Here is an 88,318-nt window from a genome sequence, read left to right as displayed (position 1 = left end):
GTGGCTTTGCCATCACTATGCACGGTGAAATTGCCGTACTGTGTGATGTCATTATCTACTTTGATGTTTACATTAAGATCATTTCCACTTCCGGTGTTGTCGAAATGGAAGTCATTCATGTTTTTAGCAGATAAATCAGAGGTACCATCGTTATTGAAATCGATGTCAGCCCCAAACTCAGCATTGGCAGCGTCTGTCTCCGAAAGAGACATATTGTACGAATCAGAACCAGTAACGGTAAGGCGGTCATAGCCTGCACCGCCATCAACTAATTCTAATCCAGCGTCTGTGGTGATGCGGTCATTGTGCTCGGAGCCTATAATACGTTCAACACTGGAAAGCGTATCACCTTCCGCGTAGCCACCCTTTGCTGCGCCAACACTATTAGCACCGCGCATGGTGACATCAATGCCTGCTCCGCCGTTATCTTTCGAGTAGTTAGCGGTGTCTGTTCCAATTCCGCCTTCAAGGACATCGGCACCTTCACCACCTATAAGATGATCGTCGCCGTCACCGCCTCTAAGGGTATCAGCACCTTCACCACCGTAAAGATAGTCCGCACCTAAACCACCCTCAAGCGTATCGGCTCCCTGCTCACCTCTAAGGAAATCAGTATCTCCGCCACCACGGAGGGTATCAGCACCTTCGCCACCCATTAGATGGTCTATACCTGAATCGCCATCAAGGGTATCATCGCCTTTACCACCATAAAGATAGTCTACTCCAGAACCACCTTCGAGGGTGTCGTCGCCTTCATCACCATAAAGAGTATCGGCGCCGTCGCCACCAAGAAGGGTATCGGCACCAGAACCGCCCTTAAGGGTATCTTTTCCATCACCACCGGTGAGTCTATCAACTCCAGAACCACCTTCAAGGGTATCATTGCCTTCGCCACCCCAAAGCAAGTCATTACCTGAACCGCCTTTAATGGTGTCATTGCCTTCTTTACCCCAAAGGTCATCATCGCCAGAGCCGCCATCAATGGTATCGTTGCCTTTACCACCAGAGATATAGTCTCCGCCTGCGCCACCTTCAATACGGTTCGCATTATCATCACCGTAAAGAATGTCATCAAAGGCAGAACCACGTAAATTCTCGATACTATCGAACGTATCGTTTGCAGCATCGCCGTCGCTTGTAACAGTACCTGACAAGTCCACAACAACTCGAGACTGAGAGTTCTCGTACGAAACGGTATCGCTGTCATCACCACCATGGAAATGATCTGCGCCTTCTCCGCCAAGGAACGTATCGTTACCGTCACCGCCATGCAGAGTATTGGTACCACCATTACCGGAAATAACGTCATCGCCATCGCCGCCAGTAATCACGTCATCGTAGTCGGTACCGTGCAGTTCATCACGATGATCTGTGCCAGTAATTTTGAAGCGTACAGAACCGTTCTCCATGTACTCTTTTTCAACTTTAGTTTCAGCACTGACACTAAAGTTAACATCATGGTAGTTCTTCGCGGCAGCGTGAGAGCCCGCTACATAATCTTCGAAGTCGTAACTCCCTTCACCCGGCATATCAGCATCACTGGAAGCTACATGCTTAACGTTGGTGCTAATCTGTCCTCGAATGCTGCTACCAGCTCGAACACCGGAAGTAAGCCATTTTCCAGAAGCAGTATCAAAGTAGTGCAATACATTATTAGAATCGACATACACTTTTGAGTCAGAATTCAGGAAATTACCACCCTGAGGAACAACAAAGAAGTCCACATCAACAAATGGCTTAGTTATAAGAAACTTTGCCACCCCGCCTTCTGTATTAAGGCTCTTATGTGCATCGCCCCATGCAATGAATGATGCTGTAGTGCCGTCTGCATATGTGACGGTATACCCAACGGCATTATTCCAACCAGCTCTGTTTGAAGAGCCGGACTCTGCACCATACGTCAACGTGTATTCTACAGGATCAAAGCTACCATCCACGTCAATAACAATATCTTTAGACACAACTCCGCCGTGTCCGTCAGATGCTTGAACAGTAAATTTTTCCTGTCCTGAAGTTTCTGGATAGGTGAGTTTTCCATCCGGTCCCAGAACTGGCTTAAATAAATTTTGTGTATCAGGATCGTTGTTGTCTAACTGGTAAGACCATTTTCCTGAGGTAGTATCATACGTAAGAGTGCCGTACTTACCTTCAACAGAAAGCTTTGAAGCTCCATCTGCACTGCTAAGGACATTGCTGCTACCAGAGTCGTCTGCTCCTACAGACTCAACAGAAACTGAATAGGTAAGCTCTTTGCCACCTGCTGCTGTTTCTGCATTACCGTGATCTGCACTATCAACGTCTGTGAATGTAAGAGTTCCTGAAGCTGTGTCGCTTCCAACTTCGTTGGAGTCATTCACAATATCAGGATCAGCAGGAGAGTTGCCTTTGCCTTCTGCTGTTCCGGCAGGGTCAGCTTCAAAACCGTGCTCAGTTACACTAGCTTTGATGGCTTCGCTTCCACTATGATCAACAGAGTTTGCCCCTGCATCAGTAGTGGCAACAGCAACCTCAGGAGCATCATTTGTGCCTTTAATATCGATAGTCACAGACGAAGACACGCTTTCAGTACCGTCAGATACAGTATAGGTGAAAGTGTCTTTCAACATTTCGCTATCATTGCTGAGCGTTTTTACAGCATCATTGTCAGCATGTAACTGATACGTCCATGAACCGTCGGCTGCGACAGTTAACGTACCGTATTGTCCTTTGTAGACTCCGGCAGAAAAAGTAAGAGAATCATTTGTATCAAGATCATGAGCATTGTCTTGCAATGTTCCAGATACAGTAGGGTCAGCTGCTGCGTCACCAGATGATGTCAAGTATGGTACAGCATCAATTTCCGCTGCTTCAGCCTGAACAATTGGAGCATCGTTTGTGCCACGAATAGTTACTGTAAGAGTAGCCTCGCTCTGCGTCTGTCCATCGGAGACAATGTATGTGATAGTATCGGTGCGAACCTCGTTGTCATCAAGTGCTACAACGTCAGGGTTCTGGTTGTTCAGGGTATACGTCCATGTACCGTCAGCATTGAGTACAAAGGTACCATACTGTGCATTCGAAGTTGAACTTACAACGGTTAACGTATCCCCGTCAGGATCAATGTCATTATCCAAAACATTGCCGGAAACAGAAGGGTCTACAGCAGAACCGGAAAGAATGTCGTCAAGCTTTTCCGCAGAAACACTGCCGTTAAAATCCGCAATAGTGCCATCATTGTCATCTACCGCAACTACAAGATTATTCACAGCTGCGGCATCAGCAGAATCAAAATCCGGTCTGGCGACATCACCCAACGCATGGTCGATTTCCTGATTTTCAAGACCATCAAGCAAATCGTTAAATCCATCTAAGCGAGATGAACCAGAGCCTTGAGGAGCTTGCGAAGCAGCTGTAGAAAAACTACCTGCCGCAGTATCAATGAAGCCATCTTCCCCAATAGCTTCCATAATTGCATCCGCAGAAACAACAGTACCATCCTGCAATGTTACTTCTGCCGGTTCCATCTCATTTGCAAAGTCTGTAAGCTTCAGAACAGAATCGTCTTCAAACTTCAGGACAAGAGTACTACCGTCCTGAGTTGCCTGAACAGCATCCAAATCAAAATCAAAGGAAACGTCCGATCCGGAGCCAACAACAGCTTCCCGCGTTTCACCCGCGGAAGGCTTACTCAACACCTGAACATTCTTGTCATTATCTATTTGTGCAACCATGATTTCCCCCCTATGGGAAATGCAAAAGAGACTGGAAGCTTCCCCAAGCCCCAATCTAACGGATACATGAAAAAGCAGTTTTTGCGTTTTACTACTACAAACCTCATCACAAGAAACATACTAAAAACATTAGCTTTTTCGTATCAAGACACTTTTTTTCTTTTCTTATCAAAAAAGTGGCATGATATTTTTTTCTGTCTTTAGTTTAATATTTCTTTTCAACATATTAGAAACTATTCATTAAACGCAATATTGTAAATAAAAAAGTAAACCTTTGTGAACAAAATCGCCGCGCTACCATTCTATCAGGGTTTTATTACGATACCTTCGCACAAAAAAAAGCGGAGGAACATTGTTCCTCCGCTTTTACATCTATATTTCTTATCTATGCATACTATTTGTTCGACCGGCAATCACTGCACACGCCGTACAAATACATTCGATGACTGGTCAGCACAAAACCGTGTTTAGCAGCCAATTCATCCTGCAAGCGTTCGATCTGGTCGTCAATAACTTCCAAATTTTTTCCGCATCGTTCACAAATCAAATGATCGTGATGTTTGCTACCATAGCTTTGCTCATAACGCGCAACCCCATCACCAAAGTGAACTTCTTTGGCGATGCCGGAGTCGCAAAGCAGCTTCATTGTTCTGTACACGGTTGCCTGCCCGACAGACGGGTCGGCTTTTTTCACACGCTCATACAGTTCTTCAGTTGTCAAGTGTCCTTCATCCTTCAAAAACACTTCAACAATCAACATACGCTGCGGAGTAACTTTCAGGCTATTCTTTGCAATATAATCAGCAAAGACTTGAATTGGCTCTTTCATACACCCTCGGCTTGTGTTTCACAAATATGATACCGGATACTATACTTACTCAACACAAATCGCAAGCAAGCTTACTCTAATAAACGGTTGCTACAAAATTTCACTAAGATTCCAGCCGTTCACTTCTGCGGCTTCACGAACCCCATTGCCACCCAGCACACAAATGCGTCCGTTCTCTGCTGCTGCATGAAGCACGTCTGCAAAAGAATGGAAGTGATCGAGCGTTGTAGACAAAATTTCATCACGCATCTGCTGACGAATCTCATCAGTATCACCGAGCATCTTACGGGTAACAGCGGCTGACCCTTTTGCATCTGGAAGCATATGCGTGTCAAGATCTCCAATAGCACCAATGATTGCTTTTTCCAGCTCCGCCTTACTCAGATCAACATTTGCTAAATAGGCAGCTGAGCCATCAAAAGCTTTCAGTGTGTTTTCAAGGTTCGGGTCTCGGTATGAAACCTGAGCCAAGACACCTGTGCTTCGATCAAAGGCAGCAAAAGCACCATAAGCACCACCCTGCACACGCACCTGATCCCATAACCAACCCATGCGCAGATGTTTGAAGATAACATTTGCTGAACCATGATATTTGTAGCCAAGCGCGTAAAGATCTGCACCCTTACCCACATAGTTGACCTGAGCCGGAATAAGAAACGCCTCGTTAGAAGTGACAAATTCCGGTTTCCACAATGCAGATTCAACAGCACGCTCGGGCAAAGCCGCAATAAAACCTTTCACCAAGCTGTCAGCGGCTGTTAAACCACTTGCTTCTGCGGTAATTGAAATGAGTGCGTCAGCTTTTTTCAAAACAGTAGCACGAATTTGTTCAAGATCGGCAAGAACTGCGTTCCAGTCAGTGCTAATCTTATCTGCAAGAGAGCGGAGGAATGCAAGATAGCTAACGCCACCAGTCTGCTCAGAAATCCAACCTGCTACATCAAAGCAACCGCGAAGATGCGACATAACAATCATATGACCGGAAGGAACAACACCTTGTTCAACGCGGGCTTTTTCTTCCAGAACAATAGAGCGGAACCGCTCCATGTTGTCCAAATCAGTATCCAGCACAATTGTTTGTAACAGATCAAACAGATCGGCAACCTTATCTTCAGTCGATTTACCATGCACCACAAGCTTTGCCAGCGGGCTTTGTTCACCAATTGTGGTTGCTGTCATAAGGTCAGCACTAATACCACCAGTCTTAGCAGCAATGCGCATTCCAAGCTCAACAAAGTTGAGTTTATCCGTTCCTACTTCAGTCAAACATCTACCAAAAAGCGGCACATACGGAAGCAATGAAGCATCCAGCCCTGCAACATCAAATGCAGCAGAAGCATAGACAACACCGTTTGTATCAAGGTCATGCGTGTATACAGTGACACCGGAGTGTTCAGCAGACTGCTGTGGAATAGTTTTGTTTTCGGTAGGAATATCGCTCAACGTAAGACGCGGGATACTTGCCACTGCCTCATCGCTATCTGGAGTTTGCTGCATTTTGCGAAGCAAAGCTGTGTTCTCTACAATGGATTCCACATCCGCTTCACTCATTTCTTCGCGAATTTTTGCAAGCTTCTCATCAACACGCTTAGTACGCACTTCCTGTAAATCTTCATCCGGAACCAGTAACACGGTGGTACGATGATTATTGCCTACAAGGAAAGCGCTGATAAGGTCTTCGAAAAGACGATCCCCATTTGCAAGACGTTCTTTAATAAAACCGAGAGGTTCTTCAAACGAAATCAGAGCAAGCGGATCAGCATCATACAGCCAAGTTGTAAGAGAACGAACCATCACTGAAAGACCTACAGGAAAACGTCCAGAGTTGTTCTCACGCAAACCGAATTCAATGCTGTTCACAGCGGCTTCAATGTATTCTTTATCGATACCGTTTTTCACAAGATCATTCAGTGTATCGAAAATCAGTGCTTCGACAACATCTGCATTTTCAGATTTGATGCCGGAAAGACCAGTGGAAAAATACATCTGGCGCAACTCATTTTCGAGCCCCGTACCAGTGACATCTTCACCGAGACCAGATTCGATGAGTGCCTTACGCAGAGGCGATGCTGGCGTACCAACAAGAATTTGCTCAAGCATCTGGAATGCAAGGTTCAGCTCAGCCTCTGCGGTTTCCGGCAACAACCAGTTTACCGTAAACATAGCACGACCTTGGTGCTCATTCGTCGCAGGACCTGCTGCATATCCTTCCAGCAATGCTACAGGACGCTCAAATTCTTCCTGAAGAGGCACATGCGAGTCAACTTCGAGGGCAGAAAAGCGATCAAGAGTGCCAGCAAGCTTTTCTAGACGTTTTGCTTCGTCATCATCGCCCCAGAAGAAAAAGCGACCATTACTTGGATGGTAGTAGGTTTCGTGGAAATTTTTGAACTGTTCGTAAGTAAGCTCAGGAATAACGTCAGGATTGCCTCCAGAATCAAGACCGTATGTCATATCCGGGAACAAAGACTGCTGAGAGCGCTCATAAAGCACACTATCCGGCGAGCTGTAGACGCCACGCATTTCATTGTACACTACGCCGCGATAAGTAAGCGGATCTTCTTTCTTTTCTACATTGTAGTGCCAGCCTTCCTGCTGAAAAATCTGTTCATTAATGAGCGGGAAAAACGTTGCATCAAGGTAAACATCTATCAAATTATAAAAATCCTGAACGTTTGTGGACGCTACAGGATAACAAGTTTTATCAGGATACGTGAACGCATTTAAAAAGGTTTGCAAGGAACCTTTCAGCAGCTCTACAAAAGGTTCTTTAACAGGAAACTTCTCTGATCCACACAATACGGAGTGCTCTAAAATGTGGGCTACCCCTGTGGAATCCGAAGGTGGAGTTCTAAAGGATACACCAAATACCTTGTTTTCATCGGCGTTGTTCATGGACAGTACCTGTGCACCAGTTTTGCTGTGCTTCCACAAACGGGCAGTGGTCGCTAACTCTTCCACACGCTGTTCATCAACAAGTTCAAAGCCGAACTGTTCTGTCATTGTCTTCCTCCGGAATATCCTTTTGTATCTGCCCGCTGCCACCACGCAGAGAACAGTTTCTTTTATGATATGGTAAGATATAGGCTAGCGTGATCGCCGTCTATATATTTGTTTTTAGATCGAAAATTTTGTCCCGCCCCAAACAAAAGAGCCGGTACAAGGTTGCACCGGCTCATCATAGAATATTGGGTACCGAATCTATTCTGTGCAAAGTGCAACTTCGAACACTCTGCACCAAAGCTGCTCTGCTAACAAGCCACTTCGCCTGTTAACGGGTCGGATTCCACAGCTTTGACAACCCGATTACGTCCATCACGCTTCGCGCGGTACAGTGCATTATCAGCACTTTCGTATAGCTCGTTAAAGACATCAGGCACAAATTCTTCAGTTGAAGAAACTCCGAGTGATATCTTCACGTTAATGGTACGTCCATCCGGTAAAAGTATGGGCGTTGATGCGATACGTTCCCGAATACGTTCCGCCAGAACCATTGCACCCTTAGTTGTTGAATCCGGCAGCAGCACAGTAAATTCTTCACCACCCACGCGGGCAACAATATCAACTTTTCGTGCCGTATTGCGCATTACGGTAGCAACCTGTTGTAAAACGACATCACCGACAGAATGTCCGTACTGATCGTTAACATACTTGAAATGATCGATATCCGCCATAATAACCGCCATATTCTGCCCAGTACGGTTGAAGAGAGCAAATTCCTGATCTGCCCTCGTAAGCAGGTATCGGCTGTTATACAGCTCCGTCAAAGGGTCAAGCAAACTCATTCTGGCGTAGCGCTCTTCGCCCTTACTGATGCGCAAAGCAAAGCCGACCATAGCCAGAACACTGCCAACAGTAATATACGTATACAGCGCCACTTCATAAAGAGGGTCAGTTACAGTCAACTGCAAAATATGTGAGATACTAAACCAACCCAAGGGGGCACATATCCCTAGCAGAAAGCCCTGTGTAGCCCGCTGGATGCGGCTCTTATCGTTAAATGAAAACAAGCTCCGGAAAACTGACAGCATAGACGACTCCTGATACCCAGCTACGCGCCCTGCGTTCCTCCATTAGAAGGCAGATACGCTCTCGCCATTGAATGCAGATCTTCGTAATCCATACGGGATGCTATCCCCATGCACAGCTCAGTTGACATAGTACATTTATACTCTAAATCCCTGAGCAACACTTCTTTATGCTTTTTCAACCACTTGCGCACAAACGGGACATCAAACCCGTCGATAACCATTGAAAGAGCATCACGAAAATATGCTGAGGAGATGAGTGGCAATAAGCTTTGGCAAACATCCTTCCCTTGATGTCTGGCATAAAACACATAAAAGAGCAGTGCTACTATTAACTTATCATCCGGCACCTTATAGCCGACATCAAAAAAGCGCTCACGCCCTTTGTACTTATCAGGCATCAAGCGAAGCAGCTCCTGCGCATACCGAATGGCTTTATCACCCTGAACAGGGGGCTGCGGAAAGTTTGCATATATTTTGGCAACGCTTCTGTGTGGATTTTCGACAGTAGCAACATCAAGAACGGCAATGCGCATGCAATCGAACTTTCGCTCCATAGCGCTCAGCATAGTCTGCGCTTTAGCATTTGCCATTTTCCGTTTTGTTTCTTCAGAAAAATTGCCGAATCCAGTTTCCAGTAAATATCTAATATATTCTTCAGAGGTATGCTGTGCCTCTTCATGAATACGCTTGAAATTTCTTTTATTCCCTACCAGCTTTTTTAAGGAAAGCCAGTATGCGGCAACACCTTCTACAGGCATTTCCAGCAAATCAAAGTCATGTTTTATTTCTGCCATACTCTACACCTTCACTGTGACAATAGAGACGTCCAGCCCACCATTATCGCAGTAATACCGTAGCACTATGGTAAACGCAACATATGAAAGCTATGGTGAAAAAAAACGTACACCAGTGAGCAACTCTGCACACGGTGCACGTCTATTTTAAACAGACTGGGGATATATCAGAAAAACACCTATGCTAGCCGTTGGCTGCATACAATGTGTCCACCATTGTGGATAAAAAATCTTCTGCATATGGGGCTTTGTTTAAACCGCATAACCCGCGGACAACAGAAGCGAGCAAATGCATGTCCAGAGCAACATCAAAAAGCCCGTTATCAATGCGGCATTGGTCATTTTCGACGCGCATTTTATAGACTCTATGATCGTTATTTATTCCGTCCGAGATAACAACGGAATAGACTTGTTCTTTGGTGTCAGTAAGATAAAGGCGCTGTTTGGTGACTGTTCCTGCTTCTGGGTCACGGTACATATTTTCGGAGCACAGCACACCTGTAAACTCTATATCTGCCCCTACATCATTGGGCAGCATCACCATTCTCATGTCATCGGATTCAGAAAGCAAAGTCATCCCATACCTCCTTTAGGTAGGTAATGTCAGCTGTTCCGGCCCCCGCGGTTTTTTATGTTTAGCTTCCACCGGTTCCGGCTCTGGCTCCGGCTCGGATTCAACCACTTGCTGCTCTACTTTTTCAAACAGCACACCGCCCCCCTGAGCTTGCCAAAAAGCTTCAAGATCAAATCGAGATACCCTGTAGCCACGTCCAAGCTTTGCTGCTTGCAGACTGCCATCTTTGATTGCCCTGCGTATGGTTTCTTTATGACAGCTAAGAAGTTCTGCTGCTTCACCAAGTGTGTACGTATGCTTTATGCCAATGCTCAATGTAACTACCAAATGCGATTACAACACGACACAATGCTATTCTGCCTATCAGAATACCTTGCTGTCGTTTTTACGTGAATTGGTGCAAAGATTACCACTTTCAATTAACTGATGTCAACTTTGCACACATTTGAACCACTCTACACAACCTGTAGTAATTTTGAAACACATCACGCACATAAAATCATTATTCGTATATAACTACTTAATTTAAGCCTATAAACGCGGACGCTGCTTTTCAAAACCCTCAAAATAGAATCATAGCTATCAACACAAAAGAAGCCTCGACATATATCGAGGCTTCTTACATACAAAATAATAATAAACAGGATCAGATAGCTATTGTGTACATGGCGCAAAGTGATTTGGAGGTCCAAAACCTTCTCCAGGAGCGTAGCTTTCACGTAGACAAAGTGACAAATACACCTGCGCTTTTTTCACTGAAGTTTTTAAATCAAAACCAAGGGCAAGATACGTGGCGATTGCTGCTGAAAGTGTACAACCTGTACCATGTGTATTTCCGGTTGCAATACGCTGATGATGCAAGCCAAGAGGAGGTTCTCCCGGAAGCCCCAACCAGTCGACAAGTTCTTCTTCATCTTCTTTAAAATGACCACCCTTCAACAGCACGGCCTTAGGTCCCATAGCCTGAATACGTTTAATGGCAGTCTCTGCGTCAGCATCTGTCTCAATTTTCATACCTGCAAGCATCTCGGCTTCCGGTTTGTTCGGAGTAACAACTGCTGCCAGCGGAAGAACGTGTTCGATCAGCGCATCGACTGCGTCTTGCTGCAACAATGCATGTCCACTTGTGCTTACTGAAACAGGATCGATTACCAAAGGGAAACGCTGTTTTTTCAACACGCCTGCGACACCGGTAATAATAGGGGCAGAAAAAAGCATGCCTGTTTTAGCCGCAGCAATAGGAAACCCATCCAGAACGGTTGTAAGCTGCTGCACGACAAAATCTGCATCCGGCGCATGAATACCCGTTACACCCAACCCATTCTGTGCTGTAAGCGCAGTGATAACGCTCGTTCCATATCCACCAAGCACAGCCATAGTTTTAAGATCTGCCTGAATACCAGCACCGCCGCCAGAGTCGGAACCGGCTATCGTCAGCACGCATGGATGATTTTGCATTTACTCTCTCCTAGAAACTGCCCAAAACCTAATCCAGCCGGACAGTCAAAATAATACAGGGGTAGCAATCATAGTGCTTATGCTTACTCCCCTTTTGAGAATCTGTAATAAAACGTCTTATATTTACGGGCAAGTATCAACGAACATGTCTACATAAAAGAAATATACGAACGTTAAGCTATCTAGCGTCCAACTAACTTTTTTCTACATAAAAAAAGCCCTGCGACAGAATCGCAGGGCGTAAGACTTCGTTAAACAACAGCATCCATAAGCAAGTTATCTCGATGGATTGCTTCAGTATAGCAGCTGGCACCCATTAGTTCCTCAAGTTCATCGCTATGCTTTCCGAGAACCTTTTTTAAATCACCGGAGGAATAATTTGACAGCCCCATGCCGATAACAACATCATTTTCTGAAACAACACGCACCAGAGCACCCTGACTGAATACTCCGTCAACGCGGGTAATGCCTGCCGGAAGCAAACTTTTACCACGCTCCACAAGAGCCTTTTCTGCACCGGAATCTACGATAACAGAGCCTTCAGGGTCAGAATGATACGCAAGCCAGAATTTGCGTCTGGAAACTTTTTTACTATCTGGTCGAACCCACGTACCCATCTCTTCTCCTGAGAAAGCACGTACAATAGCGTTCTTTTCAAGACCAGAAATGATGAGCGTCGGGACACCTAACTGTGCAGCACGACCTGCGGCAGTCAGCTTAGAAAGCATGCCACCTGTGCCGACAGTGGTCTTTCCACCGCACATCGCCTCAAGATCAAGGCATTGAATATCTTCAATCACCTCTATCGGCGTTGCGTTCGGGTCACCGTCTGGATTTGATGTGTACACACCTCTGGCTGAAGTCAGATTGATATATAAATCCGCATTCACAACATTGAGAAGCAAAGAGGCAAGGTTATCGTTATCTGTAAATGCCAGTTCTGCTGTTGCAACAGTATCATTAGCATTCACAATCGGGATAGCGCGCCATGCAAGCAACGACGCAAAAGTATTGCGCGCATTCAAAAGGCGGTTTCTGTCTTTCAGATCGTCACGGGTTAGCAAAACCTGCGCAGACATCTTTCCGTTAGCGGTAAACTCTTCATTGTAGAAATGCATGAGTCGTCCCTGACCAACAGCAGCTGCCGCCTGTTTATCCGGCACGCCTTTAATCTCACAACATGTTTTAAGAACAGTGCGCCCTGCTGCAACTGCACCGGAAGAAACCAGCACAACTTGCGTTCCACGGTCATGCAACTGCGCCAACTGCCGTGTAAGATTTTTAATAACTGTAAGGTCTACTCCCAATCCGGAAGTAAGGACAGCGCTACCGACTTTAACAACAACACATTTAGCCCGATTCAGAACCTGCTCGCGCTCCTGCTCCCAATCCATGATTCACCTGCGTTTTATTCTTCAGTCACCCAGACAACTTCAACATCAGAGAAGTCTTCATCGTCCTCGTCTTCGTCGTCAAGCTCCCATGCACGTGCGGTGTTGACCGGCGCGCTCATGTCGAGTGTATCACGAAGCTTCCACATCTCTTCTACAACTTCTTCCACACCAACATTGTTGAGCGCGGACATGAAGTAGATGGTACGACCATCTTCTGTAGCTTTTTCCTTAAGATGCTCCACTATCTCGTCATCAGCAAGGTCAATTTTGTTAATAACCTGAAGCTGCAAGCGATCACCGAGAACCTCATCAAACTTCACAAGCTCTTCATTGATGAGATCAAAGCCGGACCAAGGATCTTCAAGGTCAACATCTTCAATACTAAGAATATGGACAAGGAAACGGGTTCGCTCAACATGTTTAAGGAAACGGTGACCAAGCCCCTGTCCCTCGTGAGCGCCTTCAATCAAACCCGGAATATCTGCAATAACCATACGCTGGTCAGTGTCATACTCGTTAATCATTACCCCGAGGTTTGGAGTAAGTGTCGTGAATGCATAGTTTGCAATTTTCGGACGAGCAGCAGATACTTTTGAAATAAATGTGGATTTACCAGCATTTGGCAGACCAAGAAGACCCGCATCAGCAAGAATTTTAAGCTCAAGGCGGACTTTAATAGATTCGCCTTCTTCACCCGGCTGGGCAAAGCGTGGAGTACGCATTGTTGCTGATTTAAAAAATTCGTTACCGTGACCGCCACGACCACCGCGACAAAGAAGGATTTCTTCGTCCGGTTCAGAAAGGTCAGCCACAAGTTCTTCTACGCCATCTTCGCGGATAGCGTATAAAAGAGTACCGACAGGCAGATCGAGAATGAGGTCTTTACCTTTACGACCAAACATCTGGCTGCCGCCGCCGGAGTGACCACCTTCTGCTGCGTAGTTACGCTTCAGACGGAAGTCGTACAGAGAAAGAAGCTTGGAAGAGCCGCGCACATACACGCTGCCACCGTCACCGCCATCACCGCCGTCCGGTCCACCTTTCGGGATAAATTTTTCTCTACGGAAAGAAACACAGCCGTTGCCGCCCTTGCCAGCACGAATATTGATGATAGCTTCATCTACAAAACGCATAATTAGTTGCCTACTTTACGATTGATGCCAAGGTGCTCTCGTTTCAGATTCAGGTACGTAGTGTACTGTCAGGAAGGATACAAAGTCAGGAACGGTGTATGCACACCGCTAATATCATCTGACTTTTTTGAGAGCTCCACCGTATATTCGGATTTGCCATCAATCTGTATTATGGTTGAATTTTTGCGAAATTGTATCGCATGTGCCCGCGTGCGTACAGGGTGAGATATTCCATGAACGGTTACAGAATCTTGTCCGCAGTAAAAACCCGCTCTATACACAAAAAAAGGCGGAAGCGCATTGCGACTTCCGCCTGTCAGGTCACTATAAAAGTGGATTACTCAGCAGCAAATGGAACAATGCTTACACGAGTTTTCACAGCTTTTTTGCGCATGTACTTTTCGTACTTAACTACGCCGTCAACCTTTGCGAACAGGGTAAAGTCTCTACCCATGCCTACGTTTTCACCAGGGAAAACTTTGGTGCCAAGCTGACGAACAAGGATGTTGCCAGCAATAACATTCTGACCACCGTAGCATTTAACGCCACGTCGTTGGCCGTTTGAGTCGCGGCCGTTTCTGGAACTACCACCAGCTTTCTTATGAGCCATGATTACACTCCTTTCAAAAATTTACTAGGCTTCGATGCCTTTGATTTTAAGAGCAGTGTATGCCTGACGGTGACCCTGCTTTTTACGGGAGTCGTGACGACGGCGTTTTTTGAAGATAACGATCTTCTTGCCGCGGCCATGCTCGAGCACTTCAGCGGTAACTTTTGCGCCTTCAACGTAAGGAGCGCCTACGGAAAGCTCATCACCACCAACCAAAAGAACTTTATCGAGAACGATTTCGCTGCCAGCTTCTGCTTCGAGCTTCTCAACAAAAATTTTTCCGCCTTCTTCAACACGGAACTGCTTACCGCCAGTTTCGACGATTGCGTACATAATATTTATCCTCCAAAGAAAGAAAGGTAGACTATACCTCTTTCCAAGGAAAGGGTGTCAACCTGGTTTGCTTTTTTAAGAGCAATGTCAAAAGGGAAGCAATGCCCTATCATGCGGTTTCGCAATTGACAAGTATCTATTTACACTTTTTATCCGGCAAGACCAACAGAAAAGTCACTACTCCGCGTTAGACACCGCGTTAAATCTACAACCTGCGTGTCCAAAATCTCGAGCAGAATATATCATTGCTCGAAAAAAAAATTATAACTGACAGCAACATACCGTTCTAGTACTCACTTACTGAGTGTGTCTCATCTCGTGTCCGGAGAGAAGTACCGCACCAAGGCCCTCCCCCAAGGCTTTTCTCTCCGGACCCTGCTTATAGTAAGGATTTTTTCCTTATCAATATATATCGTAGCCCTGACAACCGTCAGGGCTACTTTTTTTATCTCAACGTCTAAACAGCAACTCCATTCCTATATGCCGAGTCATGCAATCTGCAAAAAACGCCACTCCATAGATATAGCACTCCATTTCAATACAGCACAGAATCCTAAGAAGCGATAGCTTACACACGCTTTCATCATGATAGCTGCATTTTACTCTCACCACTCCTTCAAAACTCTCTGCTCAATGCGACCGTAACTGACTTCTTGCAAAGTCTTCCCTTCCGCAAACAACACGACCACCATTCTATTAGATATTCGTGGTTATAAAAAAAATGTGAAGACTCATTTTTTTACATTTTCAATCATAAAAGGTAACACTGCTGCACATTTTTACTGCTGTGTTTACTTGACATAGCTGGCAGGTAACCGTTTCCAGACCGTGAAACACATAGTAACACAGTTACATTATTCAAAACAAAATATGCTGTCTTTTTAACACAATACAATTTGCAGCAGCATTTTCATGTAACTATGCGCTTTTTACTACTTGCATCTTGAAAAAAATAGCCGTATCTAACAATCACATTGCTGATGCAAACGCACAACTTGTTCCATACAGGCTGTGTTATTGGAGCGAAAGATGACTAACTCCACTTGGTTTTCTTTCCGGTTTGCGTCGACAATAGAAATTTGTAAGGCATGAGCATTTAGTGGCTTAGTATAGATGAGATACGATAACGATTTTTACTAAGCATATCCGGTTCTTCTCCACTTTCCGGATAACCGCACACTAGCCCTGTCTAACATTTCGCCCGCTTTCGTGGCAGAAAGCGGGCTTTTTTATTGGGCAATTATCGCCACATCTTTGTTAAGACTGATACATCTCTGCAATTCAATATAGTTACCTAAAAACACACGCTATTCCTGCCAATCACGCTAGAAAGCAATACCTTATATTTTGCAAATCTGATGTAATCATCATTCAAGGTATATCATTTTCACTGAATGCACTTTTGTTCCATTTTTCTTGCGGAATAAAACATAGCTCCTTGCAACAATGACAACACCTGCTTACGTGTAATGAAAAATGCAAATACATGTTCGCCAGCACCCACGACATCCACACACCACACTCGTGAAGATTTAGGGTGGAGCGCTAATCTCTGTCGTAGCGCAAAGTAAAATCTGGTGTTTCGTCAGCTAACAAAACTCTGCCCGTAGCAGCTTTAGGATGCCGTGCAGCATACGCCCAGAAAAGAAAAGCTCTAAGTTTCCGCAACCGCTCCTTTTCTCTTGCAGTACGCTGATTCGCTGTTGAGACATTCTGAATACTTGCTGTAGCTTCCTTGACGGTAATAAGCGGACTCTTTTCAGATTCTAACCGTTTTGCGTTGCCCCCGCTTGAACTCGCATCCGCTACCAGCACCTGATCAGCTTTTTCATTACAGCCCGCTGCATCATTGCTACTGACATACGTCGTTTGATGCTGACTTCGTCTCAAATGAAACTGCCCTGCAACCTTCATCGCACTATACGAAAAATCAAACGCAGCAAGCCTCCTATCTCGTAACAAGAACATACATTCATGATGCAACCAGTCTGAATTCCAGCCAGATTCATTATAGCTGATAGAATCGATACTTTCCCGTTCGTCACCCTGTAGCACACACCAACCGTCAAAGACTTCTGGCGCAAAATACAATGCAGCATCTACCGAGGAGCTAGCTAACGCAGAGGTATCATCCACAGTGCTGCGCACCGTCATCACTTGCAAAACAGCCACAGCAACAAATATCCCTAAAAGCCCCCTGCAAAATATCGACAACGTATTGAGACCGCTCCGGTGTTCCATATGTAACTCCCGATCGCAGGATTAGCCCCCCAGCCAATACCTACGTGATGATTGCAACCAAACCGCACTCGGGAACCATACGCATTTTTTCATATTAAACATAGGATAGTTCCTGCTATTTCGATAGGTTTTCTCGCTCACCCCTTGAATGGCATAGCGCAACAATTATTCTAACAAAATTAGGTTGCGAATGGAGGTTGCAGCACGTAAATACACTACCCAGATCATATTGACGAACAAGGACATAATTTTATGAAAGGCATTATCCTCGCTGGTGGTTCCGGCACACGACTCTACCCCATTACCCGCGGGGTATGTAAGCAACTGTTGCCGGTATATGACAAGCCGATGATATACTATCCGCTTTCTACACTGATGCTTGCTGGCATTCGTGACATTTGTATAATTTCTACACCGGAAGATCTTCCACGGTTCAAAGGAATGTTCGGGGACGGTTCTCAGCTGGGGCTAAATTTAGAATACATTGAACAGCCAAAGCCTGAGGGGTTAGCGCAAGCTTTTATTCTTGCAGAAGAATTTATTGGCGACTCCCCCGTCAGTCTTATCCTTGGGGACAACCTTTTTTACAGTGACGGGCTGACAGAAATGCTGGAGCGTTGTGCAAAAACAACACACGGCGGCATTGTCTTCGGCTATCACGTACTCGACCCAGAACGCTACGGTGTTGTTGAATTTGATGCGGACTTTAATGCGATAAGCGTTGAGGAGAAGCCAGAGAAGCCCCGCTCATCATATGCAGTAACGGGACTCTATTTCTTCGATAATCGTGCGGTAGAATTTGCCAAGCAGATCAAACCGTCACCACGAGGTGAACTTGAGATTACCGATATTGTGGACATGTATCTTCAGGAAGGAACTCTGAAAGTCGAGCTTCTGGGACGAGGAATGGCATGGCTGGACACCGGAACCTTTGATTCCATGCAGCAGGCATCTTCATTTGTGCAAACAGTCCAAAACAGACAAGGACTGAAAATCGCCTGCATTGAAGAGGTGGCATATCTCAAGGGATACATCACAAAGGATCAGCTCAAAAAACTCGCTGAACCGATGCTCAAAAACGATTACGGTCAATACCTGATGCGCTTGGTCGAAGCATAGTGCACAATCTTAATATGTTACGCATACCCTTGCTTGCAGCATAGACACAAAGAGTATGACTGGCTATTTTGCTAGAACGCCTTGTTTTAAACAAAGAAAAAGACCGTCTCGTATAGACAAGACGGTCTTTTTCTTTGTGCAAAATCTTTCGGAAAACCGAAATAACGGGGGGTTATCCCATTATCAAGATTTTAATGGTCGAGATGTTCGCCTTTTTTCACACGATAAATAGCAGTGGAAAAAATGACCACAAAGTAAATAAAAATAAGACCTACACCCACAAAGCCCTGTGGGGTTGAATGCATCATGCCTTCAAAAAGCTCACCTAACATAGCTCCACTCCTTTACTCTTTCCATTGACCCCTGCAACGCAAAAAAAGTAGTTGCGCTATTTAGTGAAAATGTCAAGATCAGTTTTGCCAAAACACAAAATCTTTTTGCCACAAACTCCTTGTGGCAGTAGGCATAATTAATTTTTCTAACCTTTTCTCCCATCTTTTATTTTACCGGACTTCATATGACAACCAAAGATTCACAGTTTGCCAAGGGCGACACCCTGACCGTAACCATTGATGCTCTTGCAACTGGCGGGAAAGCACTCACACGTTTAGACGGTATGGTAATTTTCATGGACAGAGGGCTGCCAGGCCAGACTGTTGAAGTAAAAATAACTAAAAAGAAAAAACGATTTGCAGAAGCTGTTCTTGTAAAAGTTATCTCTGATGCTCCAGACCAAATCACCCCTCGCTGCAACCATTTTGGTGTTTGCGGCGGCTGCTTATGGCAGAATATGGACTACGCAAAACAGCTTGAATGGAAAAAACGTTTTGTCTCTGACAGCTTGAAGCGCATTGCTGGCGCAGAAAACATTGACATCAATGACCCGATTCCTTCGCCTGAAACATTTTACTACCGCAATAAAATGGAATTTGCGTTTGGAGACAAACACGGTGAAATCGTTGTAGGTCTTCGCCGCTACGGCACTCATAATGTTGTAGATTTACAGGAATGCTACTTACAAACCGAACGCACAGTAGAGATTCTCAACCTCGTGCGCGAGTTCGTTAATGCGACACCGGCTCTTACCGCATACGATGCAAATGCCCGCCGTGGATATCTACGTTTTCTTGTTATCCGCGAAACCAAGCACACTAACCAGTGCATGGTACAGGTAATTACAACAAAGGACACAACTAACGGAGACCAGCAGCACCGCGCTATCAAGCAATTGGGGCAGCTGTTGCAGGAACGTATGAATGTGACAACGTTCATCCACTCCCTCCGCACCCATACAACTCAGGTTGCATACGGCGAAAAGACATTTGTTGTTCTCGGACAAAAATCACTGACCGAAGTCCTCAACTTCGAAAACAGCAGACCATCTCTATCTCTTTCATCGCATGCTGACGGTTTCTTTCAGGTTAATACTGATGCAACAGCACGCCTTTACGGTGAAGCTGTTGACCTTGCAGAACTGAGCGGCACTGAGAATGTCTGGGATTTATACTGTGGTGTTGGCGGCATTGCTCTTACAGCCGCCCCTGATGCCGCAGATGTATTCGCAATGGAAATCACCGCGCAAGCTATCGCATCTGCCAACGAAAACGCCACAATCAACAACATCAGCAACGTTAGATTCGTAAGCGGAGATGTTCGCAATGTTCTTTCCGACGAACCGTCTCAGCCCGATGTTGTCTTCGTTGACCCGCCACGCTCCGGCATGAATCCGGAAGTGGTCGAGCTGCTCATGAAACGATCACCTAAGCGTATCGTGTATGTTTCTTGCGATCCGGCAACACAGGCACGCGACATAGCGACACTCAGCAAGCAATATAAAGTTACGGCTGTCCAGCCTGTTGATATGTTCCCTCAGACAGCGCACATCGAAAACATTGTGCGACTCGACCTCATCAATTAACACCTCCGCTGGAAAGAGTGGACATAGCACTTTCACTCTTTCCAGCACCACCCCGTCTACCTATGTTACACTAAAACCATGTTGACAGATGGCTGTAACAGGGAAATTTCACATGCTCAGCGCAACCTTTTTTCAGCCCGAAAGTGCTTTTGAACCAAGGCGCAGCGCGCTATTGTTTGCACACTCAAACCGCTTGTTTTGTGTGAAAAAAAGAACAAAAAAGCAGCTTCATAAGTTGACGCAGAGTATCGTGCGTGATAACTCCAAACCAACTTGTGAACGATTGCACGAAGTGGTCTAGCTTACGCAGCACTTTCGCATGCTAAGGGAAATCATTTATGGTCGTTAAGAAAAACAAGGGAGCTAATCCCGGAAAATACGTCGATACAATGGGAACGGTCGGAACGATTGGTCTACATATGGTATCACACCCCGCAGTGGGGGCGGTGGCAGGCTATTTTCTGGATGATTGGTTAGGGACAAAACCCTGGATGTTCATAATATTTTTGATTCTCGGTGTAATTGCCGGTTTCAAAGCTGTGTATGCTGACACCAAAAAGGTAATGAGGAATCAGGAAAGAGAAGATAATGAAAGATTTCAGCGAAAAGATTGAAAAGCGCTTGTACTCAAAAGGGTTCAGGCTGCCTGATATCCGCTCGATTCTTCGCATTCAGATTCAACTCTGCGGCATTGCCATAGTAGCAGCACTTTGCACGGTCTGGTTTAGCATGTGGCCAATTACATTTGCAATTGGGGCAGTAATAGCCACGTACAGCTTCTTTTCAGTTGCCAAGTTTATTCAGCAAATCATCTTGCGAGAATATGACCGAAGCATGCTGTGGGGAATGCTATTCAGATTTTATGGACGCCTGCTTATTGTCGGAGTGGTTATTGCCGCTCTGATTGTAAAGGTACATGTTCCTATGATGGCGCTTGTGTCCGGTTTGGCTACAAGTATGGTAACGATGCTCATTTGGATGATTTCCAAACAAAATGGGCGGAAAACCAAGGAGGCTTAGGGATATGGCAAGTGGTTTGCCTCATCCGTTGCTGCTCGCACCTCTCGCAGGCATGGACAGCATTACAATCAACGGGGAAGTAGTCAATTTTAGCCATGTGTTTTACACATGGATCGCTATGGCAATTCTATTCAGTTTGGCCTTCCTTGTGCGCGGACAAATAAAAATTGTCCCCGGAAAGTTACAAAATGTTTTTGAGACCATCATTGGGGGTCTTGAAGATTTCGTTGTGAGTAACATCGGTGAAGATGGAAGAAAAATTTTCCATGTTCTTATCGCACTGTTCCTCTTTATTATTACCATGAACCTCATGGGTCTGATTCCGGGCTTCGATGCCCCGACTGCGAACGTTAACACGAACGCTGCTATGGCCCTGTTTACTTTCGGTTACTACAACTGGGTCGGCCTCAAACGCTGGGGTGCCGGTTACATCAAACACTTCTGCGGCCCATTCTGGTGGCTGTCTCCGTTGATGTTACCACTCGAACTTATTTCTCACTGTGCTCGTCCACTTTCTCTGACACTCCGTCTCTTCGGTAACATCAGAGGTGAAGAAATTGTTCTGATCCTGTTCTTCCTGTTAGCACCTATCGTAGGTACTATTCCGATCTACTTCTTGTTCGGTCTTGCTAAGTGCTTGCAGGCATTTATTTGGTTCATGCTCAGCATGATCTACCTCAAAGGCGCTCTTGAGCACGCACATTAGTCACAGCTCATTGCCTTGTTACCGGGGGAAATGGTCTTCGACCAACTAACATAAAATAATTTTAGGAGTGTTTCAAAATGCGTAAGTTTCTTATGATTGCTCTCAACACTGTTGCTCTGATCTCTATCGCAGCTGTTGCTTTCGCAGCAGAAGGTGCTAACACCTACGGCGATCTCGTTTACTTCGGTGCTGCTCTCGGCATGGCTATTGCTGCTGCTGGTTGTGGTATCGGTCAGGGTCTCGGTCTGAAAGCTGCTTGTGAAGGTACTGCACGTAACCCAGAAGCATCTAACAAAATTACTGTTGCTCTCATTCTTGGTCTGGCATTCGTAGAATCCCTTTCCATTTACGCTCTCGTTGTTAACCTTATGCTTCTCACTGCATAAGTCTACAACCTGCCTTTTAGAGGAGGCCGTCTTCGGTCTCCTCTTTTTTACTTTAAACCATGAGAATTATTTCACAAATTTGGAGCGTTCATGCCACGTCAAAAAAGTGAACATATTCCAAGAGCGACCATTCAGCGACTGGCCGTATATGTTCAAGTATTGGAGAATCTTCAGCGAGAAGGTACTGAAGTTATTTCCTCAGAGCCGCTTGCAAAAGCGTGCAATGTTAACGCTTCCCAGATACGTAAAGACCTCGCATACTTCGGAGAATTCGGAGTACGAGGCGTAGGCTACTACGTAAAAAACCTTATAGCTTCCATTACCAGTGCTCTTGGTGTTGACAGAGAATGGAGAACTGTTCTTGTCGGCGTCGGTAACCTTGGCAAAGCTCTTTTGAATCATAAAGAATTCCGCCTTCGCGGTTTTAACATTGTCGGCGCATTTGATTGTGACCCGTTTAAAATTGGTGAAGAAGTATCTGGACTTGAAGTTGTTTGTACAAAACGTTTACGAGAAATGATCGGCGATAATGGTGCTGAAATTGGTATCATTACAACTCCGCCGGAGCGTGCTCAGCGTGCAGCCAACCACCTTGTTGAAGCTGGCATTAATGGCATTTTAAACTTTGCTCCATCCCGAATCACTGTGCCGGATCATGTAAATGTTGAATATGTAGACTTTTTCCACCATCTGTACGCGCTCTCTTTCAACATTACTCATCCGAATACTAAATAGTACATTTGGGGTTAAATTACATATTGCATAGGTAACTCAATCAAATTTTCTTTTTTACCCCGTATACTATTGTATATGGGGTAAAAACGTTATGGTGGATGCCTACTTTTCTACTTTTTTAGGGGAAAACAATGGCAGTTAGCTTTTTTTTATTAACAGACTTTGGCACTACCGACCCATATGTTGCGCAAATGAAAGGGGTGCTTGCAACGCTCGCCCCTCACCATCCAATCTTTGACATTACCCACACAGTCTCAGCGCACAATATTACCCAAGCAGCTTTTTTTCTCGATTCAACAATCGATCACCTGCCACCGTACTCCATCACAATCTGTGTGGTAGACCCTGGCGTGGGAACCACGCGTGACATACTCTGCATGGTCATCGGCAATCGAACCATCTTAGCCCCAGATAACGGTTGTCTTTCCTTACTACATGCCCGATACAAAAAGGCTCAAGTCTATCGTATCAAGCAAAATCAACTTCCGCTCAAATATACGGCACACTCTTGTACTTTTCACGGCAGAACGCTTTTTTCTCCCTTGGCAGCAGATATAGCCAATTTCATTACGCAGCAACCTTCAGTCCGTGAGCATGTCACACCAGTTCCATTTAGCAAAAACTCAACGCAGGACTGTAAAAAAGAAAATCACACAGTCGAAAAAACATGTAGTGATTTTATGCTGGATTCATACATGGAAAAAAGGGGATACGCATTAGCAGAAAACATTATCTGCCAACGCGACTCAACAGCACAAGAGCAAGACAACACTATCCATACTCATGTGTTGCACATAGATACCTTTGGCAATGTTGTCCTCAACCTACCAATCCCCAAATGGCATAAACGAATTGAAAGGGGCGGCGAGCTGACAGTTAGCACCCAGACAAAACGCGCACTGCAATATATCACTGCCTACGCTGAATTAAAGCACAACCAAATCGGCATTATTTGTGGCAGTCAGGGCTATTTGGAAATTGCTTGTAATATGTGTTCCGCCGCAGAACTACTGAATCTTTCCCTTGGCGACCATGTAACAATTCACCTTTCGACGTCACCAGAGCTTAATTGATGCAAATACGATTTTGGAATGAATACACCACCGCACTCAGTTTTATGACACGACTAGGCTCTCCGCGGATGTGCACAAATGAAGAGATAGCCGCCACCATGCGCCAATTTTTCGCCGTAGGGCTTACGGTAGGCATAGTCATAACTCTTCCTTTTGCGGTTGGAGCTTTTTCGCACCACCCGTGGGTGCAAGCATGGTTATGGGTATTCTTGTCTATATGGGTCACCCGTGCACTACATTGGGACGGCTGGGCGGATATATGGGATGGATGGGGAAGCTGCGCACAGGGCGAACGTTTCTGGGAAATTGTTAAGGATAGCCGCGTTGGTGCATTCGGTGCCATTGCAATGGTAATTGGAATACTGGGGCAAACAATTCTCGCGCACGAATTATTTGCTACCAGCAATTGGCAGGTGCTTATTTTTGCCCCTATTGCAGGTCGTGTTGCTTCTGTCATTATAGGACATCTTTCCGACGCACCCAAAAGTTCGACACAAGGACGCTTGTTTCTGCAAGGAGCCACCAGACAGACTGTCGTTATTCAGACAACACTTGCCGTTATAACTGGTACTATCCTATGCGGCTTACTCCCGACACTATACACAACGTTACTTTGTGCCTTGATGCTATGGTCATATCTCCGACTCGCTAAACTACAAGGCGGTATCAACGGTGATTTTCTTGGCGCAACCGTTATCGGCGGAGAACTTGCCGCCATGCTAGCGTTTCTTATTTAGGATATCTTTCTAAATAGCACATTGTACTGCTGGTATCTTTTCTCCTGAATTTGTTATCAGCGGGAAAAGATACCTCTAGTCACTGCACCCCTTATCTAAAAATCCCCTCATTTTTTTCCAGTTCTCATAAGTCGTAACACACATACAAGCAGTTTCGGCACAGTACATGCTATACCTATTATAACACGGGTAACATGTCATTGTGTTGACACCACTAGGAAGGCTTATGGCACCATTTAAATTCAAGTTGCAGCAAGTACTCGAATACCGCACGCAACTGGAAGATCAGGCCAAGCTTGCACTTGCCGAGGTACAAGCAAAGTACCAAAAGCAAGTACAACGTGTTGACGGCTTACGCAAAGCTCTTGCCGACAACCAGGAACTGATGAGCACCACAACTGACCCTGCTCAAACATGGATTATTCGGAACTTCCTTCAGGGAGTACGTCAGGATATCAGCACTGCTGAACATCGCCTGCTCACTCTTGCACAGGAATTGAACTCTGCACGGCAAGTTTTGACTGAGAAAGCTCAGGAAAAAAAGCTACTGGAAAAACTAAAAGAAAATCAAGCAAAGCGACACGCACATGAAGAAAAGATCAAAGAACAATTGCAACTCGACGAAACAGCAACACTCAGGTTCAAGCCGCAAGCTTTCTAAAATTTGCAAACTTCTTGGTTGTGCAATCCTGTTTAAACTCATACTTGTCGGCTCCATTGTTTTTGATGCAGACAATGAGCTTGCAACACTCTTACCGCAGAGTCCGGTGAAGTCGGTTAAAACAGTCGCAGAAAAAGCTTCTATGACTCTTGAAGAGCGCTTCGCACAGGCAAAAGAGAACTTGCCAACTCCAACGGCAACGCTTACTACCACAGCAGCGCATGCGGAAGAAAAAGAAGAGCCTAAAAAGCCTGCTCCGAAGCCTGTTGCTAAAGACTCCATGACTCGCGACTTGCTCAAGAGCAAACAGATTGAGCTGAACAGACGCGAGCAGGAACTTGCCAGACTTCAAACTACAATCGATGGTAAGCTTGCTGAGTTACAAGCACTTGAGAAGCGTCTCAAGATTATGTTGAAAAATGCTAAAGAAACTCAGGATAAGAAAATGAAGCACCTTGTTGACGTGTATTCCAACATGAAAGCAAAACAAGCTGCTCAGGTTATCCAGACCCTCGATGAAAAAATTTCTGTTAAAATTTTGGCTGGCATGCGCGGACGTAAAGCAGGTGAAATCCTGACATATGTTAGAGCTGACAAGGCAGCACGCCTTTCTGAAGCGCTGACTAATATGCAGTTACCATTTGAGTAGAGAATGCCTCGCATAAAAATCACTGTCGCCTATATTGGCACCCGATACGTGGGGTGGCAGCTTCAACCCCCAAGAGCTGAACACCCCCAACCGACAATACAAGGCGAAATTGAAAAAGTTTTGACCGCTGTCACCGGCACTCTTGTTAGAGTGCATGGCAGCGGTCGCACTGATTCCGGCGTACATGCCGATGAGCAAGTAGCTCATTTCGACCTGCCAGAAAACTGGGCACGTGTTAACTGGCAAAAAGTTTTTACGACTAAATTACCGCACGATATTGCTGTTACGAGTGTTGAAATAGTCGACGACGAATTTCACTCCCGCTTCAGTGCAAAAGCTAAAAGCTACACATACACACTGTGGTTAAAAAGCGAATTTATACTTCCCCATCGCTACCCTTTCGCATGGAAAGTCGGTCCATTGGACATTGCAGCCATGGAAGCTGCTGCAAGCCACTTGCTTGGTGAGCATGACTTTGCAACGTATCAGAATGCAGGAACTGAAATTACGAACACCGTCCGTACAGTGACCCGTATTTCCCACAACTGCCCTGAATATGCACAAAGGTCTTGCCTGCCACACGAGCTTGTCTGGACATTCGAAGCATCCGGTTTTTTAAAACAGATGGTGCGAAACCTCATGGGTACACTCGTTGCGTGCGGTAGGCACAAAATTGCACCGGACTCTGTACCGGAGCTGCTAGCAGCAAAAGACCGCACAGCCGCTCCTGCAACTGCACCTGCATGCGGTTTATCAATGCATAAGGTCTTTTACTAAAAAGAAAAACAGTTACTAGTTTTTCCATGTCCTGCTTTCCGAATACGAGCCTACAAAGCAGGTTCACACAATGTTAAATACGCAAAAAAGGGTGAGCGCCCATAGGTAGCTCACCCTTTTTGTGTACGCCGGGTATATTTCTTCATTCGTTCCCCTCGCTGTGCTTTCATTAGAATTGCCAAAAGATTACACCACTCTTTTTCGTTAGACAAAAGAGAAGGCCGGATAAATCCGGCCTTCAGTTGAACACGCATAACCATTTGTCCAATATACTCGCACCGTGCCCTCTGCACAGTATAGGAATTACTGTACGGTTGTTGGTGCATTGTAGCTATTACATTTTTAATGATAATTAGTAGCTACGTGTAGCTTGGCTCTTCTTCTTTTACGATCTGGAATGCCCTGTTGGATTTCACGGTACCGCTGATGCCATGGAACTTTTTCACGCCTTCAACGGTGGCTTCAAGCAAATCTTCAGTATCGGTATCCAGCAAAAGAACATCGCCGACTTTAAGTCGAAGCAACTGGTTACCAGTAATTTTTGATTCACCGAAACGGATTTTCATATCAACAGGTGTTTCCATCAAACGTTCTTTCAAGCGGGAAACCCACGCATGGTCAACTTCCAGACGTTCTGTTTGGAAACTAGCATGCAGTTTGGAACGAATAGGTTCAATCGTAGCATACGGTAAACACATGATAAGTGAACCAATGGCACTTTCCAGTTCTACCTCAAAAGTAATAACAACGACAACGTCGCTTGGTGGCACGATCGCAGCAAACTGCGGGTTAATCTCTGAACGTACAAGCTCCAGATTCACCTCATGTACAGGACGCCAGCTTTCTTCCATGTTATCCAGTGCAATTTTGATAACACGGTCAACAATAGCCTGCTCAATGCGGGTAAATTCACGCCCTTCAATTTTTGGCTGACTGCCAGCACCACCAAAGAAATTTTCTACCAGTGCGAATACAAGCCGAGAGTCAACAACGACTATGGCATTACCGCGCAGTGGTTCCATTTTAAAAATATTGATACTCGTCGGAACAGGCAAGGAACGCATAAAGTCACCGAATTTCGTCATATCAATCGAAATCGGGTTTAATTCAACACGCTTACGCACAGCGTTGGAAAGTGCGTTAGTGCAAAGACGTGAAAAACGGTCATTTACAATCTCAAGAACAGGCATACGCCCTCGGATAATTCTATCCTGATTAGCGAGATCAAACGCTACAATGCCAGTCTCATCAGTCGGAATATCCGATTCACTTTCGATTTCCCCGCCGGAAAGTCCCCGTAGCAGAGCATCAACTTCGTCTTGTGCTAAAATCTTATTCATACGTCCTGTATCTCCGAAAACCTGTACCCGCTATGCATTACGCATGGTGAGAGCACCAAGTAGGAATTTTTTGACACAATATGTGCCTGATTAAATTTTATGCACTATTAGTGCCAATAATCAGAGCACACTTGTTTTGAACAATTGCCAGTTGCAGTAATCCAAAAAAAAGGACGTCTCCGCCCTTTAAAATATCCTGACAAATTATTCTGTTACGAGCTACGCACAGCAATCTGATCTACTTCTGCCTTGGTTGCATAACCGAGCATAACAATTGTTTCTGCCACACCATAAGGACAAGAAGTTGACCTGCGATATTTCTTTACTCGCTCTAATTCTCGAGGAGTAATGACTTTTTGATTGATAAGCTCATGCTCAAACTTGTCTTCAGGTCCTTCAGCTGAACCTGATGCATTGCAACTTGCGCCTGATTTTTGTGATTTACATTCTATACGAGCCATGCGCAGCTTACTGACAACAATTTTTTTCTCTTCACGCTTAGATATAAGTGCAGCTTGAAGTGTGCTTACATCATCATTCAAGGTACGCCTTGCGTGCTTAGTAGCATGAATTTTTTCTTTCATCTTAGCTGTTGCAAAAAAGTTTCCGCCCGCAGCCAGACACACTAACACAAGCCCGCCGAAACCTAATAAAAGTAAGTCCATCCCCACCTCTTTGCTTTATCGTAAGAACAGGGAACCACACTCCCCCATTAAGACTTCACAGAAACTAAGGCAACGTACCCGCTTTCAAACAGATTCTCAACCTTCAAGATTAAAAGTAAGAATAGTCCCGCTTTCATCCTGAAGTGTTTTGTGGCATGGTCTTTCTACTATGCAGATTACCATCATTGATTACACTGGTCGGAAAAAGTCCCTTCATGTTTCTCAGGCAGAACCTCACACATTAGCTCAGGTTATTTTTACCAGCGGACTTGTTCCTGCTCCTCCTCTCTGTTCGGGGTTGGGTCAATGCGGGAAATGCAGAGTACGCTTTGTAGAAAATGCTCCGCTGCCTGTTGGATCTGACACGCTCATTCTTAAAGAACACGCCATCGATGCAGGATGGCGTCTGGCATGCAAACATGCACCGGAAGACGGTATGGTTATTGAGATACCGGAGAACCCTTATGTGCAGCATGTCGGCACGGTTGAATCGAACAATAAATCACTCCAGCTTGCTGTTGACCTTGGTACTACCAGCTTGCACTGGGCACTGCTTGACGGCAAAAAAACAATAGCATCCGGTTCTGAACCAAACCCGCAGATGGGCGCAGGCTCAGAAATCATGTCCCGTCTCAGCTTTGCGGCAACAGAGTCAGGAAAAACAATTTTACAAGACCTTATTGTCAGCAGAATTGCCGAGCTAATTGCAGAACTGACCGACAACTCTTTTGGTAACGTAGATTCGCTTGCCATTGCGGGTAACCCTGCGATGACATACCTGCTGCTCGGTCTCGACACAGCATGTCTTGCAACCGCTCCATACAAACTTACATACAAGGGCGGTACAATAGAAAAAATAGCCGACTTACCTCCAGCGTATATTGCGCCGTTAGCATCGCCTTTTGTTGGAGGCGATTTAACAGCAGGGCTACTCTCAATACTGCAAGATGAACCCGAGTATCCTTTTATTCTCACTGATATGGGTACAAATGGAGAATTCATTCTTGCTCTCAGTCCAGACAATTACATCATTACCAGTGTTGCACTAGGACCAGCACTGGAAGGCGTGGGGCTGCATTACGGTGCAACTGCTGGCAAGGGCATTGCGACGTCTTACAAGCTTGCACCAACCGGACTTGTCCCTGAGGTTATGGGAGCAACTTACGCAGACGGCATCAGCGGAACGGGATATCTGGCACTTATTCACGCTCTGCGCAAAATCAACTTTATTTCCAACGACGGTTTATTTGTCGAAAAACAAAGCCAAGGAATGGGTTCCCGACTGGCTGAGCGTCTGGAAGTTCGTCACGGCATCCAGCATTTAGCATTGCCGGACAACATGTTCCTTTCTGCTGAAGACATTGAAGAGTTCTTAAAAGTCAAAGCAGCCTTTACCTTTGCCTTTACCCGTGTTCTTGAAGCCGCAGATATTTCTGCATCACAATTGAAAAATATTTACCTTGCCGGTGCTCTTGGAGAACACGCGGGAGTGCAGGATCTAGAAGGGTTAGGCTTCATTCCGGCAGGAATGGGTTCCAGAGTGACGGCAGTAAACAACACCTCTTTGCAAGGTGCTGAACTGATGCTTATTGACCCGACCCTACGCAACGTGGCAGAAGGTCTAACCACAAACTGTGAAGCTGTTGATCTGACATCAGACCCTAACTTCACCCAAACATTTATGCGCCACATGCGCTTTACATTTATATGAGCACAGTTCTTTCTTTCCCTACTGCTAAAATCCGTAGCGTCCTAGACGGCTACGACAAAGTTTTACATAAAGCCATGCCGCTCAAAGCGGCTCATAAACGCGACCTGCCATACGCTGTGGCAGATCTTTCCCGTATGCTGACAAACGAACGTGGCGGAATGCGTGCCAACTACTGGGCTACCCCCCGTACGCTTTCTGCTTACCTGCGTTTTTTTCTCCCGTGGAACCTGTACAGACTTTCATGGCTTTTGCCGCAGCTGCACATTCCGCTTAAAAATGGAGACACAATTTTAGATTTAGGTTCCGGCCCGCTCACCTTCGTGCAAGCATTATGGCTCAGCCGCCCAGACCTTCGTAACAAAAAGCTTACATTCATCTGTACAGACGTTGCTAAAAAGCCAATGGAGCACGGACGACGTATTTTTGAAACAATGGCTGGTGTTGAACCGGGCAAAGGACCTTGGCGAATCAAACTGGTTCGTGAAACTTTGGAAAAAAGCCTACGTAACAACTACGGCAAAATGGCGTTAGTTGCCGGAGCAAACGTTCTGAACGAGCTTTCCGCAAGCCGCGGGCAAACCATGGAAGATCGTTTTCTCGAGCTTGCCTACAACATGACACGGGCATGCAAAGAAGACGGAAGCATTTTATTTGTTGAACCGGGCACACGACTTGGCGGCAAAATTATCGGTCTGACCCGTGAAGGGCTTATTGAAGAAGGCTACTTACCGCAAGCACCCTGCCCGCATGAAGTAGAATGCCCGATGCTTGACCGTAATGCGAGCGGCTGGTGTCACTTTAACATGACAGCTGACCATGCTCCAATGTGGCTGCGCGATCTTACACAGCGTGCCCGCATGAACCGCAAAAACGTAAGCCTCAGCTTCTTACTCGCAAGCAAAGCGCATCCTGAATATGCGGAGAACGTGCGCGTGCTTTCTGATCCGGTACTTATTCCGGGCAGAAATCAAAAAGCCCGTTATGCCTGCTCACATAAAGGTATCGCCCTGCTGCACGAAGCTGAGAACTTTGAAAGCGGCAGTCTTATTGATGTTGAATGGCAGGATAAACCACGAAGAGATGCTAAATCCGGCGCGCTGGAAGTCTTTCCAAAGCGCGGATAGGTGCTGAATAGGATAAAACGATGCGTGTTGTTGATCTTGGACTCATTTCCTACGCTGATGCTGAAAAAATTCAAAAAGAAACTCTTGCAGACGTTGTAGACGGAGCAGAAGAGACTCTTTTTCTTCTTGAACACCCGCCGGTGATTACCTTTGGTCGTAACGGTGGCAGAGAAAATCTGCTCGTCAGTGATGAATTTTTACAACAGCAGAATGTAGAACTTGTCCATTCATCCCGTGGCGGCAACATAACCTGCCACTTCCCCGGTCAACTCGTAGCATACCCGATTTTTCGTGTAGCAAAAAAGCCGGGTGGGATGCGCGGACTCTTTCACGATTTAGAAGAAGTTGTCATCCAAACCTGCGCTCACTATGGTCTTCAGACCACAAGGCAGGACGGCAGACCCGGAGTATGGATTGATAACAGAAAAATCTGTTCCATCGGCATCGCTATGCGGAAATGGACAAGCTACCACGGACTAGCATTTAACGTTTTATCCGACGTTGATTTATTTTCGTTAATCACTCTTTGCGGTCTTGCTGATGCAGAGCCTACATCGCTCGAAAAAGAACTTGGTCGCAATGACATAGACATGCAGGAAGTAAAACATGTGCTCACAGAAGCCTTCAAAACCGTATTTGCGGATTCCACCTTGGCTCAGGGTTAAAATACCTTGCAACAAGACATACACCGCAACAACAGAGCTGGTAAAAGACCTTAATCTTAATACTGTCTGCCAGAGTGCAAAGTGTCCGAACATGTTCGAATGCTTTACATCGCATACAGCTACTTTTTTGATTATGGGCAACACATGCACCCGCAACTGTGCCTTTTGCAACATCAGTAATGATCCTGTTGAAAAACTTGACGCAGAAGAACCTGCACGCGTGGCAGAAGCTGCCAAACGTCTTGGGCTTAAGCATGTAGTTATTACCTCAGTCACCCGTGATGACTTACCCGACGGTGGGGCAAATCACTTTGCAGCAACAATCAAGGCTGTACGCGATACGCTTCCTGACTGTAGCATCGAAGTTCTTATTCCTGACCTTCAAGGGGATAAAGCTTCTTTACAGATAGTCATTGATGCTGAGCCGGACATTATTAACCACAACGTCGAAACACCGCCGATGCATTACGATGCCATCCGCCCTCAGGCTGATTATCAGCAGAGCTTGACGTTGCTTGAACGTGTTAAAGAGGCAGGATGCCGCTCTAAATCCGGTCTCATGGTCGGACTGGGCGAAACTGACGAAGAGGTTCGTGGAGTTATCGATGACCTCGCAGCTATTGATTGCGATATCGTAACGATAGGTCAGTACATGCGTCCTTCCCGCTTGCATCCGGAAGTTGAACGATACGTACACCCTGACGTATTCGAAGAATATGCAGAGTACGGCAGAAGCAAAGGAATTAAGCACATGTTCAGTGCTCCGCTTGTCCGCTCTTCATACAATGCTGCCATGTTTGCGGATGAAGCTGCACCTGAGTCTGTAAACGAAGCAAACTAGCTTATTATTGTACGCCGCTTTTTCACCTGTGGAAAAGCGGCGTATTTTACTATCATGTATCAGCAGGACTTCGTTCACCAACCTGTTGTGCTGATCCGACAGTGTCGGAACCCGATTCTAGAGCACTTTTTACTCAGGAGGTATCTGCAAAGCTGCAACTTCCGCTTATGTCAGCTCACTACATAATGATCTTTTTGCGTGTGAATTTTGGTTATTTCTTGCTAAGCACAACGGAACGTTTTTTTCGCTGCGCAGCATCATTTCGTTAACCGATTATTTTCAGAGAAAATCTATTATGAACGCACATCCAAAAGATATGTTGCACGAAATACTGGGCGCAGCACTTACAGCAGTTGCTCCGGATAAAGCCGTTAGCAGGTTTGTATCACGAGATGGTGATACATTGCATATTGATACTGCTACGTACCCCCTCGACACTTTTGACAATATTTATGTTGTTGGTGCAGGCAAAGGCGCTGCCCCCATGGCTGCACAGTTGGAAGAAATTTTAGGCGACAGAATAACCGACGGTATTATCTGTGTAAAATATGAGCATACCGTCCCTCTTCGTATTGTCCGCACAATTGAAGCTGCCCACCCTGTTCCTGATGCGAATGGTGAACGTGGAGCACGAGCAATTCTTGAACTGGTAAACAAAGCAGGAGCACGCGACCTCGTGCTCTGTTGCATCACAGGTGGAGCCAGCGCTCTCACCCCCGCGCTTGTGGAAGGCATATCGCTTGATGAAGGCAAACAAGTAACGCAGCTTCTTCTAGAATGCGGAGCTACAATCAACGAAATTAATGCACTCCGTAAGCACATGTCGATCTTCGGCAGCGGCAACCTTGCCCGTGCAGCCTACCCTGCCCCACTCGCAGCTCTCATTATTTCTGACGTCGTTGGTGATGATCTGGACGTTATCGCATCTGGTCCAACCTCACCGGATAGTTCTACATTCGAAGACTGCATCAATATTTTAGAACGCTACCAACTCACAGCTAACGTTCCGGTCAACATCTTGACGCACTTTCAAAACGGAGTAGAAGGGAAAATTTGCGAAACACCGAAAGTTGGTGACCCTGCATTTGATTCCGTTCAAAACGTGCTCGTCGCAACGAATGAACAGGCACTGCATGCTGCGGCAGCCAAAGCACAGCAATTTGGATATACTCCACAAATTGTGACATCCAGTATGTCCGGAGAAGCCCGCATTGTTGCTGCTGATATTGCAAAGCAAGCCCAAAGCGTTCTTAGCTCCCAAACGGGTAAGCTATGCCTGCTATCCGGCGGCGAGACAACTGTTACCCTGACAGGGGATGGACTTGGTGGACGAAATCAGGAAATGGCACTGGCAGCCGCTGTTGCCCTTGATGGATGTCCGAACATAGCCATGCTATGCGCCGGAACTGACGGTTCCGACGGGCCGACTGATGCAGCAGGAGGATTTGCTCTCCCCGACTCGTTACAGCGTGCAAAGGCATGCAGTATCAGCCCGCAACTGTATTTAGCAAATAACGATTCATACAACTATTTAAAAGGCACAGGCGACCTTTTGCAAACAGGTCCCACACTAACCAACGTGATGGATATATGTATCACGCTGGTGCAACACGAAGCCTTTTAACTAGCCATCGAGAATAAGAAATCCCGGACTGAACAAATCAGTCCGGGATTTATATATTCAAAACAAATTTGTTTGAATACAAAGTAGATCCAACCGTATTTCAAACACCGAATCACTTTGCTACGATAGCAAGGTGGAGCATCAACCAAATACTACAGTTACATTTTCACTATGTATTCAATCGAAAGCTCGGCGCACTTTCGGTGTAAACAAGTTGATACTACTTGCGTACAGCAGGTACTATCTTAAATTATTTTACAACTTCTTTAAGAGTTTTACCTGGAGTAAATTTAACAACTTTAGTTGCTGCAATCTCAATTTCTTCACCAGTGCGAGGGTTGCGACCTTTACGTGCTGCACGCTCAACAACTTTGAAGCTACCGAAACCGGTAAATACTACAGACTCACCGTCCATGAGAGCTTCAGTAAGAGCTTCGATGGTAGATTCGAGTACAGTTTCAGCCTGAGATTTAGAAGCAAGGTTAGCTTTTGTAAAAAGCTTTTCAACAAATTCAGCTTTTGTCATGAAGTTCTCCATTACATAATGTATGAGTTTAACAGATCATATGATCCGATAATTTTCTATCGGGGCTCGTGCCAGCAACGAGCAATCGCAAAGCTTAGTGCGTTTGTCAATAACGAATGCTCTGAATACTGTTAATTCTCAGGAGTTGCGAGTGTTTTATGCATTTTTTTTGCGCAATTTTCATTATTGTCTACAGCTCAAGATGTCAAAAAGATGAATTTTACATTCCTATTGCAGCATTTTCACTTCCATAAGCTAGTACTTTGAAAGCTTTTTTTCCAAATAATGTGACTCTCGGGTTGCTGTTGCGTACCATTTCACTATACAACTAAGCTCATTACAAGGAGCACTCTGGAATGAAAGTTGTTATTGAAAAGCTACCCGATATTCGAGTAGCTGCTGTTCGTGAAATCGGTCCATACACAATTTCAGCGCCGCAAGCATGGAACCAGCTATCCCTTTGGATAGCTAAAAATAATATGTTATCACAGCACAGTATCTTTTTAGGCTTACGGCATGACTCCTCAATAGTTCCCAAAGACCAACGACGTTATGATGCCACTGTCAGCGTCCCCGAAGACTGTATTATCTCGGGCATCGCAGAAGAACGTTACGTATCGGGTGGAGAATTCGCCATGTACACCCATCAGGGAAAATTCGACACCCTCGAAGAGGCTTGGAGCAAGCTATACTGGGAATGGTTGCCATCCAGCGGAAGAATTCCTGCGGACAAACCTGATATTGAAATATACCTTAGTGATACAACGTTTTCTGCCGATAAAGAAATATTAACAAGACTACTATTGCCCCTTCAGCCCATATAAATTTCAGGAGGCCATATGTTTCGCATGTATCGTCCGTTCGTATTTATTCTTTGTGCAGCGTTGCTCATTCTTTCCGGCTGTGCTTCTTCGCAGGTTCGGTTACGGTATGTTCCAGAAAAAGATCTGCCAGTTGTCCAAGTGCAACACACTGATGCTATCGGGCTTGTCCAATTTGCAGATAAGCGCTCTTCAAAAATACTTGGGGTGGATAAAGGCAAAGAACTTACCCCTGTTTCCAATGTTGCAGCATGGGTTACCAGAGGCGTAGAAAACGAATTAGTTCGGCATGGCGCATCCGTTGAATATGTACTGAGCACTCAGCAAATTAAAAAATTTCCTGTCCGCGTAACAGGAACCATTGCAGAGCTTCGCATTGTCCCACTTTCTGTTGGCAAATACCGCGGGGAACTTACACTCACCATTGCTGTGAACGACGGCTTGCCGACCACCTATAAATCCACTGTTGAAAAACAGGGAGTCCCATACACAAACATTATTGAACCATTACTTGCAGAATTACTTCAGGAAGCGATCAACCCTGCTATTCCGGTAATTTTTGCAGCCAAATAGTCCCATGCAGAATGCACGTTTTTATTTTTCAATTGTTATAGTCAGTTTTCTTTGCCTGTTTGCGACAGGGGTAGCGCATGCTGCATCAGAAAGACTTTCACCAGTACCTCTGTCACACACCGTTAAAATTCCATACGGCTACACTATGTCAGAGTCTTCAGCTACCGCGATTGCTGAAACCTTTGCACTTCATGGTGCCTTTGCCCGTGCAGCACAATGGATTGAGCATCGTCAAAAATTAGCATGGATGGCAGATACCCCGCCTGCACTCGGTGCACGGCAGGAGACTCTTGCAGCTAACCAGCTATACAACTTCCACCGGTCAAAAATCTTTCGGTCACATGACGTAGAAAATTACTACATCAGTACAGAAGTTACCATTTCCCCGCTTTCCCGCTTTGATGAAAAGCGAAGAGATGCTCTTCAGCCTACAAGTCGCTCAAAACTCTATGAATCAATATTTGTAGCGGAAGAAACAGCACTAGCAGAGTACTCCGATGCACTATATCAAAATAAACACATCGATTATTTGCGGTATATTGATTCTGATTTGAAGTTATTTTTCGATAAGACAGCAAGACGTCTTAGCGCTCTGAAAGCATACCGAAAGATCGTTCCGCAATATTCACAAGGAGCGTGGAAAAAGCCGAAACAGGTCTTAGAAAAGATCACTATGCTTTTAAACCTTGATCCTGAAGAACCCAATCTTTTGCACGCGAAAGGAACTCTTCTGTTTCAATTGAAAGACACACTCGGAGCAATTCAGTATTACAACGATGCGCTTAAGTTAAATCCTAACCTTGTAGTCGCCCTGCATGATAGAGGGACTGCCTACGTCCGTGCGAATCTTCCGTACATGGCGATTGCGGATTATGACAAAGCGATTTCTCTTTCGCCAAAAAATCCGCACCTGTACATTTCGCATGGGTCAGCTGACCTCGTAATTAAAAATTACCCTGCCCTATGCGCAAATTACCAAAAAGGTTGTTCGCTTGGACTATGTGAAGAAATCAACTGGGCTATCGCTCGTGGGCTATGTCAGTAACGGTTTTGATATATAAAGCGTACGACTACAATGTGCGTGTTTAGCATGGATCGGGATGCCTCCGGCGGGCAAGGGACTTGAAGCCCCTTGCATCCCCCATTAGGCGAAAAAACATCTTTTTTAAACGCAATCTCGGCTTATCCAAACCTACTTTCTTTTTCACTCGAGAAGAGGATGAATTAACACTTCGTCCTCTTTTTTTATAACCATGTTTGCTACGAAGAGTAATAAAACTCTCACCCTCTCCACCTACACTACATTCACGCCACCAACCTTTTCGGCAACACAATGTAATCACACAGGTAAACCCAGAAACACTACTTCAAGCTCGTGCAAGTGTTCAGACATACTTCAAGCTCGTACCAGTGTTCAAACATACTTCAAGCTCGTACCAGTGTTCAAACATACTTCAAGCTCGTACCAGTGTTCAAACATACTTCAAGCTCGTACCAGTGTTCAAACATACTTCAAGCTCGTACAGGTGTTCAGACATACTTCAAGCTCGTACAGGTGTTCAGACATACTTCAAGCTCGTACAGGTGTTCAGACATACTTCAAGCTCGTACAGGTGTTCAGACATACTTCAAGCTCGTACAGGTGTTCAGAGGGTGGGGCTTTGGAGGGGCGAGGGGTCAGCGAAATGTTCGAGAGCAAGGCATCTGGGGAAATGCAAACGAAGGCGTAGCAGCGCTACGTCGATGTGAAGAATTTTCACAGATAACGCAGCAATCGGGCATTGCAGCCAGCCCTCGCCCCTCCAAAGCCCCACCCTCTGAACACCAGAAAAGACGAGTCGACCGTGCCCGAGGGGTAAGGGGCACGGTCGACGCTGCAAGGGAGGAGGATGAGTTGTGTGGCATCGCTGCCTTGCCACACGCAAGCCAACTGCTGCCTGTCGGCTTGGACTAACTCTGCTGTCTCCGCAAACATTCGGAAACAAGCATCCATGTATCCACCATACCCTGAAAAACGGTCTTCGCCATTATATTCTGCAATCTCAGACAGTACTTTTTCTATAATTAAATCTTGTAGATATAAAAAACTTACCAAAGAGCTAACATGCTTTACTCACAGTGTTTTACTGACCACAATTCCCATGCGCATTTTCGCAAAAATAACGAAGCGCAATCGCGTATAAAAGAGGGGATTCGATGACTGAAAATGTGCGTAACCTGCTCTCACAAACTAGAGGTTGATGCCTTGAAGTTCTGAACAGCGGTACGTATTATATGCGGATGATAGATATTAATAGAACAATTCCCACTGTGCTCGCTCGCGTAAAATCTCTTCAGAAGGGTAATGCAATCCGCATTGCCACATTCAAAAAAGATCGACACATAACAATACACCGTGTCAATAACACGGTATTGCGCATTATTCGCCATGGATTCACAAACGATGAATATGAGCTAGAAGAAGCTAAATTGAAGAAAGAAATGAAAACGTTGCTCAAGCAAGAATTTCCGCGCAGTAATAAAGTACACCTCACCTCTGTTTCTGCAGATGAAAGAGAATGAGCAGAATCAGCGAAGCACACTATAATAAGAATATTTCAGAACCTTCACGCATGGCAAAGCACAGAAGTCTTGGAGACCGTGTTGCAGCATTGCGTTTGCACTCTTCCACGATGCCTCTGATCTGAAGATCTGTACGATCTGCATCATGATGAAATAAGCCCAACTGCTGGACTTCCGCTGCAATAGCTAGCTCCAACGCCTGTTCCCACGACGAATGCCCCCACCCTTTGCTACAGGTGTATTCATCACAGGTAAATTGTGCATCATGTATCAATAAGTCTGCTCCGTGGCACACTTGGACATATGCATCAAAATCCATGTCGGCACCATGATCGAACATAAGTTCATTATCCGGCAGATAAACAACGGTCTTGCCACGATCCGTTATTTTAAATCCTCTACAGCCCCCTGGATGTGAAGCAGGAATTGCGACGACAAAGGCGCTACCGACCCTGCGCACTTGTCCATACTCCAACGCAGGCTGCCAGTTTATTACAGCTTCAACAGCACGAGTACATTGAGGTGAAAAATCACGCGATGTTAACGGATCACATAACGTTTCAAGCTTCGTGCGTAATACATCATGCTCAAAAACAGTCAGCCGTACTTCTGGGTCATATAGTGGTTCAAAAAAAGGAAGTCCCACCAAATGGTCATCATGCGTATGAGACAAGAGCAACGTATATTCTTTTTTTGATTCGAGTAATAACGCACTTCCCAAATTACGTATGCCAGTTCCTGCATCACATATAATAACGGACTGGTCTGAAGTACGTATTTCAAGGCATGGAGTTGCACCACCATGCTCAAGCATTTCTGCACCAGAGACAGGAATATTTCCACGGGCTCCCCAACATCTAATGAGCATATGCACTCCTGAAGAAATAAATTACGTATTTTAGCCGTAATTATACAACGTGCGGGTTCAACAGTACATTACATAAATGCCTATTTCTTGCCGGTTGTGTACAATGGAAGTGCATCCAGTCCTGTTTTCACAAAGCACCTGAAATCCTCTTGCACAACTTCTTGCTTCCAGTCACAATCCAGCAACATTTTTAAATAACTGTCAGCAGGTTCAGACCACAACAGCTATGGCTGCTCAATCTGAAAGGAGAATATATGTACGATACACTTACCTTGGAACGCTATGCAGAGGTTCTTTTCTGGGCACTTTCACGAGCACGCTCTGCACCGTACAAAAAAAGTGATCTGATTCTTGTCAACTACGATATTGACGGGCTTGCTCTGGCAGAAGAAGTTTGCTCCCTGCTCTATGACAAAGGGATGATTCCTGTTCCACGCATGAACGAAACGCCACGTATGCAGCTGGATAAGTATACAAAAGCGAATAATAAACGACTTACGACCCTAATTCCGGGGCAGCGCGATTTATATAATCACCTGAACGGTTCCATTTCTGTATACGCTCCTGCATCGCTCGATCATTTAGCTGCTATTGAGCCAGAACTTATTGCCATGCACAGCAAGGCACAACAGCCTTTGCGCTCTATTATGCAGACTCGTGAAGATATGGGAGCGTTCAGCTGGACGTTATGCATGTACCCTACTCAGGCACTTGCTGACCAAGCAGGAATTACGCTGGAGGAATATGCACAACAAATCAAAGCGGCATGCTATCTTACAAAGCCAGACCCAACATTCGAGTGGCGACAGTTTGCAAGAAAAGTTGATGAACTGACAGAGTGGCTCGACAGCTTAGGCGATTGTACAATGCATGTTGAATCAGAATCTGTTGATTTAAGTGTGCGTATCGGTCAACGAAGAAAATGGGTCGGCTTTACTGGAAGAAATATTCCTTCATTTGAATTATACGTATCACCGGATATGCGTCACACTAATGGCGTATACAAATCCACTCTTCCAACATTCCGTTCCGGTAATGTTATCGGAGAAATTGAACTTACCTTCAAAGACGGACGTGTTACCAATGTAACAACCGCCCACAACCAAGCTTTTGTAGAACAGCAACTTAATCAGGATACCGGTGCTGCATTTGTTGGTGAATTTGCTTTGGTCGACAAGCGATTCTCCCCTATTTCTACGTTCATGGCGAACACGCTCTATGACGAAAACCACGGTGGAGAAAAAGGTTCAATGCACATTGCACTCGGAAATTCCTATTCCAACACCTTTAATGACGCACCAGAAAAATTGACTGAGGAAACACGCAAGACTCTTGGTTTTAACTCATCCGCACTGCATTGGGACTTAGTAAATACAGAAGAGAAAAGAGTCGTCGCACTTCTTCCAAACGGAAAACGAAAAACGATTTATGAAGGTGGAGAATTCTTGCTCTAAAGAGAGTTACGCAGATGTAAAAACGATGTATGTATTTACAAAATCTTTTTTATATTGACTTCAATACATTAACTACCATACCTAGTATAGAAAGTACTTTTTAGTGGACGCACAATACTGCATGCGACCATTTCATTTTTAGAAGTATTCTAAAAATAAAGCAGGCGAGGATGGGAATGACCATAGGTACAATAAGCACAGAAGACCTTAAAGACATTATCTATCACAAGAACTTGAAGATTGGCACATACTGGATTCTATTTGCGTCCTGTATTCTTCAAATCCTAAATGGATACTATGTCATTAAAGACTATGAGCTGATTCAACCAATAGGTGTTGCATGCAACACGCTGCACACCTCTTTTCTTATCCTCGGTGCAGTCTTCATTTACTTTGCAGTAAAAAGTAAACGAGCCTCGCATCCCAGTTGGCTCGCTGCTGCTTTCTGTATTGGTATTTTCTGGGCTATTTCTACAGTAAATACTGCTTATTTCTGGAACCAGCCGGAACCGGCATCACGTGGCATGGTAATCGGTGGTTTTTCTTTAATTATAGGCTGGTATGCACGCCCTGCATTACTTCTTATGGCGTTTCCAACAATGCTTGCTGCATACATTTACCTGCTCATCGGCTATAGTGACAAAACACAGATAGGTATGCTTCTTTCGATTCTCAAGTTTCCTGCTCTGCTATCTGTCAGCCTGTATACTCTTCGTTACTGGCTGTCGTTCTGTACTGAAAAATTTGTCGAAAACGCCGTGCTTACAGAAAAGCTCGAAGCAATGGTTCGCGTCGATGAAATGACGCAAATTGCTAACCGCAAAGGATATAACGAATCTCTTGAGCAGGCATTAGAAATCGCACGCCGTTTTGAAAAACCGCTCACATTACTGCTTATCGACATAGATTATTTCAAACAATACAACGATCATCTTGGACATCTTGCGGGTGACCGGTGTATTAAATGCATCGCGAAGATAATCTCCAAACATGCACGTCGCGCAGTGGACACTGCTGCACGTATTGGCGGTGAAGAGTTTGCGTTAATCCTGCCTTCTTGCAACCATATTGAGGCAGCAAAAATAGCCGGAAATATGCAAGAAGCCCTCAAAAAGCAGATGGTATACCACCCTGCTTCAGCAATAAGTCCTCACGTCACAGTCAGCATCGGCATTGCAGAATTTTCACCTAATGATGATTCCAGTACGTTATACAGCAAAGCTGACTCTGCGCTATACGAAGCCAAACATAGCGGTCGTAACTGTTACGTGGTCAATCCCTCTGCTACAAACGACACATCACTCACAGCAATATAATTTTTGCTTGCCCGCAAACAGCAAAGCAGGCACCATCTTTCGCATGGAACATATTCTTATTAAAGTCTACGGCAGCATTTCTAATGCAAATGCAGAACTATTTAACGCCGCATTAGGTGTAGTAGAAGAGCAGGACGAAAACGCAGTCGAACTGGACGGCACATTTTTCACTATCAGCTTTGAAGGCATTTACTTCATGATTGATGACTTTATCGCTGCCATTAAGCCACATCTCACTCGCGAATGCTCTGGTCGTATTGATTATATAGATGTGGATGACTGGAGTCTTACACGATTCTGGATTGAGGGCGGTCTGATAACACATAGCACCGCTGACTTAAACCACGTCATGGATCATTCAGGACACTAAATACACAAAACACCGCTGTCTTTCACTGCGGTGTTTTTTTATGCAGTTCTATACAAGCTTTTTTGTTTTATTCTCGTATACTAGCACCTTACAATACTCCAACTCACTTCTACTTGAAACGTAAGGAACCCCATGCACGATTCAGAAACCATCTTCCTTGCTTTTGGGCTCACGCTTTTTGCTGGTCTGGCAACAGGCATCGGCTCTATTCTTGCGTTCTTCACCAAAAAAACAAACACCAGCTTCCTCTCCCTAGCTCTCGGATTTTCTGCTGGTGTTATGCTCTATGTGTCGTTTGTAGAAATCTTTGTAAAAGCAAAAATAGAGTTGCAATCTGAAATGGGCGAAGTGGCTGGAACGTGGGCTACAGTTCTTGCATTTTTTGGTGGGATTTTATTGATTGCGATCATCGACAAACTCGTTCCGAGCGAAGAAAACCCGCACGAAATTCATAAAATCGAAGAAATTGAGTCACTCGAAAAAAAGATAGAAGGAAAGGCTCCCGAACAAAAAGATAAAAAACTGCTCCGCATGGGAGTATTTACCGCATTAGCTATCGGGATTCATAACTTTCCAGAAGGGTTGGCAACATTTACCGCAGCGTTGACCGACCCGAACCTTGGCTTTGCCATTGCTGTTGCCATTGCAATACATAACATTCCAGAAGGAATCGCAGTTTCTGTGCCTATCTATTATGCAACAGAAAGCAGAGGAAAAGCGTTCACGCTCTCATTTCTATCCGGTCTTGCAGAGCCAGTCGGCGCATTGATCGGCTATCTTCTGCTTATGCCGATTCTAACCCCGACGGTCTTCGGCATTATATTCGCGGGTGTTGCGGGAATCATGGTGTTCATTTCACTAGATGAGCTTCTGCCTACCGCTCAAGAGTACGGAGAACACCACCTTTCTATATACGGACTCATACTCGGCATGGCAGTAATGGCTCTTAGTCTGCTACTTTTTTTGTAGGACACGTTTCACCATATCGCCCAGCACCGTGCGCCATGCGATTAACGTTCGCATCCTCATATGAATCAAGTGTATACAACCGAATTTTATTCGAACGTGGAAATTCTTTTTTCAATAACGTCTTTAAAAGACGTTTAACTTTGTCTGCGCTCTGGTTCTCCCAAACCTCTTGGTAGAAGCCGTCCTCCACAACACGGAAAGAATCTTCACCACAACAGACAATTACAACAGAGCGGTTGCGCTTGTACGAACGCATATCTACACACTGCCCCACCTTCAGCTTCTTCATTCGCTTCAATACGGACTCAATTGAAGTCTGTTTGTTCGTCATATATTTTCCTATGCGCCTGTCACGCTATATTTTTTAATAAAATCGCAGAACAGTATCTGGTGCCTTCGGCGAGTCTCCGACGGGCAGGCGGGCGCTGCCCCCTGCACCCCCGCGAGAGGGACGCCCTCTCGACTGCGATTAAACAAGAATTACATTCTCGTTTAAATTCATGACAACCGTATTCTTGCTACCTACTGTTTTACTATCGAGTTACTTACTATAATTAGCTTGAAATTCTACAGATCACGCCTAATCGCCTGAAACAAATTTTTAGATATTCAAAGCCTACCTACACCCCTAACCTTTTTTCAGGAGGGGGAGTGCAGAGGGGGAACCTCGTTTTTTTGAAAAAAACGGGGTTCCCCCTCTGCCCGCCGGAGGCAAACCCTAATCAGAACCTAAAGGCAACACACCTTCTAATCCAAGAAGATATCGTTTCATGCTTACTCCCTGCGCAGAAAAACCGCCGATTCCTGAAGCAGCTACGACGCGATGACAAGGGATAAGCAGCGGCCAGCGGTTACGAGCCATAATTTGCCCTACTCCGCGTGCTGCATTGGGGCTGCCAGCCAAACCTGCAAGCTCACCATAGGATACAGTTTCACCGTAAGGAACCTGCATTAAAGCGGTCAGTACCTTTTGACCAAATGGAGTCATATTTTCGAGAGCAAAAGAAATTCGAGGCCAATGGACGTGCTCACCGGATTCATACCGAAGCAGACAAGCCTGTAATTGCTGTGCTGTTTCAGACAAGGCGTCAGAAGATTTCTCTCCATCAGCCCACAGCAAAGAAATCTCAATCAGTTTTGAGTCCTGCCAGTTTAAAATAAGCCGTAACTTATTGCCGACTACTTGTTCAACTTCTGGTAGAAACATTAGGTCCCCGTACTCTTTACGTTATTGACGCGGCAAAAAGCCCATTTGTTCTGCAATTGCATCATACTCTATGTCCCATTGCTCGCGCAGGCGCCGCGGCAGGTTCTCTCTGATAGTAAACCACAGTGGAATACCATGTGGAGCATCAACGTCCTTGCCCTGCCATGTATCTCTTGCAACAAGCTCTGCCATAATTTTATCTATCAATGCACGTTTTGCTGTCCCCCATTTAGGGGCGAGCAATTCGCCTTCGAGAGCATCGCCTGTCAGACGCTGAATAACCACAGTGCTCGGAACTTTGGGCACAGCACGCGCTATAGCATCGATAAATTCTTCTTCACTCATTGGAGTGTAGTCACCCATCCGCCACATTTTTTCAAGCACAGTACCTTCTGCAACATACAAGCTGTGAAACTTGATACCGCGCAACGGAAGTTTACTCACCATCTCCACTGTCTTTAAAAAATCTTCAACGGACTCACCGGGCAGCCCTGCAATCAAATGTGAACAGACTTTTATGCCTCTTTCAGCTGCTAAATTCACCGCTTCAACAAAATCTTCATAAGAATGTCCGCGATTTATACGCTCAAGAGTGGCGTTATGGGCAGACTGAAGCCCCAATTCTAGCCAAATCTCATCCAATTGCTGCTTCGCAATGATGTCTAATTTTTCTGTATTAATACAATCTGGTCTTGTGCCGATAGATACTCCCATAACCCCTTGTAAAGATGTGATAGAAGCGAGGTTTTTAGAGAGTTTTTCTGGAGTCCCATAAGTATTGGAAAAAGACTGCAAATAGGCTATAAACAATCTCGCGTTTTGAGAGCGTGTATATTTATTATACCAGGAATCCCACTGATCATTCAAACTCATCCCCTGGAGACCCATTCCAGAACCCGAACCTGAGGGATTGCAAAAAATGCATCCGGAACGAGAAAGCGTTCCATCTCGGTTGGGACAGGTCGCCCCGGCATCCAGCGGAATCTTCTGTACACGCTCTGCAAATCGATAGCGAAAGTAAGTTGCTAATTGGAGATATCTATTCATCTTTTTGAATCTTGATCCGATTTATGATTTTTTAACAGGTTACGATGTAGCAAGCCACATCCTAAAGACCAAAGCAAGCGAGAGCATATGGCCAACGCACTAAATTTTCTTCTTGGAATGTTTTCCAGCGACCTTGCTATTGACCTTGGAACCGCGAACACCTGCGTTTACGTAAAAGGACAAGGCATTGTACTGCGCGAGCCTTCCGTAGTTGCTGTTAAAAAAGACAGCCGCGGCGGCAGCGTTGTACTTGCTGTAGGGCAAGATGCCAAGCGCATGCTTGGACGTACCCCAGGCAATATTCAAGCGATCCGCCCAATGAAAGATGGCGTTATCGCAGATTTTGAAATTACGGAAGCCATGCTCCGTCATTTTATCACCAAAGTCCACAATTCACGCCGTCTGGTGCGCCCTCGAATTATTATTTGTGTTCCTACCGGTATCACTCAGGTAGAAAAAAGAGCGGTAAAAGAATCTGCTCAAAGTGCAGGCGCACGTGAAGTTTACCTGATTGAAGAACCGATGGCTGCAGCAATTGGTGCGAACCTTCCGATTCAGGAACCTACCTCCAACATGGTAGTTGATATCGGAGGTGGTACTACAGAAGTTGCGGTTATCTCTCTTTCCGGTGTTGTTTACTCCAAATCTGTTCGCGTTGGCGGTGACAAAATGGACGAAGCCATTATGACACACGTAAAACGTAAATACAGTATGCTCATTGGTGAAGCGACCGCGGAAGATATTAAAATCAAAATCGCCTCTGCGTACACAATGCCACAAGAGGAAACTCTTGAAGTAAAAGGTCGTGACCTTGTTACTGGTATTCCGCAGCACATTACTATTACTTCCGAAGAAATCAGAAAATCCATCGCAGAACAGGTTGATTCCATTGTTCAGGCTGTACGTATTGCACTTGAACAAACTCCACCGGAACTTGCAGCGGACATTGTTGACCGTGGTATTGTTCTCACTGGTGGCGGTGCATTGCTTAAAGGTCTCGATCAGCTTCTGCGTGACGAAACTTCTTTGCCTATCACTGTTGTGGACGATCCGCTTTCCACTGTTGTTATTGGCACTGGTAAGGCACTCGACAACTTGGATATTCTGAAGGAGGTAACAGTCGATTAACTCCTCACTGAAACGCACTCTTATTTTCCTGTTCGCTGCTCTTCTTATATATTTGCTGCTGCTCTCATGGAACATGCGTTCCGGTGCGGTTGACCGTTTTGCTGCCAACACAGGGTTAGAATTCACCGGCGCTGTTTTAAAGCCCGGCAAATGGGTTGTACATAATACAACAACCCTTTGGGACGAATACATTCACCTTCAAGATGTTCAGCAAGAAAACGTCCGACTGTTAACGCAGGTAAAAGACTTAAGTTTTGAGCTTGCGGCCGCCAGAGAAAATGTTGCCGAGTTGAAACGACTCAGGGCACTTATGCACCTCTCTCCACCTCCTATGTGGAGCAGAGTTGCTGCCCGTGTGCTCTCGTATAGAATCGGAGTACAGGCAGAACTGGACTCTATCATTCTCGACAAAGGCTACGTGGACGGCGCAGGAAAAAACACCCCTGTCGTTACCCATGAAGGTGTTGTAGGGCGCATAATTAAAGCAGGTCCTACAACGGCTTCTGCCCTATTGCTGACTGACATGAACAGTCGCATTGCGGCTATCAGCAGCAAAAACCGGACTCGAGGACTCCTTGTAGGCTCCGGTAACCGAGATGAGCTGCTACTCAAGTACGTTCCTATCAATGCTCTGCTTGAAGAAGGGGAATTGCTTGTAACTTCCGGTCTTGCCGGTGCATACCCAAAAGGTTTGCCTATTGCCAGAATCGTATCTATTGGACATTCTGACATTTCCTTGTTCAAAACAGTTAAGGCCATACCGCTTGCCAGCTTGAGTAATCTTGAGGAAATCATACTGTTACAAGCAGCGCCTGCTGTTGCAGAAGCTGAAGTGACACCTCAATCGAGCGAACAGGTCTCTTCAGAAATTACTAAGCAGAACGCAACTAACTAGCGCTGTTTTCATACTCAGGCAGGGTTATGCAAAAAAGTAGGCGTCCCGTCATAAAAAATATATTCTGGTGGCTCGGCTACACAGTCGTGGCTATCTGGATGCAGTTTGCAATCGCAGGTGTGGATTTTTTCATGCCTGCGGTTATCTGCTCTATGCAGGAAGAAAATCCAAAGCAAACATTATGGCTTATCACTATGTTTGCTCTTATTCAGGAAGGCACAGGTGCTATTGCATTCGGCTCTTCCACCCTCTGGTATTGCTCTGCTCTTGTGCTGATGCACTACGGTAAGTGGATGTTTGATGCTATCAACTTCTTTTTCATCGTACTGGTGTCATGCGCTTTAGGGCTTTGGAACGTATGCCTCACATTGCTCATAGCAAATCTGCAATCATTCCAAGTTAATTTACAGCTACTTATCGCCGACAGCTGCTTGCTTGCCGGTATTATTCCTACGGTATGGCTCATTCTGTACTCACTACGGCAAGGATTCCTGCGTAATGTCAATACAACTTGACCCAGAAGGTTACCAGCCGCCTAAAACGGGATTATGGTTATTGCAGGGGCTTGTTCTCCTGCTTTTTCTCATTTTTTTACTCAGGTTCTGGTATCTTCAAGTTCACCACGGTGAAGATTTTGCGAAAAAGGCACGAGACAACCGGATTCGTCAGGCTCAAATCTATGCCCCACGCGGTTTGTTGCGGGCACGCAACGGCGAACTGCTCGCTGAAAACCGTCCGGCGTATGGTCTCGGCATTGTCCGTGAAGACGTGCAGGATATTGAAGCTACCTTACAGCAAATCAGTAAATGGACGGAAGTTCCTCTTAAAAACATAGAAAAGCGCTACAAAAAAGGGCGTCGTCGCGCCAAAGCTTTTGAACCTATGTTACTTGTTCCTACCATTGATTTTTCACAACTTGCTACCATTGAAGCAAACTCGCTGGACTGGCCAGGTCTGGTAATCATCACCCGCCCTCAACGCTTTTATCCCGAAGGCGAACTCTTTGCGCATATTCTTGGATACGTTTCTGAAGCGAATGAAAAAGAGCTGGAAAAAAACAAAGAGCTGAGTCTCGGTGACACCGTTGGTAAGCAAGGCTTAGAACTTATCAAGGAAGATACCCTGCGTGGCACAAAAGGGCTACGTCAGATGGAAGTAGATATTTCAGGGCGCGAATACAACTCGCAAACCTTGGAAGAGCCTTCCGCCGGTTCCTCTGTCAGTCTTTCTATCGACTTAGGGTTACAACGAATTGCAGCGAAGCAGCTTGAAGGTCAGGCTGGATGTATTGTTGTGATGAATCCTGATAATGGCGAATTACATGCACTGGTTACGACCCCTAGTTTTGACCCTAACGCCTTCACTCGCGGCTTGAGTCACAAAGAATGGGGTGAACTCCGTGATAACCCCAAATTCCCGCTGCAAAACCGCGTTATTCAATCTGTATATCCTCCAGCATCCATTTGGAAGCTCCTTATGGCAGGACTCTACTTACAGGAAGGCGTTGACCCGAACGAGACCATTAATTGTTCTGGAAAATACAAACTTGGCAACCACATTTTCCGCTGCTGGAAAAAGTGGGGGCATGGTCCTGAAAACTTAACTGACGCACTTGTACATTCCTGCGATGTCTACTTTTATGAAATGAGCCAGCGCATTGGAATTGATAAAATAGAAGCCTTTGCACGCAAGAATGGCTTTGGATCAAAAACAGGAATTGACCTGCCGCACGAACGTTCTGGGCTTGTGCCTTCCAAAGCATGGAAACGCAAACGGTTCAACCAGCCTTGGCAAGGTGGTGAAACAGTAATCACATCCATCGGTCAAGGTTTCACGCTGGTAACACCTGTACAGATGGCAGTTTTTATCTCTTCGTTATTGAATGAAAACGGGGAACTTCTCAAACCTAATCTGTTTAAAGGTGCGCCGAAGACTGTTCGAGGCATTTCACCGCTTACCAAAAAACAGCGAGAATTTATCGTCAAAGCTATGCAGGAAACTGTTGAGGCTAAACACGGCACAGCACGCAAGTTGCGGACAGATAAAGCTATTGTTGGTGGGAAAACCGGAACAGCACAGGTTATAAAGCTTAAAATTGACGCCAATGATAACCGCCTCAAAAACGAAGATCTTGAGTACTGGCAGCGAGACCATGCTTGGATGGCTGCTTGGGCTAAGTTTAACGGTAAAAAATACGTTGTTGTCACTATGGTCGAACATGGCGGCGGCGGATCTGCTACTGCCGGTCCAATTATTCGTAATATTTTGAATTACATTTACGAGCACGACAAATGATTGCATTTGACCGAAGACTACTGACACATATGAACTGGGGATTGCTCCTTATCACAATTCTATTGTTCAGCATCGGAGTTTTAAACCTCTACTCTGCAAGTGCATTTATGTCTCAGGAAGGTATGGCTGTTACTGCGTATTACCAAAAGCAACTGCTTTGGGGACTAATTGGCTTTGGCGTACTCATCCTGTCTGTGCTCATTGATTACCGGCATTTAAAAAGTCTCGCGTGGCCTATTTTTATTGTTACCATCATCACACTTTTGCTGGTTCCTGTTGCTGGCAAAACCATTTATGGCGCACGCCGCTGGCTTGATCTCGGATTTTTTAATTTTCAGCCTAGTGAACTTGCTAAAATTTCGACGATTATAATCACAGCGCGTCTTTTGTCCCGCTCTGCCCATCCACTCGACTGGAAAGAGCTTTTCATCATGCTTGGTATTTGCTCCATCCCTGCTGCACTTATTTTAACTCAGCCTGACCTTGGAACAACACTGAACATGTTACTGAATGTTGGTGGAATCATTTTATTTCGAGGACTTACACGACGTGTTTTTAAAACATGTGCCGTAGTAATCCCGTCACTGATTCCTGTCGGGTGGTTCTGTATGCTCGACTACCAGCGACAACGTGTGCTTACTTTTTTGAACCCCGGTGACGACCCGCTAGGGGCTGGATATCAGATTATTCAATCCCAAATTGCGATTGGTTCCGGTCAACTTACCGGCAAAGGTTTCCTTGGCGGTACACAGTCACAGTTGCGTTTTTTACCGGAAAAGCATACGGACTTTGCTATTGCAGTATTTGGGGAGGAATGGGGATTTATAGGCTGTCTATTATTACTGTCTCTTTTTTGCCTTTTTTTACTAGCCATATTTACCACCAGCAGAGATGCTAAAGACCGCTTTGGCTCTTTCATATCCGCCGGAGTTTTCTTTTACTTCTTCTGGCAGTTCCTTATCAACATGGGAATGGTGATGGGACTTATGCCGGTAGTTGGTATTCCACTACCTTTTATCAGCTACGGCGGTAGTGCTACGGTGGTTAACCTATGCCTTATAGGTCTTGTACTGAATGTTTCGATGCGACGATTTGTTTTTAAAACAGATTAAACCTGTTATACGATTTTTTTGATGCACTACGTGCGTGAGTAGAAAGGAGTCTCCAATGGCTAAAGACGAAATCAATGCCTTTTTAGGTTCTGGCACAATTTACGAGGGTAAACTTAACTTTCAGGGTTCTGTTCGCATCGACGGTAACTTTACCGGCGAGGTCATTTCTGAAGGTACTCTGGTAGTCGGTAAAGATGCCAAAATGAAAGGACAGATCCGTGTAAGCCAGATGATTTTATCCGGTCACATTACCGGCGAAGTATACGCAACAGAGCGTGTTGTACTGCATAAAACAGCTAATTTAGTGGGTACCCTGCATACCCCTGCTCTTGTTGTTGAAGAAGGCGCAAAAGTTGAAGGTCAAGTTTCTATGAATGGCGCTACTGAAGCCATTGTCAAAGAACCTGCTGCTTAGCCGAAACACGCATTAGCTTGCATTGAAAAACCGCCTCAGGGCGGTTTTTTTGTTTACGGTTACATTTTTTGCAAAAACTTTTTTGAAAATTTCACAAGCATTATATTTTTACGCATTTTTACCTTGTGCAATAATGCGCTTCTGCGTATCCCATCAAACTCACATAGTTACGCTCTAAAGCCCTCGTCACTTACCGTATGCTTTTTTCGTTAATGCACGATTATCAAGCCCTCACGGTCGACTGTTTAATTACACAGTAACCCTTTTTTTTAAAAAAGGTTTTGACACAACATAGTGAATCAGCTAATTCGGAAAACGACTTTGAGCTTAAATTCACAACCTCACCAAGGGAGCAGGCATGATCGATTTGGATATTACGTTACTTATCCAATTGGTGAACTTCCTCATCGTGCTGGTTGGCTTGAACGCACTCCTGATCCGCCCCATCCGGGAGATTATCAAGCAACGCCAGGACAAAGTGTTAGGGTTGCTTGGCGACGCCGAACAGTTCGTCGAAGCCTCTGACTCCAAAATCAAGAACTACGAGAACGCTCTTGCTGAAGCGCGTAAAGCAGCTGTTGCTGAACGCGAAAAAGTTAAAGAGGTCGCTCTCGCTCAGGAAGCAGACATTGTAGCCAAGGCAACCGCAGACGCTCAGGCTTCTATCGCTGCATCCAGAGAGAAAGTCGCTACCGATGTAGCAAAAGCTATGGATACGCTGAAAGGGCAAGTGGGCGCTCTGGCGGAACAAACCATGGCAAAAGTGCTCGGATAGCCGCGTAAGCGTTGAAGGAGGGTTCGCTTTGAAAAAGCTGAGAACTATAGTCGGTGCATCTGCGTTGCTGCTGCTTATGGCAACTACAGCGTTCGCACAGACCGAAGGACATGGCTTACCGTGGGATAACTTCGCATACCGCGTAATTACCCTCGTAGTCGTACTCGGCGTCATCTGGTATGCAGGTGGAAGCAAGATCAAAGCCTTCTTTAATGGTCGCGCAAGCGGCATTGAAGAAGAGCTGATATCTCTTGAAACTCGCAAAGCAGATGCAAAAGCCAAGCTAGCTGACGTTGAACAGCGCATTGCCAACATGGATGCAGAAGCCCAGAGCATCCTTGATGAATACCGTAAACAGGGTGAAGCAGCTAAAGCTGCTATCATTGAGCGCGCTGAGAAGTCCGCTGCCCAGATTACGGAACAGGCAAGCAAAGCTGCTGAAAACGAAGTAAAGCAGGCTATGGAGCAGATGCGTGAAGAAATGGCTGAACTTGTTGCTGATGCTGCTGAGCAGATGATTGCTAAGAAGCTCAACAAAAAAAGCCACGAAGCACTCATCGATAAATACTTAACTAAGGTGGTGCTCAGTTGACCGGTAACATCATAGCAAGAAGATACGCCAGGGCGCTATTTTCTCTTGGCAAAAAGGCTGGCTCTGAAGAGCTGAAAGCCTACGGCAAGGAGCTTGATGCACTGGCTAAAGTGATCAAGAGCACACCTGAGCTTGGTAAAATATTCCGAAATCCAATTATCTCTATTGAGGAAAAGAAGGCAGTTCTGGCTTCTTTGTTGGATAAAGGTAACGTAAGCGTTGTTGTCCGCAACTTCTGCAATTTGCTCGCGGATAAAGACCGTCTTACTACCATTCCGGAAATTCAAGCCTTTTACAATGTTCTGCTTGATGCCGAACAGGGTGTTGTTCGCGGTGAGCTGATTACCGCAATCAAACTTCCTAAGGCCAAGTGCGATAAAGTAAAATCCCAATTGGAAAAACAGGCTGGCCAGAAGCTGTTCCTGTCTTTCAGTACCGACAAGTCCATCCTTGGCGGCGTTGTACTGAAAGTAGGCGACAAGGTACTCGACGCTAGCCTCAGAGCACAGCTGGGTATCTTGAAAGAAAACATCAAGAGGGGTGAGTAGGGCCATGCAGATTAAAGCAGAAGAAATCTCCCAAATTATTGAAAGCCAGATCGAAAATTACGAACAGCGTGTAGAAATGAGCGAAACCGGTACTGTACTATACGTAGGTGACGGTATTGCTCGTGTTTACGGTGTTCGTAATGCTATGGCCATGGAGCTGCTGGAATTCCCAGGCGGTCTTATGGGCATGGTTCTTAACCTTGAAGAGGACAACGTTGGTGTTGCTCTTCTTGGTGACGACACAGGCGTTAAAGAAGGCGACCCAGTAAAACGTACTGGTCAGATCTTCTCCGTACCAGTTGGTGACGAAGTTATGGGTCGCGTTTTGAACCCGCTTGGTCAGCCACTCGACGGTCTCGGACCAATTGAAGCTGCTCAGGTTCGTCCTGTTGAGCTTAAAGCTCCTGGTATCATCGCACGTAAATCCGTTCACGAGCCAATGCCTACCGGCATTAAAGCTATTGACGCAATGACCCCTGTAGGTCGTGGTCAGCGTGAACTGGTTATCGGTGACCGTCAGGTTGGTAAAACAGCTGTTTGTCTTGACGCTATTCTGGCGCAGAAAAATACTGACATCCACTGCTTCTACGTAGCTATCGGTCAGAAAAAATCTACCGTTGCTCTTGTAGCAGATACCCTTAAGAAGCATGGCGCGATGGAATACACAACCATCATCTCTGCTACCGCTTCTGAACCGGCACCATTGCAGTTTATTTCTGCATACACCGGTTGTACCATGGCTGAGCACTACCGCGACAATGGCAAACACGCTCTCATCGTTTACGATGATCTGTCCAAACAGGCTACTGCGTACCGCCAGATGTCTCTCCTGCTCCGTCGCCCTCCAGGACGTGAAGCGTTCCCGGGTGACGTATTCTACCTGCACTCCAGACTTCTTGAGCGTGCAGCTAAAGTTAACGACGATCTCGGCGCTGGTTCAATGACTGCTCTGCCTATCATTGAAACTCAGGCTGGTGACGTATCTGCATACATTCCTACCAACGTAATTTCCATTACTGATGGTCAGGTTTACCTTGAGCCAAACCTCTTCAACGCCGGTATCCGCCCTGCTATTAACGTAGGTCTTTCTGTATCCCGAGTTGGTGGTGCTGCTCAGATTAAAGCTATGAAGCAGGTTGCAGGTACTATGCGTCTTGATCTTGCTCAGTACCGCGAACTCGCAGCGTTTGCTCAGTTCGGTTCTGACCTTGATAAAGCAACTCAGGCTAAACTGAATCGCGGTGCCCGTCTCGTTGAGCTGCTCAAGCAGCCTCAGTACGAGCCAATGGAATTCTGCGAGCAGGTTGCTTCTATGTACGCTGCTACTCGTGGCTTCATGGATGACGTTGAAGTTGAAAAGATTCGTGAATTCGAATCCGGATTGCTCGACTTCCTGCGTTCTTCCAAGTCCGACATTCTTGCTGACCTCAAAGATCGTGCTGTAATTGACGATGACATTGAAGGTCGCCTGAAAGCCGCTATTGACGAGTTCAAAAAAAGCTTTAGCGCTTAAGGATTGGAGGTAGTTTATGCCTTCATTGAAAGATGTCCAATTACAGATTGCCGGGGTTAAGAAAACCAAGCAGATTACAAAAGCAATGAACATGGTTGCTTCTGCAAAACTGCGCGGTGCTCAGTCTCGTATCGAACGTTTCCGTCCTTATGCGGAAAAATTCTACGATATGCTGGGTGATCTTGCCAGCAAGGCAGACGAGAATGCACATCCACTGCTTGAAGTCCGTGAGGAAATCAAAACTTGTGCGATTGTGTTAGCAACTTCCGACCGTGGACTCTGCGGCAGCTTTAATGCTGGTCTTATTTCTAAGGCTGAAAAGCTCGCCAAAGCAAAATCTGCGGAAGGTAAAGACGTTAAGTTCTACTGCGTAGGTAAGAAAGGACGTGATTTTGCACAAAAATCTGAGTTCGACCTTGTAAAAGGTTACCCGGATTCCATGGGCAATTTTGACTTCTCTCTTGCTAACGAGCTGGGAATGGAAATTATCCATGCCTACCTCACTGGTGAATTTGATGAAGTTGTACTCATTTACGGCGAATTCGTAAGCATGGGTAAACAGGTTCCTGTTGAACAGCAGATCCTTCCTATGTCCTCTGAAGAAGCACCTGAGGTTGAAGAAGACACCACAGGCGTTAAAAAAGAGTTTATCTACGAACCAGCTGTAGAAGGTCTCCTTGCAGAACTTCTGCCCCGCTTTATTAAGGTCCAGATTTACCGTGGTTTGCTTGATACTTCTGCATCTGAACATGCAGCTCGTATGGCAGCTATGGATAATGCCACAAAAAACTGTGACGAAATGGTCGACAACCTGACACTTATCTATAACAAGACCCGTCAGGCCGCCATTACCAGTGACCTAATGGATATTGTCGGTGGCGCTGAAGCGCTGAAAGGATAAGTAAGGGAGCGAATAAGCTATGGCTAACGTAGGTAAAATCGTTCAGGTTATCGGCGCGGTTGTTGATATCGAATTTGCCGATGGCAACCTGCCGAATATTCTGAATGCTGTTAAAATTGATAACCCGAATAACACCGACGCCCCAGTGCTGATTTGTGAAGTAGCACAGCACCTTGGCGACAACGTAGTTCGTACCATCGCGATGGACGCTACTGAAGGTCTTGTTCGTGGTATGGAAGCAACTGATACTGGCGCAGCTATTACTGTACCAGTTGGTGACGCTTCTCTTGGCCGCATCATGAACGTTGTTGGTGTACCAGTGGATGAAATGGGTCCTATTGACGCGAAAAAGCGTATGCCTATTCACCGCCCTGCTCCGGATTTCACCGATCAGGACACCAACGTTGAAGTTCTTGAAACCGGCATTAAAGTTGTAGACCTTCTCATTCCATTCCCTAAGGGTGGTAAAATGGGTCTCTTCGGTGGTGCGGGTGTTGGTAAAACCGTTATTCTCATGGAAATGATTAACAACATCGCTAAGCAGCACGGTGGTATCTCCGTATTCGCTGGTGTTGGTGAACGTACCCGTGAAGGTAACGACCTTTACCACGAAATGAAGGACGCGGGCGTTCTTGAGAAAGCTGCCCTCGTTTACGGTCAGATGAACGAACCTCCAGGGGCACGTGCACGTGTTGCGCTTACTGCTCTTACCTGTGCGGAATACTACCGTGATGAAGAGAACCAGGACGTGCTTCTCTTCGTTGACAACATCTTCCGCTTTACTCAGGCTGGTTCCGAAGTATCTGCTCTCCTCGGTCGTATGCCATCTGCGGTAGGTTACCAGCCTACTCTCGGTACTGACCTTGGTGGTCTTCAGGAACGTATTACATCCACAACCAAAGGTTCTATTACCTCTGTTCAGGCTGTATACGTACCTGCTGATGACTTGACTGACCCTGCTCCGGCAACCACATTCTCTCACCTCGATGGTACTCTCGTACTTTCCCGTCAGATTGCGGAACTTGGTATTTACCCAGCGGTAGACCCGCTTGACTCTACCTCCCGTATTCTTGACCCTAACGTTGTAGGTGAAGAACACTACGCTATCGCTCGTGAAGTGCAGATGATTCTCCAGAAGTACAAAGACCTTCAGGACATCATCGCAATTCTCGGTATGGACGAACTCTCTGATGATGACCAGCTCGTTGTAGCACGTGCTCGTCGTATTCAGCGTTTCCTCTCCCAGCCGTTCCACGTAGCGGAAGTATTTACCGGTACTCCTGGTGAATACGTTAAACTTGAAGACACCATCAAAGGCTTTAGAGGCATTCTTGACGGTGACTACGACCACATGGCCGAAAACGACTTCTACATGGTCGGCGGCATCGAAATGGCTATCGAGAAGTACAACCAGGGTCAGCAGGCTTAATCCCTAAAAGGAGCTGACTTATGGAAAATACACTTCGTCTCGAGATTGTTACGCCAGATCGGCTCGTACTTAGCGAAGATGTGGACTATGTAGGCGCACCTGGATTTGACGGTGAATTTGGTATCCTTCCAAATCACATTCCTTTCCTTGCTGCACTGCAAATCGGACCTCTGCACTACAATGTTGACGGAAAAACACGCTACGTGTTTCTTTCCGGCGGCTTTGCAGAAGTTTCCGAGAACAAGGTAACCGTCCTTGCTGAGGCTGCCGAACGTGCCGAAGATATCGATCTTGCACGCGCACGTCAGGCTAGAGAGCGTGCTGAACAGCGCATGTCCATGGAAATGGATAACGTTGATTACGCTCGCGCACGAGCAGCTCTTGCTCGTTCACTCCATCGCCTCAAACTGCTTGATTCTGAATAATATTCAGACGATCGCAATATAAAAAAAGCAGATTGCCTTTGGGCAGTCTGCTTTTTTTATACCCAACCATTCCGCATAACTGCACCAAAAGAACAGCCGCAGGCATTCGTCATCCCCTTCAGAGCTGTTACCTCTCACATATATCTATTATACGTTTCTACTAGACAAATCACCACTCGCAGACGTAGTACATATGCGTTAGAACTACTTGTTACACGTAATCTCAGGAGTGATAATGTCTGCCAGAGAGACAATCGGAGCGCTCGTGCTAGCAGCGGGTAAAGGAACCCGCATGCACTCAGATAAACCTAAGGTTCTGCAAGAACTCTTAGGCGCACCAATGCTCCGTTATGTATATACCGCGTTAGATCCGCTCTTCGGCGAAGGCATTTGGACTGTTATCGGTCATCAAGCAGAGATGATTGAACAGACGTTTGCCGGTGAAGACCGAAATTTTTTGTATCAAGCTGAACAGCTCGGCACAGGGCACGCATTGCAAACAGCATGGGACGCACTCGTTGAGTCCGGCATTTCCCATGTACTTGTTATCAATGGTGACACACCTCTTTTGCCGCAGCCTCGACTCATCAACTTTTTAAAAGAATGCCTGTCCAGCAATGCTGATATAGGCTTTATGACTCTTACCCTTCCACAACCCGGCTCTTTTGGTCGCGTTGTACGCCATCTGGGCGATGTAGCTGCCATCATCGAAGCAAAAGACTACGATGAAAGCCTGCATGGTCCCGAACCTCGCGAAATTAATGCGGGGATTTACCTGCTCAACATCGCAAGTGTTACACCGCTTCTTAAGCGTCTTACCAACGAAAATAAGAGCGGTGAATATTATATTACAGACCTCGTCGGCTTTGCTGTTGAAGAACAAATGTCAGTTGTTGGAGTAGACTGCGGCAACGACCCGCATCTTCTCGGCATCAACAATCCAGCAGAGCTTGTGCGTTCAGAATCCTTGCTTCGTGCCAACCTTATTATGGAATGGCTCGACCAAGGTGTTACCATCCACGCGCCGGAATACGTGCGTGTAGGTCCAATGGTAACACTTGAGCCGGGAGCAGTTTTGCATGGACCGTGTGAAATCTACGGTGAAAGCCGAGTTGAGCGCGGCGCAGAAATTTATTCTAACACTTGGATTAAAGATTCCAATTTAGCGGAAGGATGTGTTATTCATCCATTTAGCCACCTTGATGGAGTGACCGTTGGTAAAAACTGCGTAGCAGGTCCATACGCTCGACTTCGTCCGGGTGCTGTCATGGAACAAGGTTCCAAGGTCGGCAACTTTGTAGAAATGAAAAAATCCGTACTGGGAGAAGGCTCCAAGGCAAACCACTTCACCTATCTTGGCGATGCTGAAGTAGGCACAGGTGTTAACATTGGTGCAGGTACTATTACCTGTAACTACGATGGTGTTAACAAGCACAAAACAACTATCGAGGACAACGCTTTTATCGGCTCTAACACCTCGCTGGTTGCTCCGGTTTGTGTGGGTAAAAATTCCCTTGTTGGAGCAGGCTCCGTAATAACAAAAAACATTCCTGAAAATTCTATTGCTGTTGCCCGTGGTAAGCAAAAAAACTTGCCCAAAAAATGCTAGTATTGATTTCTCGTACCAAAAAGGATAGTTAAAGCTTATGGAACTTATAGACCGTTTAGAACAAAGATTAGAATCTCTTCTTGAAGAAGTTGAGTCCCTTAAGAATGAAAATCTTCAGCTTAAAGAAGAAGTTGAAGTAAGTCTTTCTGTTCTTGAAGAAGAGAACCGTGCTCTGAAGGAAGAACTGGAACAGGAACGTTCCACAAAAGATCAAGTTATGGGTCGTATAGACGGGCTGTTAACTAAACTTACCAACCCTACAGACTCAATGTAATACGCTATGCGCAGCTTCAATTTGAAGATACTCGGCACCGAGGTCTCTTTCAAATCAGAAACAGACCACGATACTGTCGAACGGGCAAAAATCCTCGTTGAGGAGCGCTATAATACGCTCTACACTCCAGGTATGCCTATCAGTAAGGAAAAAATGCTCATTTTCCTTGTGTTGGGTCTCGCAGATGACTATCTGCAAACATCAGATAAGCTGCAAGCGCTCGAAGAACGATTAGAACGATTAACATCGAGAGTGGCAGGCTGCACAGAAAAAGACTCTTCTTCGCAAGAATAAGTCGCCTTGCGCTGATTTTTTCGTCTGCTTTCTGTATGCCACTGCATGTCATAATGCAGTCAGTCGGGGCTTTAGACCGCTCTCACTATTATATATAAAGGCACAACTGTGCTCTAAACTTGTACATTTCAGGTATTCTATACCTGTGTGTAATAACGGGAGAAAAGGTATGAGTCTGATCTCATTCGGGCTCGTCCTTGTTGGTGCTATTCTTGGAGCTGGCTCTGGATACGCACTGCATAAAGTTGTTTCCTCTAAGAGAATGGATGACGCAAGAGAACTCTCTACGCGCATTATTGAAGAGGCTCGAAAGGAAGCACAGGCTCAAAAGAAAGAAATCATTCTTCAGGGTCAGGACGAGATTTACAAACAAAAGCGTGAAATTGAACGAGAATTTAAAGACCGTGAGAATGAAACCAAAGCTCGTGATCGTAAAATTCAAGAACTCAGTGAACGCGTAGAACGTAAGCGCGAACAGGCAAACCAGAAAGAACAGGAACTGCTTTCTCTGGACAAAGACCTGACTCGCAAAGAACGAACACTCGAAGATAAAATGACTCTGCTCGATTCCAAATTGGATGAGCAGGAGCTTAAATTACAAGAAGTATCTGGTCTCACAATTGAAGAAGCAAAAGAACGCCTCTTCAATGAAGTGGAAGCACGCACTAAGCATGAAGCCGCTAAAATGATCCGCCAGATCGAAATGGAAGCGAAAGAGACTGCCAACCGCAAATCTCAGCACATTATTGCTACAGCTATCCAGCGCTATGCAGGTGACTATGTAGGCGAACAGACTGTTACCGCTGTTACCCTGCCAAGCGAAGACATGAAAGGTCGCATTATTGGTCGTGAAGGGCGCAACATCCGCGCTATCGAAGCAGCCACTGGCGTTGACCTTATTATTGACGATACTCCAGAAACAGTAATTCTTTCTGCATACAGCCCGTTGCGTCGTCAGATTGCTAAAATGGCACTCGAGCGCCTTATCAGCGATGGTCGTATCCATCCTGCACGCATCGAAGACGTTGTACGCAAGGTTGAGCAGGAACTCGAAGTTCAGCTTCGTGAAGTTGGCGAGCAGGCTACTTTTGATGCTGGCGTTCACGGTATTCACCCAGAGCTTATCAAATTCCTTGGTCAGCTTAAATACCGTACCAGTTTCTCACAGAATGTGTTGCAGCATTCTTTGGAAGTATCTTCCCTCTGTGGAATGATGGCTGCCGAGCTTGGGCTTGATATCAAAAAAGCTAAACGTGCAGGTTTGCTGCATGACCTCGGTAAAGCTGTTGACCATGAAGTCGAAGGCCCACACGCACTTATTGGTGCTGACCTTGCGAAAAAATATGGCGAAGCAAAAGACATTGTGCATGCAATTGCAGCGCACCATGAAGACACTCCGCCAACCACAGCGCTTGCAGTTCTCGTTCAGGCTGCGGACTCCCTGTCCGGTGCTCGTCCGGGTGCTCGCAAAGAGCTGCTTGAAAACTATGTTAAACGCCTTGAAGAACTTGAAGGCATTGCAACAGCATTTGATGGCGTAGCAAAAGCATACGCAATTCAGGCTGGTCGTGAAATCCGTGTTATGGTCAACTCAGAAAACGTTGATGACGATTCCACCTACCTGCTCTGTAAAGAGATTGCTGACAAGATTGAAAACAATCTTACCTACCCGGGTCAGATTCGCGTAACTGTTATTCGCGAACGACGCGCAGTAGGGTTTGCAAAATAGCAACATATCGCATGCAAACACAAAAAGACCGTACTTTGTACGGTCTTTTTTTTTATAAAATACTCATTGGACGCTTACCCCAGAAAAACTCTTGTATACAAGATACTCTTACCTTCTCACATAAGGCTTCAGGCGATGCGTCGATTGCAAGACATACCACGCCTAGTTACTCATCTCTGTACCGATTACTCAGTCTAAATTTGCGCTGATTAGTTGTTCAACCAGAAGAATACGGGTTTCCCTTCACATGAAGCTGTTGAAAATGTAGTATTGAATAAGTCAGTTATATAATTTCACTCCAGCTTTTTACTCACGGTTGCCACTATGTTACCAACACTTCTTGTGCATCCTGTTCCAGAAATCCGCGCTCAGCTCAGAGAATTTTTTGAGCCTGTAGATTTTGTGCGTATAGTGGGCGAAGCCGTGCATGTTGACGAAGCACTGGAGCTGCTCAGTGCCATTGAGTACGCAGTGCTTGTTGTTGCTGTTTCTATAAAAGAGCCACGCGACGGTTTCGAACTCACAAGGCGGCTGCGGGGACGCACCAAACAGCCTGCACTAATTTTTCTGGCAGATAACGAGGATGACGCGTTCACAGCATTCGAACTGGACGCTACAGACTACCTGATATTTCCTTGCACTCCGGAGCGATTCGCGCGTTCGGTAGCACGTCTTGAACACTTTAAAATGCACTTCAACCTTGCTCAGGAACCTTCAACCCAATGGCAGGAACAGACAGATCAAACTTCCGTCGATGCTGAACAGGAAGAACCTGAACAAACACTCCGCCTCCCATTAGAAGAAGAAGAGCAAGATCAGTTTCTACATGCCTTGCGTCAAGCGTGGGAACTTACAGAAAAATTCCGTCCGGCAGAAATCGAAAAACTTGCCATTACTTCCGGCGGGCGAACAATGTTATTGCCCTACAATGAGATTATCTTTATTGAAGCCAGCGAAGATTATACGTATGTTCACACAGCTTCAGGGAAACACCTTACGTCATACAGGCTTAAAATTCTGGAAGCCAGATTGCGTCCGCACAACTTTTTCCGCGCTCATCGCAAGTTTCTTGTAAATCTGGATATGGTCACAGAAATCGCATCACTACCGGGTTCTAACTTCATGCTGCGAACAGCCGGACGTACCCGCATTGAAATTCCTATCAGCCGCAGAAGGCTAGGCGAACTCAAACAGGTTTTGGGGTTATAGCATGACAGACAAAACACGCCCTACATCAAATGGAACAGTTGAATCCCTTTTAACGGAACAACGTGTTTTTCGTCCATTGCCGCGCGTAATTGCGGATTCTGCTGTAAACCCTGCCGACTTGAAGCTTGCTCATGAAAAAGCAGATACAAACAGACTTGCATACTGGGAAGAAGCCGCAGAACGCCTGCAATGGTATCGTCGCTGGAACACTGTGCTCGATGAATCTTCCGCCCCGTTTTATAAATGGTTCGAGGGAGCTCGTTGTAACATTGTGCATAACGCCCTCGACAGACACATTACTTCTCCTAACCGAAACAAGCTTGCACTGATCTGGGAAGGAGAACCGGGAAACACGAGAAGACTGACCTATTTTGAGCTGTACAGAGAGGTAAACAAGTGTGCCAACGCGTTACGCGAGCTTGGCGTAGCCAAAGGTGACCGCGTTGTCATCTATCTGCCCTCTTTACCGGAAACTGTCATTTCCATGCTCGCCGCTGCCAAAATCGGCGCAATCCACAGCGTTGTCTTTGCGGGATTTTCTGCTCATGCCCTTGCAGAGCGCATTGAAGACGCAAAGCCTAAAATAATTATCACCGTCGATGCCTTCTACCGCAACGGACGCGTTCTTGCTCTCAAGCCGCTGGTTGACGAAGCACTGGAGCAAGCAGAACATTCCGTAGAACATACAATTGTTGTTCACCGAACGCATGTCACAGTCTCCATGAATCCCGAAAAAGATTTATGGTGGCATGATGTTATGCGTGAAAAATCGTATGAAGCCATCACGGAAAGCATGGAAGCCACCGACCCGCTTTTTATGCTCTATACATCAGGTACAACTGATAAACCCAAAGGCGTTGTCCACTCTCACGGTGGGTACATGGTGGGCGTGCACCATACATTCACACAAGTTTTTGATAACCACGCTACTGACATTTTCTGGTGTACCGCCGATGTCGGATGGATAACCGGACATTCATATGTTGTGTACGGGCCTTTAATGGCAGGAACCACAACCTTCATCTACGAAGGGCACCCACTCTACCCTGAAGCAGGGAGAGTATGGTCAGTTGTCGAACGTTGGGGAATTTCTGTTCTTTATACAGTACCTACACTTATCCGAATGCTAATGCGATTCGGGGAAAAATACACCCAGCAGCATGACCTGAGTACATTACGGCTCCTTGGCACTGTCGGTGAACCAATTTCGCCAGATGCGTGGGTCTGGTTCCATAAAAATGTCGGGAAAGGACGATGCCCGCTCCTCGATACATGGTGGCAAACCGAAACCGGAATGATTATGATATCTCCGTACCCGATTTCCGTGCTCAAACCGGGGTCTGTTGCACGCCCGCTACCAGCTGTTGATGTGGATATAGTTGATGATACCGGCACTTCTGTTCCTACAGGCAAAGGGGGCTACCTTGTCATCAAGAATCCTTGGCCTGCTATGATTACTACACTGTTCAACGATGACGAAACCTATAAGGAAATGTATTGGTCACGCTTTGCGGGACAATATTGCTCCGGTGATATTGCGCGCAGAGACGAGGATGGTTACATCTGGGTTCAAGGGCGTGCAGATGATGTCATCATGATTGCAGGACACCGCATTGGCACTGCCGAATTCGAAGCAGCTCTTGCAACGCATCCTCTTGTAGCCGAGTGCGCTGTTATCGGTATACCGAATGCTATCCGTGGCGAAGTTGCAAAGGCGTTCGTTGTTCTTAAAGAGCAGACTGACACTCTGTATTTTATGGATGAAGAAAGCGAGACTGAACAGCAACTCATTGAACATGTTCGTGCTGAATTGGGTTCCATTGCTGTCGTTGGTGCTGTAGATATTCGAGACGCACTGCCGCGTAACCGAAGCGGTAAAATAATGCGCAGATTGCTGCGAGCAGAAACTACCGGCAGCGAAATTGGTGACACAAGTACACTTGAAGAAGACCCATTCTGGGCAACGACTGACTAACTCTACACCATCCAGCTATTTTTATAGCGAGTATACAGGTACAGCCCTGCTGTACGCATAGATATTTTTGGGGAGAAAAAATGGCATTAAAAATAGCGGTTCTTGCATCCGGCTCCGGCTCTAATCTTCAATCGATAATAGATGCCGTTACCCGTGGTGTACTCCATGCAGAGATAGCGCTCGTCATCTGCAACCGCAGTGATGCATTTGCGCTGGAACGTGCCCAAAAAGCCGGAATCCCGACTGCGACAATTCTACATACAGAGTATAAAGACCGCGAAGCCTTTGATGCTGCCATGATTGAGCAATTGCAATGTGCTGGCTGCGAATTAATTGTACTGGCTGGCTTTATGCGACTGCTTACTCCTTTATTCATCCAAACCTTCGCAGGAAAAATTGTGAACATCCATCCTGCGCTGCTCCCTTCCTTCAAAGGAACTCATGGCATAGCGGATGCCGTTGAATATGGGGTGAAACTCGCAGGCTGTACTGTACATTTTGTTGATGAGATTATGGACAACGGTGCTATCATAGCCCAAGCTGTAGTGCCATTTGCTCCCAACGAATCAGTAGATGTCGTACAAAAACGGGTTCTTGAATTTGAGCACCGCATTTATCCGCAGGTTCTGCAATGGATTGCAACAGGACGTGTACAACAAAACGGACGCAAAGTTTCTGTTCAGGATACTGGGTTGCCCAAGGCACTCACAAACGGACACTTTCTTGTTTCACCACAATTAGAAGATGGATTTTAGGTAATGAATTTAGGGCGAGTTAATCTGGCTTCAGTAAACCTTAACCTGCTTGTTGCTCTTAAAGCGTTGCTTGATGAGGGCAATGTGACCCGTGCGGCAAACCGCTTGAATATTACTCAGAGCGGCATGAGCAAGAATTTACGTCACCTGCGGGAACTCTTTGACGACCCGCTTCTTGTACGCAGCGGTAATAATTTTGCGCTCACCGAACGCGCTGTAGAACTAAGCCGAAATCTGGAACGAATCCTCGGAGAAGTGACCGAACTACTTGATCGAAGCAGTTTTGAACCTTCAGAGTGTACGCGAACCTTCACCTTTGCAACAACTGATTATGTTGCAGAATATATCTTCCCTAAGGTTCTGGAAAGTTATCGTAAAGTTGCTCCTAATATTTCCATCAGGCTTGAAATTTCTGACCGCTCTACAATCGGTAAGCTATCGAACGGTTCCTATGATTTAATCACATCCATGCTTGATTCACAACATCAAGGGTTACACCACCTTGTTATCGGACGCGACCAATTTGCATGCTGCATGCGCAAAGATCATCCGTTTATGCTGCGAGGCGGCGGTATTTCTCTTGATGAATACTGCGCATTGAATCACGCAGCGATTACCGGAGGGGGCGATAAGGTTCATATTATCGATGCAGAGCTTGCTAAAATCGGTAAGCGTCGAACTACTCGATTCTCTGCCCCGCTCTATACAACTGTTTGTAAAGTTGTAAGCCGCTCAGACATGATCGCAACCATGCCGAGCCATATTGCAAGCAACCTTGCACCAGAATTTGACCTTTCGTGGTGTGCGCTGCCGTTTTATGTTGAATCCTTCGATTACACAATTGCATGGCACGAACGCCAGCATCATGATGCCTCTCACATCTGGTTCCGCAATATGATGCAACAACAAATTCAATCCAGCCTGTACAGCCACATGGCACAAGAAACACCCAGCGAAATTTTGTGCGTATTATAAGGAATAAGACATGACTAGCCCCAAAAACGATGTCACAAACCTCTGTCTGGCACAAACGGATAAAGACTATTTAAAACAGCTTGTTAAAACAAGCATTACCTCGTACTTTGAGGGGCAGCATACTCTTGATGAAAACGCTGTTCCCAAACCGGAAAACCCACTGCTTGCCCAAGAACTTGGTGCTTTTGTAACGCTTACGAAAAATGGCGAGTTGCGCGGTTGCATTGGTAATGTTGTAGGACAAGGTGCTCTATATCTTACAATAGCCCGTATGGCACGGGCAGCAGCATTTGAAGACCCTCGCTTTCCACAAGTCTCCCAAACTGAATTCTCTGAGCTTTCCATAGAGATTTCTATTATGGGGCCACTCACCCTATGCCCTGACACAGCATTAATTGAAATTGGAAAACACGGACTTATTATGCAGTGTGGTGCACGTTCTGGGTTACTGCTTCCGCAAGTAGCAAAAGACTGGTGCTGGGATCGCCAGACATTTTTAGAGCAAACGTGCATTAAAGCCGGTCTTCAACCGCATATGTGGAAACATCCGGACACTAAAATATACTGGTTCGAAGCCTACGTATTTTAATCTGCCTACAGGACAATTTCCCACCCTGTCTCTTGTATCCAGAATACATACACAGCACTGCTTGCTTAACCAAACAACACACTGCTTTGTTTCTTCACACACGAGTGTGATGTTATTTTTATACCTTTTCTACGTTTCTCTGGAGAATTTCAATGTCCGACGCAGATCGCCGACGAATGTATATCTTCCTGCTTATTATGACCATTGCCGTTGCAACAGGCTTTCAAGCATGGCGCACACTTTACAACAACTTTGCGGTTGATATTGTTGGACTTACAGGTCAGCAAATAGGAATCATCCAATCCGTTCGTGAGATTCCTGGTTTTCTTGCCCTGCTTGTTATCTACCTATTGCTTTTTATTGCTGAACACCGCCTTGCAGCTACTTCCATACTTATTTTAGGACTTGGTGTAGGACTGACCGGCTCCATGCCGACATACCCCGGCATGATTCTCACCACGCTCATTATGAGTTTCGGGTTTCATTATTACGAGACAGTAAACCAGTCCCTGACACTGCAATATTTTGATCTCAAAGAAGCTCCTGTCATTATGGGCAGATTACGGGCAATGGGTTCAGTAACAAACCTCATTGTCGGCGGCTCAATCTTTCTGCTCAGCATGGCGCTCAACTTCCAGCAACTTTTCTGGCTGTTTGGTATTCTGGTTATGCTCACAGCACTCTGGTGCTTAACGCAAAATCCAACATCAAAAAATATCCCTCCACAACACAAAAAAATGATTCTACGCTGGCGTTACTGGCTGTTCTACCTGCTCAACTTTTTCGCAGGTGCGCGCCGCCAGATTTTTGTAGCATTTGCAGTGTTTCTTATGGTGGATAAATTCCAGTTCAGCATTCAGGAAGTCACGGTACTCTTTATTGTAAACAACATCATTAACTGGTGGCTTTCCCCTGCTATTGGTAGAGCCGTAAATAAATACGGAGAGCGCAAGGTTCTATCGCTGGAATATGCTGCGATGGTTCTTGTGTTCATCTCATACGCGTATGTTGAATCCAAGTTGCTCGTTGCCTTCCTGTATGTGTTGGATCACATATTCTTTAACTTCTCGTTAGCCATTAAATCATACTTTCAAAAAATTGCTGATCCGGCAGACATTGCGCCTTCAATGGCAGTAAGTTTTACCATCAACCATATTGCAGCTGTTGTTGTTCCGGCTCTTGGTGGCATGCTCTGGATGGTTGACTACAAAATTCCGTTCTTGGCAGCGGCAGGTTTAGCTTGTATTTCTCTTATATTAGTGCAACTTATTCGAACACCGGACACTAAGTAAGCCACTAGAAACTGACATACAAAAAGTAACATGATATACACCGGCTATACCAAGGAGATAATGATGAAACGATTACTCTGCCTCGTCCTCATTTGTATTACTTTTGCTGCATTACCTGCGTTTGCAGAACAGGCTCAACAACCTGTCAAGTCCACACAGGCAGCAGAACCAAAAGCAGATACTCCGGCAGTGATTGCATCGCGCACCACTCCGATTTTTATTGAGCAAAAAGGCGCTGACAACCTTGGCTCTATGCTTGCGTTTGAATTGAAAAGCGTTTGCAACACATCAAGCTTGTTCAAAATGACTGGTGACGATGTACCCAAAATTACAGTTATGATTAACACCATGTCTGAATTCGCAGATCGCCCAAAAATCGGCTCTGTATACAGCATTGTGTGGGTTTTTTCAGAAAACTCAAACAACCTTAAATACTTTCTTGCCCAAGACACTGGTATTGTAACAGCAGACAATGTCACCATGCTTGCCACATCCGTGGCAGATAAAACTGACCAGATCGCATTACAGTACGCGTATCTTTTCGAATAGCGTTTCCACCAAATTCCAGTAGATAGAAAGGACAATGAGTAACTCATTGTCCTTTTTTATTGTTAGGTTACGTTATTTTCCGTTATTATTTTCCGTTATCTTTTTTATCAACAAATTCAGGCGGTAACAATTCTCTACTAACAAGTGTCACATTAGAAGCAGGTTTTTTTCGCTTTCTTTCGCTGAAAAATACGATTACATCTTTTTTTGTCCCTAATACGGACTTAGAATTACTTAAAATAACGATGGAGTTTTTAATGAAAAAATTTGCTGCTTTACTTCTCGCGGTAGCACTGCTCGTGCCTGCAATGGCTCAGGCAAAAGATAAAGTACTCATGATGGCAACCACCACAAGTACTGATAACACCGGCTTACTTGACGAACTGATGCCAGAGTTCACAAAAGATACCGGCATTGAAATTCGCTGGACTGCTATCGGTACTGGTAAAGCGCTCGCTATGGGTCGTAACTGCGACGTTGATGTTCTGCTTGTACATGCTCCTGGCGCAGAAAAAAAATTCGTTAAGAACAACCACGGGATTAACCGTACCCAGCTTATGTACAACGATTTCGTAATTGTTGGCCCTGCTTCCGATCCTGCACATGTTATCGGCATGCCTGTTGAAAAAGCACTTAAAGCAATTGCTGCTGCAAAAGCTCCTTTTGCTTCCCGCGGTGACAACTCCGGCACAAACAAAAAAGAAATTTCTCTCTGGAAAGCTGCTGGCATGGCAGTTCCTGATAAAGCAGACTGGTACATGCAGCTTGGTCAGGGTATGCTCAAAACTCTGAACGCAGCAGCTCAGAAAGGCGCATACACCATGACTGACCGTGGCACATGGATCAAATACATGGACGTTAACAAAGGCAAGACACCGTTGAAAATCGTTGTAGAAGGCGATAAAGTACTCTTCAACCAGTACAGTGCCATTGCTATTAACCCGGGTGTTTGTCCAAAAGCACAGGTTAAACTTGCTAACAGCTTCATCGATTGGATGGCTTCCCCTAAAGCTCAGAAAGCAATCGGCAACTTCCGTCTGCTCGGCAAACAGCTCTTTACACCTAACGCAGGTAAATAATTTGCTGTTACGCATTTGATTTTGCTGGGGTGGCTCTTTTGCCACCCCTTTTTTTTGGCAAGGAGATTACATGGGTTTTATTTATGAAGGACTTATCAAGGCCTTCCAGCTTCTTTTTGACGGTAATCCGGAAACATGGTCAGCCGTCTACATTACTCTATGCGTCTCATCGCTTTCAATTTTTTTCACAATTTTGCTGGGAGCACCGCTCGGTTTTGTACTGGGATACTGTCGCTTCAAAGGTCGCGACACTATAAGAATGATTACCGATACACTGTTGTCATTTCCAACAGTTGTTATCGGTCTGGTTGTCTATTCGCTTGTATCCCGTCAAGGTCCCTTGGGTGACTACGGACTTCTTTTTACACTGCCCGGCATTGCCATAGGTCAAGTTATGCTTGGTATGCCTATTGTCGTTGCCATGGTCGCCAATGCTGTGGAAACCGCAGATTCCGGCATGAAAGACACGTTACTCACACTTGGTGCTGATAAATTCCAACTCCTGCGCGCTACCTTATGGGAAATTCGCTATCACCTCATGCTCGCAGGTGTGGCAGCTTACGGACGCATAGTATCTGAAATTGGTATTTCCATGATGGTTGGTGGAAACATCAAGTGGCACACCCGAACCATTACAACTGCTATTGCGTTGGAAACAGGCAAAGGCGAATTTGCTATGGGCATAGCTCTTGGGGTTGTTCTGCTCATCATCGCTTTCGGTGTTAACTTCAGCGTTGCAAAACTTAAAAGACGTGCGGGGCAATAAGATGGCTTTGTACCAACTTTCAAATATCGTACAAACCTATGGTGAGAGGACTGTCCTCAGCATTGACAAGCTTATGCTTGAGGCAGGAACAATTACCGGAATCTTTGGTCCTAATGGCAGCGGCAAGTCAACACTTATGCGCATGCTTGCTTTTCTGGAATCCCCAAAATCTGGAACTATTCTGTTCAACGGTAAAAAAGCAACCATTGCAGACACAGCATTGCGGCGTGAAGTCACTCTCCTTACACAGCAGCCATATTTGCTGAAGCGGACAGTTCAGGAAAATATTGAATACGGATTACGCGTGCGAGGTCGTACAAATATTTCCGGTATTGCAGCATCTGCTCTTGAGGAAGTAGGCTTGTCACCTCAAACGTTTCTTTCACGAAACTGGTTCGAACTATCAGGGGGCGAAGCGCAACGAGTATCGCTTGCTGCCCGTCTAGCGGTAAAACCTCGTGTTCTCTTAATGGACGAGCCGACATCATCCCTTGATGAAGAATCTACTGAACGCATCCGAAATGCAGCACTGCGTACAAAAACAGAGCACAATACCAGCCTTATAATTGTTTCGCATGATCGTGAATGGCTCAATTCTATATCAGACCATACGGTACTTATCCGCAACGGCAAAATTGAATCTACACATTCATTATAATATATCCTGCGATGGTGTTATTCCACTTTATGGACAGTACAATGCCTTCATAGTTATCCACTACAGAAACACTTTTTGCGTTTTTTTATAAACACTCACTAACGACAAGGCTTGTCGTTAGTGAAGTTAGACGCTATAGTGCAACACTGCATAACTTAAGCAGTAACATTTTTCTATCAGGTGATTTACATGGATGCTTTTACATATAGTGCTCCTACTCAGGTAATTTTCGGTCAAGACGCTGTCGATCTCATTGGTTGGCATATTGTAAAAGAAGCGTCTTCTGTACTTCTTGTTATGGGAGGCGGCTCTGCACGCAATAATGGTGCGTACGACGCAACAGTTCGTTCGCTTCAGGAAGCTGGCATAGACTGGACTGAATTCTGGGGAATTAAACCGAACCCGTCGCTGGAGCAGGTTGAAGCAGGTATCAACATTGCCCGTAAAGCAAGTGTCGGCGCAGTTCTTGGCGTTGGCGGCGGCAGTGTTATTGATGCTGCAAAAGCTATTGCTGCCGGTTTTTACCTTGATGACTACTGGGAAAAAGTTGAATCCCGTAAGAGCGTTGAACGCTCATTACCTGTCTACACCGTCGTAACGTTGTCCGGCACTGGTTCTGAAATGAACGGTAAAGCTGTAATCACCAACGAACAATTGCAGAAAAAATGGAGTCTTGGCGGGCACTGCATGATTCCAAAAGTAAGTGCAATTGACCCGCTATATCAGGTGCAGACTCCTTGGAGTCTTACTGCTGGTAGTGGCATTGATGCAATGACACACATCATGGAAAACTACTTCCGTGGACGCATTGCAGACAAGCGCACTGGTTACTTCAATGAAGAAACCACACTTAACATTTGTGAAGGGTTGCTTATATCCCTCATCAACTCCATGCATTCATTGCAGCATGACCCTTCAAATTATGCAGCACGCGCTAACCTCGCATGGGCTTCCTGCCTGAGCCTCAACGGTCTCACAGGCTGCGGTCTTTCCGGTGGCGACTGGACTTCCCATGCCCTTGAGCATGCCCTTAGCGGACGCTTCCCTCACATTCCACACGGCGAAGGGCTTGCAATCCTCTTCCCATCATGGATGCAGCAAGTGTGTGCAAAAGCACCAGATATTTTCAACCGTTTTGCTGAAACAGTATGGGGACAAGATGGCATGCAAGGTGGCATTGATGCAACTCGTGCAGCATTCACTGCATGGGGTGCGCCAACTCGTCTGTCTGTATGGGGAGTCACAGAAAAAGATGTCCCATACCTTGTAGAGAGTGCATTTTCATACCGCGACCTTGGTCGCATTGCACCACTCACCAGAGAAGATGTTACTGAAATCTTCATGCGTGTTTTATAAAAAACACCTGCATACTACATTAAAAAAACAGCCCGTTATTGTTTGTGCAATAACGGGCTGTTTCATTGTTGTTCAAACACAGTACATGCGTGTAGTTATCGTATTACAGAAGACACTGCTATTTCACGCAACGTGTGATAATATTTTCTAAATAACTCTTCCTGCTCCATTGTTGGAGACTTGCCGGAACCATTCACGCCGGAGCGGAACATTAAGACAGTCCCATCTACCAGCATATACCAATTATAGTAATAGCCTGCGTCATTGTTTCCTTTTCCATCCGCAGCAAACATTACCCATATGCCTTGCGTCGAACCAAGTCGTTGCATGCCTTGAGCTAAAATTTGTACTAAACCGAACTGCTTTGAAAGCACCTCTGCTTCAACACGATGATGCAGTTCCTGAAGAATCTTCTCTTTTGAATGAACCTTACGGGCTGGAGAAGATTCAATAGCAAAAAACGGCACACCATTTCCTAGAGCGCTACGATATTCAAAAGACCGGCGAGAGCGCTCCGGCGACGCTTTTGCCCATGTTCTTGGCATTTGGACATTGCATGATCTTCTTTTGCCACTGGCAATCCACCCGTAGTGAGTTTTGTACACAAGGTTATCTGCAAATTCCAATTCAGGATTATTTTTATACTTTTCGGTATGCAACAGGGCTACGCGAGATATCTTAGCGGGAAAACCACTATCAGCATACTGTTTCACCCGCTTTGCCAGCGCAAGGCACGGAGTACAGCCAGCAGCTTTCGAATACACTTTTTTGTTTTTGGTAAGTAATTCGGAAGTGTGTTCCGAAAAATTCATAGCTCCGTGGTGTTCTCCACGTATCGAAGATACCGCACCGTCCAGCAACGCAACAAGCGTCCCTGATGCATCATCAATAAGCTTTGCTTTACTCGGACAAGTTTCCAGACATAGTTCCAACCCCAAACTATGGTCCATGTAAAAATCATACAGTTTCATATCAACGCTACGCATTGCGGCAGCCCTGTTAGACTGAGCATCTCCTGCGAAAGCCTGCGTAGAAACAGTGCACAGTAAAAGTACCAAAGCAACCGTGCAGTTCCCAAAAAATTTCACAGCCCCCCTCCATCGCGATAATACAATTTAACCAATGCAATAATGATAATTTTGCATAACATTATTTCCTTTAAAAAATAAGAGGTTATTTCACCGCAAACATGAGCAAAATCGCATAAAAAATGATCGCCTGCTTCAATATTCATCCAAAGGTTACCGCTACCTCTTCACAGGTGAACCGTTAGTGTATATAGAGTCCGTGGCGATGGCGCATTGCGTACATCCAGATATTCACCGGCGATGTAGTCGGAAAAAAGGGGCTGTCATGGTTAACATTCTTGATCTTTCATATGAAGAGCTTGAAGAGTTTCTCGTAAATCTCGGAGAAAAAAAATTCCGCACCAAGCAAGTTTGGCAATGGTTGTGGAACAAGTACGTTCAATCTTTTGATGAGATGACCAATATCTCCAAAGCTGTCCGTGCGCGTTTGCATGAAGAAGCATTTATCCGCTGGCCGGAAGTTGTAACCTCACAAACAAGCAAAGACGGCACTATTAAATTTCTCCTGAAGCTGCATGATGGCGCTCTCGTAGAAACCGTACTCATCCCTGGTTCCAAGGGCAGGTACTCCCAGTGTCTTTCCTGTCAGGTCGGTTGTGCAATGGCATGTACATTCTGTTCAACCGGAACAATGGGCTTCAAACGCAACATGACTCAGAGCGAGATTCTCGGTCAGGTTCTTGTGGCTCGTCATTATCTCAATGACGTTGCAGAACGCCCTATTCTGCGAAACATCGTATTTATGGGTATGGGAGAGCCGTTGCTCAACCTTGAGACTCTTCTCAAATCCCTTACCACCATGCACAGTACCTTAGGACTTGCGTTCTCCCCTCGTCGTGTAACTGTATCGACGTGCGGCATTCAAAAAGGATTGTCTGAACTTGGCGAATCTGGTCTTGCATTTCTTGCTGTATCATTACATGCACCAAATCAGGCTCTTCGTGCTCAGATAATGCCGAAAGCCGCCAGATGGAAACTTGATGACTTCATGCACGCCCTTAAAAACTACCCGCTCAAAACCCGCGAAAGAATCACATACGAATATCTTTTGCTCGGCGGCGTGAACGATTCTGTAGAAGACGCACGAGAACTGGTTAAGCTTATTTCCCAAACAAAATCTAAGCTCAACCTCATTGTGTACAACCCATCGGAAGGTGATCCGTACAAAGCACCTTCAGAAGAGGCTGTCCTCAAATTCCAAAAAGTACTCTGGGACAAAGGTGTTACTGCGATTATCCGCCAATCAAAAGGGGCGGACATTAAAGCAGCATGTGGGCAGCTTGTTGCAGATCAGACTAAAAAGAGCGAAGCCTGCTAAACACCCGAAGCATATTTTTTGTCTCCGAGGTGCAGGAAAATGCAATCTGCAATATTTTCCCTGCCCCCTAGTAGCGAGACATTTCGAGTAGAAATACCAGCCACGGCTTAATCTGCTTTTTCTAAAAAACTATAGCAAAGCCCGAAACAATTGTTTCGGGCTTTGCTATTACAACTCTATTTGCAAAATCAGCTCGTTTCAAAAGCTACCTATCAAGCTTTCTGCTTGGTTCCCAACGGCATAGTATCTACTTAGAATCAGATAGAGATATCTTGCCAATGCTACCCAGCTGCGCACTGAGGCAATGTTAATTCTGACAACGCACAATCTGCGCCATCAGCTATCTGTTCATAGAGAGTTTGGACAATGTCCACGCAGTTTGTATGCCCATGCAGTTTATACTGCATAACTCGTTGTGGATGATGGCGTGTAATTGTCATTATAATATCTGAAACCATTGTCACTTCAGCGGGACGTGCAAGAATGTATGCCACCTCTTCGGCTTCAAGCTTTGCAACAAAACCATTCTTTTCCAAAATAGCAAGAACATCGCCTATAAGAAGCTGAGATACATTCAGCTTATCGCTCAGGAAATCAACTCGAACCCCACCTGTCTTTTGACGGTAGGCATCAACAAGCGTCGCCATTACAGCAACTGCGAGCACTGCCTTTTCGTAACAACTAGTTTTACCTGCCAGCATCTTATCTTCTTCCGTTGAACCGTATTGGATAGCATAGCAAACCTCCACACCGAACAAGACAATCAACCAGCTAATATAAATCCATATAAGAAACAGTGGAAATTGTGCAAAGCTGCCGTAAATCAAATTATAATTATTCACTCCCAGCAAATACGAAACATACACACTTTCTACACTTTTCCATAAAATCACTCCAACAAGCGCACCGGAAAACGCACTGAAAGCCTTAACTTTTGTATTCGGAATAAATATGTACACAAAGAAAAACACAAACCAGATAACAACACTTGGAACACCTCTAAGAACTTGTATATAAAGGTAATTAACAGCATTGATACTTAATATTCCTTGCACCATCGAATCATGCTGGAAAGTCACACTCAAACTCACTGCAACACCTAGCAAGACTGGTGCAACAAGGACTATGGAGAAAAAATCAGTAAATTTTCGCCATAACGTCCTTCCGTGCTTGATATTCCAGATAGTATTAAAAGCAGCTTCAATATTCCCCATCAAAGAAATTACAGTAAACAGCAATGTTGCGACACCAATTACACCGAGTGTTGTCACATTCGTATTATTCACATACTGCAAAAGTGCATCGACAGCTTTTTCATTCCCCGCAGACGCATTCAGCAAAAGAAGACGAAATGTCTCACTATCCTGTACTCCCAACCCTTTGGAGATAGAAAAAAGCACAGCAAGAAAGGGGACAATGGAAAGTATCGTTGTATAGGCAAGAGCTGTAGCCCTAAGCATGCAGTTGTCATTAAAAAAGCCGCTGAAAACAACGGAAAAGCGCCTACAAAAAATAACAGCGCGCCGTTGAACTTGCGGCAATTTTTTCAAATCTGTTTCCCACATTCCGCGGGTAACAAAACGAATTACTAATGACAGACGATTCTTTGTGGCGGGTGTATCCATAACGCATCCTGTAAGCTATTACTATTTACACAGTATTTCTCAGCTTACATGCTGTAACAAATCTCTACAACACATTGTGAATACAATATCCTGAAACAAACAGGAATGTTGCCAAAAACTCCTTCAGTTTACAAAGCCAGCCGCTAATTTTTCCACGACAAAGCACGCTCTAACCAGCGGGACAGCATGGAACATCCGAGCGTTAACACAAGATACATAAGCGTAATTGTTGTCCAGACCTCAAATACCAGATACGTGGATGCCATAAGCTCCAGCCCTTGAAATGTCAGTTCCTGAATAGAAATAACAGAAAGGATCGCCGAATCTTTAATCGTCGAAATAAACTGCCCAGCCAGAGGTGGGATAATCACTTTAAGTGCCTGCGGAAGTACAACCATACGTAGCTGGTCAAATCGGTTAAAACCAAGTGATGCCGAAGCCTCCCACTGACCGCGCTGTACGCTGTTTATTCCCCCGCGCACAATTTCAGTAATGTATGCTCCTTCGTAAAGCCCCAAGGTAATTACACCAGTAATAAACTGCGTAAACTGTGAAGGCTTGCTGAAAAATACCGACACGACAGATGCAAGCCATGCAGGCATTTCCTGCGCGACTGTATCCAGAGCAAAGAAATGTGTAAGTTGCGCAGAAAGGAAAAAATAGGAGATAAAAATAAGCACAATCGGAGGCATATTGCGCACAATTTCCACGTAGGTTCTCGAAACCATACGGGCAAACCGACTCTGGCTCACACGGGCTAGACCCATGACAACACCTACCAGACAGGCGAGTAATGTAGCCCAAATGCTCAAGCGGATTGTCGTAAGCAACCCTTCAAGCAAAAAGTTCGGCTCCCACGCTCCATTTTTGTTTCGTAAGATAAACTGCGGAATCGCTGACCAGTCCCATTCATATTGCAGCTCATTTTCCAACTGCCAGTAAAAGTAGAGAATGCCGCCGCCAATCAACGCCAGCAATATGTAGTCGAGAAGTACAGGTTTGTATCGTTTTTGCTGCATAATAAATTGTGGCGGAACAAGTCCGCCACAGTGTTAGATATCATCATAAAAAATAGTGCGTTATCCGTGCTCATCCTCAGATTATTTGAGTTGAGACTCCCATTCTTTTCCTTCGAACCAATAGTCTTTACGCGCTTTAAGCCAACCAGAGTCATGCTTTATCTGAATCCAGTTGTTAAGCACATTCAGTGTATCAGGGTCACCTTTACGCAAAGCAAACGCGATAGGTTCTTTAGTAAATGTGCCTTTTACCGGCACAAATAATTTTTTAGGAAATTCATACGCTTTGAATGCTGGAAGCGGAGCACTTGCAAGCATAACAGCAGCTCTACCAGTCATAAGCTCCTGCACGCACTGAGTTTCTTTTTCGAATAAACGAACAGTAGCTTTCGGGAAATATTTTTTTGCCGCAGCTGCCGGTGTAGAACCAATACGTGCAACAACGACTACATCCGGATTATTCACATCTTCCAATGTCTTAATATTTCCACCTTTTTTGAGGGAGGCAAGAATACCGATTCCGGTATAATCATACGGTGCGGAAAAATTAACTTTAAGATTACGCTGAGTAGTAACGGACATACCGCCGATAATCACATCAAATTTATTTGCCAACAGAGCAGGGATGATACCAGACCATGTTGTTGGAACAAATTCAATTTCAACGCCAAGGTCTTTTGCAAGCTCTTTCATAACGTCAATTTCATAGCCTATGAAATTGCCATCTTTATCTTTCATTGCCCAGGGAACGAACGTAGAAAAACCAACACGCAGCTTATTTCGTTCTATTACTTTGGAAATTACGCTCTCTTTACTCAAGTCAGACATTACATTCTGTGCCATTGCAGGCAGGCAGAATGTTGCAACAAGCAGCAAAGCTAGAACTGTTCTCACAAAAGATTTTACCACGTTACTCCTCCTCTTTACTGTGAAACGGCTTTTAGAGGTCATACGAATATTTTTTCTCTAAAAAATGAACAACACAAGACAAACTCACTGTAATCAATAAATAAATTAACGCCACTATAAACCATATCTCAAAAGTGAGATACGTTTCTGAGATTACAGCCTGTGCCTGCATCGTCAAATCATAAATCGCGATAACAGAGACCAGAGCAGAATCTTTCACCAAAGAAACAGCCTGCCCTGTCAGCGGCGGTAGTGTTGCCCGAATTGCTTGAGGCAAAACCACCAGCCTGTAGATATGAAAACGGCTCAGCCCTACACTTTCAGCAGCTTCCCACTGCCCTTTGGGGACTGCTTCAATGCCAGCCCTGAAAATTTCTGCAATATATGCCCCTTCGAAAAGTGCCAGCGCAAGAACAGCAGATAAAAACCGCTCCATTTCCAACACAGGCGCAATGACAAAATACATTATGAGCACTTGCAGCATGAGTGGGGTGTTACGAATAAGTTCGACATATAAAGCAGCAACATAGCGCGCAACAGCAGACTTTGATACCCTAAAAAGAACAGCAATAAGCCCAAATGTAAACGCCAGCACCATAGAATAACATGCTATTTCAAGCGTTACCATCAAACCGGTCAGCAGTGGACCCAAATGAAAAGCCCCGTCTGAAACAGTAAACAGGTAACGAGGAACCCTGCTCCATTGCCAGTTGTACCCAGATGCTTCAGCGCCAGAAAAAACACTCCATACCAGAACAGTTATCACAGCAAGATACATAGCTAAATCGACTGCGATTGATCGTGTGTCCGGGTGAACATAATAAAATAACTTACGAAAATTTTGTTGCATGCTGAACGAATTTTGCTCCACAAAAAATAAATGACACACCATTACTACTAAAACGCGAACATCTTGGACAAGCAAAATAATATGGTATGTCTTTTATGCTGTCACCTTATACCCAAAAACATACAAAACGCAGAAAAAAAGTAACGCGTGCACATAAAACGCGGGCTACTAGCGGGTTCACTGTTTTTCATACAGGGTGAGAGAAGGTGCGGCATAAATCTATCATTCCAGTTTAGACACTCAATGAGGCTTTACCTGCCAAAAAAATTACCCGAATCGCAAAAAGTCCTGATCTAACCTAGAGTTTTTTCAATTTAGCGCACTAGTACTATTGCAAGATAATGCAACACAACACACTCTGTAACACTCTTTTTGAATTTGTGCCTACGTAATTTGATCTAAATTGCCATATTAATGCTGTAAAATAACAGCGAACATTGTATCCAAAACAAGCCCTCTCTAACTCTTATCTTAGAAATAAAAGACTCATGTCAGTTAGATAGATTCTAGACTTTGCTTAAAAAATCAAATAATCTTTTTATATCATAATATTATAAATCAAAAAATAAAAAGCATATTGTGCGGTATTTGCTTACTCCAAAGGCTGTTCAGCCTTTATTATTTAATGCAGCACTATGCAATATTCCTCTACAAATATGTAGATATAATTTTAAAAACAAATTTTTCGATATTTTTTCTGCAATTTTTAGGTAAAAAATTCTCTTGTGCTCATTTTTGCTTTTTCATTGCAAAATAAATTTCTATTGGAGATTTTTTTATTTCGATTTTACGTGAAATATTATCGAGTCTTTTTAGTTCGATGCAATTTATGTAGTAAATCGCAGTAAATTCTTCATCTAGGTACTTAGTAAAAAGTACAATACTGATACTTTTTCTCTTTATTACGGTTGAACAATAGTTCGACCATAATGAGTGCTGCTAATTCTTCTTTATTTTTAGAATTGAAGTAATTTATTTATATATTACGAGAAATTCTGCGTGACAAACAACAAAACTTATCGCAACATGCGCTAACTTTTTTTAACACATGTTGTTAATAGTAATTAGGATGTGTTCCTAAATTGTATGCACAGGAATGATAGATATCTTTTTCTTATTACGCGGCAGAAGTAAAAAATATGTTTAAGGCGTAACAGCACTACGTCGAAACAAGTTTTTTCCGGCAACGCAATAAAGAGTAAAAGAGAACAGCAAAACAAGTGTACAATTTAGAAACACGCCCTAGTCATAAAGCAAAACATTGGCGCATACATTCTTTCTTTATTAATCGTCGTCGCAGCTTTGCACAACAATTAATCAGTGTGTTCTATACTACACATGAACATACCATATCAGAGAATTTATACGACATCACAGCCAATAGAATAATCATGACTTTGTAACAATGCACCTCTTCAGGTGCATCTCACCTTTCAAACTATGGTACACTTCTGCACCTTTTTCCCCAATTGTGCAGATTCATACATATAAATTTGTAAAAATAGTGAACAACGGTGAGCACGTTCTAACTTAAGCACACAAAACAGAATTGCAACCATTTTGTAATGAGAGTGAATTCCCCTCGCTCCATTCAGCGCGTACGCTTTTTGCTCATACTTTAGAAGCGGCACTGCGTTATGATGGCACAATATCTGTGCTTGCAACCTTACAGGCTACATCTGGTAATGACACAAGCTGTTTCTCAACCCCCTCTATTAGAGGAAATCTCGCACGACTTTTTTCCCGTCTTGCCTTCGTTGGTGTTGCGTCCTCCCCGTGGACATTTTGACATATACATCCGCAGCGAAGACTCTTTTACGCTGTACGCTAAAGCCGGAGACAGTTTCACGGAGCACCATGAAGCGGCTCTAAGTGAACACGGACGAAACGTTGTTTACATAAAGCAAAGTCAACGCCCGGAATATTTCGACCATATGGTCACCCATTTAGGTGACACACTCCTCGACGAACACATCCCAAGACCAACCAGAGCACAGGTTTTTTATGAAACTTCGTTAGAAGTGGTCGAAGAAGTCTTCACAAAAAAATTGCCGCCGATGGTCAACCGCAAAGAGTTCGACAGGGTTTTCGAGTTTGTCACAAAAGGTGTAAGTTTTCTGACATTGGAAAATTCGTTGCAGACCATGGGTTCAATCATCGCTCATGATTATCAAACCTACTCGCACTCGCTGCATGTTTTTGTGTATTCACAGCTTATCCTGCAAACATATGGATTTGCTGAACGGGATATGGTGCAATTCGGACTGGGAGCAATTTTGCACGACATTGGAAAGCGCAGGATTCCCGAAGAAATTTTAACGAAACCCGGCAGGCTTTCTGATAAGGAGCGTGACTGCATCAACACCCACCCAGTACACGGAGCGGGACTATGCGCACAGCTTCCACTCTCTCAGGATGCGCTTAACTGCATACTGCTTCATCACGAAAAGCTTGATGGATCAGGCTACCCATGTGGGCTAACAGAAGAACATATTCCGCTTGCAGTCCGCGCTATCACGATTGCGGATATTTACGATGCCATCCGTTCTTCAAGACCATATTCTGACGGTACTGATGCATTCAAAACCTTGCGGATCATGAAAGAAGAAATGTCTACTCAAATTGATATGAATGTATTCAGGAGATTTATCAAAATTCTGAGCGGCAACCACGTTATTTAATCTGGAAACAAAAAAAATATAGTCTGCATTTTCTACCGCCTCATATATCCTCAAGGTGTTCCTAATTGCAGTTGAACGCCGGTACCCTGTTTGAAGTTTTTACATGCCATCGTAAAAAAAAATGCGTTTCCCCCTTCCCTAACCCCTTTCGCATTATTATACTGCAAGGTGCGCTCACAATACTTTTGAACTGAATCCGGAGGATATGTGTAATGTGGGAATATACTGACAAGGTGCGTGAGCACTTTTTAAATCCAAAAAACGTGGGAGAAATTAAGAATGCAAGCGCCATTGGCGAGGTTGGAAGCCTTGCCTGCGGTGACGCTCTTAAACTCTACCTTGAAATAGATGATAATGACCGAATTGTTGACGCTAAATTCCAGACCTTCGGATGTGCTAGCGCAATTGCATCATCTTCTGCCTTAACTGAATTACTTAAAGGCAAAACTCTGGAAGAAGCAGAAAAAATTACCAACAAAGAAATTGCTGAATTTCTTGGCGGTCTTCCTGAAGAAAAAATGCACTGCTCTGTTATGGGACAGGAAGCATTAGAAGTTGCTATAAAAACATTCCGTGGTGAACCGGTTGAAGTTCACGATCATGAAGGTACCATTATTTGTCACTGCTTCGGTGTTACCGATGAACAAATTTTGCGTGCTGTAGAAGAAAACGGTCTTACAACCGTAGAAGAAGTCACACACTACACCAAAGCCGGTGGTGGTTGTGGTAAATGCGTAGATAACATCCAGCGTCTTATTGACGAAGCAACAGGAAAAGTTGCTGCATGCGAAGTGCCGGAACCTTCTGCACGTCCCCAGCTCTCTAATATCGAACGTATGCAGCTTGTCATGAAAGTGCTTAACGAAGAAGTCCGTCCGCGTCTCCAAAAAGACGGCGGTGATGTTGAGCTTATCGACATCGAAGGTCACATTGTAAAAGTTGCGCTTCGAGGCATGTGCACCAGCTGCCCATCCAGCCAGCTTACGCTCAAAAATGTTGTAGAAAAAGCATTACAAGAACAAGTTGAACCAGAACTCACCGTTGTGGAGGTATCGCAGTGACAACAATTTATTTCGATAACAACGCAACCACTAAAATTGACCCGCTAGTGCTAAAGGAAATGATGCCGTTTCTCACTGATTATTACGGCAACCCTTCCAGCATGCACAAATTTGGCGGTCAAGTAAGTTCAGATATTGCGAAAGCCCGTCATCGGCTTGCTTCTCTCCTGAACGCACAGCCGGATGAAATTATCTTTACCGCAGGTGGCACAGAAAGTGATAATACAGCTATTTACTCTGCTCTCGAAGCACAGCCGGGTAAAAAACATATTATCACTACTCGTGTTGAGCATCCTGCTATTCTAAACGTATGCCGTCATCTTGAACAGCGCGGCTACGATGTAACGTACCTGAACGTTGACACCAAAGGTCAGCTCGATCTTGACGAACTACGCAACGCCCTGCGTCCAGATACCGCCCTTGTTACTATTATGTACGCTAACAGCGAAACCGGCGTTATCTTCCCGATGCACGAAATTGCAAAAATTGTAAAAGATCGTGGCATAATGCTGCATACAGATGCAGTGCAGGCAGTGGGCAAAATTGAGCTTAATCTCGAAACATTGCCTGTGGACTACCTGTCCCTTTCCGGTCACAAAATCCATGGTCCTAAAGGCATCGGCGCACTGTATGTCCGCAAAGGTGCTTCTTTCCGCCCGCATATGCGTGGAGGACATCAGGAAGAAGGTCGCCGTGCAGGAACCGAAAACACTGCTGCTATTGTAGGTCTCGGTAAAGCAGCGGAACTGGCTCAGCTTAACATGGAAATCGAGAACACAGGCGTAAAACATATGCGCGATGTCCTCGAAAAAGGCTTACTGGAAACCATTCCAGATTCCATTATCAATGGTGATACCGAAAGCAGACTTCCTAACACCACCAACATTTCATTCAAACATGTTGAAGGTGAAGCTATTCTGCTTATGATGGACGGACATGACATTGCAGCAAGCTCCGGCTCTGCATGTACTTCCGGCAGCCTCGAACCTTCTCATGTACTGCGGGCAATGGGCGTTCCGTTTACTTTCGCTCATGGTTCCATTCGTTTTTCACTGTCCCGATTTAATGATGACAAAGAAGTCAAAGTCGTACTGAAAGAACTTCCTGCTATCATTAAACGTCTCCGTGAGATTTCTCCATACAAAAACGATGACGGAGCAGAAGCTCCTACTCGTCCTTGTTCTTGTTAGCAGCAGACCCTAAGATACATACTTAAGGGTCGGACAACACACGTGGTTTGTCCGACCCTTTTTTTTCATCCATGAGGTAAGTTACATGAAAATCGCTAATTCTATGATTGATCTTGTAGGCAACACTCCCCTCGTTCGCATCAACCGCATTGCAGAAGGGACAGACGCTGAAGTTGTAGCAAAGCTGGAGTCCATGAACCCGTGTTCTTCTGTAAAGGACCGAATCGGATATAACATGGTGCAAGCCGCCATTGATTCCGGTACAACCACCAAAGATACCGTGTTTGTCGAAGCAACAAGCGGCAATACAGGTATTGGGATTGCCTTTACCTGTGCTGTTAAAGGATTTCCGCTCATTCTGACCATGCCGGAATCTATGAGTCAGGAACGCCGTGCACTTCTCAAAGGGTTTGGAGCAAAACTTATTCTCACCCCTGCTGCCAAGGGTATGGCTGGTGCTGTGGAAGAAGCTAACCGCATCACAGCAGAAAACCCGCACGCAATCCACCTGCAACAATTTGCGAATAAAGCGAACCCTGCTATTCATCGAAAGACAACTGCGCAGGAAATACTGCGAGATACTGACGGCAAGATCGATATTTTCGTTGCGGGAGTCGGCACAGGAGGCACAATTACAGGTGTTGGGGAAATTTTAAAGCAGCATAATGCAAACATTCAATGCATTGCTGTAGAACCTGATGCATCCCCTGTTCTTTCTGGTGGAAGCCCTGCCCCACATGCTATTCAAGGCATCGGTGCTGGTTTTGTACCGGACGTTCTCAACACAGAAATTTATGATGAAATCATACGTGTCACCAATGAAGATGCACTCAGCATGGCACGCCGCCTTATGAAAGAGGAAGGTATCATGTGTGGTATTTCTTCCGGCGCAAATGCCTATGCTGCGCTCCAAGTGGCAAAGCGCCCAGAGAATAAAGGCAAGCGTATTGTGTTCATCATTTGCGACACCGCAGAACGTTACCTTTCGACCCCGCTTTTTACTGAAACTGACTAGCAAACTTGCAAGGGAGTACACATGCAACGTAATCATGCCGAGCTGGAGCAGCACAACATAACAGAGCTCGACCAAGTAGTTGAGGAACTCTGCGCTCCAGAATCGTACGCGGCGGTATACCATCGTTCCAAGCACGATGCTCCGATGCCGTCAACAGAAACACTGCTCGAACTTGTCGAGCGCCTCAAAGCTGCGCTCTTCCCGGGGTATTTTGGCGATAAAACAGTACGCCTCGAATCCATGCGATACCATCTGTCTGCAAATCTGGACTCAATCTACAGGATTCTTTCAGAGCAGATCAGACGTGGTGGCTGCTTTATCTGTGCTGAATTTGCAAATGAATGCAAAGATTGCGAAGAGCACTCCCGCGCTCTTGCCATGCAGTTCCTACAATCATTACCCAAACTTCGCAGACTTCTTGCCTCTGATGTAAAGGCCGCTTTTGAAGGTGACCCAGCGGCAAAAACCCCCGGTGAAACTATTTTCTGCTACCCATCAATCACAGCAATGATTCACCATAGAATAGCGCATGAGCTTTATAAGCTTGATGTTCCGATTATCCCTCGCATCATCAGTGAAATGGCGCATTCCAATACAGGAATAGACATCCACCCGGGGGCACAAATTGGTGAAGAATTCTTCATTGACCACGGAACAGGTGTTGTAATCGGCGAAACATGCATTATCGGCAACGGGTGCCGCCTCTATCAGGGGGTAACACTCGGTGCGCTGTCGTTCCCCAAAGATTCAGAGGGCTGCTTGATTAAAGGTAATCTGCGTCACCCTATTCTTGAGGACAATGTCACAGTTTACGCAGGTGCAACCGTTCTGGGGCGCATTACCATCGGGCATGATACTATGATCGGTGGTAACGTATGGATTACACATGACGTTGAACCAAACTCCAAAGTAATTCAGTCACGCTCTACCAAGCCGAAAAAAGAAGAAAAACTCGTTGGTGGTGGCTGTTAGACTACAAGTTCTTGGGTAAGGGGTAGTACTGCCTCCGGCGGGTCTCCGACGGGCAGGCGGGCGCTGCCCCCTGCACCCCCGCAAGGGGACACGTCCCCTTGACCCCGTTTAGGTAAATTTCTTTTTTTCGCAATAGCAAAAGGGTGGAGTTATTACTCCACCCTTTTGCTGTATGAAAAGGTGTTCCCTTAACCCCGTCTAAGGGAAGATTTTTTTTTGGAATGTACTAAGCGGTTCGGCTATTTTTATTAAGTAAGGTAATGGCGCGTAAGCCGCGAGGTGGTGTAAAAAACGTGCTGACCTCGTGGATAAAAGTCTTTGGAGATTTTTAAGAACCTTTCTTCGAGAAAGGTTCTTAAAGCCCGCGGCAGCGCCGTCGGAGACCTTTTTACACATCATCAGCATGTACGTGTTTGACGTTCGTCGTACTGCCTCCGGCGGGTCTCCGACGGGCAGGTGGGCACTGCACCCTGCACCCCCGCAAGGGGACGCATCCCCTTGACCCCTTTTAGGTAAATTTCTTTTTTAAGCAATAAAGAAAGGGTGGAGTAAAAAACTCCACCCTTTTTGATCAGTTCTATGCCCCCTTAACTTCGATTAGGAAAATATTTTTTGAGAGTGTACTAAGCCGGTTCGGCTATTTTTATTAAGTAAGGTAGTGGCGCGTAAGCCGCGAAGTGGTGTAAAAAACATGCTGATCTCGCGAGTAAAAGTTCTAGGAGAGTCCAGAGAACCTTCTTTCCGTAGATTGTAATTTGAAACTTAACACCTTGATGAACTTAGGGCTTCAAAACAAGAAGCCCCATGATATGTTGTCCTTACATGAAAAAACTCCACAATGGAGGGATAACTACATGGGGCATAAACAGATTACATTTGAAG

Annotated in this window: 85 protein-coding genes; 59 read left to right on the top strand and 26 right to left on the bottom strand. The window is 45.3% G+C overall.

Annotation, left to right across the window (positions count from 1 at the left end; translation table 11 throughout):
• The 13 genes from N4A56_RS14905 to N4A56_RS14845 all read right to left on the bottom strand — a co-directional run.
• Positions 1-3,710: VCBS domain-containing protein (locus tag N4A56_RS14905; protein WP_295548525.1), on the bottom strand; the 3,710-nt coding region annotated here is incomplete at its 3' end.
• A gap of 394 nt (positions 3,711-4,104) precedes the next feature.
• Positions 4,105-4,539 (bottom strand): transcriptional repressor, encoded by a 435-nt coding sequence (locus N4A56_RS14900; protein ID WP_293669103.1) that lies wholly within the window; start codon positions 4,537-4,539, stop codon positions 4,105-4,107.
• 90 nt (positions 4,540-4,629) lie between these two features.
• Complete coding sequence (locus N4A56_RS14895; protein ID WP_295548522.1) at positions 4,630-7,542, bottom strand: insulinase family protein; 2,913 nt, start codon at positions 7,540-7,542, stop codon at positions 4,630-4,632.
• A gap of 248 nt (positions 7,543-7,790) precedes the next feature.
• Positions 7,791-8,570: a GGDEF domain-containing protein gene (locus N4A56_RS14890; RefSeq protein WP_295548520.1), complete on the bottom strand. Its 780-nt coding sequence runs from the start codon at positions 8,568-8,570 to the stop codon at positions 7,791-7,793.
• Between the two features lie 20 nt (positions 8,571-8,590).
• A complete protein-coding gene (locus N4A56_RS14885; protein WP_295548517.1) occupies positions 8,591-9,364 on the bottom strand; it encodes a hypothetical protein in 774 nt (257 codons plus the stop codon).
• A gap of 184 nt (positions 9,365-9,548) precedes the next feature.
• Positions 9,549-9,941 (bottom strand): hypothetical protein, encoded by a 393-nt coding sequence (locus N4A56_RS14880; protein ID WP_295548514.1) that lies wholly within the window; start codon positions 9,939-9,941, stop codon positions 9,549-9,551.
• A 12-nt stretch (positions 9,942-9,953) separates the two neighbouring features.
• The gene (locus N4A56_RS14875) at positions 9,954-10,253 is read right to left on the bottom strand and encodes a helix-turn-helix domain-containing protein (RefSeq protein WP_293669110.1); all 300 of its coding nucleotides are present in this window, start codon (positions 10,251-10,253) and stop codon (positions 9,954-9,956) included.
• A gap of 339 nt (positions 10,254-10,592) precedes the next feature.
• Positions 10,593-11,396, bottom strand: a complete 804-nt coding sequence (gene thiD / locus N4A56_RS14870; protein WP_293669112.1) for a bifunctional hydroxymethylpyrimidine kinase/phosphomethylpyrimidine kinase — start codon at positions 11,394-11,396, stop codon at positions 10,593-10,595.
• Positions 11,397-11,647: 251 nt separating this feature from the next.
• Positions 11,648-12,790 carry a glutamate 5-kinase gene (gene proB / locus N4A56_RS14865; protein ID WP_293669113.1) on the bottom strand — a complete coding sequence of 381 codons (1,143 nt, stop codon included), beginning with the start codon at positions 12,788-12,790 and terminating at the stop codon, positions 11,648-11,650.
• A gap of 14 nt (positions 12,791-12,804) precedes the next feature.
• Positions 12,805-13,923, bottom strand: coding sequence for a GTPase ObgE (gene obgE, locus N4A56_RS14860; protein ID WP_293669114.1), 1,119 nt, complete (start codon positions 13,921-13,923; stop codon positions 12,805-12,807).
• A 337-nt stretch (positions 13,924-14,260) separates the two neighbouring features.
• A complete protein-coding gene (gene rpmA, locus N4A56_RS14855; RefSeq protein ID WP_293669115.1) occupies positions 14,261-14,533 on the bottom strand; it encodes a 50S ribosomal protein L27 in 273 nt (90 codons plus the stop codon).
• 24 nt (positions 14,534-14,557) lie between these two features.
• A complete protein-coding gene (gene rplU, locus N4A56_RS14850; RefSeq protein ID WP_290921572.1) occupies positions 14,558-14,866 on the bottom strand; it encodes a 50S ribosomal protein L21 in 309 nt (102 codons plus the stop codon).
• A gap of 1,545 nt (positions 14,867-16,411) precedes the next feature.
• Entirely contained in the window at positions 16,412-17,107 is a 696-nt protein-coding gene (locus N4A56_RS14845) for a hypothetical protein (protein WP_295548506.1), read from the bottom strand.
• Positions 17,108-17,359: 252 nt separating this feature from the next.
• Here N4A56_RS14845 and rfbA point away from each other — a divergent pair, with 252 nt between their 5' ends.
• On the top strand, positions 17,360-18,226 hold the full coding sequence (rfbA, locus tag N4A56_RS14840; protein ID WP_293669117.1) for a glucose-1-phosphate thymidylyltransferase RfbA: 867 nt from the start codon (positions 17,360-17,362) through the stop codon (positions 18,224-18,226).
• A 191-nt stretch (positions 18,227-18,417) separates the two neighbouring features.
• Here rfbA and N4A56_RS14835 read toward each other — a convergent pair whose 3' ends face one another.
• Positions 18,418-18,558: a hypothetical protein gene (locus N4A56_RS14835; RefSeq protein WP_162859832.1), complete on the bottom strand. Its 141-nt coding sequence runs from the start codon at positions 18,556-18,558 to the stop codon at positions 18,418-18,420.
• A gap of 185 nt (positions 18,559-18,743) precedes the next feature.
• Between N4A56_RS14835 and rlmD the strand changes: the two genes are divergently transcribed.
• From rlmD to truA, 11 genes are all read left to right on the top strand, one after another.
• A complete protein-coding gene (gene rlmD / locus N4A56_RS14830) occupies positions 18,744-20,144 on the top strand; it encodes a 23S rRNA (uracil(1939)-C(5))-methyltransferase RlmD (RefSeq protein ID WP_295548502.1) in 1,401 nt (466 codons plus the stop codon).
• A gap of 338 nt (positions 20,145-20,482) precedes the next feature.
• Positions 20,483-20,758, top strand: a complete 276-nt coding sequence (locus N4A56_RS14825) for an AtpZ/AtpI family protein (RefSeq protein ID WP_293669123.1) — start codon at positions 20,483-20,485, stop codon at positions 20,756-20,758.
• Positions 20,733-21,164, top strand: a complete 432-nt coding sequence (locus tag N4A56_RS14820; RefSeq protein ID WP_293669125.1) for an ATP synthase subunit I — start codon at positions 20,733-20,735, stop codon at positions 21,162-21,164. Before N4A56_RS14825 ends, N4A56_RS14820 begins: the two co-directional genes overlap by 26 nt.
• 4 nt (positions 21,165-21,168) lie before the next feature.
• The gene (atpB, locus tag N4A56_RS14815) at positions 21,169-21,870 is read left to right on the top strand and encodes a F0F1 ATP synthase subunit A (RefSeq protein ID WP_293669126.1); all 702 of its coding nucleotides are present in this window, start codon (positions 21,169-21,171) and stop codon (positions 21,868-21,870) included.
• Positions 21,871-21,947: 77 nt separating this feature from the next.
• Positions 21,948-22,256, top strand: coding sequence for an ATP synthase F0 subunit C (locus N4A56_RS14810; protein WP_066855417.1), 309 nt, complete (start codon positions 21,948-21,950; stop codon positions 22,254-22,256).
• Positions 22,257-22,346: 90 nt separating this feature from the next.
• Complete coding sequence (locus tag N4A56_RS14805; protein ID WP_293669130.1) at positions 22,347-22,991, top strand: redox-sensing transcriptional repressor Rex; 645 nt, start codon at positions 22,347-22,349, stop codon at positions 22,989-22,991.
• 131 nt (positions 22,992-23,122) lie between these two features.
• Entirely contained in the window at positions 23,123-24,064 is a 942-nt protein-coding gene (locus N4A56_RS14800; protein ID WP_295548499.1) for an SAM-dependent chlorinase/fluorinase, read from the top strand.
• Complete coding sequence (locus tag N4A56_RS14795) at positions 24,064-24,801, top strand: adenosylcobinamide-GDP ribazoletransferase (RefSeq protein ID WP_295548497.1); 738 nt, start codon at positions 24,064-24,066, stop codon at positions 24,799-24,801. Before N4A56_RS14800 ends, N4A56_RS14795 begins: the two co-directional genes overlap by 1 nt.
• A 226-nt stretch (positions 24,802-25,027) precedes the next feature.
• The gene (gene fliJ, locus N4A56_RS14790; RefSeq protein WP_293669136.1) at positions 25,028-25,462 is read left to right on the top strand and encodes a flagellar export protein FliJ; all 435 of its coding nucleotides are present in this window, start codon (positions 25,028-25,030) and stop codon (positions 25,460-25,462) included.
• Positions 25,389-26,111: a hypothetical protein gene (locus N4A56_RS14785; protein ID WP_293669137.1), complete on the top strand. Its 723-nt coding sequence runs from the start codon at positions 25,389-25,391 to the stop codon at positions 26,109-26,111. Before fliJ ends, N4A56_RS14785 begins: the two co-directional genes overlap by 74 nt.
• Before the next feature lie 3 nt (positions 26,112-26,114).
• Positions 26,115-26,888 (top strand): tRNA pseudouridine(38-40) synthase TruA, encoded by a 774-nt coding sequence (gene truA, locus N4A56_RS14780; RefSeq protein ID WP_295548494.1) that lies wholly within the window; start codon positions 26,115-26,117, stop codon positions 26,886-26,888.
• Between the two features lie 359 nt (positions 26,889-27,247).
• Here truA and fliM read toward each other — a convergent pair whose 3' ends face one another.
• Together fliM and N4A56_RS14770 are read right to left on the bottom strand one after the other, a co-directional pair.
• On the bottom strand, positions 27,248-28,228 hold the full coding sequence (gene fliM, locus N4A56_RS14775) for a flagellar motor switch protein FliM (protein WP_293669140.1): 981 nt from the start codon (positions 28,226-28,228) through the stop codon (positions 27,248-27,250).
• 212 nt (positions 28,229-28,440) lie between these two features.
• Positions 28,441-28,893, bottom strand: coding sequence for a hypothetical protein (locus tag N4A56_RS14770; RefSeq protein WP_295548491.1), 453 nt, complete (start codon positions 28,891-28,893; stop codon positions 28,441-28,443).
• 169 nt (positions 28,894-29,062) lie between these two features.
• Between N4A56_RS14770 and N4A56_RS14765 the strand changes: the two genes are divergently transcribed.
• From N4A56_RS14765 to N4A56_RS14745, 5 genes are all read left to right on the top strand, one after another.
• Positions 29,063-30,604 (top strand): ASKHA domain-containing protein, encoded by a 1,542-nt coding sequence (locus N4A56_RS14765; protein WP_295548489.1) that lies wholly within the window; start codon positions 29,063-29,065, stop codon positions 30,602-30,604.
• A complete protein-coding gene (locus N4A56_RS14760; protein WP_293669144.1) occupies positions 30,601-31,728 on the top strand; it encodes a small ribosomal subunit Rsm22 family protein in 1,128 nt (375 codons plus the stop codon). Before N4A56_RS14765 ends, N4A56_RS14760 begins: the two co-directional genes overlap by 4 nt.
• Positions 31,729-31,748: 20 nt before the next feature.
• The gene (gene lipB / locus N4A56_RS14755) at positions 31,749-32,393 is read left to right on the top strand and encodes a lipoyl(octanoyl) transferase LipB (protein WP_293669146.1); all 645 of its coding nucleotides are present in this window, start codon (positions 31,749-31,751) and stop codon (positions 32,391-32,393) included.
• The gene (gene lipA, locus N4A56_RS14750; RefSeq protein ID WP_295548486.1) at positions 32,335-33,234 is read left to right on the top strand and encodes a lipoyl synthase; all 900 of its coding nucleotides are present in this window, start codon (positions 32,335-32,337) and stop codon (positions 33,232-33,234) included. Before lipB ends, lipA begins: the two co-directional genes overlap by 59 nt.
• A 295-nt stretch (positions 33,235-33,529) precedes the next feature.
• Positions 33,530-34,858 carry a DUF4147 domain-containing protein gene (locus N4A56_RS14745; protein WP_295548483.1) on the top strand — a complete coding sequence of 443 codons (1,329 nt, stop codon included), beginning with the start codon at positions 33,530-33,532 and terminating at the stop codon, positions 34,856-34,858.
• Positions 34,859-35,108: 250 nt separating this feature from the next.
• On the opposite strand, the gene N4A56_RS14740 is transcribed toward N4A56_RS14745, so the two are convergent.
• On the bottom strand, positions 35,109-35,384 hold the full coding sequence (locus tag N4A56_RS14740; protein WP_293669150.1) for an HU family DNA-binding protein: 276 nt from the start codon (positions 35,382-35,384) through the stop codon (positions 35,109-35,111).
• A gap of 356 nt (positions 35,385-35,740) precedes the next feature.
• Between N4A56_RS14740 and N4A56_RS14735 the strand changes: the two genes are divergently transcribed.
• From N4A56_RS14735 to N4A56_RS14720, 4 genes are all read left to right on the top strand, one after another.
• Positions 35,741-36,208, top strand: coding sequence for a GyrI-like domain-containing protein (locus N4A56_RS14735; RefSeq protein ID WP_295548480.1), 468 nt, complete (start codon positions 35,741-35,743; stop codon positions 36,206-36,208).
• 15 nt (positions 36,209-36,223) lie between these two features.
• A complete protein-coding gene (locus N4A56_RS14730) occupies positions 36,224-36,778 on the top strand; it encodes a hypothetical protein (RefSeq protein WP_295548478.1) in 555 nt (184 codons plus the stop codon).
• A gap of 4 nt (positions 36,779-36,782) precedes the next feature.
• Complete coding sequence (locus N4A56_RS14725) at positions 36,783-37,823, top strand: hypothetical protein (protein ID WP_295548476.1); 1,041 nt, start codon at positions 36,783-36,785, stop codon at positions 37,821-37,823.
• Between the two features lie 1,229 nt (positions 37,824-39,052).
• Positions 39,053-39,340 (top strand): hypothetical protein, encoded by a 288-nt coding sequence (locus N4A56_RS14720; protein ID WP_295548474.1) that lies wholly within the window; start codon positions 39,053-39,055, stop codon positions 39,338-39,340.
• A 19-nt stretch (positions 39,341-39,359) separates the two neighbouring features.
• Here N4A56_RS14720 and N4A56_RS14715 read toward each other — a convergent pair whose 3' ends face one another.
• Entirely contained in the window at positions 39,360-40,208 is an 849-nt protein-coding gene (locus N4A56_RS14715) for an MBL fold metallo-hydrolase (RefSeq protein WP_295548472.1), read from the bottom strand.
• A 254-nt stretch (positions 40,209-40,462) separates the two neighbouring features.
• Here N4A56_RS14715 and N4A56_RS14710 point away from each other — a divergent pair, with 254 nt between their 5' ends.
• The 4 genes from N4A56_RS14710 (at position 40,463) to zupT (ending at position 44,317) form a co-directional block, all read left to right on the top strand.
• On the top strand, positions 40,463-41,662 hold the full coding sequence (locus N4A56_RS14710; RefSeq protein WP_295548469.1) for an aminopeptidase: 1,200 nt from the start codon (positions 40,463-40,465) through the stop codon (positions 41,660-41,662).
• A 176-nt stretch (positions 41,663-41,838) separates the two neighbouring features.
• Entirely contained in the window at positions 41,839-42,978 is a 1,140-nt protein-coding gene (locus tag N4A56_RS14705; RefSeq protein WP_295548468.1) for a diguanylate cyclase, read from the top strand.
• Between the two features lie 43 nt (positions 42,979-43,021).
• Complete coding sequence (locus N4A56_RS14700; protein WP_295548466.1) at positions 43,022-43,348, top strand: hypothetical protein; 327 nt, start codon at positions 43,022-43,024, stop codon at positions 43,346-43,348.
• 132 nt (positions 43,349-43,480) lie between these two features.
• Positions 43,481-44,317 (top strand): zinc transporter ZupT, encoded by an 837-nt coding sequence (gene zupT / locus N4A56_RS14695; RefSeq protein WP_295548464.1) that lies wholly within the window; start codon positions 43,481-43,483, stop codon positions 44,315-44,317.
• Here the strand turns inward: zupT and N4A56_RS14690 are convergent.
• The 3 genes from N4A56_RS14690 to N4A56_RS14680 all read right to left on the bottom strand — a co-directional run bounded on the left by N4A56_RS14690 (position 44,295) and on the right by N4A56_RS14680 (position 46,571).
• Complete coding sequence (locus N4A56_RS14690) at positions 44,295-44,648, bottom strand: hypothetical protein (protein ID WP_295548462.1); 354 nt, start codon at positions 44,646-44,648, stop codon at positions 44,295-44,297. The genes zupT and N4A56_RS14690 overlap by 23 nt on opposite strands.
• A 387-nt stretch (positions 44,649-45,035) precedes the next feature.
• On the bottom strand, positions 45,036-45,524 hold the full coding sequence (locus N4A56_RS14685) for an MGMT family protein (RefSeq protein WP_295548460.1): 489 nt from the start codon (positions 45,522-45,524) through the stop codon (positions 45,036-45,038).
• Between the two features lie 21 nt (positions 45,525-45,545).
• Positions 45,546-46,571, bottom strand: coding sequence for a TIGR01212 family radical SAM protein (locus N4A56_RS14680; protein WP_295548458.1), 1,026 nt, complete (start codon positions 46,569-46,571; stop codon positions 45,546-45,548).
• An 87-nt stretch (positions 46,572-46,658) separates the two neighbouring features.
• Here N4A56_RS14680 and N4A56_RS14675 point away from each other — a divergent pair, with 87 nt between their 5' ends.
• The 28 genes from N4A56_RS14675 to N4A56_RS14540 all read left to right on the top strand — a co-directional run bounded on the left by N4A56_RS14675 (position 46,659) and on the right by N4A56_RS14540 (position 73,708).
• A complete protein-coding gene (locus tag N4A56_RS14675) occupies positions 46,659-47,699 on the top strand; it encodes a rod shape-determining protein (RefSeq protein WP_293671218.1) in 1,041 nt (346 codons plus the stop codon).
• A gap of 73 nt (positions 47,700-47,772) precedes the next feature.
• Complete coding sequence (gene mreC / locus N4A56_RS14670) at positions 47,773-48,594, top strand: rod shape-determining protein MreC (protein WP_295548457.1); 822 nt, start codon at positions 47,773-47,775, stop codon at positions 48,592-48,594.
• A 26-nt stretch (positions 48,595-48,620) separates the two neighbouring features.
• Positions 48,621-49,109 (top strand): hypothetical protein, encoded by a 489-nt coding sequence (locus N4A56_RS14665; protein WP_293671216.1) that lies wholly within the window; start codon positions 48,621-48,623, stop codon positions 49,107-49,109.
• Positions 49,093-50,889 (top strand): penicillin-binding protein 2, encoded by a 1,797-nt coding sequence (gene mrdA, locus N4A56_RS14660; protein ID WP_295548454.1) that lies wholly within the window; start codon positions 49,093-49,095, stop codon positions 50,887-50,889. The genes N4A56_RS14665 and mrdA overlap by 17 nt, the downstream gene beginning before the upstream one ends.
• On the top strand, positions 50,886-52,001 hold the full coding sequence (gene rodA, locus N4A56_RS14655; protein WP_293671214.1) for a rod shape-determining protein RodA: 1,116 nt from the start codon (positions 50,886-50,888) through the stop codon (positions 51,999-52,001). The genes mrdA and rodA overlap by 4 nt, the downstream gene beginning before the upstream one ends.
• A gap of 55 nt (positions 52,002-52,056) precedes the next feature.
• Positions 52,057-52,416 carry a polymer-forming cytoskeletal protein gene (locus tag N4A56_RS14650; RefSeq protein WP_293671213.1) on the top strand — a complete coding sequence of 120 codons (360 nt, stop codon included), beginning with the start codon at positions 52,057-52,059 and terminating at the stop codon, positions 52,414-52,416.
• A 358-nt stretch (positions 52,417-52,774) separates the two neighbouring features.
• Positions 52,775-53,191, top strand: a complete 417-nt coding sequence (locus tag N4A56_RS14645; RefSeq protein WP_293671212.1) for an ATP synthase F0 subunit B — start codon at positions 52,775-52,777, stop codon at positions 53,189-53,191.
• 76 nt (positions 53,192-53,267) lie between these two features.
• Positions 53,268-53,783: an ATP synthase F0 subunit B gene (locus N4A56_RS14640; protein WP_366519933.1), complete on the top strand. Its 516-nt coding sequence runs from the start codon at positions 53,268-53,270 to the stop codon at positions 53,781-53,783.
• Positions 53,780-54,331: an ATP synthase F1 subunit delta gene (gene atpH / locus N4A56_RS14635; RefSeq protein WP_293671210.1), complete on the top strand. Its 552-nt coding sequence runs from the start codon at positions 53,780-53,782 to the stop codon at positions 54,329-54,331. Before N4A56_RS14640 ends, atpH begins: the two co-directional genes overlap by 4 nt.
• Before the next feature lie 4 nt (positions 54,332-54,335).
• On the top strand, positions 54,336-55,844 hold the full coding sequence (gene atpA, locus N4A56_RS14630; RefSeq protein WP_293671209.1) for a F0F1 ATP synthase subunit alpha: 1,509 nt from the start codon (positions 54,336-54,338) through the stop codon (positions 55,842-55,844).
• Positions 55,845-55,860: 16 nt separating this feature from the next.
• The gene (locus tag N4A56_RS14625; protein WP_295548448.1) at positions 55,861-56,745 is read left to right on the top strand and encodes a F0F1 ATP synthase subunit gamma; all 885 of its coding nucleotides are present in this window, start codon (positions 55,861-55,863) and stop codon (positions 56,743-56,745) included.
• Positions 56,746-56,764: 19 nt separating this feature from the next.
• Positions 56,765-58,174, top strand: coding sequence for a F0F1 ATP synthase subunit beta (gene atpD, locus N4A56_RS14620; protein ID WP_066855309.1), 1,410 nt, complete (start codon positions 56,765-56,767; stop codon positions 58,172-58,174).
• A gap of 20 nt (positions 58,175-58,194) precedes the next feature.
• Positions 58,195-58,599 carry a F0F1 ATP synthase subunit epsilon gene (locus N4A56_RS14615; RefSeq protein ID WP_293671207.1) on the top strand — a complete coding sequence of 135 codons (405 nt, stop codon included), beginning with the start codon at positions 58,195-58,197 and terminating at the stop codon, positions 58,597-58,599.
• Positions 58,600-58,834: 235 nt separating this feature from the next.
• A complete protein-coding gene (gene glmU, locus N4A56_RS14610) occupies positions 58,835-60,208 on the top strand; it encodes a bifunctional UDP-N-acetylglucosamine diphosphorylase/glucosamine-1-phosphate N-acetyltransferase GlmU (RefSeq protein ID WP_293671206.1) in 1,374 nt (457 codons plus the stop codon).
• A gap of 37 nt (positions 60,209-60,245) precedes the next feature.
• Positions 60,246-60,482, top strand: coding sequence for a cell division protein ZapB (locus tag N4A56_RS14605; RefSeq protein WP_293671205.1), 237 nt, complete (start codon positions 60,246-60,248; stop codon positions 60,480-60,482).
• Between the two features lie 21 nt (positions 60,483-60,503).
• The gene (locus N4A56_RS14600; RefSeq protein WP_295548443.1) at positions 60,504-60,776 is read left to right on the top strand and encodes a cell division protein ZapA; all 273 of its coding nucleotides are present in this window, start codon (positions 60,504-60,506) and stop codon (positions 60,774-60,776) included.
• 169 nt (positions 60,777-60,945) lie between these two features.
• Positions 60,946-62,505, top strand: a complete 1,560-nt coding sequence (gene rny / locus N4A56_RS14595; protein WP_293671203.1) for a ribonuclease Y — start codon at positions 60,946-60,948, stop codon at positions 62,503-62,505.
• 324 nt (positions 62,506-62,829) lie between these two features.
• Entirely contained in the window at positions 62,830-63,714 is an 885-nt protein-coding gene (locus tag N4A56_RS14590; RefSeq protein ID WP_295548440.1) for a LytTR family DNA-binding domain-containing protein, read from the top strand.
• A 1-nt stretch (position 63,715) separates the two neighbouring features.
• Entirely contained in the window at positions 63,716-65,689 is a 1,974-nt protein-coding gene (acs, locus tag N4A56_RS14585) for an acetate--CoA ligase (protein ID WP_295548437.1), read from the top strand.
• Positions 65,690-65,769: 80 nt separating this feature from the next.
• On the top strand, positions 65,770-66,444 hold the full coding sequence (gene purN / locus N4A56_RS14580; RefSeq protein WP_295548435.1) for a phosphoribosylglycinamide formyltransferase: 675 nt from the start codon (positions 65,770-65,772) through the stop codon (positions 66,442-66,444).
• 3 nt (positions 66,445-66,447) lie between these two features.
• The gene (locus tag N4A56_RS14575) at positions 66,448-67,419 is read left to right on the top strand and encodes a LysR family transcriptional regulator (protein ID WP_293671199.1); all 972 of its coding nucleotides are present in this window, start codon (positions 66,448-66,450) and stop codon (positions 67,417-67,419) included.
• 10 nt (positions 67,420-67,429) lie between these two features.
• Complete coding sequence (gene amrA, locus N4A56_RS14570; protein WP_295548433.1) at positions 67,430-68,008, top strand: AmmeMemoRadiSam system protein A; 579 nt, start codon at positions 67,430-67,432, stop codon at positions 68,006-68,008.
• A gap of 152 nt (positions 68,009-68,160) precedes the next feature.
• Positions 68,161-69,300, top strand: a complete 1,140-nt coding sequence (locus N4A56_RS14565) for an MFS transporter (RefSeq protein WP_295548432.1) — start codon at positions 68,161-68,163, stop codon at positions 69,298-69,300.
• A gap of 63 nt (positions 69,301-69,363) precedes the next feature.
• Positions 69,364-69,849 (top strand): hypothetical protein, encoded by a 486-nt coding sequence (locus N4A56_RS14560; RefSeq protein WP_295548430.1) that lies wholly within the window; start codon positions 69,364-69,366, stop codon positions 69,847-69,849.
• A 257-nt stretch (positions 69,850-70,106) separates the two neighbouring features.
• A complete protein-coding gene (locus N4A56_RS14555) occupies positions 70,107-70,928 on the top strand; it encodes a substrate-binding domain-containing protein (RefSeq protein WP_295548428.1) in 822 nt (273 codons plus the stop codon).
• A 70-nt stretch (positions 70,929-70,998) separates the two neighbouring features.
• Positions 70,999-71,694, top strand: a complete 696-nt coding sequence (locus tag N4A56_RS14550; RefSeq protein ID WP_293671192.1) for an ABC transporter permease — start codon at positions 70,999-71,001, stop codon at positions 71,692-71,694.
• Position 71,695: 1 nt separating this feature from the next.
• The gene (locus N4A56_RS14545; protein WP_295548425.1) at positions 71,696-72,352 is read left to right on the top strand and encodes an ATP-binding cassette domain-containing protein; all 657 of its coding nucleotides are present in this window, start codon (positions 71,696-71,698) and stop codon (positions 72,350-72,352) included.
• A gap of 189 nt (positions 72,353-72,541) precedes the next feature.
• Positions 72,542-73,708, top strand: coding sequence for an iron-containing alcohol dehydrogenase (locus N4A56_RS14540; RefSeq protein WP_293671188.1), 1,167 nt, complete (start codon positions 72,542-72,544; stop codon positions 73,706-73,708).
• A 95-nt stretch (positions 73,709-73,803) separates the two neighbouring features.
• Here N4A56_RS14540 and N4A56_RS14535 read toward each other — a convergent pair whose 3' ends face one another.
• A complete protein-coding gene (locus N4A56_RS14535) occupies positions 73,804-74,796 on the bottom strand; it encodes a hypothetical protein (RefSeq protein WP_295548422.1) in 993 nt (330 codons plus the stop codon).
• Between the two features lie 265 nt (positions 74,797-75,061).
• Between N4A56_RS14535 and rlmN the strand changes: the two genes are divergently transcribed.
• Complete coding sequence (gene rlmN, locus N4A56_RS14530; protein ID WP_295548420.1) at positions 75,062-76,114, top strand: 23S rRNA (adenine(2503)-C(2))-methyltransferase RlmN; 1,053 nt, start codon at positions 75,062-75,064, stop codon at positions 76,112-76,114.
• Positions 76,115-76,395: 281 nt separating this feature from the next.
• On the opposite strand, the gene N4A56_RS14525 is transcribed toward rlmN, so the two are convergent.
• The 4 genes from N4A56_RS14525 to N4A56_RS14510 all read right to left on the bottom strand — a co-directional run bounded on the left by N4A56_RS14525 (position 76,396) and on the right by N4A56_RS14510 (position 80,517).
• A complete protein-coding gene (locus tag N4A56_RS14525) occupies positions 76,396-77,739 on the bottom strand; it encodes a YihY/virulence factor BrkB family protein (RefSeq protein WP_295548418.1) in 1,344 nt (447 codons plus the stop codon).
• Positions 77,740-77,882: 143 nt separating this feature from the next.
• On the bottom strand, positions 77,883-78,758 hold the full coding sequence (locus N4A56_RS14520; RefSeq protein WP_293671181.1) for an amino acid ABC transporter permease: 876 nt from the start codon (positions 78,756-78,758) through the stop codon (positions 77,883-77,885).
• Positions 78,759-78,839: 81 nt separating this feature from the next.
• Entirely contained in the window at positions 78,840-79,667 is an 828-nt protein-coding gene (locus N4A56_RS14515; RefSeq protein ID WP_293671179.1) for a transporter substrate-binding domain-containing protein, read from the bottom strand.
• A 31-nt stretch (positions 79,668-79,698) separates the two neighbouring features.
• Positions 79,699-80,517 carry an amino acid ABC transporter permease gene (locus N4A56_RS14510; RefSeq protein ID WP_295548415.1) on the bottom strand — a complete coding sequence of 273 codons (819 nt, stop codon included), beginning with the start codon at positions 80,515-80,517 and terminating at the stop codon, positions 79,699-79,701.
• A gap of 1,934 nt (positions 80,518-82,451) precedes the next feature.
• Here N4A56_RS14510 and N4A56_RS14505 point away from each other — a divergent pair.
• The 5 genes from N4A56_RS14505 (at position 82,452) to epsC (ending at position 87,436) form a co-directional block, all read left to right on the top strand.
• Positions 82,452-83,198, top strand: a complete 747-nt coding sequence (locus N4A56_RS14505; protein WP_293671176.1) for an HD domain-containing phosphohydrolase — start codon at positions 82,452-82,454, stop codon at positions 83,196-83,198.
• A gap of 212 nt (positions 83,199-83,410) precedes the next feature.
• Positions 83,411-84,259 carry a Fe-S cluster assembly protein NifU gene (gene nifU, locus N4A56_RS14500; protein WP_293671175.1) on the top strand — a complete coding sequence of 283 codons (849 nt, stop codon included), beginning with the start codon at positions 83,411-83,413 and terminating at the stop codon, positions 84,257-84,259.
• A complete protein-coding gene (gene nifS, locus N4A56_RS14495; RefSeq protein ID WP_293671174.1) occupies positions 84,256-85,449 on the top strand; it encodes a cysteine desulfurase NifS in 1,194 nt (397 codons plus the stop codon). The genes nifU and nifS overlap by 4 nt, the downstream gene beginning before the upstream one ends.
• Before the next feature lie 85 nt (positions 85,450-85,534).
• Positions 85,535-86,464 carry a cysteine synthase A gene (gene cysK / locus N4A56_RS14490; protein WP_295548413.1) on the top strand — a complete coding sequence of 310 codons (930 nt, stop codon included), beginning with the start codon at positions 85,535-85,537 and terminating at the stop codon, positions 86,462-86,464.
• A gap of 21 nt (positions 86,465-86,485) precedes the next feature.
• On the top strand, positions 86,486-87,436 hold the full coding sequence (gene epsC, locus N4A56_RS14485) for a serine O-acetyltransferase EpsC (RefSeq protein ID WP_293671172.1): 951 nt from the start codon (positions 86,486-86,488) through the stop codon (positions 87,434-87,436).
• Positions 87,437-88,318: the final 882 nt, after the last annotated feature.

Origin of the sequence: Halodesulfovibrio sp., assembly GCF_025210605.1 — a bacterium.
Taxonomy (GTDB): Bacteria; Desulfobacterota; Desulfovibrionia; order Desulfovibrionales; family Desulfovibrionaceae; genus Halodesulfovibrio.
This window is presented reverse-complemented; position numbering and strand designations above follow the sequence as displayed.

Bases quoted from the DNA above. Each gene is read 5' to 3' on its own strand.
- N4A56_RS14525 (WP_295548418.1), bottom strand. From the start codon at position 77,739: ATGGATACACCCGCCACAAAGAATCGTCTGTCATTAGTAATTCGTTTT.
- N4A56_RS14700 (WP_295548466.1), top strand. From the start codon at position 43,022: ATGGAACATATTCTTATTAAAGTCTACGGCAGCATTTCTAATGCAAAT.
- N4A56_RS14895 (WP_295548522.1), bottom strand. From the start codon at position 7,542: ATGACAGAACAGTTCGGCTTTGAACTTGTTGATGAACAGCGTGTGGAA.
- N4A56_RS14730 (WP_295548478.1), top strand. From the start codon at position 36,224: ATGTTTCGCATGTATCGTCCGTTCGTATTTATTCTTTGTGCAGCGTTG.
- N4A56_RS14645 (WP_293671212.1), top strand. From the start codon at position 52,775: ATGATCGATTTGGATATTACGTTACTTATCCAATTGGTGAACTTCCTC.
- rodA (WP_293671214.1), top strand. From the start codon at position 50,886: ATGATTGCATTTGACCGAAGACTACTGACACATATGAACTGGGGATTG.
- N4A56_RS14565 (WP_295548432.1), top strand. From the start codon at position 68,161: ATGTCCGACGCAGATCGCCGACGAATGTATATCTTCCTGCTTATTATG.
- proB (WP_293669113.1), bottom strand. From the start codon at position 12,790: ATGGATTGGGAGCAGGAGCGCGAGCAGGTTCTGAATCGGGCTAAATGT.
- N4A56_RS14560 (WP_295548430.1), top strand. From the start codon at position 69,364: ATGAAACGATTACTCTGCCTCGTCCTCATTTGTATTACTTTTGCTGCA.
- thiD (WP_293669112.1), bottom strand. From the start codon at position 11,396: ATGCAAAATCATCCATGCGTGCTGACGATAGCCGGTTCCGACTCTGGC.
- N4A56_RS14890 (WP_295548520.1), bottom strand. From the start codon at position 8,570: ATGCTGTCAGTTTTCCGGAGCTTGTTTTCATTTAACGATAAGAGCCGC.
- N4A56_RS14640 (WP_366519933.1), top strand. From the start codon at position 53,268: ATGGCAACTACAGCGTTCGCACAGACCGAAGGACATGGCTTACCGTGG.
- lipA (WP_295548486.1), top strand. From the start codon at position 32,335: ATGTGCTCACAGAAGCCTTCAAAACCGTATTTGCGGATTCCACCTTGG.
- N4A56_RS14625 (WP_295548448.1), top strand. From the start codon at position 55,861: ATGCCTTCATTGAAAGATGTCCAATTACAGATTGCCGGGGTTAAGAAA.
- obgE (WP_293669114.1), bottom strand. From the start codon at position 13,923: ATGCGTTTTGTAGATGAAGCTATCATCAATATTCGTGCTGGCAAGGGC.
- N4A56_RS14650 (WP_293671213.1), top strand. From the start codon at position 52,057: ATGGCTAAAGACGAAATCAATGCCTTTTTAGGTTCTGGCACAATTTAC.
- rlmN (WP_295548420.1), top strand. From the start codon at position 75,062: ATGGTTAACATTCTTGATCTTTCATATGAAGAGCTTGAAGAGTTTCTC.
- N4A56_RS14665 (WP_293671216.1), top strand. From the start codon at position 48,621: ATGCAAAAAAGTAGGCGTCCCGTCATAAAAAATATATTCTGGTGGCTC.
- N4A56_RS14735 (WP_295548480.1), top strand. From the start codon at position 35,741: ATGAAAGTTGTTATTGAAAAGCTACCCGATATTCGAGTAGCTGCTGTT.
- N4A56_RS14520 (WP_293671181.1), bottom strand. From the start codon at position 78,758: ATGCAGCAAAAACGATACAAACCTGTACTTCTCGACTACATATTGCTG.
- N4A56_RS14680 (WP_295548458.1), bottom strand. From the start codon at position 46,571: ATGAATAGATATCTCCAATTAGCAACTTACTTTCGCTATCGATTTGCA.
- rfbA (WP_293669117.1), top strand. From the start codon at position 17,360: ATGAAAGGCATTATCCTCGCTGGTGGTTCCGGCACACGACTCTACCCC.
- N4A56_RS14810 (WP_066855417.1), top strand. From the start codon at position 21,948: ATGCGTAAGTTTCTTATGATTGCTCTCAACACTGTTGCTCTGATCTCT.
- lipB (WP_293669146.1), top strand. From the start codon at position 31,749: ATGCGTGTTGTTGATCTTGGACTCATTTCCTACGCTGATGCTGAAAAA.
- acs (WP_295548437.1), top strand. From the start codon at position 63,716: ATGACAGACAAAACACGCCCTACATCAAATGGAACAGTTGAATCCCTT.
- N4A56_RS14820 (WP_293669125.1), top strand. From the start codon at position 20,733: ATGAAAGATTTCAGCGAAAAGATTGAAAAGCGCTTGTACTCAAAAGGG.
- N4A56_RS14805 (WP_293669130.1), top strand. From the start codon at position 22,347: ATGCCACGTCAAAAAAGTGAACATATTCCAAGAGCGACCATTCAGCGA.
- N4A56_RS14795 (WP_295548497.1), top strand. From the start codon at position 24,064: ATGCAAATACGATTTTGGAATGAATACACCACCGCACTCAGTTTTATG.
- atpA (WP_293671209.1), top strand. From the start codon at position 54,336: ATGCAGATTAAAGCAGAAGAAATCTCCCAAATTATTGAAAGCCAGATC.
- truA (WP_295548494.1), top strand. From the start codon at position 26,115: ATGCCTCGCATAAAAATCACTGTCGCCTATATTGGCACCCGATACGTG.
- amrA (WP_295548433.1), top strand. From the start codon at position 67,430: ATGACTAGCCCCAAAAACGATGTCACAAACCTCTGTCTGGCACAAACG.
- N4A56_RS14710 (WP_295548469.1), top strand. From the start codon at position 40,463: ATGTACGATACACTTACCTTGGAACGCTATGCAGAGGTTCTTTTCTGG.
- N4A56_RS14900 (WP_293669103.1), bottom strand. From the start codon at position 4,539: ATGAAAGAGCCAATTCAAGTCTTTGCTGATTATATTGCAAAGAATAGC.
- N4A56_RS14720 (WP_295548474.1), top strand. From the start codon at position 39,053: ATGCGGATGATAGATATTAATAGAACAATTCCCACTGTGCTCGCTCGC.
- N4A56_RS14760 (WP_293669144.1), top strand. From the start codon at position 30,601: ATGAGCACAGTTCTTTCTTTCCCTACTGCTAAAATCCGTAGCGTCCTA.
- N4A56_RS14510 (WP_295548415.1), bottom strand. From the start codon at position 80,517: ATGCAACAAAATTTTCGTAAGTTATTTTATTATGTTCACCCGGACACA.
- N4A56_RS14545 (WP_295548425.1), top strand. From the start codon at position 71,696: ATGGCTTTGTACCAACTTTCAAATATCGTACAAACCTATGGTGAGAGG.
- N4A56_RS14715 (WP_295548472.1), bottom strand. From the start codon at position 40,208: ATGCTCATTAGATGTTGGGGAGCCCGTGGAAATATTCCTGTCTCTGGT.
- N4A56_RS14770 (WP_295548491.1), bottom strand. From the start codon at position 28,893: ATGGACTTACTTTTATTAGGTTTCGGCGGGCTTGTGTTAGTGTGTCTG.
- rpmA (WP_293669115.1), bottom strand. From the start codon at position 14,533: ATGGCTCATAAGAAAGCTGGTGGTAGTTCCAGAAACGGCCGCGACTCA.
- N4A56_RS14845 (WP_295548506.1), bottom strand. From the start codon at position 17,107: ATGGAACACCGGAGCGGTCTCAATACGTTGTCGATATTTTGCAGGGGG.
- N4A56_RS14765 (WP_295548489.1), top strand. From the start codon at position 29,063: ATGCAGATTACCATCATTGATTACACTGGTCGGAAAAAGTCCCTTCAT.
- fliJ (WP_293669136.1), top strand. From the start codon at position 25,028: ATGGCACCATTTAAATTCAAGTTGCAGCAAGTACTCGAATACCGCACG.
- N4A56_RS14705 (WP_295548468.1), top strand. From the start codon at position 41,839: ATGACCATAGGTACAATAAGCACAGAAGACCTTAAAGACATTATCTAT.
- N4A56_RS14685 (WP_295548460.1), bottom strand. From the start codon at position 45,524: ATGTTTCTACCAGAAGTTGAACAAGTAGTCGGCAATAAGTTACGGCTT.
- mreC (WP_295548457.1), top strand. From the start codon at position 47,773: ATGCGTTCCGGTGCGGTTGACCGTTTTGCTGCCAACACAGGGTTAGAA.
- N4A56_RS14675 (WP_293671218.1), top strand. From the start codon at position 46,659: ATGGCCAACGCACTAAATTTTCTTCTTGGAATGTTTTCCAGCGACCTT.
- mrdA (WP_295548454.1), top strand. From the start codon at position 49,093: ATGTCAATACAACTTGACCCAGAAGGTTACCAGCCGCCTAAAACGGGA.
- N4A56_RS14605 (WP_293671205.1), top strand. From the start codon at position 60,246: ATGGAACTTATAGACCGTTTAGAACAAAGATTAGAATCTCTTCTTGAA.
- N4A56_RS14590 (WP_295548440.1), top strand. From the start codon at position 62,830: ATGTTACCAACACTTCTTGTGCATCCTGTTCCAGAAATCCGCGCTCAG.
- rlmD (WP_295548502.1), top strand. From the start codon at position 18,744: ATGACAACCAAAGATTCACAGTTTGCCAAGGGCGACACCCTGACCGTA.
- N4A56_RS14885 (WP_295548517.1), bottom strand. From the start codon at position 9,364: ATGGCAGAAATAAAACATGACTTTGATTTGCTGGAAATGCCTGTAGAA.
- zupT (WP_295548464.1), top strand. From the start codon at position 43,481: ATGCACGATTCAGAAACCATCTTCCTTGCTTTTGGGCTCACGCTTTTT.
- N4A56_RS14555 (WP_295548428.1), top strand. From the start codon at position 70,107: ATGAAAAAATTTGCTGCTTTACTTCTCGCGGTAGCACTGCTCGTGCCT.
- fliM (WP_293669140.1), bottom strand. From the start codon at position 28,228: ATGAATAAGATTTTAGCACAAGACGAAGTTGATGCTCTGCTACGGGGA.
- nifU (WP_293671175.1), top strand. From the start codon at position 83,411: ATGTGGGAATATACTGACAAGGTGCGTGAGCACTTTTTAAATCCAAAA.
- N4A56_RS14740 (WP_293669150.1), bottom strand. From the start codon at position 35,384: ATGACAAAAGCTGAATTTGTTGAAAAGCTTTTTACAAAAGCTAACCTT.
- purN (WP_295548435.1), top strand. From the start codon at position 65,770: ATGGCATTAAAAATAGCGGTTCTTGCATCCGGCTCCGGCTCTAATCTT.
- N4A56_RS14785 (WP_293669137.1), top strand. From the start codon at position 25,389: ATGAAGAAAAGATCAAAGAACAATTGCAACTCGACGAAACAGCAACAC.
- N4A56_RS14575 (WP_293671199.1), top strand. From the start codon at position 66,448: ATGAATTTAGGGCGAGTTAATCTGGCTTCAGTAAACCTTAACCTGCTT.
- rplU (WP_290921572.1), bottom strand. From the start codon at position 14,866: ATGTACGCAATCGTCGAAACTGGCGGTAAGCAGTTCCGTGTTGAAGAA.
- N4A56_RS14615 (WP_293671207.1), top strand. From the start codon at position 58,195: ATGGAAAATACACTTCGTCTCGAGATTGTTACGCCAGATCGGCTCGTA.
- atpB (WP_293669126.1), top strand. From the start codon at position 21,169: ATGGCAAGTGGTTTGCCTCATCCGTTGCTGCTCGCACCTCTCGCAGGC.
- atpD (WP_066855309.1), top strand. From the start codon at position 56,765: ATGGCTAACGTAGGTAAAATCGTTCAGGTTATCGGCGCGGTTGTTGAT.
- epsC (WP_293671172.1), top strand. From the start codon at position 86,486: ATGCAACGTAATCATGCCGAGCTGGAGCAGCACAACATAACAGAGCTC.
- N4A56_RS14880 (WP_295548514.1), bottom strand. From the start codon at position 9,941: ATGACTTTGCTTTCTGAATCCGATGACATGAGAATGGTGATGCTGCCC.
- N4A56_RS14745 (WP_295548483.1), top strand. From the start codon at position 33,530: ATGAACGCACATCCAAAAGATATGTTGCACGAAATACTGGGCGCAGCA.
- glmU (WP_293671206.1), top strand. From the start codon at position 58,835: ATGTCTGCCAGAGAGACAATCGGAGCGCTCGTGCTAGCAGCGGGTAAA.
- N4A56_RS14550 (WP_293671192.1), top strand. From the start codon at position 70,999: ATGGGTTTTATTTATGAAGGACTTATCAAGGCCTTCCAGCTTCTTTTT.
- N4A56_RS14725 (WP_295548476.1), top strand. From the start codon at position 36,783: ATGCAGAATGCACGTTTTTATTTTTCAATTGTTATAGTCAGTTTTCTT.
- N4A56_RS14800 (WP_295548499.1), top strand. From the start codon at position 23,123: ATGGCAGTTAGCTTTTTTTTATTAACAGACTTTGGCACTACCGACCCA.
- N4A56_RS14540 (WP_293671188.1), top strand. From the start codon at position 72,542: ATGGATGCTTTTACATATAGTGCTCCTACTCAGGTAATTTTCGGTCAA.
- rny (WP_293671203.1), top strand. From the start codon at position 60,946: ATGAGTCTGATCTCATTCGGGCTCGTCCTTGTTGGTGCTATTCTTGGA.
- N4A56_RS14835 (WP_162859832.1), bottom strand. From the start codon at position 18,558: ATGTTAGGTGAGCTTTTTGAAGGCATGATGCATTCAACCCCACAGGGC.
- N4A56_RS14690 (WP_295548462.1), bottom strand. From the start codon at position 44,648: ATGACGAACAAACAGACTTCAATTGAGTCCGTATTGAAGCGAATGAAG.
- cysK (WP_295548413.1), top strand. From the start codon at position 85,535: ATGAAAATCGCTAATTCTATGATTGATCTTGTAGGCAACACTCCCCTC.
- N4A56_RS14825 (WP_293669123.1), top strand. From the start codon at position 20,483: ATGGTCGTTAAGAAAAACAAGGGAGCTAATCCCGGAAAATACGTCGAT.
- N4A56_RS14505 (WP_293671176.1), top strand. From the start codon at position 82,452: ATGGTCACCCATTTAGGTGACACACTCCTCGACGAACACATCCCAAGA.